The organism is Rhodosalinus sp. FB01 (genome assembly GCF_041365715.1).
Taxonomy (GTDB): domain Bacteria; phylum Pseudomonadota; class Alphaproteobacteria; order Rhodobacterales; family Rhodobacteraceae; genus Rhodosalinus.
Genome location: NZ_JBGFSH010000001.1, coordinates 389,040 through 501,369 on the forward strand (window position 1 = coordinate 389,040; position 112,330 = coordinate 501,369).

Genomic DNA, 112,330 nt, shown 5'->3' on the forward strand with positions numbered 1-112,330 from the left:
TGCGGCGGGTTTCGGCGGGCCGCCCACCACCTCGACGAGGCACATGCGGCAATTGCCCGCGATCGAGAGCCGCTCATGGTAGCAGAAACGCGGGATCTCGATTCCGGCCTCCTCGCAGGCCTGGATCAGGGTCATGGCCGGGTCGACCTCGATCTCCCGACCGTCGATGACGATCTTGCGCAGTTCGCTCATGCTCTCACTTCTTTCTCAGACGCGCCTCGAGACCCTTCGGGGCCTTTGCTTTCAAGGAGCATCCGCGTCGGGCTGCGCAAACAAGGCAACAAGATGGACGCAGCTCTTGGGACCGGCTCCTGCTGTGCGGAAAGCTAGAGCAGGGACCCCGGTTCCGCAAGGCGAGGAGGCGACGCCGCGGGGAAAACGGCGGCGGGAACAGGACGAGACGGGAGGTTTCGGGCGCGACCACATCCCGGGCATCCCGCGAGGCCTGCCGCGCCCATGGTCGCGCGCCATTAAGGGCGCTTTCCGGGACCCGCGCGCCCGGAGCGGCGGGGCTGCGGGCTAGCGCCGGTGGCGGGCGTTATTGTATGATAAGCGTGTATGCCCCTAGGGTCGATGCCATCGCCCGACATGTGGAGGATACGATGAAGACCCCGGCCCGCCTTGCCCTCTGTGCCGCGCTCGCGGTCCTGCCCACCCTTTCGGCCGCCGACCGCGCGCTCGTGATCGGCGCGATGCCGGAAGAGCGGCAAGGCCTCTTCGGAGCGTCGAGCCGGCCCGACGTCGCGGCCGCGCTGCGCGCCGCGGGGTTCGAGACTGTCGCGGTCCCCGGGGACGACCTGTCCGAAGCGCGGTCCGCGCTGTCGGATCTGCTAGCCGTCGCGGACGGAGAAGAGCGGATCGTGATCTACCTGTCCGGCGCCTTCCTGCGGGACGACGGGCGCAGCTGGATGACCGAGGCGGGGGCCGAGGGGCCACTCGACCTCGTCACCGTCGAGGGCGCGGCGCTGTCGGTCGAGACGGTCCTCGCCGTGGCCGGCCGGGCGCCTGGCGGGGCGGTCGTGGCCCTGGCGCTGGCCGGAAACGGCCCGGACCCCGGCGCCGGCCTGCGGCGGGGTGCGACGCCGGGCGCGGTGCCGCAAGGCGTGACGGTTCTTCAGGGACCCTCGGCGTCGGTCGCGCGCTTCGTCTCGGAGGATCTGCTGGTGCCGGGACAGCGGCTGGCGACGGCCCTTGCCGCGGCGCGGGATGTCTCCGCGACCGGATTCGTGACCGATCGCGTGCCCTTCCTGCCCGCAGGCCCGGAGCGCGCCGCGATACCCGCACCCGATCGCGACGCCACCGAGCGCGCGCGCTGGGAGGCGGCGCGCGAGCGCGGCGACGCGGCCGCCTACCGCGATTATCTCGACCGCCATCCGGACGGCCGGTTCGCCGACGCGGCGCGCGCGGCCATCGCGGAGATCGAGGCGGAGCCCGATCGCGCCGCCCGGTTGGCCGAGGACGCCCTGAACCTCACGCGCGACGAGCGCCGGCAGATCCAGCGTCATCTCACCCTGCTGGACCATGAGCCGCGCGGGATCGACGGGATCTTCGGCCCCGGCACCCGCGGCGCGATCACCCGGTTCCAGCGCGACGCCGGCCTGCCCGAGACCGGCTACCTGAGCGCGCGGCAGATAGAGATGCTCGACCGCCAGGCGGAGCGGCGGCAGGCCGAACTCGAGGCCGAAGCCGAACGCCTCCGCCTCGAGCAGGAGCGCCGCGATCGCGCGGCGTGGGAGGCGACCGGCTCGGGCGCCGACGAGGCGGGCCTGCGGACGTATCTACAACGCTTCCCGGACGGGCTCTTCGCGGATATCGCGACCGAACGCCTGGCGGACATCGAGGCGGCCAAGCGCGACCGGGCCGCCGAGCGCGACCGCCTGGCCTGGGAGGAGGCCAGAGCCGCCGGCACGGTGGCCGCGTATCAGGCGTATCTGCGCGCCTTTCCGGACGGCGCCTTCGCGGCCGAGGCACAGGCCCGCATTGCCGCGCTGCAGGACGACGGCAGCGCGCGCCAGCTGCAGGCGCGAGAGGCCGAGGAGGCGCTGGGCCTCAACATCCTGACACGCACCCTGGTCGAACGGCGGCTGGACCAGCTGGGGCTGGAGCCCGGGCCGGCCGACGGCGTTTTCGACGAAGCGACGCGTCGCGCGATCCGCCGTTTCCAGCGCGCCCGCGACCTGGCCGTCACCGGTTACCTGGACGAGGCGACGGTGTCGCGGATGCTTTCGGATGTCGGCGGGCTCTTGGAACGCCTGCGCTGACAAGGCACTGTGCCGCAGGCGGCCGCACAAGCGCCGCACGATCGCCGCCCCCTGTGGGGGCAAGCGGCATCGCCCGACCCGGGACCTCCAAGGAGCAACTTCCACATGCGCGTTTTTTCCAACCCTGTCGGACCGGGCTTGCTCTGGTTCGACAATCTCGCCACGGCGGACGGAACTCCCGTCGCATATGATCCGCAGGCGCGCGCGTTCCTTGCTGCGCCGCCCTTCTGCGCGAACCGCGAGATCATCGGGTGCAACTGGATCGCGCCGGAGCAGGGCGCCTTCTGTCGCGCCTGCGCGATGACGGTGCTGGCCCCCGACACGTCGATCCCCGACGCGATCCCGAACTGGGCCCAGACCGAGGCGGCGAAGCGTTGGGTGCTCGACAATCTCGGCCGCTGGCACTGGTTCCGACCCGAGGATGTGGGAACGCGCCCGGCCTTTCACATGCTGGCCGAAGGCCCGACCCCGGTCGCGATGGGCCATGTCGACGGCGTCGTGACGATCAGCGTGGCTGAGGCGGACGAGGTCCTGCGCACCAGCCGCCGCGAGGCGCTGGAGGAGCCGTATCGCACGATGATCGGCCACATGCGCCACGAGATCGCGCACATGCTCTGGTGGCGTCTCAGCCTGCGCGCCGATTTCCTCAAGGCGTTCCGCGCCGTCTTCGGCGACGAACGGGAGGATTACCAGGCGGCGTTGCAGCGTCATTACGGCAACGGACCGCCGCAGGACTGGCGGGCGCGCTTCATTACAACCTACGCCTCCGCGCATCCCCACGAGGACTGGGCCGAAACCGCCGCGCATCTGCTGCACCTGACCGACATCACCGACAGCGTCGCCGCCGCGGGATTCTCGTCGCCGGACCTGCCGGCCCGCGACTGGGATCCCTACTCGGAGCCGGATGCCGACCGCCTCATCCGTGTCGCGGCCGCGCTCGTCGCCGGCATCAACCACGTCAACCGTTCGATGGGGCTCGCGGATGTCTATCCCTTCGTGCTTTCGTCGGCCGCCTGGCGCAAGCTCGTCTTCGTCCACGAGTGGCTGCGCAGAGGGGCGCTCGGACTGTAAGAGACCGGGCGGGAGGGCACGCAGGCCAGCGTCGCCCTCCCCGCTCTGCGCCGCGTTCAGCCGCAGGTCCCCCGTGATTGCCGGAGCGCCACGCGGGCCCGTCGCGACGACCGATGCCGTGGCCGGGACGGGCGCCTCTAATGCCGACCCGCGGTGCAGGTCCCGGATGCGCGTTATCGCCGGGCCGGACTGCATGTCCCGATCGTCCCGAGGGCCGCGGCCTGCGGCTTGGCGATGGCGAAGACGGCTCCCGAGGCGCGATCCCGGCGCGCCTCGTGGCTGGCCTGGCGCAGGGCCTGCGACCGCAATCGCCACTGGCGATGATGCGGTCGATGAGCGCCGTCACGATATCTCGTCGACCTTCCCGGTTCGACACAATCGTCGACCAGCGGTTTCGTTCCGTGCTGAAATCAGTCTTTCGAAAACAGCCCCTGAACGAGGTGCAGCTGATTTGCGAAGGGTTCGGAAAGCAGGGCCTGCGCGAGGTCGTCATTCACGAAAACCGTCTTCGCAACCTCCGGATCGGACCAGATGGCCGGGCCCTCCCGCACGGACGGAAAGGCCCGGACACCCGGATGCACCCCGCCCTCGCTCCTCAGAGCAGAGCGCTCTACGGCGCCGTAGCCGACCCACTCCGATGCATCGGGGTCGATGGTCGGCCGCACGTTGCTGGTCAGCAGGGTGGAGTAACGGGTATCGACGCCCCTGCCGTCTCCGAGTTCCACCCGGATCGGGCGCAGCACGGTCGCACCGAGGTCGAACCGGCGCAGGACCTTCACCATATCGTCGCGAACGTGGATGAAGGAATTGAACCAGAGCGGCACGTCCAGCCGGTGTGCCGGATGGCTGGGCTTGAGGACATAGGTCTCGGGCAGGTCCTCCGGCGCGACCGGCTCGCCGATCCGGGCGCGGTGGTGCACCTTCAGCCGTGGCTTGCGGTTTTCGCGCGAAGTGAGAGCGGGATCGGGCCGAGGGACGTAGCCGCGCGTATAGTCCGGGTCACTGACCGACTGGATGTACCAGATATGCCCTGCCACGGGATCGATCCTTTCTTGTCGCCGCCGTCGGTGGTTGAGATCATCGCGCGGGCGACAAGGCGGGACAAGGGCGCGAACGGGGCACCGCAAGTCGCGGCGGTCCCGTTACTCGGCTCCGCAGGCGGGAGAGAGCCTTGGCCCGCGCGCGCGAGAGCGTCCTGCTGCCGGACGCCCAGCGCAACGATGCGAGCGGGGCTTTCCGGCTCCCGTTCGATTGCCCCAGTATTGACCGATTTACCGGGTAACCCGCGAGCGAGAATGCATATGACGATAAGGGCATGACGGACAGAGATCCTCAACCGCGTCAGGCGCATGTGACGAGTGAAGGCGCCCGTCGCGGCCGCACGGAGCCATGAAGAGCACGGAACCGACACCGAACCGGCACGAGAAGCTGCGCCGCGCGCTCGCTCACCTCGAGCGGGGTGGCGTGAAGGGAGCCCATGCGTATGCGCCCGCCTTCCGGTCGTTGGCACGGGCCGGGTACATCCTCAGGCCCCTGCACTATTGGTCGTTTCTGGGCCTGACGGCATTGGGGTTCTTCATGTTGGTGGTCTTGATCGGCGGCACCGTTACAGTCTGTCTGACGATGGGATTTGTCCCCCGCCCGGTGCATCGCGTCGTGAGCGCGGGTCCCGTGGTCTTCCTTGGAGTATCGGTCGCGTTGGCTCTCGTGTTCGCCGCGGCGCACAAGATCAAGGCGCGCAGTATCCGTTTGCCGAAGTGGCAGGATCTGTGAAACGGGTGGCGACGGCACGCTGGCGCAGATCGGACATGTAAAGGACTTAGGGCTGGCGTCGTGCTGGAGAAGGTCGTCGTAGATGACGGCTTCGAGGTCGCCGTTGCTGGCGTAGCTGCCGTGCCGGATGGGGCTGTTCCTGTGCTCTGCGGCTTGGCGCGGACGTCACATATCCCTGCACGCTGCATCTCCGCCTGCGGCGCCCAGGTCGATCCACTTGGTTTTCATGCCGTGATTGAGGTCGGGTTCGATTACCTCTGGCAGTTCGTGCACCCGTAGGGCATGTGCTCGCCAGATGAACTTGTCATCATTGGTATCGGGCGTGATGCCGCCGACGTCCCGTTCATTTAGACCCCGACGAGGCTCTGTTGCACAAACCCCGTGAGGGATTCATCTTGTGAATCCAGCGTGGTAGCTGTGGTGCATGAGCAGACCGACACCCCCGACCTACAAGACCAGAAACTGGCCAGCCTATAACGAAGCGCTCAAGCGCCGGGGCTCGCTGACGGTCTGGTTCGATCCCGAGATGATCTGGGAGGCCGTGCCGACAGGCAGGCGCGGCCGCCAGCAGACCTACAGCGATACCGCCATCCAGACTTGCCTGACAATGAAGATGCTGTTCGGCATGGCGCTCCGGCAGACGACCGGGTTCGTCGAGAGCCTGTTGCGCCTGGTCGGCCTTGACTGGTCGGTGCCCGACTTCAGCACTCTAAGCCGCCGCCAGAGGACCCTCGCTGTAGACATCACATATCGTGGCTCCAAGGGGCCGCTGCACCTGCTGATCGACAGCACCGGCATCAGGGTCGAGGGCGAAGGCGAATGGCACGCCCGCAAGCACGGCGGCCCCAAACGGCGGGTCTGGCGCGAGATCCATCTCGGAATCGACGAGCAAACACTGGAGGTCCGGGCCGTCGAGATCACCGGGAGTCACATCGGCGATGCACCGGTTCTGCCTGATCTGCTCAGTCAGATCCCGGCGGACCGGGATATCGGGTCGGTCACCGCTGACGGCGCCTATGACACACGCAAATGCCATGACGCCATCGCCGACCGCGGCGCCCACGCCGTCATTCCGCCGCGGAAGAACGCCAAGCCCTGGAAGACGATCACTGCCGGAGCCTTGGCGCGCAACGAGGCTCTGAGAGCGTCGAAATACCTCGGCCGAGCGCTTTGGCGACGATGTAGCGGATACCACCGCCGAAGCCGCGTCGAGACGAAGATGCATTGCGTGAAACTGCCGGGACAGCGCCTCATGGCACGAGACTTCGACCGCCAGGTTGCCGAGATCCAGGTCCGCATCGCCGTTCTCAACGGCCACACCGCGCTCGGCATACCCGTCACAGAGGTCGTAGGATAAGTCTGTCAGGGGAAAGGGGAACCTCGGTCAAAAGCCGATTTGTGCAACAGAGCCACGCCGATCGCTAACGCGCCGCCGAGGATCGCGCCGACATAAGGTATGAACGAGATCAGTCCGCTCATCGTGCCGATCGCGAACCCGTAATTGAGACCGACAAGCAACAGCACACTTGCGTAGGCGGTGTCAGCAAATCGTGTTGGTGCGGGGGCCTGAGACGAACAGCAGCCTGAGGACGTCGAGGGTGCTCCGGTCCGCGTTGTCCCGGGCGGCGTGCCATCGGCCGTAGGCGGCCAGGTTCTTCGACGCCGGTCCGCAGAATGGCTGCATGAATGTGCGGAACCGGCCGATCAGGGCGTTCACGGTGTTGATGTGATGGCTGCGCGGGGCGCGCTTCGAGCGCCTCCCGCCGTTGAGCGCGAAGTGCGGGATACGTTCGTCCTTGGCGATCCGTTCGTAGGTCGCATGGCCGTCCGTGCAGAGCACCGCGTCCGGCGCCATCACCGGCAGCAGGGCGCCGGAGATCGCCGCCTGGCCCGCGTCGGCGATGGCCTCGAAAGCGCGGTGGCCGGCGCGATCCGTGGCCGCGAGAAGCTTCTTCTCCCAGGCCCGCCAGCCGAACGGAGGCGCTGTGGCTGAACCGCCCCGCCGTCGGTAGGCCCGCCACCTCAGACGCGGCGGTGCCGGGTGGTTCATCGGGTCGCGCCTGTGCCGGACCCATTCCCGCGAGCCCTTGCGGCTCTCCCGCTGGTGTGCCTCGTCAGCCTCGACGATGCCGGCGAGGGTGCCGTCGAGCTCGGGCACCAGGGCTCCGATGATCACCATCCGCCAGCGCCAGACGCTGTGGCGCGACGCCCCCAGAACATCGGCCGCGCGGCGGCAGGACATCGGTTGCGGCGCCTCGATCATGTCGCGCGCCAGCGCGGTCACGAGATCGGGACGGTGCACCCGGGCCAGCGGCGTGCCACTGCGGCCCGACCACGTCGCCCCGCAGCCCGAGCAGCGCCATCGCTGGGCCCCGGTCCGGGTCCGGCCCCAACGGCTGCGGCTCTCGCCCCCGCAGCGGACGCATGCGGCCGCCGAGCCGCCCGTCTCAGCACGGGCATCGATCTCGAGCACGGCTTCGGCACGCTCTCGCGCCTCGGCCACCATCCCCTCGACCTTGCGCAGCTCCTGCGGTGTCAGACGGGCGAGCAGGCGGTCAAACTCGGGCGGATCGAAGCGGGGCACGACAGACTCCTCGGTTGGCTCGAGCCTCAAAGCCTACCCTACTGGCGCCCAGGAACAAAGCCGGAACCAACACGATTTGCTGACACCGCCCTTGCGTAATAGATCGCAAGAACCGCACAGACCAAGGCCTGCCCCCGCACGAACCCGGCCAGGGTTGCGTCGATATCGGCCGCGAGATTTCGCACGGTAGCAAGATGATGTCGTGGTATCGCATCGTCGAGTGTGCGGATGAGGCGGTCCCAATCCATGAGCAGATAAAACGCGACGACCGGCATGACCACCCAGAACAGAACCAGCTGGGTCAATCCCGAAACCCCGGCATACAGACCCGCGAGAACCTCTTCGCGGTTCTCGCCAGCGGCCTCCGCGGCATCCGCCAGCAATTCCTTGGTCTGTTCGCTCGCACTGCGGAAGACACCGGGCGATCCCTCGCCGAACACATCCTTGATTTGTGTCAGAGTTTGCGGCGCCCGCTCCAACAGGTTCGCGATCTCCGTCAGAATGATCGGTGCCGCGACCGCGAGGGACCCGAGAAGTCCCCCCATGATCAGCGTCAGAAGAACGGCTGCCCCGGCCGCCCGTGGCACGCCGAGACTTGTCAGCCACCGCATCGCCGGTTGCGAGAAATAAGCCAGGACAGCGCCAATCACGAACGGCAACACGATGTTTGAAATCAGCAAACCCGACAGCGAAATCACCAGGATCAGCGTCACCCAGAACGCCGCCTGAAGGCCCCAAGACGAGGACAGACGCCATCGCGGACGCGCCTCAAGATCCCGTTGCCGGGCTGGTTGCGTGTCAGAAACGTTCGTCATGTCGCCTCGCCGATTACATCGTCGAGCGTCAACGCAGCGGACGCGCAACTGTTCCGATGCGGGGTAGACCTTCTGGTCGAATCTGCGCGCGAGGGCCATACGCAGGGCTTGGCCGGCCAGAACCTTCTATTGATCGGGTTGGAACAAAACCCTGCCCCGCGGGTTCTCTCGGCAGGCGTGCTCAGCTCTGTAACGCGGCACGGAAACCTTAAAAGCGACGATAGGGTAAACGATGAACTGGGATCAGCTGGACCTGCCTCCCTCGCATCCCTCAGTCACAACGAGCGTCCGCGGGTGGGTGGCTAGCGTTCAGTCGCTGCATCGTCCATCAACAGAAATCGTCAGATGAAATTAGCCGTGTCAGGCACTTGTCCCCAATATCGTGCAGAATGGCACCGGAGTGACGCGGTATGAATTTGATCCCCGCACGCGTTTGAAGATCAAGACCAACAGCATGAGAGGTGCCCGGGGCAACCGTGACCTGGCGTCCCGCAAACTGACCCGTGATCATACGGTGAACATGCCCGCAGGCGATCTGCACCGGGCCGTCATGGTCACGCAACAGGTCCTCGAAACGTGGATTGGGGGTGAGGCCAATAGCGTCCATCGCGGATATACCCGTATCAATGGGCGGGTGATGCATGAAGATCAGTACAGGACGGTGCCGCAGATCGCGCAGCGTGACCTCGAGCCACTCCAGTGTTGCGTCGCTCACGGCCCCATGGGCCGCTCCTTCAATCAGCGTATCAAGGCCCAGGATGGTGACACCGTCCAGATCCTCGCGCCAGTTGATCGGCCCTTCATCGGGCATCAATTCGTCCTGCGCAACGACGGCACGCACGGCCTCGCGACTGTCATGATTGCCTGGGATGGCGCACCAAGGCAGCGGCGCCTCGGCCATTATCGCGCGCAAATGGTCATAAGCACCCTCGCATCCCGTTTCGGTCAGATCGCCCGAAATCACAAGCCGCTCCACCGGTCCGATGGCGGGCAACAAGCCTGCCAGCCCGGACAGTATTTTTCGCAGCGCCGCAGCGGTATCGATCGTGCCTTTAAAAAGCTGCTCTTCGGGCATGATGTGAAGATCGGAAATTTGCAGGATGCGGGTCATGGAGTCCTCATTTCACGCCAGCGGTCAGGAAAGCTTGTACAAATTGACGCTGGAAGATCAGAAAACCGATCAAGAGCGGGGCGATCACCATGACTGTGGCTGCAGAGATGACCGAGATGTCGACGCCGTTCTCGGGCGCGCCGAAAAGTGACAAGCCGACCGTCAGCGGCCGGGTGGAGGGCGAGTTGGTGACGATGAGCGGCCAGAGGAAATTGTTCCAGTGGGTCGCCACAGAGACAAGGGCATAGGCGAGATAGGTGGGGCGCGCGGCGGGAACATAGACCCGCCACAGAACGCCCAACGTGCCGCACCCTTCGACGCGGGCGGCTTCGTCCAGATCCTTGGGCACGGATTTGAACGCCTGCCGCATCAGGAAGATACCAAAGGCCGAGGCCATGTAGGGCGCGCCGATGCCCATTATGCTGTCAAGCAGACCCAGGGAGGCCGCGACCCGGTAGTTTTCAACGATCAACACCTCGGGCAGGATGAAAAGCTGCATCAGCACAAGAATGAAAAGCGCGTCGCGCCCACGGAACTCTGTCTGGGCAAAGGCGAAACCGGCCAGTGTGCAAAGCAGGAACTGCCCCGCCAGGATCAGCGAGACCAGCACGAAGGTGTTGAGGAAATAGCGCAGCCAAGGCGCCCCGGCCCAAGCGGTGCGGAAATTCTCAAGCGTCAGGGGCGCGGTCAGACGGAAGTTCACCGCGTCACTGACGTCGTGAAGCGCCGCCCAGAATGCAAAAAGCAGCGGCGAAATCCACAGAATGGCCAACAGGATCGCGGCGGCGGGTTCGATGCAACGGATCATCGGTAATGCACCCGCCGGTCAAGCACGAGGAACTGAAAAGCCGCGACCGCCCCCATCAGGGCCAGCACCAGCACCGTCATCGCCGCGGCTGCTGGTCTGTCGAAATAGGCGAAGGCGTTTTCCCAGATATAGTAGAGGATCAGCTTGGAACTGTCCGAGGGCCCGCCCTTGGTCAGGATGAACAGATGGTCGATCAGCTTGACCGAGTTGATAATTGCATTGACGAGGATGAACAACGTGGTCGGCATCAGGAGTGGCAACACGATCCGGCGGGTATAAGTCCAGCGGCTTGCCCCTTCGATATCGGCGGCCTCTTTCAAGTCGGGCGGAATGGTTTGCAGCGCCGCGAGGTAGAAGATCATGAAGAACCCCGCCTCTTTCCAGATCGTCACCACGCAAATCGCCCAAAGCGCGGTTTCGGGCTCACCCAGCCAGTTGACCGGCTCCGCTCCGAACAGCGCGCCGATCTGGTTGAGGATGCCGAAACTGGGCGTGTAGAAAAACAGCCAGAGGTTCGCCGCCGCGATCATCGGCAGCACGGTGGGGGTGAAATAGGCGGTGCGAATGAAGCTGCGCGCAGGCAGTTTCGAGTTGGCCCAAAGCGCCATGATCAGCGCCAGTGCCATGGAAACCGGAATGGTGACAAGCGCATACGAGAGGTTGTTGCCTGCCACCTGCCAGAAGGTCGGATCGTCGAACAGATAGCGGTAATTCTCCAGCCCCACGAATTCGGCCGGGTTGCGCCGGGTGCCGCGCGACCAAAGCGATGTCACCATGGTGGCCAGCGATGGGTAGAAGGCAAATGCCGTCAGCATGATGAGCGCGGGCGACAACAACAGCCAGCCGTGAAGTGCGCGGCGGCGGCGTGCCAGCGTGAAGGCGTCGGTCATGCGGGTCTCCACGGCCGGGCCGGTTGACTGAACCGGCCCGGCACAGAGCGTTGAGGGCGCTTACTTGTAGGCGCGCAGTTGACGCTCGGCGGCGGCCTGTGCCTCGGCCAGCGCGTCTGCGGGGCTTTTGTCGCCGGTCAGCGCCGATTGGATCGCGGCATTCAGCCCATCGCGAACACGCGCTGTCTCGAAGGTCGAGAATTCGGCAACCGCATGCTCAAGCTGATCGCGCGCCACCAGGGCGGGCGGGAAGTCAGCCGTGTAGGCCTTGAGCGCCTCGGTTTCGTAAGCGGCGGGCGAGACGCCCATATAGCCCGTCTCGATGGACCACTTCGCGGCCTGCTCGGGCGCGGTCATGAACTTGATGAGTTCAAGCGCGGCCTGCTTTTCCTCTTCGGTGGAGTCCTTGAAGAGGTAGAAATTGCCGCCTCCGGTGGGTGATCCCAACCGTTCCTTGCCGGGCAGCATGGCAACACCGAAATCGAACTCGGCATTGTTCTTGACCGCCGTCAGGTTGCCGGTGGAATGCCACATCATCGCGGTCTCGCCCTCAAGGAAGGCTTGGCGCAGCGTGCCCCATTCAACTGTGCCCTCGGGCATGATGCCATGTTCGGTGGAGAGGGACTTCCAGTATTCAAGCGCCTCGACGGTATCGGGGTCGTCGAAATAGGTGGTCAGCCCGTCATTTGACATCAATTCCTGACCGTTCTGGATCGCCAGGGCCTGGAACATCCAGTAGGGATAGCCCGTCGAGGGGATCATCAGGCCGTGATGGTCGTCCGTTGTCAGGGCTTTGCCCATCTCGACCAATTCATCCCACGTGGTCGGCGCCTTTTCCGGGTCAAGGCCCGCCTCGCGGAACATGTCCTTGTTGTAATAGGCGACGATGGTCGACCGCTGGAACGGCACGCCCCATGTCTGGCCCTCGATCTGGCCGTTGGCCATGAGCGCAGGGTAGAAGCTGTTCAGCCATTCCTGCTCCGCCTCGGTCTCGATGGCGCTCTCGAAGGGCACGATGAGGCCTTGCTCGATCAGGTCATAGGCGTCGATGGAAAACATCACGGCAAGCTGCGCCGGATCGCCGGATGCAAGCGCCGCAAGCGATTTGATGCGCGTGTCGTCATCGTTGCCGGCATAGATCGCGTTGACTGTGATATCAGGGTTTTGCGCCTCGAACTCGGCAACGATCCCGTCGACCACGTCGGTCAGCGCGCCACCGACGGCGATGGGGTAATACATGGTCAGCTCGGTCTCGGCCATGGCCGGATTGACGAGCGCGGTGGAGGCCGCCATTATAGCAGATACAGCAGTGATACGGGTCATTCTGAGAGGTCCTCTTTGGCTGTTTGAGTTGAAGTGGGGGCCTTATGGCCATCCTCGGGCGCGGGATTTTGGCGAATGCGCGCCTTTGGATTCTGCTGCGGCTCCTTTTTCAGGCTTCCGGTGACGGAGTCGAAAAGGAGCCGGTTTTCCTCGGGGATAATTACACCAACCATCTGGCCGGGCCGAAACGCGGCCGGGCCGGGCAGGATCGCGGCAAGCCCCTCGGCCGCCGGATGGGTGAGTGCCAGCCGGGTTTCGCCGCCCAGGTACTCGAAATCCTCGATCCGCGCGTCAAGATCGCCTTGCCCAGCCGACACGAGCGAAACAGCTTCGGGGCGCATGCCTATGGTAGAAGCGCCCTCTTGCCCAAGCGCGGTTGCATTAATCAGCGACATGGGCGGGTCACCGATGAATTGCGCGGCAAAAGTGGTTGCCGGGCGCGCGTAGAGCTCCGAAGGCGTGCCAACTTGTTCAATGCGGCCCTCCCGCATCAGCACGATCTTGTCCGACAGGCTCATCGCCTCGCCCTGATCATGGGTCACGTAAACCACCGTCAACGACAGCTTGCGCGCCAGTGTCCGGATGTCGCGACGCACTGAGTGGCGCAACTTGGCATCTAGGTTCGAAAGCGGCTCATCCATCAAACACAGCGGCCGCTCGGCCACCGCCGCCCGGGCCAGCGCCACGCGCTGCCTTTGCCCCCCCGACAGCTCAGACGGTTTGCGCCGCTCCAGCCCCTCCAGCCCCGTCATGGCAAGGACCTCGGCCAGACGCCGCTCCCGGTCCGCGCGGGTGACGCGCCGCACCTTGAGCCCGAATATCACGTTTTCAGCCACGTTGAGATGCGGAAACAGCGCGTAGGACTGGAACACCATCGACAGGTTGCGCTGCGCGGCCGGCAGGGCCGTCACGTCACGGCCGTCGATCCATATGCTGCCCGCTTGCGGCTGTTCCAGCCCCGCGATCAGGCGCAGCATCGTGGATTTTCCGCAGCCCGACGGGCCGAGGATCGACAGAAAGGCCCCTTGCCGCAACTCAAGGCCGATGTCGCACACCCCGCCCTGTCCGTTCCATTGCCGCGTGAGGCCTTCAAGCATCAGAAAGCTCATGTGCCCTCCCCCGCGATGACCAACCGCTCGCCGAGCGACTCCAGCAGCGTGGCGAAAGGCGCACCGGGCTTGGCCTCGGTCACCACATGGTTGGCCTCGTCGAGATGACCGCCGACCGCCGGGGCACGGCGCCCGAATTTCGAGCTGTCCGCGACGAAAATGGAATGGCGTGCGTTTTCCTGTGCTTGGCGGCGGAGGCGCACCTCAGGTGCGTGGAAATCCAGCAGGGAGCCGTCAGTGTCGATGCCGGCGGCACCGTAAATGGCGAAATCCGCGCGGTAGGACGCGAAAAGCTCCTGTGCCAGAGACCCGAGGACGTCCCGATCCGGCAGGCGCAGTTCCCCGCCGGGGATGACAACCCGCGCACCGGGCGCCTCGGACAGGGCCATCGCCGCATTCAGGTTGTTGGTGATGACGGTCAAGCCTTCACGCTCGGCCAGCGCGGCGGCGACAACGGCCGGGGTTGTGCCAATCGAAAAAAATAGCGTTGCACCGTCCGGGATCAGCCCCGCGACGTGGGACGCGATCCTCTGCTTGGCCGCCACATTCAGCGAAGTGCGCGCCGAATAGGGCAGGTTCGAACTGCCCTCGATGAATTCGGCCCCGCCGTGCAAGCGCCGCAATTTTCCCTGCGCACACAGCGCGTTGATATCGCGGCGGACGGTATGGGCCGAGACGCGCAGAACCTCTGCCAACTCGTCCACCATGACGCGCCCGCGGGACTGTGCCGTTTCGAGAATCGCCGACTGTCTGTTCATTCGAGGCCCCTTGCGTGCTCTTTTGAGCGAACACTATGTCGGCTCTATGAAACCGACGCTCATTAAAGCACTTTTGGCTCGGTTCGTTGCGCAAGTTGCGTCGTTGTTTCAAGAGGTTTTGGCGCAGGGGTCATTCTGAGAATTGGTGCGCAGCCTAGGGTCAGGACCCATTGATTGGCTGGTGAGGTCATGATTCACTGCTGAAAAAGCGAGGGGTGACATGAGCAACCTCTTCTGGCTGACGGAGGCGCAGATGGCGCGCATCGAGCCTTACTTCCCGAAGGTGAGGAAGACCAGAAATCGATCCAGTGGATCGATTTCCTGACGAACCGGCAAACCCGGGGGCGACGACCGGCGCGTGCTGTCCGCCATAATCTTCATCAATCGCAATGGCTTGCGATGGTACGACGCACCGAGAAAATACGGGCCGCACAGTTGAAGGGGACCGTGGCCCCAGTGGGGCCGCGTAAGCCCCGGAAACGCTCCACCATCCCTGGAAGCGCTGGAGCGAGAAGGGCGTGTTCGCCCGGATCCTCGCGGGGCTGGCCGCCGGGGAGCCGGAGGAAAGGCGGCGATGATCGACGCGACGTATCTCAAGACGCACCGGACGGCGACCAGCCTGGCGGTGAAAAAGGGGGGCGTGGACGCCTGATCGGCCGGACGCAGGGCGGCATGAACACCAGGCTGCACGGCGTGACCGACAGCCAGGGGCGCCCGATCCGGTTCTTCATCACCGCGGGCCAGGTTAGCGACGACGTCGTCGGCGCGCGGGCGCTGTGCGGGTCCCTGCCGGCGGTCGACTGGCTGATCGCCGACCGGGGCCACGACGCCGACTGGTTCCGGGACGCGTTGCAGGACAAGGGGATAAGGCCCGTTCAGGGCTGATTTGATCCAATGGATCAAATCTGTCCGCCCTTCACCCCCGGCCGGACGTCCCGCGACAAGGCTATTCTTTACGACAAGCGGCGATACAAGCGCCGCAACCGCATCCAGATCATGTTCGGCCGCCTGAAGGACTGGCGGCGCATCGCAACCCGCTACGACCGCTGCCCGAAGGTCTTCCTGTCAGCCATCGCGCTCGCCGCACCCGTCATCTTCTGGCTTTGACCATCATTGAGTCTGGAGCCTAGGGACCCCCTGAGAACCACCGCCCTCACTTCTCTCTCAGCAGCGCGCCGATGGCGCTGCCCCGGGCGATTTCCCGCCGGCCGAGATCGCAGATATCGGCCAGGCTTTCCGGGTCGGCCCCCTGCTGGTGGACATAGCGCTCGCCGAGGGCGCGGATGCGCGCCTTTTCGTCCTTGCTGTTCACGTAGGCGTCGATCTCGGACTTCGTATAGCCGAGGTCACGGGCGCGGTTTTCCAGCCGGTTCAGCGTGGCGAGCGCCCGAAGCATCCGCGCGTCGATGGTGTCGCAGCGGGTGCGGATCTCGTCGGCGATGGCCACGGCCAGGAGGGCGCCATCGATCTCCTTCACCTCCCGCAACGGCGGGCGCGCGTCGGAGGCGGTGGCGGTGCCGGCCAGGAGCAGGGCGGCGAGGGCGGCGGCAATCGGTCTTCGCATGGTCGAACTCTCCCCGGGTTCGCGGGATGCATCGTGGTCCCGCGCGTCGCCCAAGAGACGACACATGATCGCCTGTCATGCAATAACACGGGGTCCGCCGCGCCTCTCTGGCGACCATACCGTCCTACCAGCCCAGGCACTCTCCCTGAAGAAGGAGCGCGCCATTCTCGATCCGCAGCGCGGACGCCTCGGCATCGGGCGAGAGCGTCCAGCGCACCGCCGAGGATCCGTAATTGCGGATGCAGTAGACGGTCGCCTCGTAGCGGCCGGCCTCGCGGGCGCCGGCAAGCCCCTGCCCGGCATTGCGCACCGAGATCGTGAACTTCTCCCGCTCGCCACCGATGGTCGAGACGCTGGCGGGATAGATGTTGCCGTCGAACGCCACGCGGCTCTGGCCCTGGCCGCACGCGGCCAGCGTCGCTGCCGCGGCCAGCGCCGCGATGATCGCGCGCCGCCGCCCTCTCATTCCGCGGCCACCGCGCTCGCGCGGCCCGTCTGCTGCGCCTTGATGCGGTCCTCGATCTCGTCGCGGAAATGCCGGATGAGGCCCTGGATCGGCCAGGCCGCCGCGTCGCCCAGCGCGCAGATCGTGTGGCCCTCCACCTGCTTGGTCACGTCGAGCAGCATGTCGATCTCCTCGACTTCCGCCTCGCCGTTCACCAGACGCTCCATCACGCGCATCATCCAGCCCGCGCCCTCGCGGCAGGGCGTGCACTGGCCGCAGCTTTCGTGCTTGTAGAATTTCGACAGCCGCCAGATCGCCTTGATGATGTCGGTGGACTGGTCCATCACGATCACCGCCGCCGTGCCGAGGCCCGACCGGTTCTCGCGCAGCCAGTCGAAATCCATGATCCCCTCGCGCATGACCGAGGCGGGCAGCATCGGCACGGACGAGCCGCCGGGGATCACCGCCTTGAGGTTGTCCCAGCCGCCGCGGATGCCGCCGCAATGCCGCTCGATCAGTTCCTCGAAGGAGATCGACATCTCCTCTTCGACCACGCAAGGGTGGTTCACATGCCCCGAGATCGCGAAGATCTTGGTGCCCGTGTTGTTCGCACGCCCGAAGCCCGCGAACCAGTCCGCGCCGCGGCGCAGGATGGTGGGCACCACCGCGATGGATTCGACGTTGTTGACCGTCGTGGGGCACCCGTAGAGGCCCGCGCCCGCCGGGAAGGGCGGCTTCATGCGCGGCATGCCCTTCTTCCCCTCCAGGCTTTCCAGAAGCGCCGTCTCCTCGCCACAGATGTAGGCGCCCGCGCCGTGATGCAGGTAGAGGTCGAAATCCCAGCCCGAGCCGGCGGCGTTGGGGCCCAGCAGCCCCGCCTCGTAGCATTCGTCGATCGCGGCCTGCAGCGCCTCGCGCTCGCGGATGTACTCGCCGCGGATGTAGATGTAGCAGGCATGCGCCCCCATCGCGAAGGACGCGATCAGGCAGCCCTCGATCAGCGTGTGCGGATCGTGGCGCATGATCTCCCGGTCCTTGCAGGTGCCGGGCTCGGACTCGTCGGCATTGACCACGAGGTAGGCCGGGCGACCATCGGATTCCTTGGGCATGAAGGACCATTTCAGGCCCGTGGGGAAGCCTGCGCCGCCCCGGCCCCGCAGGCCCGATTTCTTCATCTCCTCCACGATCGCGTCGCGGCCGCGGGCGATGATCGCGCCGGTGCCGTCCCAGTGGCCGCGCGCCTTCGCCCCGGCGAGCGAGCGGTCATGCATGCCGTAGAGGTTGGTGAAGATACGATCTTCGTCCTTCAGCATCGAACAGTCCTTCCCAGCTCCGGGCGCGTCCTCATCGGTCGCGGGCGCGCCACAGTCTTGCCGCCACCACGAGCGCCCAGAGAAAGGCGCCCATGGAGGCGAAATAGATCAGCATCTCGTAGCGCACAGGCAAACCTGCAAGCGCCACGAGCCAGGGCGCGAGGATCGCGGCGAGACCGGCGCCGGCGATCACGAGCGCGGCGATCCGCCCCTGCCGCGCGATCCGTCGCTGCCGGTCCTCCGAGTTCATCGCGCCCCCGTCGTCAATCGCTCTTTGCGGCGGCCAGGTCCTTCGCCTGCGCCACCCAGTCGTCGCGGGTCACCCGGCCCTTGAAGCCTTCGAGGTTCTCGTCGACCCAGGCGATCTCGTCCTCGGACCATGCCGCGATCTGGTCGAAATGGTAAAAGCCGAGGCTGTTCAGCAGCGTCTCGAGCTTCGGGCCGACGCCCTTGATCTTCTTCAGATCGTCCGCCTGGCCGCCACGGGGGGCCGACAGTGTCGCCGGCTTCGTCCCGCCCCCGGCCCCGGCGGCCTCCTTCGCGGCGGCCGCGCCGGCCTTGCCGGCGCTCTCTTCCGGACCGGCCGATTTCGGCGCGGCGGTGCTGGCGGCGGCCTTCGCGGCGGGCGGCGCCGCGGAGGCCGGGGCGGACGACGCCGGCGGCACGTGGCGCGGCGCCGGCGCTTCGGTCTCGGCCATGTCCAGCGCCTCCAGCTTTTCCCGGCGAAGCGGCTCCATCCCGGTCAGCTCGCCAAGCGTGGTGTCCTCCAGCGGATTGCCGAGTATGCCGCAGACCTTGCGTTGAAGCACGACGCCCATGCCGGCCCCGAACGCGCCGCCCAGAACGAGCGCGACCAGGAACCACATCCTGTCGTTCAGCGCCACCACCATGCCAAGCCCGGCCACGGCGGCGAGGCCCCAGCAGAACTTGAGGCAGGTATCGTCCTTGCTGCTGGTCGTCATTCCCATTCCCCCTCAGATGTCGGTTTGCAAGGCAGCGTCAATAGACATCGCCCTTACTAACACGCTCCGAGAAATCCGTCTCTCCCCCTTCGGAAAGAACCCGTGCCTGCTCCACCCAGTTGTCGCGCGTGACGCGGCCCTTGAAGCCCTCGAGGTTCTGGTCGACCCAGGCGATCTCCTTCGCCGTCCAGCCGGCGATCTGGTCGAAATGGTAAAAGCCCAGACCGCGGAGAAGCTTTTCCAGCTTCTTGCCGATCCCCTTGATCTTCTTCAGGTCGTCCGGCCCGCCTTCGCGCGGGGCCTCCAGGCCCTCGGGTCGCGTGCCCAGATCGGCGGCATCGGGTTCGGGCCGCGGCGCGTCGGGGTCGAGCCTGGCCTCGGGGGCCGGAGCGCCGCTCTCGGGCTTGCCCCGGCCCTTCACCGGGGCCTCGCGCCGGTCGATCCCGGTGTCGTCGGCGGGCAGTTCCTCGGCGAGGACCGGCGTGTGCGGGTCGGGCTCGGGCGCGGTGTCGTTGCCGGACCGGTCGCGCCACGGGGTCACGAGAGGCACCTCGCTGCCGTCGATCCGCTTCACGGTGTCGCCCAGCTCCTCGGCGAGCGCGACGGAGGCGTTGCGCGGCAGGCGCTCCTCGCCATGGGCGTGCAGGCTCGTCAGCCCGCCCGCGGGTTCGGACGCGTAGCGCCCCTGCTGCGGCCCCGGCAAGGGCACCTCGCCCGCCGCCAGCGCATCGAGTATCTCGCCCAGCCGCCCGGCGGTCAGATCCTCGTAATAGTCCTTGCCGATCTGCGCCATCGGGGCGTTCGAACACGCGCCGAGGCACTCGACCTCCTCCCACGAGAACTTGCCGTCAGGGCTCAGCTCGTGCGGTTCCCGGGCGATCTTCTCGCGGCAGACGCCGATCAGGTCCGCGGCGCCGCAGATCATGCAGGAGGTCGTGCCGCAGACCTGCACATGCGCGACCGAGCCCACCGGCGCGAGCTGGAACATGAAGTAGAAGGTCGCGACCTCGAGGGCGCGGATATGCGCCAGGCCCAGCAGGTCGGCGACGTATTCGATGGCCGGCCGCGACAGCCAGCCCTCCTGCTCCTGCGCGCGCCACAGAAGCGGGATGATGGCGCTGGCCTGCCGGCCCTCGGGATATTTCGTCATTTGCGCCCGCGCCCATTCCAGATTGGCGGGGGTGAAGGCGAAACTCTCCGGTTGTTCGTGGTGAAGACGGCGAAGCATGGAAGCTCCCTCGGTTGATCGCTCAGGCGGCGGGGGCGCAGGGCCCGGAGACGAGCCGCACGCCGCCCTCGGACGTGCGCACCGCCTGGTCGCTGGCAAGGCGGTATTGCGAGATGTCGAGAACCTGCTGGCGGGTGAGGCCGGCCTGAAGCTCGACCGGCGCGTAATCGGATTCGTAACGCAGCTCACAGCCGATGCTGGCCACGGCGAGATCGTAATCCGCAAGCTGCGCGTCGCTCACGTTCTCCGGCGGCATCGCGCAACCCGCGAGCGCGGCTGCCGCGGCGACCGCGAGCACGGCGGCGCGGGGCAGGCCCAATTCTGTCGTCGTCGTCATTCTTGCCCGTCCCCTCCTTTGCTCCGGGGTCGCCCCCGGGCGCCGTCTTAGCGGTCGATCTCTCCGAACACCACATCGAGCGTGCCGATGATCGCCGCCACATCGGCCAGCTGATGGCCGCGCGAGATGTGATCCATCGCCTGCAGGTGCAGGAACCCCGGCGCGCGCAGCTTCGCGCGGTAGGGCCGGTTGGTCCCGTCAGCCACCAGGTAGACCCCGAATTCGCCCTTGGGCGCCTCGACCGCGGCATAGACCTCGCCCTCGGGGACGTGGAATCCCTCGGTGTAGAGCTTGAAGTGATGGATCAGCGCCTCCATCGAGGTCTTCATGTCGCCGCGCGAGGGCGGCGCGATCTTGCCGCGCGCGATCACCTCGCCCGGTTCCGCGCGCAGCTTCACGATCGCCTGTCGGATGATCTTCACGCTCTCGCGCATCTCGGCCATCCGCACGAGGTAGCGGTCGTAGCAGTCCCCGTTCTTGCCCACGGGCACCTGGAAGTCGAACTCGTCGTAACACTCGTAGGGCTGCGCACGGCGCAGGTCCCAGGCAAGGCCGGAGCCGCGCACCATCGGCCCCGAGAAGCCCCAGTCGAGGATCTCCTGCTCGCTGACCACGCCGATATCGACATTGCGCTGCTTGAAGATCCGGTTCTCCGTCAGAAGCCCGTCGATGTCGTCGAGCACGGCCGGGAACGTCTCGGACCACGCCTCGATGTCGTCGAGGAGCGCGGGCGGCAGATCCTGGTGCACGCCGCCCGGGCGGAAATAGGCGGCGTGAAGCCGCGCGCCGCAGGCGCGCTCGTAGAAGACCATCAGCTTCTCGCGCTCCTCGAACCCCCAGAGCGGCGGGGTGAGCGCGCCCACGTCCATCGCCTGCGTCGTCACGTTCAGCAGGTGGTTCAGCACCCGTCCGATCTCGGAGTAGAGCACCCGGATCAGGCTCGCCCGGCGCGGCACCTCCACGCCGGTGAGCTTCTCGATGGCGAGGCACCAGGCGTGTTCCTGGTTCATCGGCGAGACGTAGTCGAGCCGGTCGAAATAGGGCAGGTTCTGCAGGTAGGTCCGGCTTTCCATCAGCTTTTCGGTGCCGCGGTGCAGCAGCCCGATATGCGGATCGCACCGCTCCACGATCTCGCCGTCGAGCTCCAGAACGAGACGCAGCACGCCATGCGCCGCCGGGTGCTGCGGCCCGAAATTGATGTTGAAGTTGCGGATCCGTTGCTCGCCGGTGAGCACGTCGTCGAACTGGCCGTCCATCATCCTATCCTCATCTCACCCAATCGTCTGGCAAGCCGCCCGGAATTCGCTCCCGGACGGCGCGGTATTGAGGCTCGAGCCATACCCGAAGACGATCATGCATCTTGGTTTCAATCGACTCTGCGGCACCTTCGTTCAGCGGATCGACCGAAGGCGGGGGCATCGCGCTCAGGCCGAGAAACGTGCACAGTCTTCCCAACGCCGGTGCCGTGAACAGTTCCTCGAAAAAGGCGACGTGAACCCGATCTCGCGCGACTTGACCGAAAAGCCGATCAAGAGTGCCGCCGTAGTCACAGAAAGCTGCCATGCTGTGCTGCAAGTCGAGGTTCCCTGCAAGGAAGTCTTCTGCAAGCTGATGGGCTGTCACGCTGCGGCCCTCGCGGCGTTGCGCGATGCGTGCGCGCATTCTCAGATGCGACCACAAGCGCGCGACCGGATCTCTCAGAATGAATACGAACCGCGCGTCGCTGCCAAGAGCTGCCATCCGCGAGAACGCGTTACCGTCGAGCGTGGCGTATTGGGGTGTGATGTCGCCGCAGCGCTTCGCCCCAGACCGCGCGGCCTGTCGAGGCCAAAGGTAGGCCAGATAGTCACGGGACGTTGCATCTGCCCTGTCCAGAAGGTCCGCCCACTCAATCGCGTCGCGAAGGAAGGACAACTCTTTCGTCCTCAGTCCGCCCGGTTTCGAAAATCTCGATTGGCGACGCAAAGCCTCGCTTACCCGCACTTCCAGTTGCCGGGCCACTGCATCGCGCCTGCCGGCCTTGCGATCAAAGAAATGGATTTCCTTGACGCTTCGCATGTAGCATTCCGGGTGCTGCGCAAAGTAAGAGTGCAACCAGGTCGTGCCGGCTTTGGCTGCACCGATGCAGTAAAAGATTGGTGCTTCACCAACCTCTTCGCGGCAACCGCGATAGCGCAAGTGATCGTGCTGCCGCATGTCAAATCGCTCCGCAACTCGCCTGCCACGACGGCGGCAAACGGCCCATACGGGCCGCAACGGTATCGTATTGCGGGGCGAGGCGCGCGAGCGCGCGGGCGCGCAGGTCGGGGTCGAGCGTCGCGGGCACGCCCTCGTGCACGGGGGTCGCGGCCGCGGGGCGCGGGGTCAGGCCGAGGAAACGGCACAGCGCGTCGGGCACGGGCGCGGTGACGACCTCCTCGAAGAAGCCGAGAAAGAGCCGCGCGGGTTCCAGCGCGGCATCGAGGCGCGACAGGACGCCGGCATAGTCGCCCCGCGCCGCCACGTCGCGATGCCCGCCGTCGAGCCACTCCGCCATGAGCCGGTTGGCGCGCGGGCCGAGCGCCGCGCCCTCGGCATCGCGCCGGGCGACCATGCGCAGGTTGGACCAGAGCCGCGCCAGCGGGTCGCGCATCAGGTAGACGAAGCGCGTGCCCGGGCTGAGCGCCTGCATGCGCCGAAGCCAGTCGGCGGGCAGCAACGCGTAGGCGGGCGTGATGTCGCCCACCAGCCGGGCCTCACCGCGCCCGCGCATCAGGTAATCGAGATAGGCGGCGTCGGTCGCGGCATGGGTCACCTCGGCCAGCTCCTGCAGGGCGCTCACGCGTCGGAGCGCGCGGGTCTGCCCGGCATCCGCCCGCCGCGCCTCGGCCGAGATCGCCGCGTCGAGCTTGCGCAGCCGGCGCGGCCGCCGGCCCGCCTGCAGCGTGTCGAAGAAGTGAAGTTCCTTCACGCTTTTCATCCTGCACTCCGGGTGCCCCCGCAGGTAGCGGTAAAGCCAGCCGCTGCCAGCCTTCGTGGCGCCGAGGCCGAACAGAAGCAGGGGCTGGGCCATGCGGCGCGCCTTACCCGCGCCTGGCGGACACGTCGTCCCTGAAGGCCATGACCCACAGCAGCACCACCGCCCCGAGCGGCACGAGCGCCGCCAGCGCAAGCCAGCCGGGCATCCCGAACCGCGGCAGAAGCTTCCAGAAGGGTACGACGACGAGCACCGCGATCAAGAGCAGTCCGATCAGGCCGCCGCCGTTCATCGGCCCCATCATTTCGCGGCCTCCTCACCCTTCTCGTCGCCGGGCAGGATGTAATCCGCGCCTTCCCAGGGGCTCATGAAATCGAACTGCCGGTATTCCTGCACCAGCTTCACGGGCTCGTAGACCACGCGCTTCTGCACCTCGTCATAGCGCACCTCGGTATAGCCCGTGGTCGGGAAATCCTTGCGCAGCGGATGACCGCGGAAGCCGTAATCGGTGAGGATGCGGCGCAGGTCCGGATGGCCGGAGAAGAGGATGCCGAACATGTCGAACACCTCGCGCTCGAACCAGCCGGCCGAGGGGTGCACGTCGGTGATCGAGGGCACCATGTCGTCCTCGCTCACCGGGACCCGCAAGCGGATGCGGTGATTCTGGTACATCGACAGCAGGTGGTAGACGAGGTCGAAGCGCTTGGGCCGCTCCGGCCGATCGACCGCGGTGATGTCCACGAGGGTGGAAAAGCCGCAGGCCGCGTCGGATTTCAGGAACTCCACCAGCCCCGCGATGCGCGCCGGCGTGACCGACACGGTCAGCTCGCCGCGGGTCACTTGCCAGGACAGCACGCAGTCGGGTCGCTTCGCCTCGACATGGGCGCCGAGTTCTTTGAGGGCGTCGGTCATGCTTACCTTTCCGTTACGGGCCGGCCGCGTCAGCGCGTGATGGTGCCGGTGCGGCGGATCTTCCGCTGAAGCTGGAGGATGCCGTAGAGCAGCGCCTCGGCAGTGGGCGGGCAGCCGGGCACGTAGATGTCCACCGGCACGATCCGGTCGCAGCCGCGCACCACCGAATAGCTGTAGTGGTAATACCCCCCGCCATTGGCGCAGGATCCCATCGAGACCACGTAGCGCGGCTCGGGCATCTGGTCGTAGACCTTCCTGAGCGCCGGCGCCATCTTGTTCGTGAGCGTGCCCGCGACGATCATCACGTCGGACTGGCGCGGGCTCGCGCGCGGCGCGACGCCGAACCGTTCGGCGTCGTAGCGCGGCATCGAGGTGTGCATCATCTCGACCGCGCAGCAGGCCAGCCCGAAGGTCATCCAGTGAAGCGAGCCGGTCCGCGCCCAGTTGATGAGGTCCTCCGTCGTCGTGACGAGGAAGCCCTTGTCCTGCAATTCGCGGTTCAGAAGCTGCGTGCCGTGCTCGGGATCCGGGCCGGCCGCGTTCGCGCCGGTGGTCACTGCCATTCCATGGCCCCCTTCTTCCATTCATAGGCGAAGCCTGCGGTCAGCACCGCGAGGAACGCCATCATCGACCAGAACGCCGTCATCGAGATGTCCTGGAAGGCCACCGCCCACGGGAACAGGAAGGCGATCTCGAGGTCGAAGATGATGAACAGGATCGACACCAGGTAGAAGCGCACGTCGAATTTCATCCGCGCGTCGTCGAAGGCGTTGAAGCCGCATTCATAGGCCGACACCTTCTCGGGGTCGGGATTTCGCACCGCGATCACCGTGGCCGCGAGGATCAGCACCAGCCCGAGCCCGATCGCGATGGCCAGGAAAACGAGGATGGGGAGGTATTCCCTGAGCGTCTCTTCCACGGAGCTCTCCTTGTCATGCCCGCCCGCAGGCGGCGGCAGCGCGCCGCGCCCGTCAGGCAACGATCTACTCTCCACCCCCGGGGCGGTCAACCGACGCCGATGCCGCGGCACCCGATCCGGCCGCGGCGACACATGCTGCATACCGCCGCATGCGGCCGGTGCAAAGCCTGGCGGCTACCCCTCTGCCCAGCCGGGCGCGCGCCGCTCGAAGAAGGCGGCGATGCCCTCGGCCGCCTCGGCGCTTTCCCAGCGATCGGCGAGTGCTGCGACGGTTTGCGCGCTATCCGCCTCCTCCACCGGGCGCGAGCGCGCGCGCAAGAGCGCCTGGGCCTCCGCCACCGCCCCCGGCGCGCAGGCGAGATAGGGCGCGACCTCGGCCTCGACGGCGGCAGCGAGGTCGTCGGCCGGCACGGCGCGGGCGCGGCGCGCCCATGCGCGCCCCGCCGTAGGGCCCGATGGTGGTCGGGATGAGCCCCAGCCGGGTCTCGGTGAACCCCATGCGGATCCCTTCCGCGCCCACCGCGACGTCGCAGACCGAGGCGAGGCCCACGCCACCGCCGAAGGCGTTGCCGTGGATGCGCCCGACGAGCGGCCTGGGCAGCCGGTCGAGCGCCATCAGCATCCGCGCGAGCGCGCCCGCCTCCGCCATCCGCGTCTCGCGCCCGGCCTCGATCTGCGCGCGCATCCAGCCGCGATCACCGCCGGCGCAGAAGCTCTCGCCCTCGGCGGCGAGGACCACCACGCGGACCTCCTCGTCGGCGCCCAGCCGCCCCACGGCGGCGGAGAGCTCGGCGATCATCTGCGCCGACATGGCGTTGTGCTTCTGCGCCCGCGCGAGCGTCAGCGTCGCCACGCCGCGCTCATCGCGGCCGATCCGGATCGTCTCGAAGTCCTGCATGTCATCCGCTCCCGACTGCCTCCGCCTCACCAGGGCAAGGCTTTTCGAAAAGCCTTGCCAGCACCTGCCGCGGGATGTCCCGGCACGACATGGCCCCCGGGCCGCGCGCCGGACGGCCGCGCTTTCGAGCCCGGCCGCGCAGCGGGTCGCGCAAGGCTTTTCGAAAAGCCTTGCCTCACGCCCCGCGCATCGCGCGCGCCATCGCCGCGGCCTCGCCCAGCACGTCCATGTCGAGCCCGGTCGCGTAACCCAGCTCGGCAAGCCGCGCGGCCACCCGCTCGGTCGCCACGTTGCCCGCCGCGCCCGGCGCATAAGGGCAGCCGCCGAGACCGCCGACCGCCGCGTCGAAAACCCGCAACCCCATGTCGAGCGCCACCTCGACGTTTCGAAGCGCGCGGCCAGCCGTGTCGTGGAAATGCCCGGCCAGCCGCGCGGCCGGAACGGCCGCCACCACCGCCTCGAGCATTGCGCCGACGCGCTCCGGCGTGCCTTGCCCCAACGTGTCGCCGAGGCTGATCTCGTAGCAGCCCATCGCGTCGAGCGCGCCCGCGACCTCCGCCACCTTCGCCGGCGGAACCGGCCCGTCATAGGGGCAGTCCGTCACGCAGGAGACGTAGCCCCGCACCGGCAGGCCCGCGGCCCGCGCGGCCTCGACGACGGGCCGGAACCGCTCGAGGCTCTCGGAGATCGAGGCGTTGATGTTGGCCTTCGAGAAGCCTTCCGAGGCCGCCCCGAACACCGCGATCTCGTCGGCCTGCGCCGCGATGGCCCGTTCGAGCCCGCGCATGTTGGGGGTGAGCGCGGCGTAGGAGACGCCGGGCGCGCGGCGGATGCCCGCGAGCACCTCCGCCGCATCCGCCATTTGCGGCACCCATTTCGGCGAGACGAAGCTCGCCACCTCGATGCGCCGGAACCCCGCGCGGCTCAGCAGATCGACAAGCGCGATCTTGTCGGCCGTCGGGATCGGCGCCGTCTCGTTCTGAAGCCCGTCGCGCGGGCCCACCTCGAAGATCTCCACCCGTTCCGCCATGGCCTGCGCTCCTCAGCCTTCCTCCGCCTCGAGCCGCACCAGCGCCGCGCCCGCCTCGACCTGGGCGCCCTCGGCCGCCAGCACCTCGGCCACCACCCCGTCGCGCGGCGCGGCGAGGGCGTGTTCCATCTTCATCGCCTCGAGCACGGCCAGCCGCTCGCCCGCACGCACCGTCTGGCCGGGCGTGGCGATCATCGCGCGCAAGAGGCCCGGCATCGGCGCCTCGATCACGTCCGCCCCGTGTCCGGCCGCCCAGGCCTGCGCCAGCGGATCGACGATCTCGAACTCCGCCCCGGAGACCCCGAAAACCGTGACCGCGCCGGCGGCGACATGGGTTCCGGCCGCCGGCCGGCCGCCGATCCGCCAGGCGCCGTCGCGGCGCTCGCAGGACAGTTCCGTCCCGGCGATCTCCACGACCCGCCGATCGGGGCCAAGGCACGTTATCCCGGCCTCGATATCCGTCTCGCCAAGGCGGAGCGCGACGCGCCACCGCAGCGGCGCCCACAGCGCGAAGCCCGTCGCGGGACCCGCCGGCGCGAGAAGCCCGGCCGCGGCGAGCGCCGCCTCGGCCCGGGTTTCGGGCGACGGCGCGGGCGCCGTGGCGAGCGCGTCGAGATCGCGCGCGATCAGCCCCGTGTCCACGTCGCCCTTGCCGAACCCGTCATGGCGTGCGAGCGCGCGCAGGAAGGCGAGGTTCGTCACGGTGCCCGCCACCTCCGTCTCGTCGAGCGCGCGCCGGAGCTTCGAGAGCGCGATGTCCCGCGTGGGTCCGTGGACCACGAGCTTCGCGATCATCGGGTCGTAATGCGGGGTGATCTCGTCGCCCGCGCGCACCCCGGTGTCCGCGCGCACGGCCGCGGGAAAACCCAGATGCGACAGCCGGCCCGTCGCGGGCAGGAACCCCTTCGGCACATCCTCGGCATAGAGCCGCGCCTCGAAGGCGTGGCCCGAAAGCGCGAGCTCCTCCTGGCGCGCGGGCAGAGGCTCGCCCGCCGCCACGCGGAACTGCCACTCCACCAGATCGACGCCCGTGACCGCCTCGGTGACGGGGTGCTCCACCTGCAGCCGCGTGTTCATCTCCATGAACCAGAACCGGTCGGGCCGGAGTCCCTCGGAGGCGTCCACGATGAACTCCACCGTGCCCGCGCCGCGATAGCCGATGGCTTCCGCCGCGCGCACGGCCGCGCGCCCCATCGCCGCCCGCATCTCGGCGGTCATTCCGGGCGCGGGGGCCTCCTCGATCACCTTCTGGTGACGGCGCTGGAGCGAACAGTCCCGTTCGAAGAGATGCACTGCCCGCGCCCCGTCCCCGAAGACCTGGACCTCGATGTGGCGCGGCTTGGCGACGAATTTCTCCACCAGAACGGCCGGGTTGCCGAAGGCGCCTCGGGCCTCCGCCCGCGCCGAGGCGAGCGCCGCCGGGAAGTCCTCCGCCCGCTCGACGAGGCGCATGCCCTTGCCGCCGCCGCCCGCCACCGCCTTGATGAGCACCGGGTAGCCGATCGCGTCCGCGGCGCCCGAGAGATGCTCGTCGTCCTGGTTCTCGCCGTGATAGCCCGGAACCACCGGCACTCCGGCGCGCTCCATCACCGCCTTGGCCGCGTCCTTGAGCCCCATGGCCCGGATCGCCTCGGCCGAGGGGCCGACGAAGACGAGCCCCGCCGCCTCCACCGCGGCCACGAAGTCGGGGTTCTCCGACAGGAACCCGTAGCCCGGATGGATGGCCTGCGCGCCCGCGGCCCGCGCGGCCTCTATGATCGCATCGCCCCGGAGATAGCTCTCGCCCGGCGCCGGCGGCCCGATCCGCACCGCTTCATCGGCCATCTCGACGTGACGCGCGCCCGCGTCGGCATCGGAGTAGATCGCCACGCTGCGCAGCCCCATCGCCTGCGCCGTCTCGATGACGCGGCAGGCGATCTCCCCGCGGTTGGCGATCAGAACGCTGTCGAACATCTCACGCCCAGCCCTTCTTCTTGGCCCGAAAACTCCGGGGGAGTCGCGCGGCACGCGCGACGGGTGCAGCGCCCCCGGCCCCCCTGGCAGCCGGGCGCCTCACATCCGGAACACGCCGAAGCGTGTCTCCTCGATCGGCGCGTTGAGCGTGGCCCGCAGCGACAGCGCCAGCACGGCGCGGCTCTTGCGCGGGTCCACCACGCCGTCGTCCCAGAGCCGCGCGGCGGCATAAAGCGGGTGGCTCTGCCGCGCGAACATCTCGATCGTGGGCCGCTTGAAGGCCTCCTCCTCCTCGGCGGGCCAGTCCTCCCCCGTGCGCTCCATGGCGTCGCGCTTGACGGTGGCGAGCACGCCCGCCGCCTGCTCGCCGCCCATCACGCTGATGCGCGAATTGGGCCAGGTCCAGAGGAAGCGGGGGGAGTAGGCGCGCCCCGCCATGCCGTAATTCCCCGCCCCGAAGGAACCGCCCACCAGCAGCGTGATCTTGGGCACCGCGGTGGTGGCGACGGCGGTGACCATCTTCGCGCCGTGGCGCGCGATCCCCTCGTTCTCGTAGCGCCGGCCCACCATGAAGCCGGTGATGTTCTGCAGGAAGACCAGCGGGATCTTCCGCTGCGAGCAGAGCTCTACGAAATGCGCGCCCTTCTGCGCCGCCTCGGAGAAGAGCACGCCGTTGTTGGCGACGATGCCCACCGGGCAGCCCTCGACATGGGCGAAGCCCGTCACCAGCGTCTCGCCGAAGCGCGCCTTGAACTCGTCGAAGCGCGAGCCGTCCACGATCCGGGCGATCACCTCGCGGATGTCGTAGGGCGTGCGCAGATCGGCCGGTACCGCGCCCAGGATCTCGTCGGGGTCGTAGGCGGGCGGCTCGGGGGGCTGCCAGTCCACCGTCGCGTCCCGGGCGGGGCCCAGATTCGCCACCGCGCGCCGCGCAATCGCCAGCGCATGGGCGTCATCCTCCGCAAGGTAGTCCGCGACGCCCGAGAGGCGCGTGTGCACGTCGCCGCCACCCAGCTCCTCCGCGGTCACGACCTCGCCGGTGGCGGCCTTCACCAGCGGCGGCCCGGCGAGGAAGATCGTTCCCTGCTCGCGCACGATGATGGCGACATCCGACATGGCGGGCACGTAGGCACCGCCGGCGGTGCAGGACCCCATGACCACCGCGATCTGCGCGATCCCCTTGGCGCTCATCTGCGCCTGATTGTAGAAGATGCGGCCGAAATGGTCCCGGTCGGGGAAGACCTCGTCCTGGTTGGGCAGGTTGGCGCCGCCCGAATCCACCAGGTAGACGCAGGGCAACCGGTTCTGCTCCGCGATCTCCTGGGCGCGCAGATGCTTCTTCACCGTCATCGGGTAGTAGGTGCCGCCCTTCACCGTGGCGTCGTTGCAGACCACCATGCAGTCGCGCCCGGCCACGCGGCCCACCCCCGCAATGACGCCGGCCGCGGGCGCGGCGCCGTCATACATGCCGTGCGCGGCGGTCGCGCCGACCTCGAGAAAAGGGCTTCCGGGGTCGAGAAGCGCCGCCACCCGGTCCCGCGGCAGCATCTTGCCCCGCTCTTCGTGGCGGGCGCGGGCGCGCGCACCGCCGCCCGCGGCGGCCTCGGCCGCGGCGGCCTCGACCTCGGCCAGCATTTCCAGATGCGCGGCACGATTGGCGCGGAACTCGTCCGAGCCGGTCAGGATCTTCGAGCCGATTTTCATGCCGCACCCTCCGCCTCTGCATCGAGGCGCGCGCGCAGCTCCCGCCTCAGCACTTTGCCCGTCACCGTCATCGGCAGGCTCTCCACGAAACGAATCTCTCTCGGATAGGCATGGGCAGCGGCACGCTCGCGCACCCAGCCCCGAAGCTCTTCCGCCAGCGCGTCGCCGGGCGCCGCGCCCTCGCGCAGGACGACGAAGGCCACCACGATCTCGGTGCGGAGCGCATCGGGCCTGCCCACGACGCCCGCCGAGGCGACCTTCGGGTGCGTGAGCAGGCAACCCTCGATCTCGGAGGGGCCGATGCGGTAGCCTGCCGAGGTGATGACGTCGTCGTCACGGCCGAGGAAGCGCAGATGGTCGCCCTCTCGCAGGCCGCGGTCGCCCGTCAGCATCCAGTCGCCGCGGAACTTCGCCGCGGTCTCCTCGGGACGGTTCCAGTAGCCGAGCATCATGGAGGCCGAGCCGCGCCGGACCGCGATCTCGCCCTCGCCGGCCACGGGCGCCCCGTCCTCGCCGATCACCTCCACCACGTGGCCCGGGACCGGCCGGCCGATGCAGCCCGGCCGGGGCGGGAAGAGCGCCGCGCAGGAAGAGGCCACCATGTTGCATTCGGTCTGGCCGTAGAACTCGTTGATGGCGAGGCCGAAGGCGCGCCGCCCCCAGGCCAGCATCTCCGCGCCGAGCGGCTCTCCGCCCGAAGCGACGGAGCGCAGGCCGGGAATGGCCACATCCGCGGCCTTCAGCATGCGCAGCGCAGTCGGCGGGAAGAAGACGTTGCGCACCCCGCCCGCCCGCACGATCTCGCGCGCGTCGGCGGGGTCGAATTTCGGCCGCCGCGCGGCGACGACCGGCACGCCGAGGGCGAGCCCCGGCATGGCGACGTCGAAAAGCCCGCCGATCCAGGCCCAGTCGGCCGGCGTCCAGAGGCAGTCGCCCGGCTGGCCGAGGAAATCGTGGCTCATCTCGACCCCCGGCAGGTGGCCGGTGAGCACGCGATGGGCGTGAAGCGCCCCCTTGGGCGCGCCCGTGGTGCCGGAGGTGTAGATCAGCACAGCCGGCTCTTCCGGCCCGGTCTCGCAGGTTTCCACCGGCGCGGTGAGGAGCCGCGTCTCCTCCGGCACGAGGACCGACCCCTCCCAGGCGCCGAGCCCGGCGGGCGGGTCGCGATCGGCGACGACGAGCGCCGCCCCGGCGTCGAAGAGCCGCGTGAGAAGCGCGTCGCGCCCGAAAAGCTTGAAGAGCGGGATGGAGATCGCGCCGAGCTTCCAGGCCGCGAGATGCGCCGCGAGCGTCCAGGCGCCCTGCGCGCGCAGGACGCCCACCCGGTCGCCCCTCCCGACGCCCCGCGCCGCGAAGGCGCCGGCCAGCCCATCGGCCATCTCGCGCAGGCGGCCGTAGCTCACCGCCTCCCGGCCCTCGGAAAGATCCACGACGGCGAGGCGCTCGGGCTCGCGCTCGGCCCGGTCGTCGAGCGCCTGCCGCGCCATGTTGAGCGTCGCGGGCAGATCCCAGCGGAAGCCCTGCAAGAGCGCCTCGTATGTCTCCGTCCGCGCCAGCATCAGGCCCTGTAATCCGGGTTCTCGTAGTCGAAGCGACAGCCCGCTTGCCACGCACGGCGGTCGTTGCCTTCGCTCGGGTAGCCGCCCGCGCCCTTCAGCATCCGCGCGAGATGCATGAGGTTCCACGTCATGATCGTGGTGTTGCGCTGGGTGAATTCGTTGTCGAAGCCCGCGGGCGCGCCCTCCACCTCGTCGCCGTAGGAGGGACCGGGCCCGGCCTCGCCGATCCAGCCGCAATCGGCCTGCGGCGGGATCGTGTAGCCGAGATGGGACAGCGCGTAGCAGAGCGTCATGGCGGCGTGCTTGACCCCGTCCTCGTTGCCGGTGACCACGCAGCCCCCGGCCTTGCCGTAATAGATCGACTGGCCCTTGCCGTTGAGCTCGCCCGACATGCCGTAAAGCCGCTCGATCAGGACCCGGCAGACCGAGCTTTCCTCGCCGAGCCAGAGCGGCGTGCCGATCACGAGGATGTCGGCGGCTTTCACCTTCTCCCAGAGCGCGGGCCAGTCGTCCCGCGCCCAGCCATGCTCCGTCATGTCCGGGAACACCCCGGGCGGCACCTGGTGATCCAGCATGTGCACATGCTCCACCGTGACGCCCTGCTTCTCCATGATGGCCTGCGAGGCGGCCATGAGAAGGCGCGTGTGGCTCTCGCCAGCCTCTTTCTTGAGCGAGGTGTTGACGTAAAGCGCCCTGAGATCGCTGAAATCGGTCATGTCCGCGGCTCCTTCGGCAATGCGGCCCGGTCCGCCGGGGTGTCCACGCGCCAGAGCTGACCCCAGGGCGCGACGTGGTAGGCCACCCGCGCCTCGGGCCGGCCGGGCGGGGCGCAGACCACCACCAGCCGTTCCAGCATGGCGCGGCCCGGCTCGGCGTGGCAATGCCCGCGCTCCGCCCCCGGCCCGCGCGCAGCGTAGAGCGCGGCGTAATGCTCGATGATCTCGGTCTCGCCCAATTCCGCCGTCCGCCATCCGAGCCCCGCGCCGAGCGCCCCGGCCCCGGCCAGCAGGCCCGCGAAACCGAAGGCGACGGCGCGGGCGGGTGTCACCCCATCGCCCCCATCAGTTCGCGCCCGATCAGCATGCGCCGGATCTCGGAGGTGCCGGCGCCGATCTCCATCAGCTTGGCGTCGCGGAAGATGCGGCTTACCGGTGTGTCCGAGAGGAACCCCGCGCCGCCCATCGCCTGCACCGCCTGGTGCGCGACGACCATCGCCTCCTCGGCGGCGTAGAGCACGCAGGCCGCGGCGTCCTGGCGGGTCACCTCGCCCCGGTCGCAGGCCTTGGCCACCTCGTAGACGTAGGCACGTGCCGAGTTCATCTTGGTGTAGATGTCGGCGATCTTGCCCTGCATCAGCTGGAAATTGCCGACGGGCTGGCCGAACTGCCTGCGGTCGCGGAGATAGGGCATGATCTCGTCGAGGCAGGCCGCCATGATGCCGGTGCCGATCCCCGAGAGCACCACACGCTCGTAATCGAGGCCGGACATCAGCACGCGCACGCCCTGCCCCTCGGCGCCCAGCACGTTCTCGAACGGCACTTCCACGTCCTCGAAGACGAGCTCGGCGGTGTTCGACCCGCGCATCCCGAGCTTGTCGAAATGCGGCGAGGTCGAGAAGCCCTTCATGTCCTTCTTGACCAGGAAGGCGGTGATCCCCTTCGATCCGGCCTCGGGGTCGGTCTTGGCGTAGACCACCAGCACGTCGGCGTCGGGCCCGTTGGTGATCCAGTATTTCGTGCCGTTGAGCACGTAGCGGTCGTTGCGCTTCTCGGCGGCGAGCTTCATGCCCACCACGTCCGAACCCGCGCCGGCCTCTGACATGGCGAGCGCGCCGACATGCTCGCCCGAGACGAGCTTCGGCAGGTAGGCGCGCCGCTGCGCCTCGGTTCCGTTCAGGCGGATCTGGTTCACGCAGAGGTTGGAATGCGCCCCGTAGGACAGCGAGACCGAGGCCGAGGCGCGGGCGATCTCCTCGATCGCGACGACATGGGCGAGATAGCCCATGTCGGCGCCGCCATACGCCTCCTCCACCGTGATGCCCAGGAGGCCAAGCTCGCCCATCTCGCGCCAGAGCTTGTGCGGAAACAGGTTCTCACGGTCGATCTCGGCCGCCATCGGCTTCACCCGTTCCTGCGCCCAGCGGTGGACCGTCTCGCGCAGGGCGGCGACATCCTCGCCGAGATCGAACGTCATCGAAGCCGTGAACATCTCCCCTCCCCCCGAGGATAATTGAACATTCGTTCAAATCTTACGCCCGACAGCCGCGCCGGTCAATGGTCCGCGCCGGCCGGCGCCGCGCCGTGCTGGAACACCGCGCTCACCTCCGCGCGGATGATCCGCGCGATGCATGCGCAGTCTTCCCGGCTGAAGGTCAACGGCAACCGCATGTCCAGAAGCCCGGCGAGGATACGGTCGGTCGCGGGCATGGGTGCGGACGGCGCGTAGCGCCAGCTGTCGTAGCGCGAGGTGTAGCCGCGCGGCTCGACCTCTCCGAACCATTTCAGCTCGACGCCGCGCGCGGCGCATCGCTGCACCACATCGCGCACCGCGGCCCCGGGCCAGCCCTCGAGCAGGATCTGGAAGGACGATCCGACGAAGCGCTCCTCCGGCGGACGCTCGACCAGCGTCAGTCCCGGCGTGTCGCGCAGGCCCGCCTCGACCACCCGGTAGCGATCGGTCCAGCCCTCGCAGCTTCGGGGAAGCGCGGCCAGCTGCGGGCGCAGGATCGCGGCGCGCAGATTGTCCATCCGGCCCGAGATGTTGGGCGTCCCCCACTTGACCTTTTCGAACATTTCCACAGGGGGAGACGCCGTGTGCCGGTCATAAAGCATGTAGGAACCCGACAAGACGATCATCCTCGCCGCAATCTCGGGATCGTCCGTGACGAGCAGCCCGCCCTCGCCGGAATTGATGTGCTTGTAGGTCTGCGTGGAGTAGCATCCGACCGCGCCGTGCCGGCCCGAGGGCACGCCACGCCACGCCGCGCCCATGGTGTGCGCGCAATCCTCCACCACGGTGATGCCCGCCGCGTCGCAGATCCGCATGAGCCGGTCCATGTCGCAGATATGCCCGCGCATGTGGCTGAGCAGCAGCACCCGCGCCGCGCCCGCCTTGGCCTCCAGGTCGTCGAGGTCGATGGTCAGATCGCGCGTCGTCTCCACCAGGACGGGCCGCGCGCCGAGCGCGGCGATCGCGCCGGGCACCGGGGCCAGGGTGAACGCGTTGGACAGCACCGGATCGCCCGGCCCCACCCCGACCGCACGCAGCGCCGTGGCCATGGCATAGCCGCCCGAGGCCACGGCAAGGCAGTAGCGCGCCCCGGTGAAGGCCGCGAACTCCTCTTCGAGCAGGTTCACCTCCCCCGCCTCGCCCGGCGCGAGATTGTAGCGATGAAGCCGTCCGCTGCGCATGATCTCGACCGCCGCGGAGATGCCGGCATCGGGAATCGGTTCCTGCTGCGTGAAACTGCCGGTGAAGATCTCGTCCATGAGGTATCAGTGACCATTGGCGCGACAGCCGTCAACGGCCGCGCGATCCGAACGGCCACCGGGCGAAAGGGCGCGGAGATCCCGCGGCCCACCGCCGTGCGGCGGCTGCCGGGGATCCGCGCCCGCGACAGCCTGAAGATCGGCCGAAAGGCCGTTCTTTTCGTTCAATGAACAGGAATTTCAGCAGCGCGTCTGCGCCGGCGGGAGGCGATGCGCGATGCCGCCCGGCGCAACGCCGGTTGGGGCGACATCATTGCCGGCAGAAATCGGGCATCCCGCGTGAGATCATCCACAGGCCGCTCTGGGGATAACCGCGAAAGAAAACGCCTAGTCAGAGCCTTGCGGCGCGCTCTGTCACCCGATCAGGCGTTCCACCACGCCGGGCAGCTCGTCGAAATGCGCGATCACCGCCTCGGGCGACAGCGCCGGTACCGCCGCCGCCCCGGGGCCGAAGCCCACCAGAACCGAAGGCACGCCCGCGGCCCGGGCCGTCTCGCGGTCGGTCTCGGAATCGCCCACGAGCAGGCTGCGCGCCGGGTCCCCGCCCGCGCGCCGGGCCGCCTCGCGCAGCGGCTCGGGGTCGGGCTTGCGCACCGCAAGCGTGTCCGCGCCCACGAGCGAGGCGAAGGCGTCACGCACGCCCAGCCGGGTCATCAGCAGATGGGCGAGCGCCTCGGGCTTGTTGGTGCAGATGCCGACCCGGTATCCCGCCGACCCCAGCGCGGCCACGGCGGTCATCGCCCCTGGATAGAGCGTGGTGTGCACGTCGATCGCCCCGCCATAGGCTTCGAGCAGCAGGGGATAGTTCCGGTCGATCTCCGCCGCGTCCTCGGCCCGCCCCAACCGCTCGAGGCCGAGCCGGAGCATGGCCCGCCCCCCGCGCAGCGCCGTGCCCGCGTCGCGCGCGGGGTCGAGCACGTCGCCCGCCCCCATGGCGCGGAAGCAGGCGTTGGCCGCGGCGATGAGATCGCCGCTCGTATCGGCCAGCGTGCCGTCGAGATCGAATATCACCGTGCGCATACCGCATCCCCGCAAGGCGCGCCGCCACTGTCATCTCCCGAAACGGATCTTGAACCCGACCGGGCTTGCGACGCCTTGCCAGACCGATAGAACGGGCGGTGGTGGATCACAACCGGGAACGGGGCGAGAGAACAGGCATGGGCACTGCATTGGTCATTCTGGCGGCCGGGCTCGGCACGCGCATGCGCTCCGATCTGCCCAAGGTGCTGCACGAGGTGGCCGGCACCTCCCTGCTCGCCCACGCGATCCGGGCGGGACGGGCCCTCGCGCCGGAGCGCGTGATCGTCGTCGCCGGGCACGGCGCCGAGGCGGTGGAGGCTGCGGCGCGCGAGGTCGAGCCCGAGGCGCAGGTGGTGCGTCAGCACGAACAGCTGGGCACCGCCCATGCCGTGGCGCAGGCCGCGCCCGCGCTCGAGGGCTTTGCCGGCGACGTGGTCGTGCTTTACGGCGACACGCCCTTCATCCGCCCCGAGACGCTGTCGGCCATGGCCGCCGCGCGCGGAGGCGCCGACATCGTCGTGCTGGGCTTCGACGCCGCCGATCCCGGCCGTTACGGGCGGCTCGTGACCGAGGGCGACCGCCTGAAGCGCATCGTGGAATACAAGGACACGACCGAGGCGGAGCGCGCGATCACGCTGTGCAATTCGGGCGTGATGGCGGCCGAAGCCGCGGCTCTCATGGACCTCGTGGCCGCGGTCGGGAACGACAACGCCTCGGGCGAATACTACCTGACCGACGTGGTGGCCCTTGGCGCGGCGCGCGGGCTGACGGCGGGGGTGGTGGCCTGCGACGAGGCCGAGACGCTCGGCATCAACTCCCGCGCAGAGCTTGCCGCCGCCGAGGCCGCCTTCCAGGCCCGCGCGCGGGCCGAGGCGCTGGAGACGGGCGTGACGCTCACCGCGCCTGAAACCGTGCATTTCGCGCACGACACGGCGATCGGGCGCGACGCGGTGGTGGAGCCCTACGTGGTCTTCGGCCCCGGCGTCACGGTGGAAACGGGCGCACGGATCCGCGCCTTTTCCCATCTCGAGGGCTGCCACGTCGCGCGCGGCGCGGTGGTCGGCCCCTACGCGCGGCTGCGCCCCGGCGCGGAACTCGAAGAGGACTCGCGCGTGGGCAATTTCGTCGAGGTGAAGAACGCGCGGCTCGGCGCCGGGGCCAAGGCCAACCACCTGGCCTATCTCGGCGACGCCGAGGTGGGCGCGGGCGCCAACATTGGCGCGGGCACGATCACCTGCAACTACGACGGCGTCTCCAAGCACCGCACCGAGATCGGGGCGGGCGCCTTCATCGGGTCGGACACCATGCTCGTGGCGCCCGTGCGCGTCGGCGCGGGCGCGCTCACGGCCTCGGGCTCGGTAATCACCGACGACGTGCCCGACGCGGCGCTCGCCATCGGGCGCGCCCGCCAGGAGACGAAGCCCGGACTCGCGCGGAAACTCATGGACCGGCTGCGCGCGCAGGCGTCGCGGCGCGGCAAGGAGACAGGCTGATGTGCGGCATTATCGGGATACTGGGCAATCACGAGGTCGCCCCGGCGATCCTGGAGGGGCTGCGACGGCTGGAATATCGCGGCTACGACAGCGCCGGCATCGCCACGGTGAACGCGGGCCGGCTGGACCGGCGCCGCGCCGTGGGCAAGCTGGTCAATCTCTCGGACCTGCTGGTGCACGACCCGCTGCCCGGCAAGGCCGGGATCGGGCACACCCGCTGGGCCACCCACGGCGCGCCCTCAGAGGACAACGCCCATCCCCACCGCGCGGGGCCCGTCGCAGTGGTCCATAACGGCATCATCGAAAATTACCGCGCGCTGCGGCGTGAACTCGCCGAGGCGGGCTATGCCTGCGAGACCGACACCGACACCGAAACGGTGGCCCTTCTGGCACGGCGCGAGATGGAGGCGGGGCTTTCGCCCGTGCAGGCGGCCTTCGCGACGCTGGACCGGCTGGAGGGCGCCTTCGCGCTTGTCTTCCTGTTCGAGGGCGAGGGCGATCTTCTCGTCGCCGCGCGCAAGGGCAGCCCGCTTGCCATCGGCTGGGGCGAGGGCGAGATGTTCGTGGGCTCGGACGCCATCGCGCTCGCGCCTCTCACCGACCGCATGACCTATCTCGAAGAGGGCGATCGCGCCGTGATCGCCCGCGCGGGCGCCGAGATCTTCGATGCCGAGGGCCGTCCCGTGACCCGTGCGGTGCGAGAGATCCGGCTCGAGGCCGCACGCCTCGACAAGGGCGGGCACAAGCACTTCATGGCCAAGGAGATCGCCGAGCAGCCCTGGGCCGTGGGCGAGGCGGTGGCCGCCTATCTCTCGGCCGACGGGCAGGCGCTCCGCCTGCCGCAGACGGTCGACTTCGCCGGCGTGGAAAGGCTCACCATGGTGGCCTGCGGCACCGCCTACTACGCCTGCCTCACGGCGAAATACTGGTTCGAGCAGATCGCGGGACTTCCCGTCGAGGTGGATGTCGCCTCGGAGTTCCGCTATCGCGAACCGCCGGTGAGCGCCCGAAGCTGGGCCGTCTTCGTCAGCCAGTCGGGCGAGACCGCCGATACGCTGGCCGCGCTGCGCTATTGCCAGGGCAAGAGCGCGCGCATCCTGTCGGTCACGAACGTCCCGGAAAGCTCCATCGCGCGCGAGGCCGATCTCGACCTGCAGATCCATGCCGGCGTGGAGATCGGGGTGGCCTCGACCAAGGCGTTCACCTGCCAGCTCGCCGTGCTTCTGCTGCTGGCGCTCAAGGCCGCGCATGACCGCGGGCGGCTCGACGACGAGGCGCTGGCGGATCGGCTCTCGGGCGTGCGCGGGCTGCACACCCTGCTGGGCCAGGCGCTCGAGACCCGCGGCGCCGCCGAGGAGATCGCGCGCAGCCTCGCCGAGGCGCGCGACATCCTGTTTCTCGGCCGCGGGCTCATGTATCCCCTCGCGCTCGAGGGCGCACTGAAACTCAAGGAAATCAGCTACATCCATGCCGAAGGCTATGCGAGCGGGGACCTCAAGCACGGCCCCATCGCGCTGATCGATCAGAACGTGCCCGTGGTGGTGATGGCGCCGCGCGACGCGCTTTTCGACAAGACCGTCTCGAATATGCAGGAGGTGATGGCCCGTGGCGGCAAGGTGCTGCTGATCCCCGATCCCGCCGGCGCGGCGGTCGCGGGTTCCGACGCCTGGCACAGCCTCGTGATGCCCGCCGCAGACCCGATCCTCACGCCTCTTCTCTACGCGATCCCCGCCCAGCTTCTGGCCTATTTCACGGCCGTGGCGAAAGGCACGGACGTGGACCAGCCGCGGAACCTCGCGAAATCCGTCACGGTGGAGTGACGCCGCCTCGGGGTGCGGCAGGCTCAGCCGCCGGGCAGCCGGAAGACCTCGATCTCGGGAAGGCCGGTCAGCGGCGCGCCGATAAGCCGCATGGCGGCAAGCGAGATCCGGCTGCCCGAGCCGGGCTCGGCGGCGAGCGGGCGAAGCTCCACCCGCGCGGACTGGCCGGTGCCGGTCGCGACCACGCGACCCGGCGCCGGCGCATCCACCAAGGGCGTCTTGAGCCAGAACCCGGCCTCGGTCGGATCGCCCAGCGACGCCACGGTCGTGCCAAGCCGCAGCGCGCCCTGCGGCGCCGGCGCGGCCGCCGCGGCGCGCTCCGCCGCGGTTGTCGTGTCGAAGGATTCGGCCGATTGCGGGGCCTCGGCACGCGGCCGCGCCACGGGTCGCACCGCCGCAGCCTCTGGCTCCACCCCGGCGGGGGCCTGCGCCGGCGTGGCCATCTGCTGGATCGCGCCACAGCCGGCAAGGAGAATCGGCACCGAGAGAAGGACGTGCAACGCTTTCATGCGTGCAGCCTAGCCCCGCCGGATCGCTTCATCAACGCCGCGCGCCCCCTTGCGGCGCCATGGCCCGCGGCCTAGGTTCCGCCCATGACAGCGCCCCTCATCGATCCCTTCGAGCGCGCGATCAAGTATCTGCGCATCTCGGTCACCGACCGCTGCGATTTCCGCTGCGTCTACTGCATGGCCGAGAACATGACCTTCCTGCCGAAGGCGGAGTTGCTTACGCTGGAGGAACTCGACCGGATGTGCACCGCCTTCATCCGGATGGGGGTGGAAAAACTGCGCATCACCGGCGGCGAACCGCTGGTGCGCAAGGGGATCATGACGTTCTTCGAAGCGATGGGACGCCACCTCGAGACCGGCGCCCTGAAGGAACTCACGCTCACGACAAACGGCTCGCAGCTCGCCCGCTTCGCCAGGCCGCTTTACGACGCCGGCGTGCGCCGCGTGAACGTGTCGCTCGACACGCTGGACGAGGAAAAATTCGCCCGCGTCACGCGCTGGGGCCGCCTGCCGCAGGTGCTCGACGGTATCCGCGCCGCGCAGGACGCGGGGCTTCGGGTCAAGATCAATGCCGTCGCGCTGCGAGAGTTCAACGAGGACGAACTCTTCACGCTGACCGAGTGGTGCGCGTGCAACGACATCGACCTGACCTGGATCGAGGTCATGCCGATGGGCGATATCGGCAACGAGGACCGGGTGGGCCAATACTGGTCGCTGCGCGATCTCCGCGCGCGGCTGGAGAGCCGCTACACCGTCGTCGACACGCCCGAACGTACCGGCGGGCCCGCACGCTACGCCCGCCTGGAGGAAACCGGCCAGCGCATCGGGTTCATCACGCCGCTCAGCCACAATTTCTGCGAAAGTTGCAACCGCGTCCGCCTCACCTGCACGGGCCAGCTCTTCATGTGCCTCGGGCAGGAGGACATGGCCGACCTCCGCGCGCCGCTCAGAAACAACCCCGCCGACGATACCGCGCTGGAAACCGCGATCCGGGCCGCGATCCACCGCAAGCCCAAGGGTCACGATTTCGACTACTCCCGCCAGCGGCCCGACGGGCAGGTCTCTCGCCACATGAGCCACACCGGCGGTTGACGCCCCTCAACACCCGGGGCACTTGGCTTCGGCGTTGCAAGGGGGCTTCGCCCCCTCTTGGGCAAATGCCCAATTCACCCCCGAGTATTTGCGCCAAGAAGAAGATGCCCGCGTCGCGGTCTGTTCTTCTTGGACAAAATACTCCGGGGGAGCCGCCGACAGGCGGCGGGGGCGGAGCCCCCATCGCACGAAGTGCCAGAAGCCTTGCGCGCGTCAGCGCGCGCCGCCGGCTCAGGCCCAGCCGGCACCGAGGTCGGCGCGGGCGCGGTTGATCCAGTGCTCCTTCAACCACGCGCAGGGAAGCGATCGGCGTAGCAGCGAACCGCGATAGCCCTTGACGGCCTCGGGCATCTTGGGGCGACCATGGAAGCAGACGACGCGCGCGTCTTCGGGCAGACGCGGCGGGCTGAGCCAGTTCACGGGCGGCAGGCCCAGGCAGTCGTGCTTGAAGCTCACCACCCATTCAGGAGGGATATGGAGAAAAGCGTGCCGCTCCATCGCCTTGTGAGAGGTGTAGCGCTGCTCGGACCCGCGGGCGCGCGCGACCTCCTCGTAGGGGTTCGCCGCCATGTCTTCGTAGAGGTAGCCGTGGCGATCCGGATCGAAGCGGAAGACGGAGCCATGGCCGGTGGGCCGGCCCTTCCGCTTCTCCACCCAGTCGTGGCGCATGGCGACCTTCGCGGGGTCGAGCGCCCAGATCGGCTCCAGATCGCCGGTGATGACCACGTCGAGGTCGAAGCCGAGCACCGGCCCCGCGTGGTCGGGGATCGCGCCGGGGCGGAAAAGCGAGACCTTGCGCATCGCGCCCTGCCGGTTCGCCACGGCGAGGGCGCGGTCCATCTCGGGCTGGAAGGGCTCGGCGGGGAGCGGGAGGATCTCCACGTCGGGGTGGATGCCCTCCGGGTGCTCCGTCATGCAGAGGAACCGGACGGGCCGGGCGAAATTCCTTCGCACGCCCGAGTAGAGGCGGTTCACATAGTCGGGACCGAAGGCGGTGCCCCACTTGATGCAGACGACGGTGGCGCGATGCATGGGCTGTCCTCGCAGGCGGCGGCTGCCGCCCCCTAGCCCAGGCCTTGGGGAATGGCCAGAGGCGGGGCCTCAGGCGGCGGGCATGCGCCGCTCCACCAGTTCGGCCCACCAGGAGCAGCCCGCCGGGATCGCCTCGTCATTGAAGTCGTATTCGGGGTGGTGGACCATCGCCGTGTCGCCGTTGCCCACCAGGATATAGGCGCCCGGGCGCTCTTCCAGCATGAAGGCGAAATCCTCGCCTCCCATGACGAGCGGCGCCTCGCCACAATCCCCCGCGACCGCGCGGGCCACCTCGGCGGCGAAGGCGGTTTCGGCCTCGTGGTTCGCCATCACCGGGTAGCCGCGCTGGTAGTCCACCTCCGCGCGCCCGCCGAAGGTGGCCGCGACGCCCTCGCAGATCTCGCGCACCCGGCGTTCGGCCAGGTCACGCATCGCGGGGCTCAGCGTTCGCACGGTGCCCCGAAGATGCACCGATTGCGGGATCACGTTGAAGGCGGTGGACGAGGTCTGGAAGCTCGTCACGGAGACCACGATCTGCTCCACCGGGTCCGCGTTGCGGCTCGCGATGGTCTGCAGCGCGGTGACGGCGTGCGCGGCCATCACCGTGGTGTCCACCGTGTCGTGGGGTTTCGCGGCGTGCCCGCCCTTGCCCTCGAAGCGGATGTCGAGCTGGTCGGTGGCCGCAAAGAACGCCCCCGGACGGATGTGAAAGGTGCCTGCCGGCATGCCGGGCCAGTTGTGCATGCCGTAGACCTCCTGAATGCCCCAGCGCGTCATCAGCCCGTCGTCACACATCTCCTTGCCGCCGCCGCCGCCCTCTTCGGCGGGCTGAAAGATCACGACGGCGGTCCCGTCGAAGTTGCGCGTCTCCGCGAGATAGCGCGCGGCGCCGAGCAGCATCGCGGTGTGCCCGTCATGGCCGCAGGCGTGCATCGCCCCGGGCGTCCTGGAGGCGTAGGGCTTGCCCGTCTTCTCCTCGATCGGCAGCGCGTCCATGTCAGCACGAAGGCCGATCACGCGGCCGGAGTTGTTGCTTCGACCCCGGATCACGCCGACGACGCCGGTGCGTCCGATGCCGTCGGTCACCTCGTCGCAGCCGAAGGCGCGGAGCTTCTCGGCCACCAGGCCCGCGGTTCGGTGCGTGTCGAACAGGATCTCGGGATTCTCGTGGAGGTCGCGGCGCCAGGCCGTGATTTCGTCGTGCATTTCAGCAAAGCGATTCTTGACGGCCATCGCGTCTCTCCTCAGCGGCTCCTTGAAGACATGTAGCACCGCAGGCAGAAGCCGGACAGGGGGCGCTTGGGCCGCGCGGATGCGAAAAAGGAACCAATCCACCCCGCGGCGCGGGCGGCGGACCATCATGCCGCGCCCGATCACGAAGCCGGACACCCGTCCGACCCCCCGTCGCGCGCCGGGAAAATTTCCCATGCAAACCACCCGTAAGCGGCTCGCTACACTCTTGCCACACCGTTTCTTCCGGATCATTTGGACGCGTATTCCGATCCACGGAGATGTCCCATGTACGAAACGCTTGGCATCCAGTCGTTCACCGCGCCGCAAGCGGCGGTGATCTTCGCGCTCACGCTCGGCCTCGCCTTCGGCGTGCTCGCCGAGCGTACGGGCTTCTGTTTCCGCCGCGCGCTGGTGGGGGAGGACCGCCGCGCGGCAATGGGCGTCTGGCTCGCGGCGCTCGCAGCGGCGCTTCTCGGCACGCAGGCGGCGGTGGCCGCGGGATGGATCGGCTTCTCCGATCACCGGTTCCACGCCGCGGACCTGCCCGTGATCGCCGTCATCGCCGGCGGCCTGCTGTTCGGGGCGGGCATGGTGCTGACCCGCGGCTGCCTTTCGCGGCTCGCCGTGCTTGCGGGCGGCGGCAACCTGCGCGCCGTCCTCGTGCTGCTGGTGGCGGGCATCTCGGCCCAGGCCGCAATGACCGGCGCGCTCGCGCCGCTCCGCGTCGCGCTGGGCTCGGCGACGCTGCCGCTGGGCGAGGCGGCGAGCCTCGCGGCGCTGCCGGGCGGCGCGCCGGTCTGGGCGGGGCTTCTCGGCGCCGCGGCGCTGGCGGTCGCGCTGGGGTCCAGCAACCGGGCCGGCACGCTGGCGCTGGCCGTGGCGCTGGGTTTTCTGGTGCCGGCGGGGTGGGTCGGCACGGGGCTCGTGCTGCAGGACGCTTTCGATCCGATCGCGCAGCAAAGCCTTTCGTTCACCGGGCCGATCGCCGAGAGCCTGTTCTGGACGGTCGCGGCGACCTCGATCCCCGCGGGGTTCGGCACGGGGCTCGTCGCCGGGGTTCTCGGGGGCGGCCTTGCCGCCGCGCTTCTCTTCAAAAGCTTCCGCTGGCAGGGCTTCGAGGGACCGGCGCAGACGGGTCGCTACCTTGCCGGCGCGGCGCTGATGGGCGTGGGCGGCGTGCTTGCGGGCGGCTGCACGCTGGGGGCGGGACTGTCCGGCATCCCGACCCTGTCGGTGGCCGCGCTTCTCGCGCTTTGCGCCATCGCGGCGGGCGCGCGCCTCACCGAGGCCGCGTTGCGCCCGCTCAGCCGATCTTTCCGCGCATCCGGCGCACCGCGACGAACACCACGGCCACAACCGGCAGAGTGATCGCGGCGGTGACCGTGCCCTTGCTCACGCCAATGGCGTCGGCGAGCGGGTAGAGCAGATAACCGCCAAGCGAGACCGCGTAATAGCTGATGGCGACGACGGAAAACCCCTCCACCGTCTTCTGGAGGCGCAGCTGGAGGTCCGCGCGGCGGTCCATGCTTTCCAGAAGCGCCTGGTTCTGCGCGCTGCGCGCCACGTCCACCCGCGTCCGCAGCAGGTCGCCGGCGCGCATCGCGCGGTCCGCCATCGTCTGCAGCCGGCGCTCGGTGTGCTTCACGGTGCGGATCGCCGGATCGAAGCGGCGCATCATGAATTCCGCGAAGGTCTGGCGGCCGGCGAAACGTTCCTCTCGAAGGACCTCGATCCGCTGGGTCACGATCGCCTCATAAGCGGCCGTGGCGCCGAAGCGGAAGGCGCTTTGGGCCGACAGCGACTCGAGCTCCGCCGAGACTGTCAGCAGGGCCTTGAGCGTGTCCTCGGCGCTTCCGCCTTCCTCGGTGAGCCCGGACATCAGGCGGCCGAGCTCCGTGTCGATCTCGTGCATGCGCGGCCCGAGCGACTGCACCCGCTGGAACCCCAGCATCGACATCGTCTTGTAGGTCTCTATCTCGAGGAGCCGCTGCACGATCCGCCCCACCCGCCGCCGGCCGGTGTCTTCGGACGGGAAGACGGCGAAGCGCAGATGCCCGGCCGGATCGATGCGGAAATCGCCGGCCACCACGGCCGCGTCATCGACCACATGGCTGATCGCGACGCTTTCGGAGACGAACCAGTCGGCGAGGCGCGCGGTGATCTCGGCCTCGGTCTCCGGGCGGTTCTCGACACGGACCATGACCGAGGTGATGCGCTGGCCGGGCGCGGCCTCCAGCCAGTCGCTCGGGAAGACCGCGAAATCATCGGGGTCGAACGGCCGCTCGCCCGGCCCGTCGAGGAAGGCCGTGTAGGTCACGAATTCCGTGTGGCTTTCCCATTTCATCCGGTGCTTGCCGATCTGGCCGAACCAGTGCGTCGCACCCGGCTTGGGGTGGTCCGCGCCGTGCCGGTCGAGCAGCGCGATCAGGTGGTCGAGATCGGCCTGCCGGTCCCGCGACGGGGCCTCGTCCGGCTGCTTGATGGCGATGAACACGGCCCGGCCGGTCGCCGGAAGCGTCGGGAACGGCCGCGCGTGAAGCTCGTTGGCAAGCTGGTAGCGCAGAGGGTGATCGGAAATCGGCGGCATCGCACTCTCCTGATTGCGTCGAGCCTATGCTGCAGCGCGGAAATGTAAAGCGGGAAACCCGTTCGATATCATGGGCTTAGGGGTGCACGACGGTATGCCCAGACGCAATTTTCGCCCAAGGTCCTGATTCGAAAAGCGAAAGGGCGCCCGGATGGGCGCCCTTCCACGGATAGGCCGGGACCGGCGCCTAGTCGACGAGCGCCAGCAGCTTGTTCAGGCTCTCCTTGGCGTCGCCGTAGAACATCCGCGTGTTCTCCTTGAAGAAGAGCGGGTTCTCGATCCCGGAATAGCCCGTTCCCTGCCCGCGCTTCGAGACGAAGACGTTCTTGGCCTTCCAGACCTCGAGCACCGGCATCCCGGCGATGGGCGAGTTCGGGTCGTCCTGCGCCGCCGGGTTCACGATGTCGTTGGAGCCGATGACGATCACCACGTCGGTGTCGGGGAAATCGTCGTTGATCTCCTCCATCTCCAGCACGATGTCGTAGGGCACCTTCGCCTCGGCCAGAAGCACGTTCATGTGCCCCGGCAGCCGGCCCGCGACGGGGTGGATGGCGAAACGCACCTCCTTGCCCTTGCCCCGCAGCTTCTTCGTCAGCTCCGACACGGCGTTCTGCGCCTGCGCCACCGCCATGCCGTAGCCCGGCACGATGATGACGCTGTCCGCCTCGTCGAGCGCGCTGGCCACGCCCTCGGCATCGATGGCGACCTGCTCGCCCTCGATCGCCGCGGCCTCGCCGGTCGCACCGCCGAAGCCGCCGAGGATCACGCTGATGAAGGACCGGTTCATCGCCTTGCACATGATGTAGCTCAGGATGGCGCCCGAGGAGCCCACCAGCGCGCCCACCACGATCAGCAGGTCGTTGCCGAGCGAGAAGCCGATCGCAGCCGCCGCCCAGCCCGAATAGCTGTTCAGCATCGACACGACCACGGGCATGTCCGCGCCCCCGATCCCCATGATGAGGTGGTAGCCGATGAAGAACGCGAGCAGCGCCAGGATCACGAGCGTCCAGCTGCCCGCGTCGCCGAGATAGAGCGCGGCGAAGAGCAGAGACGCCGCCGCGGCGCCGGCGTTCAGCATGTGACCGCCGGGCAGCTTCTTGGCGGACGTGTCCACGCGGCCGGCAAGCTTGCCGTAGGCGATGACGGAGCCCGTGAAGGTCACCGCGCCGATCCAGATCCCGAGCATCAGCTCGATCTGGAGAATGGTGATCTCGACGGCGGTCTTCTTGGCCACGATCCCCGCGAAACCGCTGAAGCCGCTGGCGAAGGCCGCGCCCTCGGTCGTCACCTCGTCGGGCCGCGGGAAGGGCACGCCCGCCTCGGCGAAGGAGGCGGCGACGCGGCCGATCTCGATATCCGCGTTGAAGCCCACGACGACGGCGGCCAGGCCCACGAGGCTGTGCATGATCGCCACCAGCTCGGGCATCTGCGTCATCTGCACCCGCGTGGCGAGCTGGTGGCCCACGACGGCGCCGATCGCGATCAGCACCAGCGAGACGAGCCAGAGCCCCTGCCCCGGGCCGATCATGGTCGCGACGACCGCGATGGCCATGCCGGCGATGCCGTACCAGACGGCGCGTTTCGCGCTTTCCTGCCCCGAAAGCCCGCCCAGCGACAGGATGAAGAGGACGGCGGCCACGGCATAGGCCGCAATGGTGAATCCGAATTCCATTGTCTCTACCCCTGCGCGCTCAGGATTTCTGGAACATGGCGAGCATGCGCCGTGTCACGAGGAAGCCGCCGAAGATGTTCACGGACGCCATGAGCACCCCCGCGGCGGCGAGGATCGTGATCAGCAGCGAGGAGGATCCGATCTGGATCAGCGCGCCCAGGATGATGATCGACGAGATCGCGTTCGTGACCGCCATGAGCGGCGTGTGCAGCGAATGCGCCACGTTCCAGATCACCTGGAAGCCGATGAACACCGACAGCACGAAGACGATGAAGTGCTGCATGAAACTGGCCGGCGCGACGAGGCCCACGGCGAGCACGGCCAGGGCGCCGATCGAGATCAGCGTGACCTGGTTGCGCGTCTGCGCCTTGAAGGCCGCGATCTCCTGCGCGCGCTTCTCCTCGGGGGTCAGCTCCTTCGGCTTTTCCTTGGGCTTTTGCGCCGCGATCGCCTGCACCTTCGGCGGCGGCGGCGGGAAGGTCACGTCGCCCTCATGGGCGATGGTCGCGCCGCGGATCACGTCGTCTTCCATGTCGTGATCGATGCGGCCGTCCTTCTCGGGCGTCAGATCGGTGATCAGGTGGCGGATGTTGGTCGAATAGAGCGTCGAGCTCTGCGTGGCCATCCGGCTGGGGAAGTCGGTGTAGCCGATGATCGTCACGCCGTTGTCGGTGACGATCTTGTCGTCCATCACGGTCAGCTTGCAGTTGCCGCCGCGTTCCGCGGCGAGGTCGACGATGACGGAGCCGGGCTTCATGGCCGCGACCATGTCCTCGGTCCAGAGTTCGGGCGCCTCGCGGTTGGGGATCAGCGCGGTGGTGATGACGATGTCCACCTCCGGCGCCAGTTCGCGGAACTTCGCCAGCTGCGCCTCGCGGAACTCGGGGCTGGAGGGCTTGGCGTAGCCGCCGCTGGCCGAGCCGTCCTCCACGTCCTCCTCGAAGTCGAGATAGACGAACTCCGCCCCCATCGATTCGACCTGCTCGGCCACCTCGGGACGCACGTCGAAGGCGTAGGTGATCGCGCCGAGCGACGTGGAGGTGCCGATCGCGGCGAGGCCGGCGACGCCCGCGCCCACCACGAGCACCTTCGCCGGCGGCACCTTGCCCGCGGCCGTGACCTGGCCGGTGAAGAAGCGGCCGAAATTGTTGCCGGCCTCGATTACCGCGCGGTAGCCCGCGATATTGGCCATGGACGACAGCGCGTCCATCTTCTGCGCCCGGCTGATCCGCGGGATCATGTCCATGGCGATGACGGTGCTGCCCTTCTCGGCCAGCGCGGTCATGTGCGCCTCGTTCGAGGCGGGCCAGAAGAAGGAGACGAGCGTCTGGCCCTTGCGGAAACGCTTCACTTCCGCGTCGGTGGGCGGACGCACCTTCGCGATCACGTCCGCCTCCGCCCAGAGCGCCTCGGCGCCGGGGACGACCTTCACGCCGGCCTCTTCGTAAAGCGCGTCCGAGAAGCCCGCGCGCTCGCCCGCGCCGGTCTCTATCAGGCACTCGTGGCCGAGTTTCTGCAGGTCGCGGGCGCTTTGCGGTGTCATCGCGACCCGCGCCTCGCCCTCCAGCACTTCCTTGGGTGTTCCGATCTTCACCTGTCACGTCCCCCCGTTGACGGGGCCCGGCGGCCCCGGGCTTTGCTTACCTCAGGCGATCCCTACCCGCTGAATCGCCACTCCACAAGCGACGAGGCGCGCCGCACGCCGCGTCCCACAGCTAGATCCATCGGCGCACCTTGTGCGCGTACCGGGCGAAGTCGGCCCGGAACACCCGGCGCATCCGCTTCTCCTCGGGCAGGACGAAGCGGCGCTCCAGCACCCACAGCAGCACGGGCAGCAGCACGAGCGACAGCACCGCGTCCCAGAAGAGGATGAACCCCGCCAGGATCAGCAGATCGGCGAGATAGATCGGATTGCGGCTTCGGCTATAGATGCCCGTGGTGACAAGCGTCTCGGGCGTCTCGTGCGGCAGGAGCGTGGTGTGCGCGCGGCGAAACTCGAACGCCGCCATCAGCACCAGGAGCACGCCCGCGCCGACCAGAAGCCCGCCGACAAGGTCGGGCACAGGCCCCGCGCCGAACCCGAGCCCCATGGGCAGCCACCGCGACTGCGCCCAGGCCAGCGCGAGCGCGGCGGCGAGCCAGACGGGCGGAATGTCGACCCATTTCAGCATCGCCACGTCATCCGTGCCCGCGCAGCCGCGAGGCGCCGGTTGTGCCCGCCCGAGGCGTTCATTCCCACTCCATCTCCTCGAAGACGCGGCCCGCGTTCTTCGTGGCGAGTTCCTCGAAGGTGTCGAGATGCGCCCAGCGCGACTGGTCGACGTAATAGGCGCTGGCAAGGTCGCCGCCCGCGTCGAGATGCGCGCCGATCTTCTCCCGGATGTCCTTGAGGTAGTCCGAGGTGTAGCGGGTGACCTGCGCCATGTTCGTGGGGTGGCCGTGTCCCGGGATCACGTAGGTCGCGCCGAGCTCGGTGAACGGGCCGTCGAAGGTCTCGATCCAGCACGAGGTGCAGGTGTCGGCGAAGATGGGCGGCATGCGTTCGTGAAAGGCGATGTCGCCCGCGATGACGATGTCCCATTGCGGGATCCACACCTGCGTGTCGCCCGGCCCGTGGGCGGGGCCGAGATGCAGCACCTCCAGCGTCACGTCGCCCATCTCGACCACGCGCCTGTCCTCGAAGGAGAGGTTCGGCACCACCACCTCGGTGCCCTCGGCGCGGTCGCGGTTGTACCCCTTCATCCCCTCCAGGATGAAATGCCCGTTCTCCTCGATCTCGTGGATCGCGTCCACATGGGCGAGAATGTCCACGCCCAGCGCCGCCCAGTAGGAGTTGCCGAGCATGGCGTGGCCCTGCCCGTTCTCGTTGATCACGAGCTTCACCGGCTGGTCGGTGACCGCCTTGATCTCCTCGTGCAGCGCCTCGGCGAGTTTCGCGGACGCGCCGCCGTTGATCACCACGACCCCGTCGCCCGTGACCACGAAGGACAGGTTGTTGTTGTGGCCCGCGTTCTCGTAGGTGGGCGGCGCCGTGGCGCCGATCGCCGACCAGACATGCGGGATCACCTCGACGGGCTTCTCGTAGAGTTCCGACTGCGGATACTGGTCGGGAATGTCCTCGCTGGCATGGACCGCCCCTGCCGCCAGAATGGCCGCCAAGATCGTGCGTTTCATCCGTTCCTCCCTCGATGTCCTGCCGTCAAATTCACGCAGGCGAATACGAATGTAAAGCGTCCCGGTCGCGCGCGGACTGGACAGGACCGCCCCCCGGCTTTAGGCACGAAGCGCCCCACGCATCGACCACCTGCCGGAAAGGGCGCGCATGACCGATTTCGCCGCCACGAAGCGCCTGTTTCACCTGCCCGAGGGGATCGTCTACCTCGACGGGAATTCGCTCGGGCCACTGCCGCGGGCGGCCCCGGCGCGCCTCGAGGGCACCCTGCGCGACGAGTGGGGCGAGATGCTGATCACCGGCTGGAACCGCGCGGGCTGGATGGACCAGCCGCGCCGGACCGGCGACCGGGTGGGACGGCTCATCGGCGCCGAAGCCGGCCACGTGGTGATGGGCGACACGCTTTCGATCAAGGTCTGGCAGGCGCTCGCCGCCGCGCTGGAGCTGCGCCCCGACCGCCGCGTGATCCTGTCCGACTGCGGCAACTTCCCGTCCGATCTCTACATGGCCGAAGGGCTCGCGGGACTTCTCGACAAGGGCCACGAACTGCGCGTGGTGGAGCCCGAGGCGCTGGCCGAACACATCACCGAGGAGGTGGCGGTCGCGCTGATCACCGAAGTCGACTACCGCACGGGTCGGCTGCACGACATGAGGGCGCTGACCGCGAAGGCGCATGCCGCGGGCGCGCTGACCGTGTGGGACCTCGCCCACAGCGCCGGCGCGCTGCCGGTGGACCTGTCCGGCGCGGGGGCCGATTTCGCGGTGGGATGCACCTACAAGTACCTCAACGGCGGCCCCGGCGCGCCCGCCTTCATCTATGTGGCCCCCCGCCACGCCGACCACGCGCGCCCCGCCCTCTCGGGCTGGCTCGGCCACGCCGCGCCCTTCGCCTTCGAGCCGCGCTATCGCGCCGGCGACGGGATCGAACGGATGCGCGTGGGCACGCCGCCGGTGCTCGCGCTGGCCGCGCTCGACGCGGCACTCGACGTCTGGGACGGCGTGGACATGGCCGCGCTGCGCGCCCGCTCGCTGGAGCTCACGGCGCTCTTCATCGAGGAGGTGGAGGCGCGCTGCCCGCGGCTTCAGCTGGTCACGCCGCGCGCGCCGGACCGGCGCGGCAGCCAGGTGTCGTTCCGCTTCGCGGAGGGGTATGCGGCCATGCAGGCGCTGATCGCCCGGGGTGTCATCGGCGATTTCCGGGCGCCCGACATCATGCGCTTCGGGATCACGCCGCTCTACATCGACGAGGCCGACATCCGCCGCGCGGTCGACGTTCTGGCCGAGGTGATGGAGGGCGACCTCTGGGACGACCCGGCCTACCGGGCCCGGGCCGCGGTGACGTGACAGTGACGCGCCCGCGGCTTGCAGCCGCCCCCGCGCCGTGGGCTCGGGCGAACGGCGCGGGGGCCCCGGCATGAGCGATCCATACGATCCGGCCCGCGAGGGCGCGCGCATGTCGTTCGAGGATGCCATGTCCTACGGCGACTACCTGCGTCTCGACGCGATCCTCGGCGCGCAGCATCCGCTTTCGGACGCGCATGACGAGATGCTCTTCATCATTCAGCACCAGACCTCCGAGCTCTGGATGCGGCTTGCGCTGCACGAGATCGGCGCGGCCCGCGCGGCGCTTTCGGGCGGTGCCGCGCGCCCCGCGTTCAAGATGCTCGCCCGGGTCTCGCGCATCTTCGAACAACTCAACGCGGCCTGGGACGTGCTGCGCACGATGACGCCCTCGGATTACACCACCTTCCGCGAGGCGCTGGGCCAGAGCTCGGGCTTCCAGTCCTGGCAATACCGGCTGATCGAGTTCACCCTGGGCAACCGCAACCCCGCCATGATCCGGCCCCACGCGCACCGGCCGGAGATCGTTGCGCGGCTGGAGGCGGAACTTGCCCGCCCCTCGCTCTACGACGCGGCGCTCGCGCGGCTCGACGCGGAGGTCGCGCCCCTGCCCGGCCACGTTCTGGAGCGGGACCGCACGCGCCCCCACGTTTCCGACGAGGCCGTGGCGGCGGCCTGGACGACGGTTTACCGCGATCCCGGGGCGCATTGGGAGCTTTACGAACTGGCCGAGAAGCTCGTCGATCTGGAGGACTACTTCCGCCGCTGGCGTTTCAACCACGTCACCACGGTGGAACGGGTGATCGGCTTCAAGCGCGGCACCGGCGGAACCGGGGGCGTGAGCTACCTCAAGCGGATGCTGGAGGTGGAGCTCTTCCCCGAACTCTGGCACCTGCGCACGCATCTCTGACGCCCGGCGCCGCAAGGGACGCCGGGCGCGCGGCACGCGTCAGCGCGCGTCGATCGAGAACCGTCCCGGTCCGAAGGCCAGGATCATCGCCATGCCGCCCGCGAGCGCCACGTTCTTGAGGAAGTGGTTGATGTCGTTCTGCGCGGCGAGCCCTTCGGCCTCGAGGCCGGGCAGCAGGTGGAAGATCACCCCCGAGACCAGCGAAAACGCCCCGAGCAACACCGCCGCGAGGCGCGTCTTGTAGCCCAGGGCGAGGGCCAGGCCGCCCGCGAACTCGAGCGCGATCACGACGGGCAACAGCGCGCCGGGGATGCCGAACGCCTCCATGTATCCCTGCACGCCGGCGTAGCCGCCCAGCTTGTTGATCCCGGCGATCACGAAGATCGCGGCGAGCATCAGGCGGCCGGCGGGGGCGGCCCAGCTTTCGAACCCTGCGTTTCCTGCGGACGTCTGGTCGGTCGTGGTGGTCATCGTCGTCTCCCTGTGAGCGTCGGGCGGGAACGGGGTGCCCCCGCGATGGCACACCAGATGCGCGCCGTGGACTCGAAAAACCATTCCCGCCCGCGTCAGACGCTCTGTGCGCCTGCGCACAAGGCCGGCGGCGCCGGCGCCCTGCCGGCGGTCTCCTCTTGCCAATCCGTCGCCGACCCATACGCTTCAAGGGCGAAGCCGCGACAGGAGCATGCCCATGGCCTTTTCCCTGACCGTGAACGGCGAGCGCCGGGAGGTCGACCTGCCGGGCGACGTGCCGCTTCTGTGGGTGCTGCGCGACGCGCTCGACCTGACCGGGACGAAGTTCGGCTGCGGCGTCGCCGCCTGCGGGTCCTGCACGGTGCATGTGGACGGGCGGGCGGTGCGCTCCTGCCAGGTCACGCTCGCCGATGTCTGGGGTGAGGTGACGACGATCGAAGGGCTCGGCACGCCGGAGGCCATGCACGCCGTGCAGGCGGCCTGGGTCGAACACCAGGTCGCGCAATGCGGCTACTGCCAGTCGGGCCAGATCATGCAGGCCGCGGCGCTCCTGGCCGAGACGCCCGCGCCCTCGGACGACGACATCGACGCCGCGATGCAGGGCAATCTCTGCCGCTGCGGCCCCTATCCCCGCATCCGCGCGGCGATCCACGCCGCGGCGGCCCGCCTGTCGGAGGGCTGAGCCATGAGCCTCGGAAAGATCGCCCGCCGCACTTTCCTTATCGGCTCCGCCGCCGTGGCGGGCGGGGTCGCCTTCGGCGTCTGGTACGCGCGCAAGCCCGTGGACAATCCGCTCGACCCCGAGGGCGAGGCACTCGCGCTCAACCCCTATGTCATCGTGGACCGGGCCGGCGTCTCGATCGTCGTGCCGCGCGCCGAGATGGGCCAGGGCGTGCGCACCACGCTCGCCGCGCTCGTGGCCGAGGAGCTCGACGTGGAGATGGACGCGATCCGCACCCTCCACGGGCCGGCCTCGGACTCCTATTACAACGGCGCCCTCGCCGGGCTCGGCCTGCCCTTCAAGGATTACGCCATGTCCGATCTCCAGCACGCCATCCGCGAGCAGATGGGCGTGATGGGCAAGGCGCTCGGGCTGCAGGTGACGGGCGGCTCGACCTCCACGGTGGACGCCTTCGACAAGATGCGCCACGCGGGCGCCGCCGCGCGCGAGACGCTGAAGGCCGCCGCCGCCGAACGGCTCGGCGTGCCCGCCGAGGCGCTCTCGACCGGGGCGGGCGCGGTGATCGCGCCCGACGGCGCGCGGCTCCCCTATCCCGAGCTCGCCGAGGCCGCCGCCCGGATCGACCCGCCGCGCGCGCCCGCGCTCCGGCCCGCCGCGGAGTGGCGGATCCTCGGCAAATCGCAGCCCCGCGTGGACATGGTGGAGAAGGCCACCGGCACCGCCCGCTTCGGCCTCGACGTGCGGCTGCCGGGAATGAAGTTCGCCACGGTGCGGATGAACCCGCGCCTCGGCGCGCCGATGCGGTCCTTCGACGCCTCCGCGGCCGAGGAGATGCCGGGGGTCGAGCGGGTGATCGACCTCGGCACCGGCATCGCCGTCGTCGCCTCGAATACCTGGCTCGCCTTCCGGGCCGCCGAGGCGGTGGAGATCGACTGGGCCGAGGCGCCCTACCCCGACACGACCGAGGCGCTCTTCGCCGAGATCGCGCGGGCCTTCGACACCGCGCCGAACTCGGCGCTGCGCGACGACGGCGACGCCGACACCCTGCCCGAGGGCGCGACGGAGATCGCCGCCGAGTATCGCGTGCCCTACCTCGCCCACGCGACGATGGAGCCGGTGAACGCCACCGCGCTCCTCGGCGGCGACCGGCTCGAGGTCTGGGGCGGGTTCCAGTCGCCCCCCCTGGTGCGCGACCACTGCGCGGAGGCCGCCGGCGTCGCGCCCGAGGCCGTGCGCGTCCACACCACCTATCTGGGCGGCGGGTTCGGCCGTCGCGGCGAGGTGGATTTCGCCGTGCTCGCGGCTCTCGTCGCCCGGGAGATGCCGGGTACGCCGGTGCAGGTCGCCTGGTCACGCGAGGAGGACATGGGCCACGACTTCTACCGCCCCGGCGCGCTTGCCCGCTTCCGCGGCGCGGTGCGCGCCGGGCGCGCGGTGCTCCTCGACGGGGCGATCGCCGCGCAGTCGGTCACGCGCGAGAGCGCCCAGCGCCTCGCCGGCTTCGCCCCGCCCGGGGCGGACAAGGGCCACGTGGAAGGCGCCTACGACCAGCCCTACGCGATCCCGAACTACCGCATCCGGGGGCACCTGGCCGAGATGAAGCTGCCGATCGGCTTCTGGCGCGCGGTCGGGGCCTCCTTCAACGGCTTCTTCCACGACAGCTTCATCGACGAGCTGGCCCACGCCGCGGGCGCCGATCCGCTGGAGTTTCGCCTCGCCCACATGCGCGAGGTGCACGCGCCCTCGGCAGGCGTGCTGGACGCGGTGCGCGAGATGTCGGGCTGGACGGGCGAGACGCCCGACGGCACCGGGCGCGGCGTGGCCTTCACCTATTCCTTCGGCACGCCCACCGCGCAGGTCGTCGAGGTGGTGGACGAGGACGGCGCGATCCGCATCGCCCGGGCCTGGATCGCCTGCGACGTCGGCACCGCGCTCGACCCGCGCATCGTCGAAAGCCAGATGGTCTCGGGGCTCCTCTACGGTCTCTCCGCCGCCGTCATGGGCGAGATCACCTTCGAGGGCGGCGAAGCCCAGCAGGGGAACTTCCACGACTACGACGCGCTTCGCATCCACAGCGCGCCCGCGGTGGAGGTCCGCGTGCTGGAAACCGCGGAGCGCCTGTCGGGCGTGGGCGAACCCGGCACGCCGCCGTCGATGCCCGCGCTGGCCAACGCCGTCTTCGACCTCACCGGCGAGCGCGTCCGCGAACTGCCGCTCGCCCGGCGGTTCGACTTCGTGACCTAGGCGCTCACTGGAACGCCGAACCCGGTCGCAGCCCGAGCTTGCGGAAGACGGTCGCGGCCGGGCAGAAGCCCGTGAAGGCCGACTGGATCAGGTTGAGCCCCACGAAGCCGGTCAGCAGAAGCCACCAGGGGGAGTGTTGCCAGGCCAGCAGCGCCGACAGAAGCACGATCACCCCGGCGAAGGCCATCACGGCACGGTCCACGTTCATTTCGCTGTCTCCTCTCGCTCGGAAGTCGCGGCGAGCCACGCGTCGAGCGCGTCCGCCAGTTCCGTCCAGTCGGTGTATTCCCGGTCCTCGCCCGGGCGGATCCTTTCGCCCTTCTGCGACGCGATCCAGCGCATCGCCCAGCGGCGGAAGAAATCGTACTGCGTGAAGCGGAAGGCGCCGGCGACCTGAAGCGTGCGGTCGGGCTGCCATCCGGTGCGCGCGCAGAAATCGCCCGCGATGCGCTCGATGTCGGCGCGCTCTTCGGGGTCGTCGCCCGCGGCCGCGAGCGAGACCTGAAGGAATAGCGACGGCCGCGCGCCCAGGTCCACGGCATGGGCGGCGGCAAACCGCTCCAGCCCCTCCTGCACCCGGCCCATGTGCACCGAACCGGCGAGGATCGCGCCCGCGATGCGGGGCCAGTCGATCCCCTCCGCGTCGGCCGCGGGCAGAAGCTCGACCGAATGGCCGGACTGCGAAAGACGATCGGCGCAGAACCGCGCGATCTTGCGGGTCTGTCCCTCCGTGGTGGCGTAGACGATCAGAAGCCTCATGGCGCGTCTTCCCGAACCGGACGCGCGCAGCATAGCCCGGCCCGGCGGCCCGCACCTTGAGCAGGATCAAGCGCTGAGCCGCGCCGCGCGGTCCCGGCCGCCCGCCGCCCAGCGCCGGACGGCGTCTCCGAACGCCTCGAAAAGCGGGCGCGACACCGGGTCCCGCGCCGCGTTCCATTCGGGGTGCCACTGCACGGCGAGGGTGAACCCCGGCGCGTCGGCCACATAGGCCGCCTCGGGCGTGCCGTCTTCGGCCCAGCCGTCGATGACGAAACGGGCGCCCGCGTCCTTCACGCCCTGCCCGTGCAGCGTGTTCGTCATCACCTCGCGCGCGCCCATCAGCCTGTGGAAGACCCCGCCTTCGCCGAACCTCACCTTGTGGCGAAGCGCGAACTTTTCCTCGAGCGTCCCGTCGGGCGGCATCCGGTGGTTCATCCGCCCCGGCAGCTCGCGGATCTCGGGGTAGAGCGAGCCGCCCATGGCGACGTTCACCTCCTGGAAACCGCGGCAGATGCCGAGAAAGGGCTGGCCGCGCGCCACGCAGGCCCGCACGAGCGGCAGGGTGACCGCGTCGCGGCACCGGTCGAAGGCGCCGTGCTTCTCGGTCTCGGCCTCGCCGTATTCCTCGGGGTGCACGTTGGGCCGCCCCCCGGTAAGCACGAACCCGTCGCAGACCTCCAGCAGTTCTTCCACCGAGACGATCCCCGGGTCGGAGGGGATCACGAGCGGCAGGCATCCGGCGACCCCGGAGACGGCGGCCGAGTTCATCTGCCCGCCCGCATGGGTCGGGTACTGGTCGTTGATGAGGTACTGGTTGCCGATGATGCCGACGACGGGCCGTGCCATGATGTTCACCTCTCGCGTCGCCACAATCTAGGGCAGCTACGGGCGAAGCGGAACCCCGGCCTTGCCTGCCGGGCGGGGCTAGGCCCCGTTCTGCCTGCGCGCGCGGCGGCACCGCTCGGAACAATACCGCACCTCGTCCCAGACCCGGGCCCATTTCTTGCGCCACGCGAAGGGCCGGCCGCAGGTGGCACAGGTCTTGACGGGCAGATCGCCCTTGCGCCGCATGCCGCCCATCAGAAGCCGAAGCTCCCCTGCCGGTCGTCCGCGGCCTTGCGGCGGCGGCGCGGGGCGCGGTCGTTCACGAAGCGGCCCGTGCCGTCCTTGCGGCTGGCGTGCTTGTGCACGAGGCCACGGGCGGTATCGCGGAAGCCTTCGCCGCGGCGCACGGCCCAGACCGCCTCGCGCGCGGCGCGGGCCGCGGCGGGGACGTCGACGACGGGCTCGGGGTAAGCGCGCCCCAGAAGCGCGCGCGCACCCTCCCAGCGCCAGGGCTCCTGCAGATACTGGTCCGGCACAGGTTCCAGTTCCGGCAGCCAGGCGCGGGTGAAGGCGCCCGTCGGATCCTGGTCGCGGCCCTGTTTCACGGGGTTGTAGATGCGGATGGTGTTCATGCCGGTCGTGCCCGACTGCATCTGCATCTGCGGCCAGTGGATGCCGGGCTCGTAATCGGTGAAAAGGCGCGCGAGGATCGGCCCCGTGGCCCGCCAGTCGAGCCAGAGGTGGTAGGAGGCCACCGCCACCAGCATCGAGCGCATGCGGAAGTTCATCCAACCGGTGTGGGTCAGCATCCGCATGCAGGCATCCACGAAGGGCAGCCCGGTCTCGCCGCGCTCCCATGCCGCGAGGCGGGCAGCGTCGGGAACGCGGGGGCGCAGATCCTCGTAGGCCGGGTGCAGGCAGCGATGTTCGAGCGCGGGTTCGTCCTCGAGCTTCTGCATGAAATGGTCGCGCCAGGCGAGGCGGGACTGGAAGCTTTTCAGACTGCCGGCCCAGCCCTCGCGCGTGCCCCTGACCGCGCGCTGCCGCGCGGCGGCGGCGCGCGCCGCCTCGCGCACCGAAAGCGCGCCGAGGGCGAGGTGGGGCGACAGGCGCGAGCAGGCCGTCGCGCCATCGAGCGGAGAGGACATGGCGCGGCGATAGTCGCGCCCGCGCTCCGTCAGGAAGCTGTCGAGGGTCCCGAGGGCGGCCGCGCGCCCGCCGCTTTGCCGTCCCGGGCACGGGTCGGGCCGGAGGCCAAGGCGCGCGGGCCCGGGCCAGGGGTCGCTTTCGGCCTGCAGGGACCGCAGGCCGCCGGGGGCCGGAACCGGCTCGGCGAAGACGAACCGGTCGCGACGCGCCGCCCAGCCGTCGCGGCTGGCCAGCCTGCGGACGACACCCGACTGCGGCACCTGCTTCCACGTCACCCCCTGCGCGCGCGCCCAGCCCGCCACCGCCCGGTCGCGGGCATAGCTCCAGCCATTGCCCGTCTCCTCGTGACTTGTCAGGCAGGTCACGCCATGCCCGCGGCGCAGATCCTCCAGCACCTCCGTCGCCGCACCGACGCGGCGGACCAGCGGCGCGCCAAGCCGGGCGAGCGCGTCTTCGAGGGCGTCCAGCGCCTCCGACAGGAGGGCGAAGTGCCGCCCGCTCGCGTCGGGTTGCGCCCAGAGGCCGGGTTCGAGGATGTAAAGCGGCAGGATCGGGCGCCCGAGCGCCACGGCGGTGGCGAGCGCCGGGTGGTCGTCCACCCGGAGGTCGCGCTTGAACCACAGGATTGTCGTTCCAGATACCGCTCCAGCCATCGTCTTGCCGTGCTTCTTGCCGAGACTTAGGAAGTCTAGGTCACGCGACCCGCCCGGAAACCCCGGCCCGAAGGAGACCGCCATGAAGGACGCCGCGCCGCAGACCGTCTACCTGAACGAATACGCGCCGCCCGCGTATCTGGTGGACGAGGTCCAGCTGACCTTCCGCCTCGCCCCCCGCGCGACGCGGGTCGAAAGCCGGATCCGCTTCCGCCCGAACCCCGACGCCCGCTCGCGCGCGTTCTTCCTGCACGGCGAGGGGCTTTCGCTTCTCGCGGCCCGGATCGACGGCGCGCCGGTCACACCCGAGATCACCGACGAGGGGCTGACCTGCGCGGTGCCCGACGCGCCCTTCACCTGGGAGGCGGAGGTCGAGATCTCGCCCGAGACCAACACCGCGCTCGAGGGGCTCTACATGAGCCGCGGCATGTATTGCACCCAGTGCGAGGCCGAGGGCTTCCGCAAGATCACCTACTATCCCGACCGCCCCGACGTGATGGCGCCCTTCACCGTGCGGATCGAGGGCGATCTTCCGGTGCTGCTGTCCAACGGCAACCCGGGAGCGGCTGGCGAGGGCTGGGCCGAATGGCACGATCCCTGGCCGAAGCCCGCCTATCTCTTCGCGCTAGTCGCGGGCGATCTGGTGGCGCAGCGGGATACGTTCACCACCCGCTCGGGGCGGGATGTGGACCTTGCGCTCTGGGTGCGGCCGGGCGACGAGCACAAATGCGCCTGGGGCATGGAGGCGCTCAAGAAGTCGATGCGCTGGGACGAGGAGGTCTACGGGCGCGAATACGATCTCGACGTCTTCAACATCGTCGCCGTGGACGACTTCAACATGGGCGCGATGGAGAACAAGGGGCTCAACATCTTCACCTCCGCCGCCGTGCTCGCCAGCCCCGAGACGGCGACGGACGCCAATTTCGAGCGCATCGAATCGATCATCGCGCACGAGTATTTCCACAACTGGACGGGCAACCGGATCACCTGCCGCGACTGGTTCCAGCTCTGCCTCAAGGAAGGGCTGACCGTCTTCCGCGACCAGCAGTTCACCGCCGACATGCGCTCCGCCCCGGTGAAGCGGATCGACGACGTGTCGATGCTGCGCGCCCGCCAGTTCCCCGAGGACCAGGGCCCGCTCGCCCATCCCGTCCGGCCGGAAAGTTACCAGGAGATCAACAACTTCTACACCGCGACCGTCTACGAGAAGGGCGCGGAGGTGATCGGGATGCTCAAGCGCCTCGTCGGCGAGGAGGGCTACCGCAAGGCGCTCGATCTCTACTTCGAGCGCCATGACGGGCAGGCCTGCACCATCGAGGACTGGCTTCGCGTCTTCGAGGACGCGACGGGCCGCGACCTCTCGCAGTTCAAGCGATGGTACACGCAGGCGGGCACGCCGCGCCTCTCGGTGGAGGAGGACTGGCAGGACGGCACCTACACGCTCACCTTCACGCAGGAGACGCCGCCCACCCCCGGCCAGCCCGAGACGGCGCCGCAGGTGATCCCGATCGCTGTCGGGCTGCTGTCGCCCAACGGCGACGAGGCGGTGCCGACCCGCCTTCTGGAGATGACCGAGACACGCCAGAGCTTCACCTTCGAGGGGCTCGCGGCAAAGCCCGTCCCCTCGATCCTGCGCGACTTCTCGGCGCCGGTGGTGCTGGAGCGCGTGACCTCGCGGAGCGAACGCGCCTTCCTCATGGCCCACGACACCGACCCCTTCAACCGCTGGGAGGCGGGCCGGAGCCTCGCGCGGGAAAGCCTGATGGCGACGATCCGCGAGGGCGCCGCGCCGGACGCCGACTGGCTGTCGGGGCTCGCCGCGCTTCTGCGGGACGAGAGCCTCGACCCGGCCTTCCGCGCGCAGGTCACGGGGCTGCCCACCCAGTCGGAACTCGCCCAGGCGCTACACCGGGCGGGCACGACGCCCGACCCCGACGCGATCTGGACCGCGACGGAGGCGCTGCGCGACGCGATGGCGGAGGAACTCGCCGATCTCGCGCCCGCGCTTCTCGACGGCATGCGGGTGGCGGCGCCCGACGCCGAGCAGTCGGGCAAGCGCGCGCTCGCGGGCGCGATGCTCGCCCTCGTCACGCGGCGCGACGGTGGCGCGGCGGCCGCGCGCCAATACGCCGAGGCCGACAACATGACGCTCAGCCTCTCGGCGCTCGGCTGCCTGCTGCGCGCGGGCAAGGGCGGGCCGGAACTCGCCGCCTTCCACGACCGCTGGCAGCACGACCGGCTGGTGATGGACAAGTGGTTCTCGCTCCAGATCATCCAGTCGGACCCGGCCGAAACGGCCGACATCGCCCGCCGCCTCACCGAGCATCCCGCCTTCGAGTGGAAGAACCCGAACCGCTTCCGCGCGGTGATGGGCGCGCTCGCCATGCACCACGCGGGCTTCCACCGGGCCGACGGCGCGGGCTACCGCCTGCTGGCGGACTGGCTGATCCGGCTCGACCCGGTGAACCCGCAGACCGCGGCGCGGATGATGAGCGCCTTCCAGACCTGGCGGCGCTACGACGCGGGGCGCCAGGCGCTGCTTCGCGCCGAGCTCGAGCGGATGCGCGCCGCGCCGGACCTCTCGCGCGACAGCGCCGAGATGCTGGACCGGATGCTCGGCTGATCCGGTGGCGGAAGAGTTCCGCCACGAGGCCCGCGGCCGAAACCGCCGCACGGCGCTGGCGCTCGCCGGCGCGTGGGCCGCGATGGCCGCGGCGGTGCTCTGGATCGACGCCGCGCTCTGGGTGCTGGCCATCCCGGCGCTCTTCACGCTGCCCGCGCTCTGGGACCTGATCTCGGATCGCCGCGCCGGCCTCGCGCTCGGCGCCGAGCGGATCGCGTGGCACGCCGGCCGCCGGAGCGGCGAGGTGGCGCTGGCGCAGATCGAGACCGTGCGCTTCGACACGAGGCTCGACCTCTCCGTGCGGGTGACGCTGGTGCTTCGGTCCGGCCGCCGCATCCGCCTGCCGCAGGAGTGCCTGCCGCGGCCGGCCGAGCTTCAATCCGCGCTGGCCGCCCGCGGCGTTTCCACCGAGCGGCATCATTTTTCCCTTTTCTAGAAGGGCTTGCAGTTTCCCGCCGTTGCGCCGCCCAATGGCTTCCGGTCGCCGCGAATCCGTGCAATGGTGACATGGGTGTCATACCACTGTCGCAGCTCTGTGGATTTCTTCGCGCCATGAAAGACCGGATCGACCCCCTGATCGCCGAACGGGCGCCATGGCTTTTCTCGGAGCATCCGGCAGTCGCGCCGGCCCGTGGGGTGCTGAACCGGCTGCTCGGCTACGACAAGACCGTGGCGCTCGGCACGGCGCTTCGGGATCTGCCCGCCGACCGGATCATGGCGGCAATGACGCGCGAACTCGCCCGCGACGTGGAGGCGGCGGGCCTCGACAACATCCCCCGCAACGGCGCGGCGCTGGTCGTCGCGAACCATCCGACCGGCATCGCCGACGGGATCATGCTGCATGCGGTGCTGGGGGATTTGCGTCCCGATGTCTATTACTTCGCGAACCACGACATCCTGCGCGTGCTGCCGCAGATGACCGACATGATCGCGCCGGTCGAGTGGCGACGGGACCGGCGCAGCCACGGCAAGACGCGCGAGACCATGGCCTACACCCGCCGCGCGGTGGAGGATGGGCGGCTCGGCGTCATCTTCCCGTCAGGACGGCTGGCCAAGCGCCGCGGACTGTCGCTGCACGAGCGGCCCTGGATGGCGTCGGCGGCGATGATCGCGCGCAAGTTCGAGCTGCCGGTGATCCCGGTGAACATCCGCGCGCGCAACTCGGCGCTCTTCTACCTCTTCGACTTCATTCACCCCAGCCTGCGCGACATCACGCTCTTCCACGAGACGCTGAACAAGCACCGGCAGCCCTTCCGGGTGACCGTGGGCGAACCGATCTCGCCCGCATCGCTCCCCGCGAAATCCGAAGACGGCATCGAACTCATGCGGCGCGCGACGCTGGCCCTCGGCGGGCCGCGGGCGCCCACGGTCTCGCTCCTCGACAACACCCGGCGCCCCTCCTGGATCCGTCAGCTCGACTCCAACTGACCGCATCCCCGCCGCGGGAATTTACCGCTTTCTCCGCGACTTCGCCCTTTCCACGCCCGATTGCGCGGCGACGTTCGGATCATGTCCAGATCCATCGCCCTCGCGCCCGCCCTCGCACCGCTGCTCCGTCTCGCCAGGACGGGGTTCCGCTCCGCGGCGCCCGCCCGGCCACGCCGGCCCGCCGCCGGCGCCGCGCTGCCCGTGATCGAGGAAACCGCGCTGGAACGGGAGGCGGCCACTCACGAGGCGCAGGGCCTCTTTCTCGCCCGGCAGGAGCGTTGGGACGAGCTCGACACGCTTGTTCGCTCCTGCGACCGTCGCCGCGCCGCCCTCCCGGACGGGCAGCCCGTGGCCCAGCGTCTCGCGCTCGGCGCGGCGTCCGACGTGCTCTGGACGGCCGAGGCCGGTTTCGACACCGACGAGCGGATGCGCCGCACCGGCTGCGGCGTGGCCCAGCTCGAGGACGCGCTGGCCGCGCATCCCCGTGCGCCGGGCGTCGCGCTCGTGCTGGTGCACACGCATCTCAGCCTTGGATGGGCCGCGCGGCGCGAGGCGGCGACGGAACCGGCGCGGCCCGAGGCGCGTGCCGCGCTCCACGCCCATCTCGCACGCGCGGGACAGATCCTCGACCGCTTCGCCGAGGCCGCGGGCGACAGCGCGGCCTTCGCCGCCGCGCGCTGCCTCCAGCTTCCTGCGCGTCGGCCCGGGCCGGAGGCGCGGGCCCGCGCCTATCTCGACCTCGTGGCGCGCGACCCCGCGAACCCGCGCCACCTGCGCGACATGGGCCGCAGCCTTCTGCCCCTGCGCACCGGCACGCTGGCCACGCTGGAACGGGCGGCGCGGGAGGCCGCAGCCCTCTCCGAGGCGAAGCTGGGCCCGGCGGGCTATTTCTGGGCGCACATGGACGCGCTGGCCGAGGACGAACGCGTCTTCGAGCGGCTGGACCTCGAGTGGTTCCTGGCCGGGCTCGACGCCGCCGCTGCGCGGCATGGCGACCAGCACGCGGCGAACACCGTTGCCGCCTTCTGCGCCCTCACCATGGCGCCGCATCACGGCCGGGCGCGGCTAAACCCCGCGATCGCGCCGCGGCGTGCGGCGGTGCACGACCGGGCGCCGGGCGTCTGCCGCGACCACCTGCACGAGATACACCCTCTGGTCTGGGCGGAGACCGCCGCCGCGATCGGCCCCGAACGGCCCGTGCCCCCGCGCCCGCGCCGCGTGGCCGAGGGCACAGCGCTCGCCCGCGCCGCGCTCGCCGCGGCCTGACGGGGTCAGGCGACGCGCGGGGAATTGCAACCGCGCGGCGCTTTGGCTAAGGCCATCAGGTGCCATCAGCCGCAGGGGACCCGCCATGCTCGATCTCGCCCACGAGCCTCCGAAGCCCAAGGTGATCGCCGGGGCAAAGCACGACTGGGAACTGGTCATCGGGATGGAGGTCCATGCCCAGGTCGCCTCGAAGGCCAAGCTCTTTTCCGGCGCCTCGACCGAGTTCGGCGCCGAGCCCAATTCCAACGTCTCGTTCGTGGACGCGGCGATGCCGGGCATGCTGCCCGTGCTCAACGAGTTCTGCATCGAGCAGGCGGTGCGCACCGGCCTCGGCCTGAAGGCGAAGATCAACCTGCGCTCCGCCTTCGACCGGAAGAACTATTTCTACCCCGACCTGCCCCAGGGCTACCAGATCAGCCAGCTTTATCACCCGCTGGTGGGCGAGGGCGAGGTGCTGGTGGACATGGCGCCCGGCGTCGCGCGGCGCGTGCGAATCGAGCGCATCCACGTCGAACAGGACGCGGGCAAGTCGATCCACGACATGGACCCCGGCGCCTCCTTCGTGGACCTCAACCGCACCGGCGTCGCGCTGATGGAGATCGTCTCGCGCCCCGACATCCGCGGCCCGGAAGAGGCGGCCGCCTACCTGACGAAGCTGCGCCAGATCATGCGCTATCTCGGCACCTGCGAGGGCAACATGCAGTCAGGCAACCTGCGCGCGGATGTGAACGTGTCGGTCTGTCGCCCCGGCGCCTACGAGAAGTTCGCCGAAACCGGCGATCCCGCGCATCTGGGCACCCGGTGCGAGATCAAGAACATGAACTCGATGCGCTTCATCCAGCAGGCGATCGACTACGAGGCACGGCGGCAGATCCGGCTGCTGGAGGCCGGCGAAGGGGTCGTGCAGGAGACGCGCCTCTACGATCCGGACCGGGGCGAGACGCGCTCCATGCGCTCCAAGGAAGAGGCGCATGACTACCGCTATTTCCCCGATCCCGACCTGCTGCCACTCGAACTCGAGCAGGGCTGGGTGGACGCGATCGCCGAAAGCCTGCCCGAACTGCCCGACGCGAAGAAGGCGCGCTTCGTCACCGCGCTGGGGCTGTCGGAATACGACGCCGGTGTGCTGACCGCCGACGTCGCGGCGGCGGATTATTTCGAGAAGGTCGCGGAGGGGCGCGACGGCAAGGCGGCGGCGAACTGGGTCATCAACGAACTTTTCGGCCGACTGAAGAAGGACGACCTCGACATCGCCGAGAGCCCGGTCTCGCCGGCGCAGCTTGGCGGCATCATCGACCTGATCTCGGCGGGCGACATCTCGGGCAAGATCGCCAAGGACCTTTTCGAGATCGTCTACACCGAAGGCGGCGATCCGGCCGAGGTGGTGGAAGCGCGCGGGATGAAGCAGGTCACCGACACCGCCGCGATCGAGGCCGCGGTGGACGAGGTGATCGCCGCGAACCCCGCCCAGGTGGAGAAGGCCAGGGAAAACCCCAAGCTCGCCGGCTGGTTCGTGGGCCAGGTGATGAAGGCCACCGGCGGCAAGGCCAACCCCAAGGCGGTTAACGAGATCGTGGCCGGCAAGCTCGGGCTCTGAACCGATGCGCCCGCTCCGCGACGAGATCCTCGCCCAGAACGAGCGGGTGACGCTCTTCTCGAGGTTCCTGAACGCGGTGGGGCTGGGCTCATCGGCTTCGCCCTGATCCGCCCGCTTGTGGAGGGGGGTGCCGCGCTCTTCCGGCTCACCGCGTGGTGGAGTGGCGCCGGGCTGGCGCTTCATGTTGCGGCGCACTATATTCTGCGCTTGTTGAGGAAGGAGCCGCGCGCATGACGATGTTCGAATTCGCCGTCCCCCTCGTCGCGCTCGCCGTGGCGGGCATCGGCATCGCGCTCTTGCGCGCGGAGGCGCGGCGCATCGATGCGCGCCGCCGCCCGCCGGCGGAGTGACGCCGCCCGCCGGGTCGACTCTGGCCCTTTCGCGCCTGAACTGATAGCGTCCCGCCGGTTTGAGCGGCTGGGAGGTGCAGGGTGGCGTACTACGAGTACAAGGTGGTCCCGGCTCCTCAGCGGGGCGAGAAGGCGCGCGGCGTCAAGACGGCCGAGGCGCGGTTCGCGCTGGCGATCGAGCGGCTCATGAACGAGATGGGCGAGGACGGCTGGGAGTATGTGCGGGCCGAAACCTTGCCGAGCGAAGAACGCGCGGGGCTCACGGGCACCGCGACGCAGTGGCGCAACCTGCTGGTCTTCCGCCGCTTGCGCGGCGCGGCGGACGGGGGCGCGAGCCGCGACACGCCGAGACTGCTCGCCGCGCCGGCCGAAGCGCCGGAGGGACATATGCCGCCACCGGACGACGGGTTCCCGCCGATGCCGCCCTTGACGCGGTCGGCCGCGGCACGCCGCGCCCGCGCGGTCGAGGCAGGGGAAGACGCCGAAAGCGCCGACGCGTCCTCCGGGGCCGGCGCGGGGCCGGCGCAGGATCCGATCGCCCTGCCCCGCGTGCTGGCACGGAAACCTGAGCGGGAGGCGCGCGATGACGACGCGGACGATGCCGGTGAAGGAGGCGGCGCCGAAGGACCGGATCCGTCGCCGCGGCCCCGGGGCTAGGCGTCGATGTCGAGGGAGAGCGCGTGGATCGCGGTGACGAGGGCGGGCCCGAGCGCCTCGTGCACCGCCCTGTGCCGGGCAAGCCGCGACTGGCCGGCGAAGGCCGGGGCGCGGATCACCACCCGGAAGTGGCTTTCGCCGCCTTCCTGGTAGCCCGCGTGGCCGCGGTGGCGCTCGCTTTCGTCCACCACCTCGAGGCGGGTCGGCGCAAAGGCACCCTCGAGCGCCGCGCGGATCGCGTCTGTGCGTGTCAAATTTTACCTCCGGCCTCTTCAAATCGTGTCGGGGCAGATTAAACTCACACGTCCGAGTCGAAAAGGTGAGAGCATGAGCAGACCTGATCCGTTCGGTTTCGACATGTCGGTTTCCGCGGCGAAGAAGAAGAATTCCCGCGGCAGGCGCGGCATGTCCGGGGCTTCCGAAACCTCGACTCGTCTGTGCGAGAAGGAGGGATGCCGCGAAGCCGGCCTCTACCGCGCGCCCAAGGCCCCCGACGTGCTCGACGACTATTACTGGTTCTGCAAGGACCATGTGCGCGAGTACAACCTGAAATGGAATTTCTTCGACGGCACGACCGAGGCCGAGCTCAACGCTCAGATGTCGAAGGACAAGGTGTGGGAGCGCAACACCCGCGACTTCCGCGACCCCGAGGCGCGCGCCTGGGCGCGGCTCGGCATCGAGGACCCGCATCAGGTGCTGGGCGAAAACGCCACGCGCAACCCGGGCAGCCGCTCGGACGGCCACAGCCGCCGCCTGCCCGCGCCCGAGCGCAAGGCGATCGAGATCCTCGACGCCAAGGACAACTGGAGCAAGGCCGAGGTGCGCAAGAGCTACAAGGCGCTCATCAAGGTGCTGCACCCCGACATGAATGGCGGCGACCGCTCGCAGGAAGAACAGCTGCAGCAGGTCATGTGGGCCTGGGATCAGATCAAGGACAGCCGCAACTTCAAGTGAGCGGCGGCGGCGGTCAGGCGTCGGCGCGGAACACCAGCGAGACCCCGTTGATACAATGCCGCTTGCCGGTCGGCTGGGGGCCGTCGTCGAAGATGTGGCCCAGATGGCTGCCGCAGCGGCTGCAATGGCATTCCGTGCGCGGGAACAGCAGCTTCCAGTCGGTCCGCGTGCCGATCGCGCCGGGAAGGGCCTGCCAGAAACTCGGCCAGCCGGTCCCGCTGTCGAACTTGTGCTCGGAAGAATAGAGCGGCTGCTCGCAGCCCCGGCAAAGATAGGTGCCCGCGCGCTTCTCCTCGTTCAGCGGCGAGGTGCAGGGTCGCTCGGTATCCTCCTCCCGCATCACGCGGTATTCCAGATCGCTGAGCATCGCCTTCCACTCGGCGTCGGAGCGCGAGACCTCGAACCCGGTCTCGGCCCCCTTCGCCGCCGAGCCAAGCCCGAGCGCGGCGCCAAGCGTCGCAAGAAAGGATCGGCGTTCCATGGATGCACCTCCGTGTCGCGGGCGAGGCTAGCGGGCGCCTCGCGGCCGGGGCAAGTCCCGCGCCCGCACAACCGCGTGAGCGTGCGCGGTCGGCGCCGGACGGTACGGGCGGCGGCACACCCCGCAGCGGGCGGCCGGATGCCGCGTGCGGCGCGCGCCCTTCCCCTTGCCCCGCCCGGGAATATGTTGCACCACGGGCCGCGCATCGCGGCGGCAGACATGCACGAAAAGGATCAGGGACGGTCATGGCGGACGGCAGCATCGACATCAACGCGAAACCCACCGAAGAGGTCTCGGTCCGCGAGGTGTTCGGCATCGACACCGACATGATCGTGCACGGATTCCCGGAACGGACCGAGCGCGTGCCCGATCTCGACACGACCTACAAGTTCGACCCGGACACGACGCTCGCGATCCTCGCAGGCTTTCGCAACAATCGCCGCGTGATGATCCAGGGCTATCACGGCACCGGCAAGTCCACCCATATCGAACAGGTGGCGGCGCGGCTCAACTGGCCCACCGTGCGCGTGAACCTCGACAGCCATATCAGCCGGATCGACCTGATCGGCAAGGACGCGATCAAGCTGCGCGACGGCATGCAGGTCACCGAGTTCCAGGAAGGCATCCTGCCCTGGGCGCTGCGCAATCCTGCGGCGATCGTCTTCGACGAGTATGACGCGGGCCGCGCGGACGTGATGTTCGTGATCCAGCGGGTACTGGAAGCCGACGGCAAGCTGACCCTGCTCGACCAGAACGAGGTCATCACCCCGCACCCGTATTTCCGCATCTTCGCCACGGCGAACACGGTCGGCCTCGGGGACACGACGGGCCTTTACCACGGCACCCAGCAGATCAATCAGGGCCAGATGGACCGCTGGAGCCTGGTGGCCACGCTCAACTACCTGTCGATCGACGCGGAAACGGCGATCGTGCTGGCAAAGGCGCCGCACTACAACACCGAGAAGGGCCGCAAGACCGTCAAGCAGATGGTCACCGTGGCCGACCTGACCCGCACCGCCTTCATGAACGGCGATCTGTCCACGGTGATGAGCCCGCGCACGGTGATCGCCTGGGCGCAGAACGCGGAGATCTTCCGCAACGTGGGCTATGCCTTCCGGGTGAGCTTTCTGAACAAGTGCGACGAGCTGGAGCGGCAGACGGTGGCCGAATTCTACCAGCGCTGCTTCAACGAGGAACTTCCCGAAAGCGCCGCGCACGGCAGTTTCGGCTGACCCCGGCGCGATTTCACGACCTCGCAGAACGGGTCGCACCAGCCCGGCGCGGCCCGTTTTCATTTCCCGACCCGCGGGCCGCGCCGCGCGGTCCCGGGGTGTTCCGCCACATGCATGACCGGCGCCGTGGCCCCGCGTCGCGGAGGGCGCGCGGGATAGCTGCGGCCGTGCCTGCCGGTGCGACGCTCACGGAAAACGCGCCGCCACTGGTCATCCCCCCGGCAAGGCATTAGCTTCCACGCGACAGACACCAGGACGTGCGAAGCCCCTCATGCAGAAGCCCGACAATCCCGCCGATCCGTTCAAGAAGGCGCTCGCCGAGGCCACGCGGGTCATGGCGCATGACCCCGAACTCAGCGTGAGCTATTCGGTGGATCCGTCGGGGATCACCGGGGACACCATGCGCCTGCCGCAAGTCAGCCGCCGGATGAGCCGCGACGAGGTTCTGGTGGCGCGCGGGACGGCGGACGCGCTCGCGCTGCACCGGCGCTATCACGACGCGGGAACCCATGCCCGCTACTGCCCGCCGGGGGAGATGGCGCGCGATCTCTACGAGGCGATGGAAACCGCCCGCTGCGAGGCGATGGGCGCACGCGACATGCCCGGCACCGCCACCAACATCGACGCCAAGATCGGCGCCGAGGCGGCGCGGCGCGGCTACGCCGAGGCGCGCGAGCCGGGCGACGTGCCGCTGCCCACGGCGGCGGGCTACCTCATCCGGCACCTTGCCACCGGGCGCGAGCTGCCCGAGGCCGCGCAGAACGTGATGGAGCTGTGGCGCGGCTACATCGAAAGCCAGGCGGGCGAGACGCTCGAAGCGCTGGAGGGCAATCTCTCCGACCAGGGCGCCTTCGCCCGCTTCGCGCGCAAGGTCATCGAGGATCTCGGATACGGCGACCAGCTAGGCGACGATCCCGACCAGCAGGACGACGACCAGCAGGAAGAGGCCGAGGACGGCGCCGAGGAGGAAGAGGAGCCCGACAGCACCGGCCAGGACGACAGTCAGGACGATGCCGAAGCCTCGCCCGAGCAGTCCCAGGACGAGACGCAGGACGAAAGCCAGGCGCAGGTCAGCATGGACGAGCTGGCCGACCAGGAACTCGGCGAAGAGACCGAGATGCCCGAGGGCGAGGCCCCCCAGGAGCCGCCGCCGCCCGCCCCCGTCTCGGATGCGGACCCCGACTACCGGGTCTTCAATACCGCCTTCGACGAGGAGGTGGCGGCGCAGGACCTCGCGGAGCCCATCGAGCTCGAGCGCCTGCGCGCCTATCTCGACCAGCAGCTCGAACCGCTGAAGGGCGCGGTCTCGCGGCTTGCCAACAAGCTGCAACGCCGCCTTCAGGCGCAGCAGAACCGCAGCTGGGAGTTCGACCGCGAGGAGGGCATCCTCGACGCCGGTCGCCTGGCGCGGGTCGTGGCGAACCCCACGACGCCGCTGTCCTTCAAGGTCGAGAAGGACACCGAGTTCCGCGATACTGTGGTGACCCTGCTTCTGGACAACTCGGGCTCGATGCGCGGGCGGCCGATCTCCATCGCCGCGATCTGCGCCGACGTGCTGGCGCGCACGCTCGAGCGCTGCTCGGTCAAGGTCGAGATCCTGGGATTCACGACGCGCGCCTGGAAGGGCGGGCAGAGCCGCGAGGCGTGGCTGAACGAGGGCCGGCCCCTCGCACCCGGGCGGCTCAACGATCTGCGGCACATCGTCTACAAGCCCGCCGACGCGCCCTGGCGGCGCGCGCGCGACAATCTTGGGCTGATGATGAAGGAGGGGCTTCTGAAGGAGAACATCGACGGCGAGGCGCTCGAATGGGCGCACCGGCGCATGATGATGCGCCCGGAAAGCCGCAAGATCCTCATGGTGATCTCGGACGGCGCGCCGGTGGACGATTCGACGCTGTCCGTGAACCCCGCGAATTACCTCGAGAAGCATCTGCGCGACGTGATCGCGATGGTGGAACGGCGAAGCGCGGTCGAACTCATCGCCATCGGCATCGGCCATGACGTCACCCGCTACTACCACCGCGCGGTGACCATCACCGACGTGGACCAGCTTGCCGGGGCGATGACCGAACAGCTTGCCAGCCTGTTCGATTCCGACCCCCGCGCCCGCGCGCGCCTCGTCGGCATCCGCAAGGCGTCCTGAAGGCGCCCCGGCTTCGCGGCCGAGGCGCTTGCATCCGCCGCGCGGATGCCCAAAGTTGCCGCGGATCACAGCGGAGGGGCGGATGCTTCAGTCTTTCAAGGCCACGTCGCGGCCCGATCAGGGACCGCCGCGCCTCGCGCGGCTGCGCGAGGAGATGGCCCGCGAGGGCCTCGACGGGTTCTGGGTGCCGCGCGCGGACGCACATCAGGGCGAGTATGTCGCGCCCCGGGACGAGCGGTTGTCCTGGCTGACCGGGTTCACCGGCTCGGCCGGCTTTGCGGTCGTGCTGGCCTCGGTGGCGGGCGTCTTCGTGGACGGGCGCTACCGGGTGCAGGTCAAGGCGCAGGTGGCGGAGGACTTCACGCCGGTCGACTGGCCCGAGGTCAAGCCGTCGGACTGGCTGCGCGAGACGCTGCCCAACGGTGGCGTGGTGGGCATCGACCCGTGGCTTCACACCGTCGAGCAGGTGGAAAAGCTCGAAACCGCGCTTCGGGGCAGCGGCGTCAGCCTGCGCGAGACGGCGAACCTCGTGGACCGGATCTGGCAGGACCAGCCCGCGCCGCCGCTCGGCCGGGCACGCGCGCACCCCCTCGACCTCGCGGGGGAGGGGGCGGCGGAAAAGCGCGCGCGCCTCGGCCGCGAGCTTCGCGACGCCGGACACCGCGCGGCGGTGATCACCCTGCCCGACTCCATCTGCTGGCTTCTGAACATCCGCGGGTCCGACGTGCCGCGGGCCCCCCTCGCCCATGGCTTCGCCGTCCTGCACGAGGACGGGCGGGTGGATCTCTTCATGGCCGAGGAAAAGCTCGAGGGCCTGGGCGACCACTTGGGCCCCGAGGTCGCCGCGCACCGGCCGGAGCGCTTCGCCGCCGCCCTGGGCGAGCTGTCCGGCCCGGTCCGCATCGATCCGGCAAGCGCGCCGCTCGCGGTGCTGCGCGCGCTCGAGGAGGCCGGCGTGGAGGTGGCACGCGGCCCCGATCCCTGCGTCCGGCCCAAGGCGTGCAAGAACGCGGCCGAGATCCGCGGCGCGGGCGAGGCGCATCTTCGCGACGGCGCGGCCGTGTGCGAGTTCCTCGCCTGGCTCGCCGATCAGCCGGCGGGCAGCCTGACCGAGATCGAAGCCGTCACGAAACTCGAAGAGAGCCGCCGCGCGACCGGAAAGCTCGAGGACATCTCCTTCGACACGATCTCCTGCGCGGGGCCGCACGGCGCGATCATGCATTACCGCGTCACCGAGGAGACGAACCGCCCGCTGAAGGCCGGCGAGCTTTACCTCGTGGATAGCGGCGGTCAGTATCTCGACGGAACCACCGACATCACCCGGACCGTGGCCATCGGCACGCCGACCGAAGAGATGCGCGCCTGCTACACCCGCGTGCTGCAGGGCCTCATCACTCTGTCGCGGCTGCGCTGGCCCGCCGGGCTCGCCGGGCGGGATCTGGACGCGCTGGCGCGGATGCCGCTCTGGCTGGCCGGGCAGGACTATGCCCACGGAACCGGCCACGGCGTCGGCGCCTACCTGTCCGTTCACGAGGGGCCGCAGAAAATCGCGCGCGCCGGCGAGGCCGAACTCCTGCCCGGCATGATCCTTTCCAACGAGCCCGGCTTCTACAGGGAGGGCGCCTTCGGCATCCGGCTGGAGAACCTGATCGTGGTCGAGGACGCACCGGAACTCCCGGGCGGCAGCGTGGCGAAGATGCTGCGTTTCCACACGCTGACCTATGTGCCCTTCGAGCGCCGCCTCGTGGAGGCGGAGATGCTGCATGGCCCCGAGCGGGCGTGGCTCAACGCCTATCATGCGCTGGTGCGATCCAAGATCGGCCCAAGGCTGGGCAGCGCCGCGAAAACATGGTTGGATGCCGCCACCGCGCCGATCTGAGGCGCAGCCCGCGGGCAGGAAACAGGCCGACGCCAGCCAACGCCGCAGCAGGCGCGCAGCGCGGCGAAAACACGAGGGAGAACCGCATGGCCAGGATCATCATCAGGCCGGCTCAGGGAAAATGGAGCGTGCGCGCGGGCGGCGCGGTCCTGGGCGAGTCGAGCGCGGCGCTCGAACTGGACGAAGAGGGCCATGCCCCCGTGATCTACTTCCCCCGCGAGGATCTCGCGATGGCGTTCCTGGAGCCCACCGAGCGCAGCAGCCATTGCCCCCACAAGGGCGATGCGAGCTGGTTCTCGATCGTCACGAAATCCACGACGATTCCCGATGCGGCATGGTCCTACGAGGCGCCCCTCGACGGCGTTTCCGAGATCGCGGGGCATGTCGCCTTTTACGAGTCCGACGTGGTGACGGTGGAGCGCCTGTAAGCCGCGCCGGCACGGGCCGCGTCGCGTTCGCCTTCACCCGGAGCCCGGCGCGGAGCCCAGGCGGTCGCCCCTGCGCGGCGCCCACCCGCGCCGCGGCGCTCGCTCCGGTCACGCCGCGCTCAGGAATGCTCTTCCTGCGCCGTGGCGGCGAGCGCCCGGTTGTAGGCCCTGAGCGCATCCACGTGAAAGAGCGCGCCCTGAAGCTCCGGCGCCTTGCCCTCGCCCGACAGCGTCACCACGGGAATGAAGGGCAGGCCCGATTTCTCGAAGATCGGCATCGCCGCGTCGAGCGTGGCGTTGGCGTCCACGTAGACGCCGCTCCGGACAAGCTCCCAGCAGCGATCTTCGTCGGCCGCCTGATCGTCGAGCGGCCCCCGCATGACGCCGGCCACGCGGAACATCTGCAGCAGATATTCCTGCGGGCCGGCCGCGAGGTGCACGCCCCGCCGCTCGAGCTGCGTGAGGAAGAAGGAGCGGTCCACCAGCCGCGAGGCAAGCGCGGTGGACGTCGAGACCGAGACCATCACCGCAAGGCCCGTCTGCCAGTCGCCGGTCAGTTCGAACACGATGAGCGTGGTGGAGATCGGCGCCCCCAGCACCGCCGCGGCCACCGCCCCCATCCCCGCGAGCGCGTAGAGCGTGGGGCTTCCCGACACCTCGGGGAAGATGCCGGTGGCGACGATGCCGAAGGCCAGCCCGGTGAGCGCGCCCAGCATCAGCGATGGCGAGAAGACGCCGCCACCCATCCGGCCCCCCATGGTCACCGCGACCGCGATCACCTTGACGATGGTGAAGGCGATCGCCTCGTGCAGAAGAAGCTGGCCCGTGAGCGCCGCCGTCGTCGTCTCGTAGCCCACCCCGATGATGTGCGGAAAGAAGATCGCGATCCCGCCGAGCAGAAGACCCGCGCAGGCCGGGCGCAGCCAGACCGGCATCCCGGTGCCGCGCTGGAGGCGGGTTCCGACATCCTCGGCCAGGAAGATCGCCCGCATCGTCATCACCCCGACGAAGCCGCAGACGAGACCGAGCAGCAGGAAGGCCGGCATCTCGATGTAGAACTCGAGCGCCGAGCCGCCGGGCAGGACGAAGTTGGTGACGTCGCCGAAGGCCAGCCGGCCGATGACCGTGCCCGCCGCGCTGGCGATCACGATGGGCGCGAAGGCGTGGAGCGCGAAGTGGCGCAGGATCACCTCCATCGCGAAGAGCGCGCCCGCGATCGGCGCGTTGAAAGAGGCCGAGACCGCGGCCGCCACGGCGCAGCCCAGAAGATCGCGCCCGGTGATCCCGTCGGCCCGGATCGCGTTGGACACCGCGGTGGAGATCAGCGCGGCGATATGCACCACCGGCCCCTCGCGCCCCGTCGAGCCCCCGGTCGAGAGCGTGATCAGCGAACAGAGCGCAGAGGTGCGCCCCGCGCGCCGTTCCACCCGGCCGTCGTTGAGCGCCGCGCCCTCGATGACGTCGGCCACCGAGCGCACGCGCCCGTCGGGGGTGAAGAGATGCAGCAGCACCCCCACGGCGAGCCCGCCCAGCACCGGCACCGTCAGCACCCACCACCAGTCCAGCGTCTCGGCGAAGCTGTGCAGCATGTGCAGGTCCTCGGTGCCGTAGGCGAGGCTCTGCAACTCGTTGATGCCGAAGCGGAAAAGGACCGCGGCTCCCCCCGCCGCCGATCCGACGAGCAGCGCGATGAACCAGAACTGGATCTGGCTGGGACCGCGCTGGCGCAAGAGCTGCCAGCCCTGGCGGAACGACGCCCGCATCTCGGAGAGCTCTCGCAGGATCGGGCGGCGCGGGTCCTCCTCCATGCCCGCCTCAGCGCGTGACGAGACGGCGCGGTGCACGCGCCTTTCCCCGCCCGCTGGGACGCCCTAGGATTTGCCGCGATTGCCGGAGCCCTGACATGCCCTTCCCTGACGCGCTCGAAGCCCTGTTGTCCTTACTAGGCGAACGCCTGAGCCGCTCCAACCCCGATCTGGAGGCGCATGGCCGCTCCGAGAGCCACTTTCCCCCGACACCGCCCGACGCGGTGGCCTGGCCCGAGACCACCGGGGAGGTGGCGGAGATCCTCAGGATCTGCGCGGCCCACGCCTGCCCGGTCGTCGGTTGGGGGGCGGGCACCTCGCTCGAGGGGCACGCGCTCGCCGCGCGGGGCGGGCTCGTGGTGGATTTCGCCCGCATGGACAGGATCCTCGAGATCCGCGCCGAGGACATGGACTGCACGGTGCAGCCGGGCCTGACCCGCGAGGCGCTCAACCGGGAGCTTCGCGACACCGGGCTTTTCTTCCCGGTCGATCCCGGTGCGAACGCCTCGCTGGGCGGCATGGCGGCCACGCGCGCCTCGGGCACCACGACCGTGCGCTACGGCTCGATGCGCGACAATGTGCTGGGCCTCGAGGTCGTTCTGGCCGACGGGCGGGTGATCCGCACGGGCTCGCGCGCCCGCAAATCGGCCTCGGGATACGACCTCACGGCGCTCATGCTGGGCTCGGAGGGCACGCTGGGCCTCATCACCGCGCTCACGCTGCGCCTGCACGGCCAGCCCGAGGCGGTGGCCGCCGGGATCTGCGCCTTCGACCGGATGGAGGATGCGGTGGCCTGCGTGATCGAGACCATCCAGTGCGCGCTGCCGATGGCCCGGATCGAGTTCGTGGACGCGGCCACGGCGGCGGCCTTCAACGCCTATGCCGGGGTCGATCTGCCGGAACGGCCGCATCTGCTGGTCGAGCTTCACGGCGCGCCCGCCACGGTGGAGGCCGAGGCGGACAGCTTCGGCGCCCTCGTGGCCGAGCATGGCGGCGCGGCCTTCCGCTGGTCCCGCAAGGCCGAGGAGCGCAGCGCGCTCTGGGCCCTGCGCCACAATGCCTATTACGCGATCCTCGCGCAGCGTCCGGGCGCGCGGGCGCTGGTGACCGATATCTGCGTGCCGGTATCGCGGCTGGCCGAGGCGGTGGAGGCGACGCGCGCCGACATCGCCGCCGGCCCGGTCCCGGGTCCGATCCTCGGACATGTGGGCGACGGCAACTTCCACGCGGTGCTGCTCGTGGACCCCGACCGCCCGGAGGAGCTCGAGGCGGCGAAGGGGCTTCAGCACCGGATGGTCGAGCGCGCCCTCGCGCTCGGCGGCACCGCGACGGGCGAGCACGGGGTCGGCATGGGCAAGACGTCCTACATGGCTGCCGAGCACGGCGAGGGCTGGCAGGTCATGGGCACCCTGAAGCGCGCCCTCGACCCGCGGAACATCCTCAACCCCGGCAAGCTGGTGCCGGAGCCCTGAGCGCTTCGCCTCCGGCGCGCCCGCCTCGCGGCCGCCCGAGACCGGCGCCGCGCGTCGTCGCGGCTCACGGGACCGCGGACGCGCCCGTCCGGGACATCGGCCCGCGGAGCCGCAGCCCGCGTCGGTGACCGGCACCGGCGGGCGGGCCGGACACCCGCTCAGCCCGACAGAAGCGCGCGGGCCGCCGACCGGGCCTCGTCGGTCACCCGGTCGCCGGAAAGCATGCGCGCAAGCTCGTCCACCCGCGCGTCACCCGAAAGCGGGATCACGGTGGACCGGGTCGTGTCCGCCTCCACGCGCTTTTCGACCCGCATGTGGTGACGGCCGAGCGCGGCGACCTGCGGCGAATGGGTCACCACCAGAACCTGCCCGGCCGAGGCCAGCTCCTTCAGGCGCCGGCCCACCGCGTCGGCCGTGGCACCGCCCACGCCGCGATCGATCTCGTCGAAGATCATGGTCACGCCCCCCTCGGGCGCGGCGAGCGACACCTTGAGGGCGAGGAGGAAACGGCTCAGCTCTCCGCCCGAGGCGATGCGGTTCAACGGGCCCGACGGTGCGCCGGGGTTGGTGGCGACGGTGAACTGAACCGCGTCGCGGCCCTCGGGCCCCGGCTGCGCCTCCGTCACCTCCGTGCGGAAGGCCGCGCGCTCCATCCGCAGGGGCGCAAGCTCGGCCTCCACCGCCCGGTCGAGCCGTCCGGCGGCCTCCCGCCGCGCCGCGCCGAGCGCGTCGGCGGCCTCGGCGTAGGCCGCCTCGGCCTCCTCCCGCGCCGCGCGCAGCCGCGCCAGATCCGCGCTGCCCGCGTCGAGCGCATCGAGGCGCGCGCGCAGCGTCCCGGCAAGTTCGGGCAGCTCGTCTGGCATCACCTGATGCTTCCGCGCGAGGCCGCGGATGGCGAAGAGCCGCTCCTCCACGCTCTCGAGCTCGAGCGGATCGAAGGCCAGGGCCTCGAGGCACTCCTCCACACCCGATGCGGCCTCGCCCAGCTCCACCATGGCCCGCGACAACGCGGCGAGCGGCGCCTCGAGCCGGCCCTCGGCGCGGTCGGCCACCCCCTCGAGCCAGCGCAGCGCATCGCCCATGGCCCCTTCCGCACCGTCATTGCCGAGGGCCGCAAGGGCGCGGGCCACATCCTCGCGCGTGCGCTCGGCCCCCTGCATGAGCCTGCGGCGCGCGTCGAGCGCCTCTTCCTCGCCGGGCTCGGGCGCGAGATCCTCCAGCTCGGCCACGGCGTGGCGCAGGAACTCCTCCTCCGCGCGAGCGGCGGCCAGCGCCTCCTCCGCCTCCTCCAGCGCGGCGGCCGCGCGGCGCCGGCCCGTCCATGCCGCGCGCGTGGCCGCGCTCAGGGACCCGAGAGCGGCGAAGTCGTCGAGCATCGGCCGGTGGCCGCGCGGGTCGAGCAGGCCGCGATCGTCCTGCTGGCCGTGAAGCTCGACCAGCGTTTCCGACAGCCGGCGCAGCACCTCGCCGGAAACCCGGCGATCGTTCACCCAGGCCGTCTTCTGGCCACCGGTACGGTTCACCCGCCGCAGGATCAACTCGTCACCGGTCTCGAGCCCCGCCTCGTCCAGAACGGCGCGGGCGGGGTGGGTGCGGGGCAGCGCGAACACCGCCGTCACCTCGCCCTCCGAGGCGCCCTCGCGGACAAGCTCGGCGCGGCCGCGCCAGCCCAGCACGAAGCCCAGGCAGTCGAGCAGGATCGACTTGCCCGCCCCGGTCTCGCCCGTCAGCACGTTCAGGCCGGGCTCGAAGGCAAGCTCCAGCCGGTCGATGATCAGCATGTCGCGGATGTCGAGGGTGCGCAGCATGGGGTCGAAGGGCGCGGGCGGCATTCAGCCGCCCGGCATCCCGATCAGAGCCATTCGCCGCGCACGACCTGGCGGTAGATGGCGGCAAGCCAGTTGTCGCCCTGCGCCCGCGCCTCGAGCCCGCGCCCGGTCAGCAGCGCGAAGCTGTCCTCGTACCAGTCGGTCGCGCGGTAGTTGTAGCCCAGGATTGCCCCTGCCGATTGCGCCTCGTCGGTCAGGCCGAGGGACAGGTAGGACTCCACCAGCCGGTGCAGCGCCTCCGGCGTGTGGGTCGTCGTCTGGAAATCCTCCACCACCACGCGGAACCGGTTGATCGCGGCGGCGTAATGGCCGCGCTTCAGGTAGTAGCGGCCGACTTCCATCTCCTTGCCGGCGAGGTGGTCGAAGGCGAGGTCGAATTTCAGGATCGCGGACCGGGCGTATTCGCTGTCGGGATAACGTTCGATCACCTCGCGCAGGGACTGCAGCGCCTGGAAGGTCACGCCCTGGTCGCGGCCCACGTCCTCGACCTGGTCGTAGTAGCTCAGAGCCAGCAGGTACTGGGCGTAGGCGGCATCCTCTTCGGCGGGGTAGAAATCGATGTAGCGCTGTGCCGCGGCGCGCGACTCCTCGTAGCTGCGATCCTGGTGCCAGGCGTACGCCTGCATGATGAGCGCACGCTCCGCCCATTCGGAATAGGGATAAAGCCGCTCCACCTCGGAGAAGTAGAAGGCCGCGTCTTCCTCGCGTCCGCGCTGCAGTTCGTATTCGCCGCGCTCGTAGATCTGCTGGGCCGAAAACGACTCGAGCGGCGCGTTGCTGCCAAGAAAGCCGCCCCGCTCGGCGCCGCCTCCACCGCCGCAACCTGCCAGGAGCACGGCAAGCAGCGCCGCCGCGGTCGTTCTGGACAGTATCGCCTTGCCCGTCATGCTCGTTCACCTCTGTCCGGGTTGTCCGGTTCCGGTCCGGCCCGGCCGGACGCGCCGGTCCTAGCACATAAAGAAACGAGGCAAAACGGCTTTGAGCATCCACCGGCGGCGCGGCGGCGCCCAGGCTGGACGGCGCGCCTCACGCCACCGCGGAGATTTCCGCCAGCGCGGCCCCCACACCCGGCAGCCGTGCCGCCGTATCCGCGTCGCAGGCCACGAGGCGCACGGCGTCCGTTTCCGCGAACAGGCGGTGCAGAAGCGCGTTGGTCATCGCGTGGCCGGCCCGGTGCCCGGTGTAGCGGCCCAGTATCGGCGCCCCGGCGAGCGCGAGATCCCCAAGCGCATCCAGCATCTTGTGGCGCACGGGCTCGTCGGCGTGGCGCAGGCCGCCAGGGCTCAGCACCCGCGGGCCGTCCACCACCACCGCGTTTTCCAGCGTGCCGCCAAGCGCGAGGCCCTGCTCGCGCATCGCGTCCACGTCGGCCTGCCGGCAGAAGGTCCGGCTGTCGCACAGTTCGCGCACGAAGGTCCCGTTCGACATGTCGAGCGACAGCGCCTGCGCGCCGATCGCCGCGTCCTCGAAATCGATCTCGAACGCGATCCGCAAACGGTCGTCGGGCGACAGCATGGCCCAGCCCGCCCCCGTCTCGACGCGCACCTCCCGGAGCACCTCGAACGCGCGCACTGGCGCGTGAAGCCTGCGCACGCCGCGGGACAGGATCGCCTGGACGAACGGCGCGGACGAGCCGTCGAGGATCGGCACCTCGGGCCCGTCGATCTCGATCAACGCGTTCTGTATGCCCGTCCCGGCGAGCGCGGCCATGACATGCTCCACCGTGGACACGGTGACGCCCGCACGGTTGCGCAGCCGCGTGCAAAGCGCCGTCGGCTCCACCGCGTCCCACCGCGCCGGAACCAGCGCGTCACCGACCAGAATGTCGGAGCGCCGAAACCAGATGCCATGCTCGGCCGAGGCGGGGCGGATCGTCATCCTCGCCAGCCGGCCCGAGTGCAGGCCCAGGCCTTCGAAGCGCAACTCTGATTTGAGTGTGGTCTGCAACTGGACCCCCGAAACCTGTTCGTTCAAAGCGTGCGGCGTGACGGATCCCGTCGAGCGCATGCACCTTCCTGGACGGGATGGTGGTAACCGGAGGGCGCGGGTGTGCTCAATTCAATCTTTCTAACGGGCTGAAACATGGCGCCCGCCGCGACGGCATGAACCCGCCTACGGTGAAAAACTCACCGCAAGCCCCTGATAATCATGATGTTTCGGAAACGAAAAGGCCGGCCCGAGGGCCGGCCGATTTCGCGCTGTTGCGGATTTGCCGCTCAGTTCGCCTGCCGCCGCAGGAAGGCCGGGATCTCGATCCGCTCCTGGTCGGGGTCCTGCTCGCTCGACGGGGCGGGCTCCTGCGCCTCGGCCGGGCGCGCGGCCTGAACCGGCGGCGTGCGGCGCGCGGCCTGTGCACCGCCGCTCGCGCGGTCCGCGTTCTCGTGCCCCGTCATCCGGTCGATGAGGGAGCCCAGACCGAAGCGGCTGCGATCGCCCGAGGCGGCGGGGGCGGGCCGCGCATCCTGCGCGGGGGCCGCACCCGGCGCGGAGTCGCTGCCCCCGCGGCGCACGGCCGCGCGCAGGCGGTCCATCGCCTCGGGCGACGGGGTTCCGGGCGCCGGGGCGCGCGGGGCGACGAAGGCTTCGGGATCGGCCTCGATCGTGTCCTCGCGCGGCTCGAAGCGCGCCACATCCGGCTGGTAGGCCGGCGGCGGAACATCGTCTTCGTCGACATGGCCTTCGCCTGCCGCGTCGTCGTCCGGCGGTGCCTCGAAGAGCGAGGGCTCTTCGCCGGTCGCGGCCACGCGCGGCGTGTCGGCGGCGGGGGCGTCTTCCCAGTCGGGCGCGACCGCCTCTTCCTGCGTGAGCGGGCGCGCGAGCGAGCGGCGCGGCACCGGAACCTCGAGCGAGGCATCGCTCGCGTCGATGCCTGTCGCCACGACGCTCACCCGCATGACGCCCGCCATCTCGGTGTCGAGGGTGGCGCCCACGATGATGTTCGCCTCGGGGTCGACCTCTTCGCGGATGCGGTTGGCGGCCTCGTCGAGTTCGAACAGCGTGAGATCGTGCGCGCCGGTGATGTTGATCAGGACGCCCTTGGCGCCGCGCAGGCTGATCTCGTCGAGCAGCGGGTTGGCGATCGCCTTTTCGGCCGCCTGGATCGCGCGATCCTCGCCCTCGGCCTCGCCGGTGCCCATCATCGCCTTGCCCATCTCGTCCATCACCGCGCGAACATCCGCGAAGTCGAGGTTGATCAGGCCCGGGCGGACCATGAGGTCGGTCACGCCCTTCACGCCCTGGTAGAGCACGTCGTCGGCGAGGCTGAACGCCTCGGTGAAGGTCGTCTTCTCGTTGGCGAGGCGGAAGAGGTTCTGGTTGGGAATGATGATGAGCGTGTCCACCACCTTCTGAAGCGCCTCGACACCCTCCTCGGCCTGGCGCATCCGCTTCACGCCCTCGAACTGGAAGGGCTTCGTCACCACGCCCACGGTCAGCACGCCGAGTTCCCGCGCGGCCTGCGCGATGATCGGCGCCGCGCCGGTGCCGGTGCCCCCGCCCATCCCGGCGGTGATGAAGCACATGTGCGCCCCCGCGAGGTGGTCCACGATCTGCTCGATCGACTCCTCTGCCGCCTTGGCGCCCACCGTCGCCCGCGCGCCGGCGCCCAGCCCTTCGGTCACCTTCACGCCAAGCTGGACGCGGTGTTCCGCGTTCGACTGCTGCAGCGCCTGCGCGTCGGTGTTCGCGACCACGAAGTCGACGCCGCCGAGCTGCTTGTCGATCATGTTGTTGACCGCGTTACCCCCGGCGCCGCCGACGCCGAAGACCGTGATGCGGGGCTTCAGTTCGTCCTGCCCCGGGACCGAGAGGGTGAGTGTCATCGATCTGTCCGCCTGCTTTTTTCGAGGACCGACCTCGTTTCGGGTCGGAATTCTGCCTGTCCTCACGCGAGTCTACCGGGACTGTGCCGCTTCGTCACGCAAAAAACGCCTGAAAAGCCCCAAATATGGATGCCCCGCGGCGCATTTTCGCGGGATTTCGCTCATATTGCGACATCTTGCGGTCACCAGTTGTCGCGGAACCATTTTACTGCCCGGCGCAGGCTGCGCGCCGGATACCGTTCCACCGGGATCTCGAAATCCCACCACTCGTCCTGCGGATGCGCGGCAAAGAGGGCGAGGCCGACGACGCCGGCGAACCCGGGACCGGTGGCCGCCTGCGGCAGGCCATGCACGCGCAAGGGCCGCCCAAGGCGCACCTGCTGGCCGAGGATGCGGCTCGCCAGCCCGTCGAGACCGGGGATCTGGCTTGCCGCACCGGTAAGCACGATCTGCTGGGAGGGCAGATGGTCGAAGCCCGCCGCGTCGAGGCGCGCGCGCACCTCCTCGAGGATCTCCTCGACCCGCGGGCGCATGATCCCGATCAGCTCCGCGCGCGAGACGGTGCGGCGGTCGTGTTCCCAGTCTCCCGTATCGCCGCCGATCTCGATCATCTCGCGGTCGTCCATGCCGGTCGCCACGACACCGCCGTAGAAGGTCTTGATCCGCTCGGCGTTCGCCGTCGGGATCTGGAGGCCCATCGAGATGTCGCCGGTGACGTGATCGCCGCCCATGCGCACCGCGTCGGCGAAGATCATGTGCTTCTTGATGAAGATCGACACGCCCGTCGCGCCGCCGCCCATGTCGATGCAGGCCGCGCCGAGTTCCTGTTCGTCTTCCACCAGCGCGGATAGACCGGCGCAGTAGCTCGACGAGGCCAGCCCCGCAAGCTCGAGGTCGCAGCGTTTCATGCAGTAGGCGAGGTTCTGGACCGCCTGCGCATCCACGGTCAGCATGTGCATGTCGCAGGCGAGGCGGTTTCCGATCTGGCCGCGGGGATCGCCGAGGCCGGTGCGGTGGTCCAGCGCGAAGTTGACCGGCTGGGCGTGCAGCACCTCGCGGCCCGTCCCGAATTCGGGCACCTCGCAGGAGGAAAGGGCGCGGGCCACGTCCTGCTCCGTCACCATCGGCCCCTCCAGCTCGACCTCTCCCGCCAGCCCGTAGGAGCGCGGCCCCGCTCCCGAGAAGCAGGCGATCACGTGATCCACCCGGATCTGCGCCATCTTCTGGGCGGCCTGCACGGCGGTGCGGATCGCGCGCTCGGTCTCGGCCATCGCGTCGATCTCGCCGAAGCGCACCCCGCGCGAGCGGGTCGTGGCCGCCCCGATCACGCGGAACCCGGCCTGCCCGGCAAGCGAGCCCACGCCGTCGCCCACACGCCCGGCGGTCCCGTCGAAGCGCAGCACCAGGCATGCGATCTTAGAGCTGCCCACGTCGAGGATGGCCACCACGCCGCGCTGCATCGCGGCGCGACGCATGTTGCGCATGGCGCGCTGGGACTCGTACAGCTCGATCATGGGCGTCTCACTCCTCTCCCCATTGCAGCGCCCGGATCCGGCGCAGCTCTTCCACCGCGCCCGCGTTCAGCCGGATCGTCGGCCGCGCCGGCAGGCGCATGTCGACGGCCGCGACATCGCGGGCAAAAAGGTCCTCGGCCTGGTCCATGGCGATCGCGCGCTCGAGCGCGCGGCGCGCGCCCGTCGGCGGCAGCAGGATGCGCTGGCCGCGGTCCAGAACCACGTCCCAGCGCCGTTCGCCCACCCGGACGAGGCCGCGGAACCGCTCGTGCAGGGGACGGGCGGCGGCGACGAGCGCGAGCGCCTCGGCCACCGCGGCGTCGGCCCCTTCACCGGCCACCAGCGGCAGGTCGGCGCGCGCGGCGCGCGAGTCGACCGGGTGGACAAGCGCGCCACCGGCATCGAGCAGATCGAGCCCGTCGCGGTGCCGCCAGACCACCGCGGGCACGCGTTCGGTCACGTCCACCTGCAGGATGCCGCCCGGCCGGATGCGCAGCGCGACCGCCTCCACCGGGGAAAGCTCGAGGACCTGGGCGCGCATGGCATCGAGATCCAGATCGAAGCTCGTCGTCGGGAAATCGACCTGGAGGATTTCGCGGATATCGGCTGCCACGCCCGCGCTCGCGCCGTCGATTGCCATGAGGTCCACCCGGAACTCGGGCCGGCTCTCGATCGCGTGGCGCAGGTTGGCCACGGCGCCGACGATCGCCTCGCGCCGCGCCGCGTCGGAGAAATAGACCGCCCCCGCGGCGACCACGGCGACGAGCGGCACGCCCAGGCGCAACGCGACGCGGAAGAGCGGCGTCAGCATCAGCCGTTCCATCCGGTAGGCCAGGCGCGACGGCGCCGGATCGCCCTGCCGCACCCAGCGCGTCAGCGGTCGCATGAGGCGTCCTCCACCATCCAGCGGCACATCTCGCCAAAGCTCATCCCCACGGCGCGGGCCTGTTCGGGGCTGAGCGAGGTGGGCGTCATGCCGGGCTGCGTGTTGAGTTCCAGCACCACGAGTCCGTCAGCGCCCTTCGCCTCGTCCCAGCGGAAATCCGTGCGCGACACACCGCGACAGCCCAGCACCTCGTGGGCCCGGCGCGCGTGGTCGAGACAGAGCGCCGCGATCTCCTCGGGGATCTCGGCGGGCACGACGTGGCGCGAGCCGCCGGGCGCGTACTTGGCGGCATAGTCGTACCAGCCGTCGGTCAGGATGTCGGTCACGGCCAGGGACCGGCCGCCCATCACCGTGGTCGTCAGTTCCCGTCCGGGCGCGAAGGCTTCCACCATGACGGTCTCGGGCATCTCGTCGGAGAGCGCGGGCGGCGCGTCGGCCGCCGCGTCGACGATGTAGATCCCGACCGAGGATCCTTCGTCGTTGGGCTTGACCACGTAGGGCGGGGTCATGACGTGGCGCGCCCGCGCCTCGTCCCGGGGCGCGAGGACGCTCTCGGCCACCGGCAGCCCCGCCGCCGCGAAGACCTCCTTGGAGCGCTGCTTGTCCATGGCGAGCGCCGAGGCCAGCACGCCGGAATGCGTGTAGGGCAGCCGCATCCACTCCAGCAGGCCCTGCACGCAGCCGTCCTCGCCCCAGCGGCCGTGCAGCGCGTTGAACACCACGCCGGGCCGAGCCTCGGCGAGCCGTGCGGGCAGGTCGGGGCCCGCGTCGATCTCGACGACGCGGAATCCCTCGGAGCGCAGCGCCGACGCGCATTCGCGGCCCGAGGACAGCGACACCTCGCGCTCTGCGGACATGCCGCCCATCAACACCGCCACATTCGGGGTTGTCCTGCTCGACATACCCTCGCCTCAATGCCCCGGGCGTTCGCGCCCGTGTCGTTCCGCCTGGTCCCCGGGCAGAAGCCCGGTCAGGACTTGTCTTTATCGAACTGGATCGTGCCTGTTTCAGGGGCCGTTTCGCCGCCCCTCATGACTTCCCACTCTAGCTCTATTCCGCTGTTGTGGAAAACCCTTTTTCGGACGCGTTCGCCCAGCCCCTCGAGCTCGGCGGCCGTGGCCCCGCCCGCGTTGGTCAGGAAATTGGCGTGCTTCTCCGACATCGCCGCGCCGCCGTGCCGCGCGCCGCGCATCCCCGCCTCCTCGATGAGCTTCCAGGCCTTGAGCTCATGGGTGTCGTCGGCCCGCCCGGTGGAGGAAAACCCCGCCGGGTTGCGGAAGGTGGAGCCCGCGCTGCGCGCCCGGGTGGGTTGCGTGGCGTCGCGGCGGGCCAGCTGTTCCTCCATCCGCGCGCGCAGCGCCTCGGGCGCGCCCGCGGGCGCCTCGAACACGGCCTCCGTGATCACCGATCCCTCCGGCAGGTCGGTCTGGCGGTAGCGGAAATTCAGCTCGCCCGGCCCCAGCGTCACGACCTCGCCCGCGCGCGTCACTGCGGTCGCCTCCACGAACCGGTCCGCGACATAGGTGCCGTAGCAGCCGGCATTCATGCGCACCGCGCCGCCGATCGCGCCGGGTATGGTGCGCAGGAAGGTCAGGTCGCGCCCCGCCTCCGCCGCGCGCCGCGCCACATGGGCGTCGAGCGCGGCGGCCCCGGCGATGACGCAGCCGTCCTCGATCCGGATGTGGTTGAATCCGCGCCCGAGGCGGATCACCACGCCACGCACGCCACCGTCCCGCACGATGAGGTTGGAGCCCACGCCCATGGGAAAGACCGGCACCGCGGGGTCGAGCGCCTTCAGGAACGCCGCGAGATCCTCGGTGTCGGCGGGCTGGAAGAGCCACTCCGCCGGCCCGCCCACCCGAAGCCAGGTGAGCTCCGACAGGGGCTTGCCTTGCGTCAGGCGCCCGCGGACCTCGGGCAGGGCGGCGGGGGGCGGGGCTGTGGTTCGGCTCATCTCGGCGTCTCCCGTCGCCGGGTCCGTGCCGGCCCCGGCGGCTTTGCGATAACGTTCGCCGGCGCCACGGGCAAGGGCGCCGCGGCCTGCACCCGCGCTCACCGCCCGCGCCGCCCGGCCCAGAGGCCGAAGGCGAAAAGCGCCGAGGAGACGGCCGCCACGCCCGCCCAGCCGATGGCGACGGCGGCGGGCGCGACAGCGGGGCCCTCGCTGCGCGCGAGCGCCGCCCAGGTGACGAGCGCGAAGCCGGAATAGAGGGCGAGGAGCGCGAGGTAGCGCCCCGCCCTGCCCTCGAGCCCCGCGGCAAGCGCCACCCAGGCCATGAGCGGCGCGAGCGCCCAGCCGCCATAGGCGAGGACGGGGCCGAGGCTACCCATCGCCGTCCGGCCCCCGCGGCGGCCCGAGGCGGGCCGCGACGCTGCGCCAGAGATACCAGACCGGCCAGCGCAGCACGCTCATCCCCGCCGCGAGCGCGATAAGCCCCGCCCAGGGCCCGTTCTCGTAGGTGACGAAGCCCAGGATCGGAATGCCCGCGGCGATCAGCCAGTAGGCCCGAGTCCAGTGATTGTCCCGCGAGGGGAGCATCCCCGCGACGTTGGCCAGCACGACCCAGAGGCAGGCGAGCGTGAGCGACAGCGTCATGGCGTCCCCCCGGCCGCGCGGCAAGTCGCGGGCACGCCCGATCCGAAGGGGCGCGCCACGGGGGTCGCGCTTGCGCGGGTCGCTCCGGAGGCGCGCCTGCGCGCGGCGCCTGGCCTCCCGCGCCCGTCGAACGCATCTTCGAAGACGCGTGGCCCGTGGGCCGGCAGGCCGGGCCGTGGCGAGATCGCGCCGCCGGATCGATCGATCGCGACAGCCGCGCTCTCCGCCACGCCGGGGGCGGCCGGCAGACCCGGCCCGGTGCGGTGCGCGTGCGCGGCGGCCGCCACCGTCACCCCCCGAGCCGCGCGGGCAGCGCGTTGGCCCAGGCGGAGATGCTGCCCGCGCCGAGGCAGACCACCATGTCCCCCGGCTGCGCCTCTTCGCGGACGAGCCGCACCAGGTCCTCCTCGCCGCCGATGGCGCGGGCGTGCCGGTGACCGTGGCGGATGAGGCCGGCCACCAGGTCGTCGCGCGAGGCGCCCGCGACAGGGTCTTCTCCGGCGGCGTAGACCTCGGCGATGGCGACCACGTCGGCCTCGTTGAAGCAGCCGCAGAAATCCTCGAAGAGCGAGGAGAGGCGGGTGTAACGATGCGGCTGGTGCACCGCGATCACGCGACCCTCGCCGCTCTGGCGCGCGGCGCGGAGCACGGCCGCGATCTCCACCGGGTGATGGCCGTAATCGTCGATGATCGTCACGCCGCCGACCTCGCCCACCTTCGTGAACCGGCGGTTCACGCCGCGGAAGGCGGCGAGCGCGTCGCGGATGCCCGCCCGGCTGATGCCGAGATGGCGCGCCACTGCCACCGCGGCCAGCGCGTTGGAGACGTTGTGCTCGCCGGGCATGGGCAGCCGGCAGCCCTCGATCATCCTGCCCTCGGCCTGGAGCGCGACGTCGAAATGCGCCTCGCCGCGCTCGTAACGCAGGTTCACCGCCCGCACGTCGGCCTGCGCGTTGAACCCGTAGGTCAGCACCCGCCGATCGGTCAGCCGCCCGGCGAGCGCCTGCACCTCGGGGTGGTCGGTGCAGAGCACGGCGAGCCCGTAGAAGGGGATGTTGGAGACGAAGTCCTGGAAGCCCTGCTTCAGCCGCGCGAAATCGCCCCAGTGCTCCATGTGCTCGGGGTCGATGTTGGTGACGATGGCGATGGTGGCGGGAAGGCGGTTGAAGGTACCGTCGGATTCGTCGGCCTCGACCACCATCCACTCGCCCTGCCCCATCCGCGCGTTGGAGCCGTAGGCGTGGATGATCCCGCCATTGATCACCGTGGGATCGAGCCCGCCCGCATCGAGCAGCGTCGCCACGAGGGTCGTCGTCGTGGTCTTGCCGTGGGTTCCGGCCACCGCGACGTTCGACTTGAGCCGCATGAGCTCGGCCAGCATCTCTGCGCGGCGCACCACCGGAAGGCCGCGCCGGCGCGCCTCGTCGAGTTCCGCGTTGCCGGGCTTGATGGCCGAGGAGATCACCACGACCTCCGCGTCGTCGAGGTTTCCGGCGCGCTGGCCCTCGAAGACGCGCACGCCCATGCCGGCCAGCCGCTCGGTGATCGGGCTTTGCTTCAGGTCGGACCCCTGCACGGTGTAGCCGTGATTGACCAGCACCTCGGCGATGCCCGACATGCCGATGCCGCCGATGCCCACGAAATGGATCGGCCCGACATCGGTGGGAAGTTTGGTCGCCGCGCTCATCGCTGTCCTTTCACCGCCAGTTCCTCGACCATGCCCGCAAGCCGCTCCACCGCGTCGGGCACCGCGCAGGACAGCGCGGCGGCGGCCATCTGGGTCGCCCCCTCGGGATTGTCCAGCACCAGGCGGATCTGCTCGGACAGGCTTTCCGGCGAAAGCTTCGATTCGGGGATGCGGATCGCGCCCCCGGCCTCGGTGAGCGCGCGGGCGTTCGCGGTCTGATGATCCGCCGTGGCGGCGGCATAGGGCACGAGGATCGCGGGCCGCCCGATCGCCGCGATATCGGCCCCCGAGGAGGCGCCGGCGCGGCTGATGACGAGCTGCGCCTCGCTCATCCGGCGGGGCACGTCGTTGAAGAAGGGGCGAACCTCGGCATCGATGCCATTCCCGGCATAGAAGCCCGCGACGCGCGCCCGGTCCTCCTCGCGGGCCTGATGGCTGACCCGCAGCCGGGCGCGCAGCGCCTCGGGCAGGCGCGCCACCGCCGCGGGCACCGTGTCGGACAGGATGCGCGCGCCCTGGCTACCCCCGATCACAAGAAGCGACATCGGGTAGTCGCCGGGCGGGATGTAAGGCGCGCCGGCCCGCTCCTGCACGGCGCCGCGTACGGGGTTGCCCACATGGATGCCCTCGATGCCGCCGGGCAGCGCCGTGGGCCAGGTGCCGCAGGCGACCGCGTCCACCCGCCTGGCGAAAAGCGCGTTCACCCGCCCCGGCAGGCCGTTCTGCTCGTGGATGATGCGCGGGATGCCCAGGGCCACCGCCGCCGACAGCGCGGGGATCGTCGGGTAGCCGCCGAAGCCGACCACCACGAGAGGGCGGTCGCCGCGCATGGCGAGGATCGCCGTCACCACGCCCTGCGCGATCCGGAAGGGCGCCGCGGCCCGGGCCAGCGCGCCGCCGCGCGAGACGCTCGCGCTCGCGATCTCGTCGATCTGAACGCTGTGCGGGAAGCCGCCGGTGTAGCGCGCACCGCGATCGTCGGTGGAAAGCTTCACGCGCCAGCCGCGGCGCAGCATCTCCTCGGCGAGCGCCTGGGCGGGAAACATGTGCCCGCCCGTGCCGCCCGCGGCCATGACGAGAAGCGGCGCGGCGCTCACCGCAGCCTGCCCCGCAACAGCTCGCCGATCTCGCCCTGCGGGCGTGTCCGCGTGAAGGCGAGCAGCATGCCCATCGCGATCCCGGTGGCGATGATCGACGATCCGCCGTAACTCACGAAGGGCAGCGTCATGCCCTTGGCGGGCAGCAACCGCACCGCCACGCCCATGTTGATCATGGCCTGCACACCGAACATCGCGGCAAGCCCGGTTCCGGCCAGGCGGATGAACGGGTCACGCTCGCGCATCAGCCGCGAGAAGGCGCGCACGACCACCGTGGTGTAGAGCGCGATGAGAACGAACACGAGGACAAGCCCGTATTCCTCGGCCGCGACCGCGATGATGAAATCGGTGTGCGCGTCGGGCAGCGACCATTTCACCTGCCCCTCGCCCACGCCGACCCCGAAGAAGCCGCCCTCGCGGATCGCGTTGGTGGCGAAGCCGAGCTGGGTGTTGGGATCGACCTCGGGGGCGAGGAAGCCGTCGATGCGGCGGGCGAAATGCTCCGAGCCGGAATAGGCGACCGAGCCCGCCAGCACCACGATCCCCGCGATGCCGGCCAGGATGAAAAGCGGCGCCCCGGCCACGAAGTAGATCACGCCCCACCCGAAAAGCACCAGCGCGGCCTGCCCGAAATCGGGCTGAAGCGCGAGCATGAGCACGATGGCGACGGTCAGCGCGAAGGACCACGTGCGCCCCGGCGGACCGTTGATCTCCTGGCTGGCCGCGACGAGCCAGGCGGCGACCACGACGAAGGCGGGCTTGAGGAACTCCGAGGGCTGCACCGAGGCGAAACCGAGCGAGTACCAGCGCACGGCCCCCTTGCCGAAATCGGTGCCGAAGACGGGCAGGAAGACGAGCGCCACGAAGGCGGCGAGAAAGCCCAGCACGGCGAGGCGCCGCACGGTGTGGGGGGTCATCATGGAGACCGCGAGCATGGCCAGGAGCGCCGCGACCCCGAAAATCGCCTGCCGCTCGACGTAGTGGAAGGCGTCGAAGCCATTGCGCGCCGCGAGCGGCGGCGAGGCGGCGAACCCCAGAAGCAGGCCGATGCCGAAAAGGATCAGCACGCAGGAGATCGTCCAGCGATCCACCGTGCGCCACCACTTCGAAAGAATGGGCTCGCCGTCCCGTACCGGAACGGAGCCATAGACCATTTCCGTCATGGGTCCTGCCGCTCGCTGCCTCTGTCCGTGTCCCTTTTGGCGGGACTTGGACGAAAGGATAACGAAAACACCGCCCGCGCGCCAGCGCAAAGACCGCGCATGCTGCGCCTCAGCCCAGCCGGGCGCGCACCTCGGCGATGAAATCCTCGCCGCGCTGCTCGAAGTTGTCGTACTGGTCGAAGCTCGCGGCGGCCGGCGCAAGCAGCACCGTGTCGCCCGGCTCCGCCTCTTCCATGGCGCGCTCCACCGCGCGGCCCATGACGCTGCAGACCTCCGTGTCCACACCGCGAAGCGCCACCGCGAAGCGCTCTGCCTCGCGGCCGATGACGTAGGCCTTCACCACCGCGCCCATGCGCCCCTCGAGCGCCGAGCGCCCGCCCGTCTTCTCCAGCCCACCGCAGATCCAGCGGATCCGCGGGAACGCGCCGAGCGCGCGTGCCGCGCTGTCGACGTTGGTGGCCTTGGAATCGTTGACGTCAGTGACCCCGCCTGCCTCGGCGATGACCTGGCTGCGGTGCGGCAGGCCCGCGAAACTCGCGAACCCCGCCTCGATCTGGCGCGGGCCGAGCCCGAGCGCGCGCGCCGCGGCGTAGGCTGCGCAGGCATTCTGGTGGTTGTGCGCGCCGGGAAGGCCCTTGATCCCGCGCAGGTCGACCGAGGCCACCTGCCGCGCCTTGCGCCACTCCGCCAGAAACCCCTTGCGCGCGCAGACCGACCAGCCCGGTCCGGCGAGCTTGCCCTCGCCCGAGACGCGGATCACCCGGTCGTCCCCCGGCGCCTCGGCGAGCTGGCCGGCGAGGAAGCGGCCCTCCGGCTCGTCCACCCCGATCACCGCGCGGTCCGGGCCGCCTTCGGCGAAGAGCCGCCGCTTCGCGGCGAAATAGCCGCCGAGCCCGCCGTGACGCTCGAGGTGGTCTGGGGTCAGGTTCGTGAACACCGCGATATCGGGCGTGAGCGCGCGGGCGAGTTCCGTCTGGTAGGAGGAAAGCTCGAGCACGATCACCTCCGCCTCGCCGGGCGGGTCGATGTCGAGCACGCCGCGCCCGATGTTCCCGGCAAGCTGCGCGGGCCGCCCGGCCTCGCCCAGGACATGGTGGATCAGCGCCGCGGTGGTGGACTTTCCGTTCGAGCCGGTGACGGCCACCACCCTCGGCGGCGTGTCGAAGCCGTCCCAGTCGCCGCGCCCGAGGGAGGCGAAGAAAAGGCCCACGTCGTTGTCGACCGGTATCCCCGCCGCGACCGCCGCCGCCACCACCGGGTGCGGCGCCGGATAGAGATGCGGGCTGCCCGGAGAAAGCACGAGCCGCGCGACGCCCTCGAAGGCGCCCGCGCTTGAGAGATCGTGAAGCGGCAGGCCCTCCGCCTCGGCGCGCGCCCGCGCCTCGGGGCTGTCGTCCCAGAGAAGCGGGCGGGCGCCCCCCGCCGCGAGGCTTCGTGCGGCCGACAGCCCGGACCGTCCCAGCCCGAGCACCGCGACCCGCTGGCCGGCAAATCCGGAGACCGGGATCATGCGGGCCTCCCGCGTCGGCGCCGCGCACCGGGCGCCGTCCTTCTTCTTCTTGGATCCAAATACTCCGGGGGAGTCGCGCGCCCCGCGCGCGACGGGGGCAGCGCCCCCTTGCCCGCCTTCACGATCGCGCGCCGCCCGCGCATCACCGCACCTTGAGGGTGGCCAGCCCGATCACGGCGAGGATCAGCGAGATGATCCAGAAACGGATCACGATGGTGGGCTCGGCCCAGCCCTTCTTCTCGTAATGGTGGTGAATGGGCGCCATCAGGAAGACGCGCTTGCCAGTGCGCTTGAAGTAGAGCACCTGGATGATGACCGACAGCGCCTCGACCACGAAGAGCCCGCCCACGATGGCCAGCACGATCTCGTGCTTGGTGGCCACCGCGATCGCGCCCAGCGCGCCGCCCAGCGCGAGGCTTCCGGTGTCGCCCATGAAGACCGCCGCGGGCGGCGCGTTGTACCACAGGAAGCCGAGGCCGCCGCCGATCAGCCCGGCGGTGAAGATCAGGATCTCTCCGGTGCCCGGCACGTAGTGGACGTCGAGATACTCGGTGAAGTCCACCCGCCCCACCGCGTAGGCGATCACGCCGAGCGTGCCCGCCGCGATCATCGAGGGCATGATGGCGAGCCCGTCGAGCCCGTCGGTCAGGTTCACGGCGTTGGCCGCGCCCACGATCACCACCATCGCGAAAGGCACGAAGAAGATGCCCAGATTGACCAGCGTGTCCTTGAAGACCGGCAGGGCGAGCTGGTTGGTCAACTCCGCGGGGTGCAGCTGGGCCGCCCAGAAGGCCGCGATGCCCGCGATCAGGACGCCGAGCGCGACCCGCAGCCGGCCCGGCACGCCCTTCACGTTCTGCCGCGACACCTTGGCGTAGTCGTCGGCGAAGCCGATCAGTCCGAAGGCCAGCGTGACGAAGAGCACGATCCAGACATACCCGTTGTCGAGCCGCGCCCAGAGCAGGGTCGAGACGGTGAGCGCGCCCACGATCAGCAGCCCGCCCATGGTGGGCGTGCCCGCCTTCGTGACATGGGTTTCCGGCCCGTCCGAGCGGATCGGCTGGCCCTTGCCCTGGCGCCGGCGCAGCACGTTGATGAGCGGCGGTCCGAACAGGAAGCCGAACAGCAGCGCGGTCAGAAAGGCGCCGCCCGCCCGGAAGGTAATGTAGCGGAAGAGGTTGAACACATCCCCGCCGTCGCTCAGCAGCGTGAGCCAGTAGAGCATCTACTCGTCTCCCGAAAGGGCTTGCGCGGCGGGATGCCCGAGTTTCCGCACAGCGTCAACAACGGCCGAAAGCCCGGTGGAAAGCGACCCCTTGACCATGACCACGTCGCCCGCGTCGAGATCGCGTCGCACGCCGGCGGCCATCTCCTGCGCGCGCGTCGCGTGCCGGCCGCGCTTTGCGGGCGGCAGCGCTTCCCACAGGTGCCGCGCGAGCGGGCCCACGGTGTGGACCACGTCGATCCCGGCCATCGCCGGGTGCCGGGCCAGCGCGGCGTGCATCTCGGCCTCGCCGCCACCGAGCTCCTTCATGTCGCCGAGATAGGCCACCCGCCGCCCCCGCGCCTTGCGCCCGACGTCGTGGCGCACCTCGGCGCCCGCCAGCACCTCGAGCGCCGCGCCGACGGAGGCCGGGTTGGCGTTGTAGGCCTCGTCGATGAGGTCGATGGCCAGGCGGCTGTCCACGGGATCGAACCGCACGACCTCGCGCGCGCCGCGCCCGGCGACCGGCCGCCAACGGGCGAGGTCCGCGATCGCCACCGCGCGGTCGAGGCCGAGCGCCCAGCCCGCGGCGAGCACGGCAAGCGCGTTGAGCGCGAAATGCCGCCCCGGCGCCTGCACCTTGTAAAGGATCGGGGCCCGCCAGGCGCGCGCCTCGCAGACGGTGGCGGTGTCGCGGATGGTGGCGCGGAGCAGCCGGTGGTGGTTGCGCGCCGCCTCGCCGAAGGTGACCACGCGGCGTGCGCCCGCCCGCCGCGCCGCCGCCTCGAGAAGGGGTGAGGTGTCGAGGTCTCCGTTCACGACCGCCGTGCCGCCGGGGCGAAGCCCCGCCATGATCGAGGCCTTCTCGGCCGCGATGCCCTCCAGGCTGCCGAAGGCGCCGAGATGCGCGGGCGCGACCGTGGTGATCACCGCCACGTCGGGGCGCGCCTGGCGCGCCAAGGGCGCGATCTCGCCCGGCGCGTTCATGCCGATCTCGATGACGGCATAGCGCGTGTCGGCGGGCATCCGGGCGAGCGTGAGCGGCACGCCCCAGTGATTGTTGTAGCTCGCCACCGAGGCGTGCGTCGCCCCCTGCCCGGCGCAGACCGTCTTCAGCATCTCCTTGGTCGAGGTCTTGCCGACCGAGCCGGTCACGGCGACCACCCTGCACCCGGTGGCGCGCGCGCGCGCCGCGGCACCGAGCGCCTCGAGCGCGGCCTGCACATCCTCCACGACCAGCAGCGGCGCGTCGCCGGCCACGTCCTCGGGCACGCGCACGACCATCGCCGCCGCGGCCCCCCTCGCCAGCGCGTCGGCCACGAAGTCGTGGCCGTCCCGCGCCGCGGTGAGCGCCACGAAGAGGTCGCCGGGCGCGAGCGTGCGGGTATCGATGGAGACGCCCGTGGCGGCCCAGTCGCGGGTCGCGCGCCCGCCGGTGGCGCGGGCGGCGTCGGTGGAGGTCCAGAGCGTCACGGCGCCCGCCCTTCGAGCGCGGCGACGGCGAGGCTCGCCTGTTCGGCGTCGTCGAAGGGATAGACCGTGCCCGCGACCTCCTGGCCCGTCTCGTGGCCCTTCCCGCAGATCAAGAGCGCGTCGCCGGGGCCGAGCGCTGCCACGGCCCGCAGGATCGCCTCGGCCCGATCGCCCACCTCGGCCGCGCCGGGGGCGCCTTCCATCACCGCGGCGCGGATCGCCGCCGGCGCCTCCGAACGCGGATTGTCGTCGGTGACGATGACGAGATCGGCATGCGCGGCCGCCGCCGCGCCCATGGGCGCGCGCTTGGTGGTGTCGCGGTCGCCTCCTGCGCCGATCACCGCGACGAGCCGCCCCATCACATGCGGCCGCAGCGCGCGCAGCGCGGTCGCGATGGCGTCGGGGGTGTGCGCGTAATCGACGTAGACGCCGGCCCCGTTCGCGCGCGCGGCGGCAAGCTGCATCCGCCCGCGCACGGTGGAGAGCGCGGGCAGCGACGCAAGGACGCGCTCGGCCTCGGCGCCGCAACCGATGGCGAGCCCGGCCGCGAGCGCCGCGTTCCACGCCTGGAAATCGCCCACGAGCGCGAGCTTCGCCTGGAAGGCGCGGCCCTCCCAGGACAGGCGCAGTTCCTGGCCCTGGGGCTCGCAGCGCTGCGCGAGGATGCGCAGATCGGCCGCCTCGCCCCGGCCCACGCCGATCACGCGCTGCCCGCGGGCGCGGGCGATCCGGGCGACATCCTCGCCCCGCGCCGCGTCGAGGTTGACCACGGCCACCCCGTCCTCGGGCAGCACGCGGGAAAAGAGCCCGGCCTTGGCCTCGAAATACGCCTCCAGGCTCTCGTGGTAGTCGAGATGATCCTGGCTGAAGCTGGAAAACCCCGCGGCGCGCAGCACCACGCCGTCGAGGCGGCGCTGCTCGAGCCCGTGGGAGGACGCCTCCATCGCCGCGTGGGTCACGCCCGCGGCGGCGGCCTCGGCGAGCACGCGGTGAAGCGTCACGGGCTCTGGCGTGGTGTGGCCGAGCGGGTGATCCCACGCGCCCTCCACGCCGGTGGTGCCGAGATTGACCGCGACCTCGCCCAGCGCGGTCCAGATCTGGCGCAGGAAGCTGGCGACGGAGGTCTTGCCGTTGGTTCCGGTCACCGCCGCCATCACCTCGGGCTGCACGCCGAACCAGAGCGCCGCGGCGCGGGCGAGCGCCTGGCGCGGGTCCTCGGCCACCACGAGCGCGGCATCGGAGGCCTCGAGCGGCTCGGCGGCGAGGCGCGCGCCCTCGGCATCCGTGAGCACCGCCGCGGCGCCCTTCGCAAGCGCGGCGGGCAGGAACGCCGCGCCGTGGGCGCGCGTGCCCGGCAGCGCCGCGAAAAGATGGCCGGGCGCGACCTTGCGGCTGTCCACGGAAATCCCGGTGACGCGGGCCGCACGGCCGCCTTGCGCGGTCAGGCCCAGTTCCGAAAGGCCCTTCTCCCGCTCGCCCATGCCCTGCCGCTCCGTTCGTGCCATGCCTGCCCGCCGCCCCGGCACGCGTGCCGTGCCTTCAGTTGGCGGTGAGCGTTACACCAGTCTGCGGGGCGGGTTCAATCTCGGGCCGCAGCCCCAGGATCGGCGCGACGCGGCGGATCATCTCGGCGGCCACGGGCACCGCCGTCCAGCCCGCCGAACGCCGCGGTTCCGCGCCCGAGGTCTCCACCGGTTCGTCGAGCGCCACGACGAGCACGTATCGCGGGTCGTCGGCGGGAAAGATCGAGGCGAAGACGGCGATCACCTTGTCCTCGTAATAACCGCCACCGGCCTTGCGCGGCTTGTCGGCGGTCCCGGTCTTGCCGCCGACGCGATAGCCGCGCACCTCGCCCAGGCTCGCGGTGCCCTCGGTGACCACGCGGCGCAGCATGGTGCGCGCCTTGTCCGCCGAGGCGGCCGTCATCACCCGCTCGCCGAGGCGGGGGGCGTCCTGGCGCAGCAGCGTCGGCGTCACGCGAAAGCCGCCATTGGCGATCGCCGCGTAGCCCGCGGCGAGGTGGAGCGGCGTGACCGAAAGCCCGTGCCCGTAGGAGATCGTCACCGCCGAAAGATCCGTCCAGCGTTCGGGCAGCAGCGGCGCGCCCTGCGCCGCCTCGGGCATCTCGACGGGAACCGGCTCGAGCAGGCCCAGACGGTCGAGAAACGCGCGCTGGCGCTCCGGCCCGATCTGCAGGGCGAGCCGCGCCGTCCCCCGGTTCGAGCTGTGCACGAGGATGCCGTCCACGGTCTGCTCGCCGTAATCCTTGTTGCGGAACTCCCGGATCGCGAAACCGGACACCCGCATCGGCCCCGAGGTGTCGATCAGCGTGTCGTCATCGGCGAGCCCCAGCTCGAGCGCCTGCACCGCCGTGAAGGTCTTGAAGGTGGAGCCGAGCTCGTAGACGCCCTGCACCGCGCGGTTGAAAAGCGGGCTGTCGGCGGCCTCCCCGCGCGGCGGCGGCGCGGGCCGGTCGTTGGGATCGAAATCCGGCAGGCTCACCAGGCTGACGATCTCTCCGGTCTTCACGTCCATCAGCACCGCGGCCGCGCCCTTGGCATTAAGAAGCCGCATGCCGCCGTCCAGCACGCGCTCTGCGGCGGCCTGCACCGTGAGGTCGAGCGACAGCGCGAGCGGCGCGCCCGCACGGGCCGGGTCGCGCAGGCGCGCGTCGAAGGTCTTTTCCACGCCCGCGACGCCGATCACCTCTGCGGCGTGCACGCCCTCGCGCCCGAAGCCCGCCCCGCCCAGCACATGCGCCGCGAGGCGTCCGTTGGGATAAAGCCGCATCTCGCGCGGCCCGAAAAGCAGCCCCGGCTCGCCGATGTCGTGCACCGCCTGCTTCTGCTCGGGGCTGATCTTTCGCTTGATCCACAGGAACTTGCGCGCGCCCGTGAAATCGGCGCGCAGCTTCTCGGCATCGAGGTCCGGGAAGATCCGCGCAAGCTCGCGCGCGGCCGTGTCGGGGTCCACCATCAGGGGCGGCTGCGCGTAAAGGCTGTGCGTGCCCATGTTGGTGGCCAGCACCCGGCCGTGCCGGTCGGTGATGTCGGCGCGCTGCGCGAGGATGGAGGCGCCCGGCGCGCGCACGCGCGGCTCCTCGGGCTCTGAAGCCGCGAGATGCGCGGTCCGCCCGCCCACGAGGGCGAAGGCGAAGACGAAGGCCACGCCCAGCACCAGCAGCCGCGCCTCGGCGCGCTGGCGCAGCCGGTCGCGCATCTCCTCGTGGCGCAGGCGGATGTTCTCGCGCTCGATCGCGTCGGGGCTTTCGCCCCTGGCGCGGGCCTCGAGGATCCGGGCGAGCGGGCGCAGCGGCTTGCGGATCATGGCGTCGACTCTCCCTGCTCGGAAATCTCGACCACGTTGGCGATGGGCTCGGGCGCGTCCTCAGCAGGATAGGCGACCTGCTCGACGCGGCCGAACTGCTCGGGCCGGAAGGGCAGAAGACCGAGCGTGTCGAAGTTCATCTCGGCAAGCTCCATCAGCCGGTCGGGCCGGTTGAGATAGGCCCATTCGGCCCGCAGCACCGCGAAGCGCGCCCGCGTCTCGGCGATCTGGCGCTGCAGGGCCTCCGTCTCGGCGATGGCCTGCTGGGTGCGATAGTTCTGGTGGTAGGCCCAGAAGGCGAGCCCGATCACGGTGCACGCGGTGGTCACGAAAAGCAGGGCGCGCATCTGGTCTATCCTTTCACGACCGGCATGCCGATCCGGGCGGGATCGGGGACGCCCGCGGGCGCATCGGTGCGGCGCGCCCCCCGAAGCCGGGCCGAACGCGCGCGGGGGTTGCGGGCAAGCTCCTCCGCGTCGGGCCGACCGCCTTGCGCGTGAGGATCTCGAAGCGCGCACGCTCGGGGGTGCCCGCCGGCGCGAAGCGATTGGCCGCGCCGGTGGAGCCCGCCCGCGCCTGGAAAAAGCGCTTCACCATCCGGTCCTCGATGGAATGGAAGGTCACCACGGCGAGCGCGCCGCCGGGCGCAAGCGCGCGCTCGGCGGCGACGAGACCTTGGAACAGCTCCCCGAACTCGTCGTTCACGGCGATCCTGAGCGCCTGGAAACTGCGGGTGGCGGGGTGCGCCTGCCCCGGCTTCGCCCGCGGAAGGCAGGCCTCGACGACGCGGGCGAGATCGAGCGTCGTCTCGATCGGCGCCTCGGCGCGCGCGCGCAGGATGGCGCGGGCGATGCGCCGGCTCGCGCGCTCCTAGCCGTAGAGAAAGAGGATGTCGGCCAGCTCCCTCTCGGAGGCGGCGTTGACGATATCGGCCGCCGTCGGGCCCTCCCGCCCCATGCGCATGTCGAGCGGCCCCTCCTTCTGGAAGGAAAAGCCGCGCTCGGCGCGGTCGAGCTGCATGGAGGAGACGCCGAGATCCAGCACCACCCCGGCGAGGTCGCTGCCGTAATCATCGAGCCTCGAGAAGACGTCCTCGACCATCTCCAGACGGTCGCCATACCCGCCGGCCCATCCCGCCGCGAGTTCGAAGGCGAGCGGATCGCGATCCATCGCGATGACCTTGTTCGCGCCCGCTTCCAGCAGCGCGCGGGCATAGCCGCCCGCACCGAAGGTGCCGTCGAGCCAGACGCCGCGCACCGGCGCCACGAGATCGAGAAGCGGGCCGAGCAGGACCGGAACATGGGGCGGCGCGGAGCTCGGGGCGGACGCGGCCGGGCAGGTCATGGCCTACGCCCCCGCCGGGCCGCCGGGCTGCGGATCGTCCAGCAGCATCAGCGGGTCGAAATCCTCGGGCAGCTCGTCGAGCCAGGCTTCGGTCCGCGCCAGCTCTTCGGCGTCGTAGGTCTCGGGCTTCCAGATCTGGAACGTGTCGCCGGCGGCGATGAAGAACGCCTCGCCCTCGAGCCCGATCTTCTGGCGCAGCTTCGCCGGCAGCACGAGGCGGCCGGTCTCGTCCACGTTGGTGGGATAGCTCTGGCCGTGGAAGAGGCGTTGCAGCATCTTGCGCTGCATCGAGCCGCGCGGCATCGCGTCGATCTTCTCGTCGACCTCGGCGATCGCCTCCATGGTGTAGCATTCGAGGTAATTGCGGCGGTGGTCGCCGTAGACGATCACCAGTTCGGGGTTGAGCCCATCGGTCCAGTTCGGGTCGGCGGCCTCGAGCACGCGGCGGAACGAGGCCGGGATCGACACCCGGCCCTTCGCGTCCACCTTGTTGCGGCTCTCGCCTCTGAACCTGCGGCCCACTGTCCCTACCGCCCTTTCAACCTTCGCCCCCGAAGGCCCGGCGCCTTACGAAAACGGCGGATCGAGCTGCTGCCAAAGCCCGATCCGCCGCCCTCGTCCCGTCGCCGGGGTGTCCGGCTGCGCGCGCCACCTGGGGGGATGTCTGCTCGCCCGCGCACCGGATCTCTCTTTCACGATGAAAGCGGGGTGCCTGTATGAAACCTGACTTTTTATGGGAGCCTTGTTCGGGGTTCTTTTCCGCCCCTTCGTCCCGTCCCTCATCGTGAGAAAAGGGATGCCATGGGAATTCATGGAAATCAACAAGTTTTTGTGGGACGACAGGCAACCACAGACGCGTCACCGCCTTGCATGAGCGGCTTTTGCCATGCTCCCGCGGGACTGAAATACAATATATATGACCATCCCTGAAAATTGCTCCATATATGGTGCGAATTTCCGGACTCCCTTTTCGGCCCATGATTTCCCAGCCGTATCCAGAAAACTGTCGCGTCGCCGAAGATCCGTCGCCCGGCCCGGGCGAATCGCTCGCCGGGCGCGAGTCGGGCGTTCCGGCATTCCGCCGGATGCCATCGACGGGAAATGAGCGGGCGTCGCCGTGCACGGGCCGCCCATCTTCCAGGCAAGCCCGGGCGCAACGTGGGCAGGCGAGCCCAAGCGTTCAAGAAGCGCACAAGGAACGGGCAGCGGTGCCCGGAAAAGGTCAGTATGTCATATGCATTTGCCGCATAGCAGCATTGAGCCGCCGGCTATTGTGCAAGCGCAGCATAAACGTATCTTTGGAAGGAACGCGGCGCAGGTTGACGCCAACACGCAAGGCAGGCGCCCGCAGACATACGGATCAGGAAACCCTCTCCTCCTCCCTGGGTTTTCTGAAAACTGGCGGCGGCATCTCTCCTCCTCCCCGATGCCGCCGCACCTTATACGACGCAGCCCGTCGCCCTCGGGTGCGGGATGCGGACACAGGATCGAAGCGCCCCCTCTCCTCCTCCCTGGGGCCTTCGAGATCGAAACGGCGGCGCCTTCCTCCTCCTCCCGGGCGTCGCCGTTTCTCTTTCCCAAGCTTCGAAAAACGGGATGTCCCGTGATTTCCCGTCGCGGCGCGGCGCCGGCGCGTCAGTGCAGCGCGCGACGGCGTCCGCGCGCCCCGCCCCGGCGAGTCGCGCCCACGACGCTCGGCCGCGTCGCCTGTTCCAGAAACTCCAGGAAGGCCGCCGCGGCGGCGCTGGGCGCCTCGGGCGGGTCGAGCCCGTCGAGCGCCCGGCTCGCCGCCTGCTGCGGGCTGGTGTCCGCCGAGAGGGCAAAAACCCATTCGAGGAACCCGAGCCGCGCGGCCTGCTCGGCCGCGTCGCCCTCTCGCGCGAGCCTTTGCAGCCCGTCCATGATCGCCAGCGCCGTCATTTGCGCCCTGCCCGCCGGCCTGCGCGGCCCGTCCGGTCACCCATCTCTCATCTCCCGGGCCGCGCCCCGCGGCCATTGGAGCGGATGACTGAAAGAGCGGGACAGCACCGCGGCGGCGCCGCGCGACGTCCCCGCCCACACCGCCACCCGCGGTTCGACGTCATGCCAGGGCTGGTTTCCGGGCTCGGGGCGGGTGGGGCCAATGGCCCCGCGCCAGGCGCCTTCCCGGGAGCGGTCCCAGTGGCATTGCCTGTCGCATCCCGCCCTCACCGTTGCGGGGGCAGCGCCGGGGTCTCACCGGCTTCCCAATTCTCCGCGACGCACGCGCCGCGGCACCCTGACAAGACCGAGCGTAGCCGATTCCCCGTCAGACGAAAGCGATTTTCAAGCCCGGGCGGGCGCGGTTCCGCCGGTGGTTCGGCTTGCCTCAGAACGGGACGTCGTCGGCGCCGGTGACGTAGCGGGCGACCACTTTCTTGTCGCCCGCCTTCTCGAAGGCGACCTCGAGCTTGTCGCCCTCGATGCCCTTGATCGTGCCGTAGCCGAACTTCTGGTGGAAAACGCGATCACCCACGCTGTGGGCGCTGACCGCTTCGAGGTCGATCACCTGCCCGCGCGTCTCGCGCGGCTGGCTGACCGGGCGCGCGCCGGCGCGCTCCTGCATCCGGCGCCAGCCGGGAGAGTTGTAGGCGTTGGCCTCGGCCGCGCGACGCTCGATGCCCGCCGTGGCCGCGGCACCGTAGCCGCCCCCGTAAAGCCCCGGCGGCGTCAGAACCTCGACATGCTCCTCCGGCAGCTCGTCGATGAAGCGCGAGGGCATCTGCGACTGCCACTGGCCGAAGACGCGCCGGTTGCCGGCGAAGGAAATCGTGCAGAGCTCGCCCGCGCGGGTGATGCCGACATAGGCGAGGCGGCGCTCTTCCTCGAGGCCCTTGAGGCCCTGCTCGTCCATGGACCGCTGCGAGGGGAAAAGCCCGTCCTCCCAGCCCGGCAGGAAGACGGCCGGGAACTCCAGCCCCTTGGCGGCATGCAGCGTCATCACCGAGACCTTCTCGCCCTCGGCGCCCGCCTCGTTGTCCATGATGAGGCTCACATGCTCCAGGAAGCCGGTGAGGTTCTCGAACTCCTCGAGCGCCTTGACGAGTTCCTTGAGGTTGTCGAGCCGCCCCGGCGCCTCGGGCGTCTTGTCGTTCTGCCACATGCCCGTGTAGCCCGACTCGTCGAGAACGATCTCCGCCAGTTCGACATGGCTGAGGCCGGGATCGCCCGCCATCCGGCCCCACCTGTCGAGCCCGTCGAGAAGCTTCGCAAGCTCCGCCGCGCCCTTGCCCGAGAGCCCCTTCTCGGCCAGCAGCGCCCGCGCGCCCTCCAGAAGGCTCACGCCCCGGGCCCGCGCCGCGGCGCGGATCTTCTGCTGGGCCTTGTCGCCGAGCCCGCGCTTGGGCGTGTTCACGATCCGCTCGAAGGCCAGATCGTCCGCGGGCGAGACGACGAGCCGGAAATAGGCCATCGCGTCGCGGATCTCCATCCGCTCGTAGAAGCGCGGCCCGCCGATCACGCGGTAAGGCAGGCCGATCGTGAGGAACCGGTCCTCGAAGGCGCGCATCTGGTGGGAGGCGCGCACGAGGATCGCGATCTCGTCGAGCGAGAAGGGCCGCATCCCCCGCGTGCCGCCCTGCATCGCCTCGATCTCCTCGCCGATCCAGCGCGCCTCCTCCTCGCCGTCCCAGTGCCCGATGAGGCGGACCTTCTCGCCCGCCTCGGCCTCGGTCCAGAGCGTCTTGCCGAGCCGCCCCTCGTTGGCGGCGATCACGCCCGACGCGGCGGCGAGAATATGCGGGGTCGAGCGGTAGTTCTGCTCCAGCCGGACGACCTTCGCGCCGGGGAAATCCGTCTCGAAGCGCAGGATGTTGCCCACCTCCGCACCGCGCCAGCCATAGATCGACTGGTCGTCGTCACCCACGCAGCAGATGTTGTGGTGACCGCCGGCCAGTAGTCGCAGCCAGAGATACTGCGCGACGTTGGTGTCCTGGTACTCGTCCACGAGGATGTAGCGGAACCAGCGGCGGTATCGCTCGAGCACGTCGTCATGGGTCTGGAAGATGGTGACGACATGGAGCAGCAGGTCGCCGAAATCGACCGCGTTCAGCTCCTTCAGGCGGGCCTGGTACTGAGCGTAGAGCTCGACGCCGCGGCGATTGTAGGCACCGGCCTCCGAGGCGGGCACGCGCTCGGGCGTCCAGGCGCGGTTCTTCCAGTGATCGATGATCCCGGCGAGCTGGCGCGCGGGCCAGCGCTTCTCGTCGATCCCCTCGGCCGCGACGAGCTGCTTGAGGAGGCGAAGCTGGTCGTCGGTGTCGAGGATCGTGAACGACGGCTTGAGCCCCGCAAGCTCCGCATGGCGGCGCAGCAGCTTGACGCAGATCGCGTGGAAGGTGCCGAGCCAGGGCACCCCCTCCACCGCGTGGCCGAGAAGGCGCGCCACGCGGTCCTTCATCTCGCGCGCGGCCTTGTTGGTGAAGGTCACGGCCAGGATCTCGTCCGGGCGCGCGCGGCCGGTGTTGAGAAGATGCGCGATGCGCGTGGTCAGCGCCTTGGTCTTGCCCGTGCCCGCGCCCGCCAGCATCAGCACGGGCCCGTCGAGCGCCTCCACCGCGGCGCGCTGCGCGGCGTTCAGCTCGTGAAGATAGGGCGCAGGCCGCGCGGCCATGGCACGGGCGGACAGCGAGGCCGCCTCGAAGGCGTCGGCGTCGTCGAAACTGCTCATGGCGCGCAATCTAGCGCAGCCGGCGGCGGGTTTAAAGAATTGTTCGGCGTATGTTCCGCCCGCGGCGCGGGCCGCGCCCGCGTGCTGGACAATCCCCCGCCGCTGACGGAAACATGCTGCCGATGACCCTCGACGCACGCTTCCCAGCCATCTCGGACCTTCGTGCCCGCGCCCGCGCGCGGCTGCCCCGCTTCGTCTGGGAATATCTCGACAGCGCCACCGGCGCGGAGGCCACGCAGGCGCGCAACCGCGCCGCGCTCGACCGGGTCGTGCTGCGTCCCTCCATCCTGCACGGGGAGATCGCGCCGGATCTTTCCGTCGAGCTTCTGGGCCGCCGCCACGCCCTGCCCTTCGGCGTCGCGCCGGTGGGGATGTCGGGCCTGATCTGGCCCGGGGCGGAGCGCAGGCTCGCCGCCGCCGCGGCGCAGGCGGGGCTGCCCTACACGCTGTCCACCGTCGCCACCGCCGCCCCCGAGGAGGTCGGGCCCGAGGCCGGGGAGAACGGCTGGTTCCAGCTCTATCCGCCGCGCGACGAGGACATCCGCCGCGACATGCTGCGGCGCGCCCGGGCGGCGGGGTTCCGCACGCTGGTGCTGACCGTTGACGTCCCGGTGGCAAGCCGGCGCGAGCGCCAGACGCGCTCTGGCCTGACGAACCCGCCGCGCCTTACCCCGCGGCTGGCGTTGCAGGTGGCGGCGCGTCCGGCCTGGGCGCTCGCCACCGCGCGGGCGGGGATGCCCCGGATGCGAACGCTCGATCCCTACAAGGAGGGTCTCGCCTCGGGCGCGCTGCCCTCGAACGCGCATGTGGGCTACCTTCTGCGCACCTCGCCAGACCGCGATTACCTGCGCTGGCTGCGGGACAACTGGGAGGGGCCGCTCGTCGTCAAGGGCGTGCTGGGCGCCGAGGACGCCGCCATGCTTCAGGCCGAGGGCGCGGACGCGATCTGGGTGTCGAACCATGCCGGCCGGCAGTTCGACGCCGCGCCCGCCACGATCGAGGCGCTGCCCGCGATCCGCGCGGCCACGACGCTGCCGGTGATCCTCGACGGGGGCGTCGAGGGCGGGCTCGACATGCTGCGCGCCATCGCGCTCGGCGCGGATTTCGTGATGATGGGACGGCCCTGGCACTACGCGATCGCCGCGCTGGGGGCGGACGGCCCGACGCATCTGGTGGACTTGCTGCGCAAGGATCTGGAGGCCAACATGGGCCAGCTGGGCGCGCGCGATTACGGCGCGCTGCCATCGCGCATGGTGCGCGACTGACCCGTCAGGCCCTCTGCCCGCAACTCGCGCCCGGCCTCGTATCCCAGCGAGCGGAAGCCCGCGAGGAAGGTCTGGATCAGGCGGTCGATCCGGGGCTCGCCGGACACCTCGCCGCGCTGTGCCAGCTTCGCCAGGTCCAGCGCCGAGGCGCGGCATGTGCCCGGCAGGCTGTCGAGCCGGGCGAAGCCCATCCGCCAATGGGGAAAGGCGCGCTCTTGCTCGGCGCCCGCGCGCAGCGTGACCAGCCCGTGATGGCGGGGATCGCGGCCGATCCGCGCGAAGCAGGCGCGCACCACCGTCTCCTCGCCCTCGAGCACCTGGAAGTAGCTTCCCTCGTGCAGCAGCAGCAGGCCGGTAATGTCGGCCACCGTGTTGTTGCGCCGCGAGGCGGCGAGGATATCCGACACCTCGTCGGCGGTGGGCTGGCAGCCGCGTGCCGTGCTCCAATAGAGATAGCGAAAGATCATAGGGCGCACCCGGCGACGTGACGCCGCAAACGAACCAGACGGGCGTTGACAACGGGTAAAAATCCACCGGCGCGATCACGCCGAGTTTACGAAGCGCGGGATTGTGCCTAGACATCGCATAGCGAACGCAAAGGGACAGCGCCGATGACCGACTTCCGCAAGATCCTGGTCGCCAACAGGGGCGAGATCGCGATTCGCGTGCTGCGCGCGGCCAACGAGATGGGCAAACGCACCGTCGCGATCTTCGCCGAGGAAGACAAGCTGTCGCTCCACCGCTTCAAGGCGGACGAAGCCTACCGAATCGGCGAGGGGCTGGGACCGGTGCAGGCCTACCTGTCGATCCCCGAGATCATCCGCGTGGCGAAGGAGTGCGGCGCCGACGCGATCCACCCGGGCTATGGCCTGCTGTCCGAGAACCCGGATTTCGTGGATGCCTGCGACGCCGCGGGCATCGCCTTCATCGGGCCGCGGGCCGAGACCATGCGCCAGCTGGGCGACAAGGCCAGCGCGCGGCGCGTGGCGATCGAGGCCGGCGTGCCGGTGATCCCCGCCACCGAGGTGCTGGGCGACGACATGGCGGCGATCCGCCGCGAGGCCGAGGACATCGGCTATCCGCTCATGCTGAAGGCCAGCTGGGGCGGCGGCGGGCGCGGAATGCGCCCCATCAGCGGCCCCGACGAGCTGGAAGAGAAGGTGCTGGAGGGCCGGCGCGAGGCCGAGGCCGCCTTCGGCAACGGCGAAGGCTACCTCGAGAAGATGATCACCCGCGCCCGCCACGTCGAGGTGCAGATCCTCGGCGACACGCAGGGCAACATCTATCACCTCTTCGAGCGCGACTGCTCGGTCCAGCGGCGCAACCAGAAGGTCGTGGAGCGCGCGCCCGCCCCCTACCTGAGCGAGGAGCAGCGCGCCGAGCTTTGCGAACTCGGCCGCAAGATCTGCGCCCATGTGAACTACGAGTGCGCCGGCACCGTCGAGTTCCTGATGGACATGGACACCGGCAATTTCTACTTCATCGAGGTCAACCCCCGCATCCAGGTCGAGCATACCGTGACCGAGGAGGTCACGGGCATCGACATCGTGCGGGCGCAGATCCTGATCGCCGAGGGCAAGTCGCTCTCCGAGGCGACCGGGATGCCGAGCCAGGGCGACATCGCGCTCAACGGCCACGCGCTTCAGACCCGGATCACCACGGAAGATCCGCAGAACAACTTCATCCCCGACTACGGGCGCATCACCGCCTACCGCTCGGCCACGGGCATGGGCATCCGCCTCGACGGCGGCACGGCCTACGCGGGCGGCGTCATCACCCGCTACTACGATTCGCTGCTGGTGAAGGTCACCGCCTGGGCGCCCACGCCGGACCAAGCCATCGCGCGGATGGACCGGGCTCTGCGCGAGTTCCGAATCCGCGGCGTGGCCACGAACATCGCCTTCGTCGAGAACCTGCTCAAGCACCCGAAATTCCTGTCGAACGAATACACGACCCGTTTCATCGACGAGACCGCGGAGCTGTTCCAGTTTCCCAAGCGCAAGGACCGCGGCACGCGCGTGCTGACCTACATCGCGGACATCACGGTGAACGGTCACCCCGAGACGAAGGGCCGCCCGCGCCCGCCCGCCGACGTGAAGGATCCGCGCCCGCCGAAGCTGCGTGCCGAGACGCCACCGCCCGGCACCAAGACGCTGCTGGAGGAGAAGGGGCCGCAGGCGGTGGCCGACTGGATGGCGGCGCAGACGAAGCTGCTCGTCACCGACACGACGATGCGGGACGCCCACCAGTCGCTGCTGGCCACGCGGATGCGCTCGCTCGACATGGTCAAGGTGGCGCCGGCCTACGCCCACAACCTGCCGCAGCTTTTCAGCGTCGAGTGCTGGGGCGGGGCCACCTTCGACGTGGCCTACCGCTTCCTGCAGGAATGTCCCTGGCAGCGGCTGCGCGACCTGCGCGAGCGGATGCCCAACATCATGACGCAGATGCTGCTCCGCGGCGCGAACGGGGTGGGCTACACCAACTATCCCGACAATGTGGTGCGCGAGTTCGTGCGCCAGGCCGCCGCCTCGGGCGTGGACGTGTTCCGTGTCTTCGACAGCCTGAACTGGGTCGAGAACATGCGCGTGGCGATGGATGCGGTGTGCGAGAACGACCGCGTCTGCGAGGGCGCGATCTGCTACACCGGCAACATCCTCGATCCCGACCGGTCGAAATACGACCTGAAATACTACGTCGAAATGGGCAAGGCGCTGCGCGACGCGGGCGCGCATGTGCTGGGGCTGAAGGACATGGCGGGGCTTCTGAAACCGGCCGCCGCGCGCACGCTCTTCAAGACGCTCAAGGAAGAGGTGGGGCTGCCCATCCACTTCCACACCCACGACACCGCCGGCATCGCCTGCGGCACGATCCTCGCCGCCGCCGAGACCGGTGTGGACGCGGTGGACTGCGCGATGGACGCGCTTTCCGGGAATACGAGCCAGGCCACGCTCGGCACCATCGTGGAGGCGCTGGCCTTCACCGATCGCGACACCGGCATCGACATCGACGCGGTGCGCGAGATCTCCAACTACTGGGAGGCGGTGCGCCTGCACTACACGGCGTTCGAATCGGGCCTGCAGTCGCCCGCCTCCGAGGTCTACCTGCACGAGATGCCGGGCGGGCAGTTCACCAACCTCAAGGCGCAGGCGCGCTCGCTCGGGCTCGAGGAGCGCTGGCACGAGATCGCCCACGCCTATGCGGAGGTGAACCAGATGTTCGGCGACATCGTGAAGGTCACGCCGTCGTCGAAGGTGGTGGGCGACATGGCGCTGATGATGGTCAGCCAGCACCTGACCCGCGCCGATGTCGAGAACCCGGAGAAGGAGGTGAGCTTTCCCGACTCGGTCATCGACATGATGCGCGGCAATCTCGGCCAGCCCCCGGGCGGCTTTCCCGAGGCGATCGTGAAGAAGGTTCTCAAGAACGAGCGCCCAAACACGGAGCGCCCGGGCGCCCATCTTCCGCCGGAGGATCTGGAGGCCAAGCGCCGGGAGTTGTCGGACAAGCTCGACGGGCGCGAGTTCGACGACGAGGACCTCAACGGCTACCTAATGTATCCCAAGGTGTTTCTGGACTACGCGGAGCGGCACGACCTTTACGGCCCCGTGCGCACCTTGCCCACGCGCACCTTCTTCTACGGCATGGAGCCGGGCGAGGAGGTCACCGCCGAGATCGATCCCGGCAAGACGCTCGAGGTCCGCCTGCAGGCCGTGGGCGAGACCCATGACGACGGCGAGGTCCGCGTCTTCTTCGAGCTGAACGGCCAGCCGCGCGTGGTGCGCGTGCCCGACCGCATGGTGAAGTCGCAGACGGCCCAGCGCCCGAAGGCCGAGCCGGGCAACGCGGCCCATGTGGCCGCCCCCATGCCCGGCGTCGTGGCGAGCGTGAGCGTGAGCGCGGGCCAGAAGGTGGCCGAGGGCGATCTGCTGCTCACCATCGAGGCGATGAAGATGGAGACCGGGCTCCACGCCGAGCGGGATGCGACGGTGAAGGCCGTGCACGTCCAGCCCGGAGGCCAGATCGACGCCAAGGATCTTCTGGTGGAATACGAAGCCGAGGAGTGACCGGGTCGCACCGTCGCCCGGCATCGGCCCTGCCGCGGACGCGCGGTGCGGCCGCCTCGTCCCCGGTGCGGGATCGGGCGCGCGCAGAAGGGCCCATCATCGGGCCGCCGGCC

Annotated in this window: 100 protein-coding genes, 4 pseudogenes and 1 riboswitch (1 of these 105 running past the window's edge); of the genes and pseudogenes, 28 read left to right on the top strand and 76 right to left on the bottom strand. The window is 69.8% G+C overall.

The window, feature by feature from the left end; all coding sequences use genetic code 11:
• Positions 1-192, bottom strand: the beginning of a protein-coding gene (nuoG, locus tag AB6A65_RS01890; RefSeq protein ID WP_371036655.1) for an NADH-quinone oxidoreductase subunit NuoG. The gene continues 1,827 nt to the left of window position 1, outside the view; only the first 192 of its 2,019 coding nucleotides appear in the window; the start codon lies at positions 190-192; the stop codon falls past the left edge of the window.
• 410 nt (positions 193-602) lie between these two features.
• On the opposite strand from nuoG, the gene AB6A65_RS01895 reads away from it, so the two are divergent.
• Together AB6A65_RS01895 and AB6A65_RS01900 are read left to right on the top strand one after the other, a co-directional pair.
• Positions 603-2,261 carry a peptidoglycan-binding domain-containing protein gene (locus AB6A65_RS01895; protein ID WP_371036656.1) on the top strand — a complete coding sequence of 553 codons (1,659 nt, stop codon included), beginning with the start codon at positions 603-605 and terminating at the stop codon, positions 2,259-2,261.
• Between the two features lie 105 nt (positions 2,262-2,366).
• Positions 2,367-3,332: a putative zinc-binding metallopeptidase gene (locus tag AB6A65_RS01900; protein WP_371036657.1), complete on the top strand. Its 966-nt coding sequence runs from the start codon at positions 2,367-2,369 to the stop codon at positions 3,330-3,332.
• A 410-nt stretch (positions 3,333-3,742) separates the two neighbouring features.
• Here the strand turns inward: AB6A65_RS01900 and AB6A65_RS01905 are convergent, their stop codons facing one another.
• Positions 3,743-4,369 carry a hypothetical protein gene (locus AB6A65_RS01905; RefSeq protein WP_371036658.1) on the bottom strand — a complete coding sequence of 209 codons (627 nt, stop codon included), beginning with the start codon at positions 4,367-4,369 and terminating at the stop codon, positions 3,743-3,745.
• A gap of 352 nt (positions 4,370-4,721) precedes the next feature.
• Between AB6A65_RS01905 and AB6A65_RS01910 the strand changes: the two genes are divergently transcribed.
• From AB6A65_RS01910 to AB6A65_RS01920, 3 genes are all read left to right on the top strand, one after another.
• Positions 4,722-5,105: a DUF6404 family protein gene (locus tag AB6A65_RS01910; RefSeq protein ID WP_371036659.1), complete on the top strand. Its 384-nt coding sequence runs from the start codon at positions 4,722-4,724 to the stop codon at positions 5,103-5,105.
• A 60-nt stretch (positions 5,106-5,165) separates the two neighbouring features.
• Positions 5,166-5,384: a transglutaminase domain-containing protein gene (locus AB6A65_RS01915; RefSeq protein ID WP_371036660.1), complete on the top strand. Its 219-nt coding sequence runs from the start codon at positions 5,166-5,168 to the stop codon at positions 5,382-5,384.
• Between the two features lie 145 nt (positions 5,385-5,529).
• Complete coding sequence (locus AB6A65_RS01920) at positions 5,530-6,462, top strand: IS5 family transposase (RefSeq protein ID WP_371036661.1); 933 nt, start codon at positions 5,530-5,532, stop codon at positions 6,460-6,462.
• A 47-nt stretch (positions 6,463-6,509) separates the two neighbouring features.
• Here AB6A65_RS01920 and AB6A65_RS01925 read toward each other — a convergent pair.
• The 9 genes and pseudogenes from AB6A65_RS01925 to AB6A65_RS01965 all read right to left on the bottom strand — a co-directional run.
• Positions 6,510-6,644 (bottom strand): annotated as a pseudogene (locus AB6A65_RS01925) (AI-2E family transporter); the annotation flags it as partial.
• 1 nt (position 6,645) lies between these two features.
• Positions 6,646-7,689, bottom strand: a complete 1,044-nt coding sequence (locus AB6A65_RS01930) for an IS1595 family transposase (protein ID WP_371036662.1) — start codon at positions 7,687-7,689, stop codon at positions 6,646-6,648.
• Positions 7,690-7,727: 38 nt separating this feature from the next.
• The gene (locus tag AB6A65_RS01935; RefSeq protein WP_371036663.1) at positions 7,728-8,402 is read right to left on the bottom strand and encodes an AI-2E family transporter; all 675 of its coding nucleotides are present in this window, start codon (positions 8,400-8,402) and stop codon (positions 7,728-7,730) included.
• Positions 8,403-8,832: 430 nt separating this feature from the next.
• Positions 8,833-9,615: a phosphodiesterase gene (locus AB6A65_RS01940; protein ID WP_371036664.1), complete on the bottom strand. Its 783-nt coding sequence runs from the start codon at positions 9,613-9,615 to the stop codon at positions 8,833-8,835.
• A 7-nt stretch (positions 9,616-9,622) separates the two neighbouring features.
• Complete coding sequence (locus tag AB6A65_RS01945; protein ID WP_371036665.1) at positions 9,623-10,423, bottom strand: carbohydrate ABC transporter permease; 801 nt, start codon at positions 10,421-10,423, stop codon at positions 9,623-9,625.
• The gene (locus AB6A65_RS01950; RefSeq protein ID WP_371036666.1) at positions 10,420-11,313 is read right to left on the bottom strand and encodes a carbohydrate ABC transporter permease; all 894 of its coding nucleotides are present in this window, start codon (positions 11,311-11,313) and stop codon (positions 10,420-10,422) included. The genes AB6A65_RS01945 and AB6A65_RS01950 overlap by 4 nt, the downstream gene beginning before the upstream one ends.
• 60 nt (positions 11,314-11,373) lie before the next feature.
• Positions 11,374-12,636 carry an ABC transporter substrate-binding protein gene (locus AB6A65_RS01955; protein WP_371036667.1) on the bottom strand — a complete coding sequence of 421 codons (1,263 nt, stop codon included), beginning with the start codon at positions 12,634-12,636 and terminating at the stop codon, positions 11,374-11,376.
• Complete coding sequence (locus AB6A65_RS01960) at positions 12,633-13,745, bottom strand: ABC transporter ATP-binding protein (RefSeq protein WP_371036668.1); 1,113 nt, start codon at positions 13,743-13,745, stop codon at positions 12,633-12,635. The genes AB6A65_RS01955 and AB6A65_RS01960 overlap by 4 nt, the downstream gene beginning before the upstream one ends.
• Positions 13,742-14,503 carry a DeoR/GlpR family DNA-binding transcription regulator gene (locus AB6A65_RS01965; protein WP_371036669.1) on the bottom strand — a complete coding sequence of 254 codons (762 nt, stop codon included), beginning with the start codon at positions 14,501-14,503 and terminating at the stop codon, positions 13,742-13,744. Before AB6A65_RS01965 ends, AB6A65_RS01960 begins: the two co-directional genes overlap by 4 nt.
• A gap of 220 nt (positions 14,504-14,723) precedes the next feature.
• On the opposite strand from AB6A65_RS01965, the pseudogene AB6A65_RS01970 reads away from it, so the two are divergent.
• Positions 14,724-15,610 (top strand): annotated as a pseudogene (locus AB6A65_RS01970) (IS5 family transposase).
• 46 nt (positions 15,611-15,656) lie between these two features.
• On the opposite strand, the gene AB6A65_RS01975 reads toward AB6A65_RS01970, so the two are convergent.
• The 24 genes and pseudogenes from AB6A65_RS01975 to AB6A65_RS02090 form a co-directional block, all read right to left on the bottom strand.
• Positions 15,657-16,067, bottom strand: a complete 411-nt coding sequence (locus AB6A65_RS01975) for a DUF5333 domain-containing protein (RefSeq protein WP_371036670.1) — start codon at positions 16,065-16,067, stop codon at positions 15,657-15,659.
• A gap of 124 nt (positions 16,068-16,191) precedes the next feature.
• Complete coding sequence (locus AB6A65_RS01980) at positions 16,192-16,533, bottom strand: hypothetical protein (protein ID WP_371036671.1); 342 nt, start codon at positions 16,531-16,533, stop codon at positions 16,192-16,194.
• Complete coding sequence (gene nuoF, locus AB6A65_RS01985; protein WP_371036672.1) at positions 16,530-17,825, bottom strand: NADH-quinone oxidoreductase subunit NuoF; 1,296 nt, start codon at positions 17,823-17,825, stop codon at positions 16,530-16,532. The genes AB6A65_RS01980 and nuoF overlap by 4 nt, the downstream gene beginning before the upstream one ends.
• Before the next feature lie 31 nt (positions 17,826-17,856).
• Entirely contained in the window at positions 17,857-18,075 is a 219-nt protein-coding gene (locus AB6A65_RS01990) for a DUF5337 family protein (RefSeq protein ID WP_371036673.1), read from the bottom strand.
• Positions 18,076-18,088: 13 nt separating this feature from the next.
• On the bottom strand, positions 18,089-18,787 hold the full coding sequence (locus AB6A65_RS01995) for an NADH:ubiquinone oxidoreductase (RefSeq protein ID WP_371036674.1): 699 nt from the start codon (positions 18,785-18,787) through the stop codon (positions 18,089-18,091).
• A 37-nt stretch (positions 18,788-18,824) separates the two neighbouring features.
• Complete coding sequence (locus AB6A65_RS02000) at positions 18,825-20,015, bottom strand: NADH-quinone oxidoreductase subunit E (RefSeq protein WP_371036675.1); 1,191 nt, start codon at positions 20,013-20,015, stop codon at positions 18,825-18,827.
• 22 nt (positions 20,016-20,037) lie between these two features.
• A complete protein-coding gene (locus AB6A65_RS02005) occupies positions 20,038-20,352 on the bottom strand; it encodes a hypothetical protein (protein WP_371036676.1) in 315 nt (104 codons plus the stop codon).
• A gap of 47 nt (positions 20,353-20,399) precedes the next feature.
• Positions 20,400-21,608, bottom strand: coding sequence for an NADH-quinone oxidoreductase subunit D (locus AB6A65_RS02010; protein ID WP_371036677.1), 1,209 nt, complete (start codon positions 21,606-21,608; stop codon positions 20,400-20,402).
• 10 nt (positions 21,609-21,618) lie between these two features.
• The gene (locus tag AB6A65_RS02015; RefSeq protein ID WP_371036678.1) at positions 21,619-22,548 is read right to left on the bottom strand and encodes a sulfotransferase; all 930 of its coding nucleotides are present in this window, start codon (positions 22,546-22,548) and stop codon (positions 21,619-21,621) included.
• Position 22,549: 1 nt separating this feature from the next.
• The gene (locus tag AB6A65_RS02020) at positions 22,550-23,404 is read right to left on the bottom strand and encodes a sulfotransferase (protein WP_371036679.1); all 855 of its coding nucleotides are present in this window, start codon (positions 23,402-23,404) and stop codon (positions 22,550-22,552) included.
• Between the two features lie 10 nt (positions 23,405-23,414).
• Positions 23,415-23,612, bottom strand: coding sequence for a hypothetical protein (locus AB6A65_RS02025; RefSeq protein ID WP_371036680.1), 198 nt, complete (start codon positions 23,610-23,612; stop codon positions 23,415-23,417).
• On the bottom strand, positions 23,609-24,220 hold the full coding sequence (locus AB6A65_RS02030) for an NADH-quinone oxidoreductase subunit C (RefSeq protein WP_371036681.1): 612 nt from the start codon (positions 24,218-24,220) through the stop codon (positions 23,609-23,611). The genes AB6A65_RS02025 and AB6A65_RS02030 overlap by 4 nt, the downstream gene beginning before the upstream one ends.
• A gap of 29 nt (positions 24,221-24,249) precedes the next feature.
• On the bottom strand, positions 24,250-24,783 hold the full coding sequence (locus AB6A65_RS02035) for an NADH-quinone oxidoreductase subunit B family protein (protein ID WP_371036682.1): 534 nt from the start codon (positions 24,781-24,783) through the stop codon (positions 24,250-24,252).
• Entirely contained in the window at positions 24,774-25,139 is a 366-nt protein-coding gene (locus tag AB6A65_RS02040) for an NADH-quinone oxidoreductase subunit A (protein WP_371036683.1), read from the bottom strand. The genes AB6A65_RS02035 and AB6A65_RS02040 overlap by 10 nt, the downstream gene beginning before the upstream one ends.
• Before the next feature lie 174 nt (positions 25,140-25,313).
• Positions 25,314-26,037, bottom strand: a pseudogene (locus AB6A65_RS02045) (enoyl-CoA hydratase-related protein).
• A 175-nt stretch (positions 26,038-26,212) separates the two neighbouring features.
• Positions 26,213-27,067, bottom strand: coding sequence for a hydroxymethylglutaryl-CoA lyase (locus AB6A65_RS02050; protein WP_371036684.1), 855 nt, complete (start codon positions 27,065-27,067; stop codon positions 26,213-26,215).
• 12 nt (positions 27,068-27,079) lie between these two features.
• The gene (locus tag AB6A65_RS02055; RefSeq protein WP_371036685.1) at positions 27,080-29,020 is read right to left on the bottom strand and encodes a biotin carboxylase N-terminal domain-containing protein; all 1,941 of its coding nucleotides are present in this window, start codon (positions 29,018-29,020) and stop codon (positions 27,080-27,082) included.
• A gap of 99 nt (positions 29,021-29,119) precedes the next feature.
• Entirely contained in the window at positions 29,120-30,724 is a 1,605-nt protein-coding gene (locus AB6A65_RS02060) for a carboxyl transferase domain-containing protein (protein WP_371036686.1), read from the bottom strand.
• Positions 30,721-32,283 carry an AMP-binding protein gene (locus AB6A65_RS02065; protein ID WP_371036687.1) on the bottom strand — a complete coding sequence of 521 codons (1,563 nt, stop codon included), beginning with the start codon at positions 32,281-32,283 and terminating at the stop codon, positions 30,721-30,723. The genes AB6A65_RS02060 and AB6A65_RS02065 overlap by 4 nt, the downstream gene beginning before the upstream one ends.
• Positions 32,283-32,999, bottom strand: a complete 717-nt coding sequence (locus tag AB6A65_RS02070; protein ID WP_371036688.1) for a flavodoxin family protein — start codon at positions 32,997-32,999, stop codon at positions 32,283-32,285. Before AB6A65_RS02070 ends, AB6A65_RS02065 begins: the two co-directional genes overlap by 1 nt.
• Positions 32,996-33,331, bottom strand: coding sequence for a hypothetical protein (locus tag AB6A65_RS02075; protein ID WP_371036689.1), 336 nt, complete (start codon positions 33,329-33,331; stop codon positions 32,996-32,998). The genes AB6A65_RS02070 and AB6A65_RS02075 overlap by 4 nt, the downstream gene beginning before the upstream one ends.
• Positions 33,328-34,491 carry an isovaleryl-CoA dehydrogenase gene (locus AB6A65_RS02080; protein ID WP_371036690.1) on the bottom strand — a complete coding sequence of 388 codons (1,164 nt, stop codon included), beginning with the start codon at positions 34,489-34,491 and terminating at the stop codon, positions 33,328-33,330. The genes AB6A65_RS02075 and AB6A65_RS02080 overlap by 4 nt, the downstream gene beginning before the upstream one ends.
• Before the next feature lie 62 nt (positions 34,492-34,553).
• A complete protein-coding gene (locus tag AB6A65_RS02085; RefSeq protein ID WP_371036691.1) occupies positions 34,554-35,771 on the bottom strand; it encodes a DegT/DnrJ/EryC1/StrS family aminotransferase in 1,218 nt (405 codons plus the stop codon).
• A 354-nt stretch (positions 35,772-36,125) separates the two neighbouring features.
• The gene (locus tag AB6A65_RS02090) at positions 36,126-36,791 is read right to left on the bottom strand and encodes an HAD-IA family hydrolase (protein WP_371036692.1); all 666 of its coding nucleotides are present in this window, start codon (positions 36,789-36,791) and stop codon (positions 36,126-36,128) included.
• 137 nt (positions 36,792-36,928) lie between these two features.
• Here AB6A65_RS02090 and glmU point away from each other — a divergent pair, with 137 nt between their 5' ends.
• On the top strand, positions 36,929-38,284 hold the full coding sequence (glmU, locus tag AB6A65_RS02095; protein WP_371036693.1) for a bifunctional UDP-N-acetylglucosamine diphosphorylase/glucosamine-1-phosphate N-acetyltransferase GlmU: 1,356 nt from the start codon (positions 36,929-36,931) through the stop codon (positions 38,282-38,284).
• Positions 38,284-40,104 (top strand): glutamine--fructose-6-phosphate transaminase (isomerizing), encoded by a 1,821-nt coding sequence (glmS, locus tag AB6A65_RS02100; protein WP_371036694.1) that lies wholly within the window; start codon positions 38,284-38,286, stop codon positions 40,102-40,104. Before glmU ends, glmS begins: the two co-directional genes overlap by 1 nt.
• Before the next feature lie 23 nt (positions 40,105-40,127).
• On the opposite strand, the gene AB6A65_RS02105 is transcribed toward glmS, so the two are convergent.
• Entirely contained in the window at positions 40,128-40,613 is a 486-nt protein-coding gene (locus AB6A65_RS02105; protein WP_371036695.1) for a hypothetical protein, read from the bottom strand.
• Positions 40,614-40,697: 84 nt separating this feature from the next.
• On the opposite strand from AB6A65_RS02105, the gene moaA reads away from it, so the two are divergent.
• Positions 40,698-41,705, top strand: coding sequence for a GTP 3',8-cyclase MoaA (gene moaA / locus AB6A65_RS02110; protein ID WP_371036696.1), 1,008 nt, complete (start codon positions 40,698-40,700; stop codon positions 41,703-41,705).
• A 231-nt stretch (positions 41,706-41,936) separates the two neighbouring features.
• Here moaA and AB6A65_RS02115 read toward each other — a convergent pair whose 3' ends face one another.
• Both AB6A65_RS02115 and AB6A65_RS02120 read right to left on the bottom strand, forming a co-directional pair.
• A complete protein-coding gene (locus AB6A65_RS02115; RefSeq protein ID WP_371036697.1) occupies positions 41,937-42,737 on the bottom strand; it encodes a glycosyl transferase in 801 nt (266 codons plus the stop codon).
• A gap of 69 nt (positions 42,738-42,806) precedes the next feature.
• On the bottom strand, positions 42,807-43,970 hold the full coding sequence (locus AB6A65_RS02120) for a M20 aminoacylase family protein (RefSeq protein WP_371036698.1): 1,164 nt from the start codon (positions 43,968-43,970) through the stop codon (positions 42,807-42,809).
• A gap of 285 nt (positions 43,971-44,255) precedes the next feature.
• Here AB6A65_RS02120 and AB6A65_RS02125 point away from each other — a divergent pair, with 285 nt between their 5' ends.
• Positions 44,256-45,338 carry a YeeE/YedE thiosulfate transporter family protein gene (locus tag AB6A65_RS02125; RefSeq protein ID WP_371036699.1) on the top strand — a complete coding sequence of 361 codons (1,083 nt, stop codon included), beginning with the start codon at positions 44,256-44,258 and terminating at the stop codon, positions 45,336-45,338.
• Here the strand turns inward: AB6A65_RS02125 and AB6A65_RS02130 are convergent.
• From AB6A65_RS02130 to AB6A65_RS02150, 5 genes are all read right to left on the bottom strand, one after another.
• Positions 45,274-46,557, bottom strand: a complete 1,284-nt coding sequence (locus AB6A65_RS02130) for a DUF3422 family protein (RefSeq protein WP_371036700.1) — start codon at positions 46,555-46,557, stop codon at positions 45,274-45,276. The genes AB6A65_RS02125 and AB6A65_RS02130 overlap by 65 nt on opposite strands.
• Positions 46,558-46,744: 187 nt before the next feature.
• Positions 46,745-48,229 (bottom strand): NAD(P)(+) transhydrogenase (Re/Si-specific) subunit beta, encoded by a 1,485-nt coding sequence (locus tag AB6A65_RS02135; RefSeq protein ID WP_371036701.1) that lies wholly within the window; start codon positions 48,227-48,229, stop codon positions 46,745-46,747.
• 19 nt (positions 48,230-48,248) lie between these two features.
• Complete coding sequence (locus tag AB6A65_RS02140) at positions 48,249-49,823, bottom strand: Re/Si-specific NAD(P)(+) transhydrogenase subunit alpha (protein WP_371036702.1); 1,575 nt, start codon at positions 49,821-49,823, stop codon at positions 48,249-48,251.
• 121 nt (positions 49,824-49,944) lie between these two features.
• Positions 49,945-50,400 carry an isoprenylcysteine carboxylmethyltransferase family protein gene (locus AB6A65_RS02145; RefSeq protein WP_371036703.1) on the bottom strand — a complete coding sequence of 152 codons (456 nt, stop codon included), beginning with the start codon at positions 50,398-50,400 and terminating at the stop codon, positions 49,945-49,947.
• 58 nt (positions 50,401-50,458) lie between these two features.
• Positions 50,459-51,403 (bottom strand): MBL fold metallo-hydrolase, encoded by a 945-nt coding sequence (locus AB6A65_RS02150; protein WP_371036704.1) that lies wholly within the window; start codon positions 51,401-51,403, stop codon positions 50,459-50,461.
• Between the two features lie 148 nt (positions 51,404-51,551).
• Between AB6A65_RS02150 and kynU the strand changes: the two genes are divergently transcribed.
• Both kynU and kynA read left to right on the top strand, forming a co-directional pair.
• Entirely contained in the window at positions 51,552-52,745 is a 1,194-nt protein-coding gene (gene kynU, locus AB6A65_RS02155; protein WP_371036705.1) for a kynureninase, read from the top strand.
• A gap of 70 nt (positions 52,746-52,815) precedes the next feature.
• Positions 52,816-53,652 carry a tryptophan 2,3-dioxygenase gene (kynA, locus tag AB6A65_RS02160; RefSeq protein ID WP_371036706.1) on the top strand — a complete coding sequence of 279 codons (837 nt, stop codon included), beginning with the start codon at positions 52,816-52,818 and terminating at the stop codon, positions 53,650-53,652.
• Between the two features lie 39 nt (positions 53,653-53,691).
• On the opposite strand, the gene AB6A65_RS02165 is transcribed toward kynA, so the two are convergent.
• Complete coding sequence (locus tag AB6A65_RS02165) at positions 53,692-54,123, bottom strand: DoxX family protein (protein WP_371036707.1); 432 nt, start codon at positions 54,121-54,123, stop codon at positions 53,692-53,694.
• Positions 54,124-54,340: 217 nt separating this feature from the next.
• On the opposite strand from AB6A65_RS02165, the gene AB6A65_RS02170 reads away from it, so the two are divergent.
• Together AB6A65_RS02170 and AB6A65_RS02175 are read left to right on the top strand one after the other, a co-directional pair.
• Positions 54,341-54,805, top strand: a complete 465-nt coding sequence (locus AB6A65_RS02170) for a (2Fe-2S)-binding protein (RefSeq protein WP_371036708.1) — start codon at positions 54,341-54,343, stop codon at positions 54,803-54,805.
• Positions 54,806-54,808: 3 nt separating this feature from the next.
• Entirely contained in the window at positions 54,809-57,049 is a 2,241-nt protein-coding gene (locus tag AB6A65_RS02175; RefSeq protein WP_371036709.1) for a molybdopterin cofactor-binding domain-containing protein, read from the top strand.
• A gap of 4 nt (positions 57,050-57,053) precedes the next feature.
• On the opposite strand, the gene AB6A65_RS02180 is transcribed toward AB6A65_RS02175, so the two are convergent.
• The 5 genes from AB6A65_RS02180 to AB6A65_RS02200 form a co-directional block, all read right to left on the bottom strand.
• Complete coding sequence (locus AB6A65_RS02180) at positions 57,054-57,257, bottom strand: DUF2892 domain-containing protein (protein ID WP_371036710.1); 204 nt, start codon at positions 57,255-57,257, stop codon at positions 57,054-57,056.
• A complete protein-coding gene (locus AB6A65_RS02185) occupies positions 57,254-57,808 on the bottom strand; it encodes a flavodoxin domain-containing protein (protein ID WP_371036711.1) in 555 nt (184 codons plus the stop codon). The genes AB6A65_RS02180 and AB6A65_RS02185 overlap by 4 nt, the downstream gene beginning before the upstream one ends.
• Positions 57,809-57,874: 66 nt before the next feature.
• Entirely contained in the window at positions 57,875-58,654 is a 780-nt protein-coding gene (locus tag AB6A65_RS02190) for a gamma-glutamyl-gamma-aminobutyrate hydrolase family protein (protein ID WP_371036712.1), read from the bottom strand.
• A gap of 78 nt (positions 58,655-58,732) precedes the next feature.
• Positions 58,733-58,888: a DUF2256 domain-containing protein gene (locus tag AB6A65_RS02195; protein WP_371036713.1), complete on the bottom strand. Its 156-nt coding sequence runs from the start codon at positions 58,886-58,888 to the stop codon at positions 58,733-58,735.
• Positions 58,888-60,519 carry an FAD-binding domain-containing protein gene (locus tag AB6A65_RS02200; protein WP_371036714.1) on the bottom strand — a complete coding sequence of 544 codons (1,632 nt, stop codon included), beginning with the start codon at positions 60,517-60,519 and terminating at the stop codon, positions 58,888-58,890. The genes AB6A65_RS02195 and AB6A65_RS02200 overlap by 1 nt, the downstream gene beginning before the upstream one ends.
• Here AB6A65_RS02200 and pepN point away from each other — a divergent pair.
• The 6 genes from pepN to AB6A65_RS02230 all read left to right on the top strand — a co-directional run bounded on the left by pepN (position 60,518) and on the right by AB6A65_RS02230 (position 68,356).
• Positions 60,518-63,058 carry an aminopeptidase N gene (gene pepN / locus AB6A65_RS02205; protein WP_371036715.1) on the top strand — a complete coding sequence of 847 codons (2,541 nt, stop codon included), beginning with the start codon at positions 60,518-60,520 and terminating at the stop codon, positions 63,056-63,058. The two genes, AB6A65_RS02200 and pepN, sit on opposite strands and share 2 nt — an antisense overlap.
• Positions 63,059-63,062: 4 nt before the next feature.
• Positions 63,063-63,494, top strand: coding sequence for a hypothetical protein (locus AB6A65_RS02210; RefSeq protein WP_371036716.1), 432 nt, complete (start codon positions 63,063-63,065; stop codon positions 63,492-63,494).
• Between the two features lie 116 nt (positions 63,495-63,610).
• The gene (locus tag AB6A65_RS02215) at positions 63,611-64,486 is read left to right on the top strand and encodes a lysophospholipid acyltransferase family protein (protein ID WP_371036717.1); all 876 of its coding nucleotides are present in this window, start codon (positions 63,611-63,613) and stop codon (positions 64,484-64,486) included.
• An 81-nt stretch (positions 64,487-64,567) separates the two neighbouring features.
• On the top strand, positions 64,568-65,752 hold the full coding sequence (locus tag AB6A65_RS02220; RefSeq protein WP_371036718.1) for a hypothetical protein: 1,185 nt from the start codon (positions 64,568-64,570) through the stop codon (positions 65,750-65,752).
• Between the two features lie 85 nt (positions 65,753-65,837).
• Positions 65,838-67,349, top strand: coding sequence for an Asp-tRNA(Asn)/Glu-tRNA(Gln) amidotransferase subunit GatB (gene gatB / locus AB6A65_RS02225; RefSeq protein WP_371036719.1), 1,512 nt, complete (start codon positions 65,838-65,840; stop codon positions 67,347-67,349).
• Positions 67,350-67,780: 431 nt separating this feature from the next.
• Positions 67,781-68,356, top strand: a complete 576-nt coding sequence (locus tag AB6A65_RS02230; protein WP_371036720.1) for a DUF4177 domain-containing protein — start codon at positions 67,781-67,783, stop codon at positions 68,354-68,356.
• Here the strand turns inward: AB6A65_RS02230 and AB6A65_RS02235 are convergent.
• Positions 68,353-68,610, bottom strand: a complete 258-nt coding sequence (locus tag AB6A65_RS02235) for a BolA family protein (protein ID WP_371036721.1) — start codon at positions 68,608-68,610, stop codon at positions 68,353-68,355. The two genes, AB6A65_RS02230 and AB6A65_RS02235, sit on opposite strands and share 4 nt — an antisense overlap.
• A gap of 73 nt (positions 68,611-68,683) precedes the next feature.
• Here AB6A65_RS02235 and AB6A65_RS02240 point away from each other — a divergent pair, with 73 nt between their 5' ends.
• Complete coding sequence (locus tag AB6A65_RS02240; protein WP_371036722.1) at positions 68,684-69,310, top strand: DnaJ domain-containing protein; 627 nt, start codon at positions 68,684-68,686, stop codon at positions 69,308-69,310.
• Between the two features lie 13 nt (positions 69,311-69,323).
• On the opposite strand, the gene msrB is transcribed toward AB6A65_RS02240, so the two are convergent.
• The gene (gene msrB, locus AB6A65_RS02245) at positions 69,324-69,791 is read right to left on the bottom strand and encodes a peptide-methionine (R)-S-oxide reductase MsrB (RefSeq protein WP_371036723.1); all 468 of its coding nucleotides are present in this window, start codon (positions 69,789-69,791) and stop codon (positions 69,324-69,326) included.
• Between the two features lie 245 nt (positions 69,792-70,036).
• Between msrB and cobS the strand changes: the two genes are divergently transcribed.
• From cobS to AB6A65_RS02265, 4 genes are all read left to right on the top strand, one after another.
• Positions 70,037-71,023 carry a cobaltochelatase subunit CobS gene (gene cobS / locus AB6A65_RS02250; protein ID WP_371036724.1) on the top strand — a complete coding sequence of 329 codons (987 nt, stop codon included), beginning with the start codon at positions 70,037-70,039 and terminating at the stop codon, positions 71,021-71,023.
• A gap of 271 nt (positions 71,024-71,294) precedes the next feature.
• The gene (gene cobT / locus AB6A65_RS02255; protein ID WP_371036725.1) at positions 71,295-73,166 is read left to right on the top strand and encodes a cobaltochelatase subunit CobT; all 1,872 of its coding nucleotides are present in this window, start codon (positions 71,295-71,297) and stop codon (positions 73,164-73,166) included.
• Positions 73,167-73,248: 82 nt separating this feature from the next.
• Positions 73,249-75,045 (top strand): aminopeptidase P family protein, encoded by a 1,797-nt coding sequence (locus AB6A65_RS02260; protein ID WP_371036726.1) that lies wholly within the window; start codon positions 73,249-73,251, stop codon positions 75,043-75,045.
• An 86-nt stretch (positions 75,046-75,131) separates the two neighbouring features.
• Entirely contained in the window at positions 75,132-75,473 is a 342-nt protein-coding gene (locus tag AB6A65_RS02265; RefSeq protein WP_371036727.1) for a DUF427 domain-containing protein, read from the top strand.
• Positions 75,474-75,592: 119 nt separating this feature from the next.
• Here AB6A65_RS02265 and AB6A65_RS02270 read toward each other — a convergent pair whose 3' ends face one another.
• Complete coding sequence (locus AB6A65_RS02270) at positions 75,593-77,281, bottom strand: chloride channel protein (protein ID WP_371036728.1); 1,689 nt, start codon at positions 77,279-77,281, stop codon at positions 75,593-75,595.
• 95 nt (positions 77,282-77,376) lie between these two features.
• Between AB6A65_RS02270 and AB6A65_RS02275 the strand changes: the two genes are divergently transcribed.
• Positions 77,377-78,750, top strand: a complete 1,374-nt coding sequence (locus AB6A65_RS02275; protein WP_371036729.1) for an FAD-binding oxidoreductase — start codon at positions 77,377-77,379, stop codon at positions 78,748-78,750.
• Between the two features lie 158 nt (positions 78,751-78,908).
• On the opposite strand, the gene recN is transcribed toward AB6A65_RS02275, so the two are convergent.
• The 23 genes and pseudogenes from recN to AB6A65_RS02390 all read right to left on the bottom strand — a co-directional run bounded on the left by recN (position 78,909) and on the right by AB6A65_RS02390 (position 106,888).
• The gene (recN, locus tag AB6A65_RS02280) at positions 78,909-80,558 is read right to left on the bottom strand and encodes a DNA repair protein RecN (RefSeq protein ID WP_371036810.1); all 1,650 of its coding nucleotides are present in this window, start codon (positions 80,556-80,558) and stop codon (positions 78,909-78,911) included.
• A gap of 44 nt (positions 80,559-80,602) precedes the next feature.
• Positions 80,603-81,466 carry an outer membrane protein assembly factor BamD gene (locus AB6A65_RS02285; protein ID WP_371036730.1) on the bottom strand — a complete coding sequence of 288 codons (864 nt, stop codon included), beginning with the start codon at positions 81,464-81,466 and terminating at the stop codon, positions 80,603-80,605.
• Between the two features lie 139 nt (positions 81,467-81,605).
• Positions 81,606-82,526 (bottom strand): UDP-3-O-acyl-N-acetylglucosamine deacetylase, encoded by a 921-nt coding sequence (gene lpxC / locus AB6A65_RS02290; protein ID WP_371036731.1) that lies wholly within the window; start codon positions 82,524-82,526, stop codon positions 81,606-81,608.
• Between the two features lie 269 nt (positions 82,527-82,795).
• Positions 82,796-84,400 (bottom strand): cell division protein FtsZ, encoded by a 1,605-nt coding sequence (ftsZ, locus tag AB6A65_RS02295; RefSeq protein WP_371036732.1) that lies wholly within the window; start codon positions 84,398-84,400, stop codon positions 82,796-82,798.
• Positions 84,401-84,582: 182 nt separating this feature from the next.
• Positions 84,583-85,914, bottom strand: coding sequence for a cell division protein FtsA (ftsA, locus tag AB6A65_RS02300; RefSeq protein ID WP_371036733.1), 1,332 nt, complete (start codon positions 85,912-85,914; stop codon positions 84,583-84,585).
• A 7-nt stretch (positions 85,915-85,921) separates the two neighbouring features.
• A complete protein-coding gene (locus tag AB6A65_RS02305; RefSeq protein ID WP_371036734.1) occupies positions 85,922-86,800 on the bottom strand; it encodes a cell division protein FtsQ/DivIB in 879 nt (292 codons plus the stop codon).
• A complete protein-coding gene (locus AB6A65_RS02310) occupies positions 86,788-87,702 on the bottom strand; it encodes a D-alanine--D-alanine ligase (RefSeq protein WP_371036735.1) in 915 nt (304 codons plus the stop codon). The genes AB6A65_RS02305 and AB6A65_RS02310 overlap by 13 nt, the downstream gene beginning before the upstream one ends.
• A gap of 68 nt (positions 87,703-87,770) precedes the next feature.
• Positions 87,771-88,754: a UDP-N-acetylmuramate dehydrogenase gene (murB, locus tag AB6A65_RS02315; RefSeq protein WP_371036736.1), complete on the bottom strand. Its 984-nt coding sequence runs from the start codon at positions 88,752-88,754 to the stop codon at positions 87,771-87,773.
• 98 nt (positions 88,755-88,852) lie between these two features.
• Entirely contained in the window at positions 88,853-89,131 is a 279-nt protein-coding gene (locus AB6A65_RS02320) for a hypothetical protein (protein WP_371036737.1), read from the bottom strand.
• Positions 89,124-89,396 carry a DUF2484 family protein gene (locus AB6A65_RS02325; protein ID WP_371036738.1) on the bottom strand — a complete coding sequence of 91 codons (273 nt, stop codon included), beginning with the start codon at positions 89,394-89,396 and terminating at the stop codon, positions 89,124-89,126. The genes AB6A65_RS02320 and AB6A65_RS02325 overlap by 8 nt, the downstream gene beginning before the upstream one ends.
• A 289-nt stretch (positions 89,397-89,685) precedes the next feature.
• A complete protein-coding gene (murC, locus tag AB6A65_RS02330; protein ID WP_371036739.1) occupies positions 89,686-91,083 on the bottom strand; it encodes a UDP-N-acetylmuramate--L-alanine ligase in 1,398 nt (465 codons plus the stop codon).
• On the bottom strand, positions 91,080-92,156 hold the full coding sequence (locus AB6A65_RS02335) for a UDP-N-acetylglucosamine--N-acetylmuramyl-(pentapeptide) pyrophosphoryl-undecaprenol N-acetylglucosamine transferase (RefSeq protein WP_371036811.1): 1,077 nt from the start codon (positions 92,154-92,156) through the stop codon (positions 91,080-91,082). Before AB6A65_RS02335 ends, murC begins: the two co-directional genes overlap by 4 nt.
• Positions 92,157-92,176: 20 nt before the next feature.
• A complete protein-coding gene (gene ftsW / locus AB6A65_RS02340; protein WP_371036740.1) occupies positions 92,177-93,343 on the bottom strand; it encodes a putative lipid II flippase FtsW in 1,167 nt (388 codons plus the stop codon).
• A 109-nt stretch (positions 93,344-93,452) separates the two neighbouring features.
• Positions 93,453-94,853, bottom strand: coding sequence for a UDP-N-acetylmuramoyl-L-alanine--D-glutamate ligase (murD, locus tag AB6A65_RS02345; protein WP_371036741.1), 1,401 nt, complete (start codon positions 94,851-94,853; stop codon positions 93,453-93,455).
• A 142-nt stretch (positions 94,854-94,995) separates the two neighbouring features.
• Positions 94,996-96,078: a phospho-N-acetylmuramoyl-pentapeptide-transferase gene (gene mraY, locus AB6A65_RS02350; protein WP_371036742.1), complete on the bottom strand. Its 1,083-nt coding sequence runs from the start codon at positions 96,076-96,078 to the stop codon at positions 94,996-94,998.
• Complete coding sequence (gene murF, locus AB6A65_RS02355) at positions 96,079-97,530, bottom strand: UDP-N-acetylmuramoyl-tripeptide--D-alanyl-D-alanine ligase (RefSeq protein ID WP_371036743.1); 1,452 nt, start codon at positions 97,528-97,530, stop codon at positions 96,079-96,081. It lies immediately after the preceding gene.
• On the bottom strand, positions 97,527-99,011 hold the full coding sequence (locus AB6A65_RS02360; RefSeq protein WP_371036812.1) for a UDP-N-acetylmuramoyl-L-alanyl-D-glutamate--2,6-diaminopimelate ligase: 1,485 nt from the start codon (positions 99,009-99,011) through the stop codon (positions 97,527-97,529). The genes murF and AB6A65_RS02360 overlap by 4 nt, the downstream gene beginning before the upstream one ends.
• A 58-nt stretch (positions 99,012-99,069) precedes the next feature.
• Positions 99,070-100,857 (bottom strand): peptidoglycan D,D-transpeptidase FtsI family protein, encoded by a 1,788-nt coding sequence (locus AB6A65_RS02365; protein ID WP_371036744.1) that lies wholly within the window; start codon positions 100,855-100,857, stop codon positions 99,070-99,072.
• A complete protein-coding gene (locus tag AB6A65_RS02370) occupies positions 100,854-101,204 on the bottom strand; it encodes a cell division protein FtsL (RefSeq protein WP_371036745.1) in 351 nt (116 codons plus the stop codon). Before AB6A65_RS02370 ends, AB6A65_RS02365 begins: the two co-directional genes overlap by 4 nt.
• Before the next feature lie 5 nt (positions 101,205-101,209).
• Positions 101,210-102,201: pseudogene (gene rsmH / locus AB6A65_RS02375) on the bottom strand (16S rRNA (cytosine(1402)-N(4))-methyltransferase RsmH).
• Between the two features lie 3 nt (positions 102,202-102,204).
• A complete protein-coding gene (gene mraZ, locus AB6A65_RS02380; protein ID WP_371036746.1) occupies positions 102,205-102,723 on the bottom strand; it encodes a division/cell wall cluster transcriptional repressor MraZ in 519 nt (172 codons plus the stop codon).
• Positions 102,724-103,836: 1,113 nt separating this feature from the next.
• Positions 103,837-104,121 (bottom strand): hypothetical protein, encoded by a 285-nt coding sequence (locus AB6A65_RS02385; protein WP_371036747.1) that lies wholly within the window; start codon positions 104,119-104,121, stop codon positions 103,837-103,839.
• A gap of 151 nt (positions 104,122-104,272) precedes the next feature.
• Positions 104,273-104,476: riboswitch (cobalamin riboswitch) on the bottom strand.
• 72 nt (positions 104,477-104,548) lie between these two features.
• Positions 104,549-106,888 (bottom strand): ATP-dependent helicase, encoded by a 2,340-nt coding sequence (locus AB6A65_RS02390; protein ID WP_371036748.1) that lies wholly within the window; start codon positions 106,886-106,888, stop codon positions 104,549-104,551.
• 113 nt (positions 106,889-107,001) lie between these two features.
• Between AB6A65_RS02390 and AB6A65_RS02395 the strand changes: the two genes are divergently transcribed.
• Positions 107,002-108,153, top strand: coding sequence for an alpha-hydroxy acid oxidase (locus tag AB6A65_RS02395; protein WP_371036749.1), 1,152 nt, complete (start codon positions 107,002-107,004; stop codon positions 108,151-108,153).
• On the opposite strand, the gene AB6A65_RS02400 is transcribed toward AB6A65_RS02395, so the two are convergent.
• The gene (locus tag AB6A65_RS02400; RefSeq protein WP_371036750.1) at positions 108,117-108,620 is read right to left on the bottom strand and encodes a BLUF domain-containing protein; all 504 of its coding nucleotides are present in this window, start codon (positions 108,618-108,620) and stop codon (positions 108,117-108,119) included. The two genes, AB6A65_RS02395 and AB6A65_RS02400, sit on opposite strands and share 37 nt — an antisense overlap.
• 144 nt (positions 108,621-108,764) lie before the next feature.
• Between AB6A65_RS02400 and AB6A65_RS02405 the strand changes: the two genes are divergently transcribed.
• Positions 108,765-112,217: a pyruvate carboxylase gene (locus AB6A65_RS02405; RefSeq protein ID WP_371036751.1), complete on the top strand. Its 3,453-nt coding sequence runs from the start codon at positions 108,765-108,767 to the stop codon at positions 112,215-112,217.
• Positions 112,218-112,330: the final 113 nt, after the last annotated feature.

What these genes read in the sequence shown, in the direction of transcription:
- AB6A65_RS02260 (WP_371036726.1), top strand. Translation starts at nt 73,249, where the DNA reads ATGCTTCAGTCTTTCAAGGCCACGTCGCGGCCCGATCAGGGACCGCCG.
- AB6A65_RS02035 (WP_371036682.1), bottom strand. Translation starts at nt 24,783, where the DNA reads ATGGCAGTGACCACCGGCGCGAACGCGGCCGGCCCGGATCCCGAGCAC.
- ftsA (WP_371036733.1), bottom strand. Translation starts at nt 85,914, where the DNA reads ATGATCGAGCTGTACGAGTCCCAGCGCGCCATGCGCAACATGCGTCGC.
- msrB (WP_371036723.1), bottom strand. Translation starts at nt 69,791, where the DNA reads ATGGAACGCCGATCCTTTCTTGCGACGCTTGGCGCCGCGCTCGGGCTT.
- AB6A65_RS01955 (WP_371036667.1), bottom strand. Translation starts at nt 12,636, where the DNA reads ATGACCCGTATCACTGCTGTATCTGCTATAATGGCGGCCTCCACCGCG.
- AB6A65_RS02080 (WP_371036690.1), bottom strand. Translation starts at nt 34,491, where the DNA reads ATGTTCACGGCTTCGATGACGTTCGATCTCGGCGAGGATGTCGCCGCC.
- AB6A65_RS02180 (WP_371036710.1), bottom strand. Translation starts at nt 57,257, where the DNA reads ATGAACGTGGACCGTGCCGTGATGGCCTTCGCCGGGGTGATCGTGCTT.
- AB6A65_RS02170 (WP_371036708.1), top strand. Translation starts at nt 54,341, where the DNA reads ATGGCCTTTTCCCTGACCGTGAACGGCGAGCGCCGGGAGGTCGACCTG.
- AB6A65_RS01945 (WP_371036665.1), bottom strand. Translation starts at nt 10,423, where the DNA reads ATGATCCGTTGCATCGAACCCGCCGCCGCGATCCTGTTGGCCATTCTG.
- AB6A65_RS02240 (WP_371036722.1), top strand. Translation starts at nt 68,684, where the DNA reads ATGAGCAGACCTGATCCGTTCGGTTTCGACATGTCGGTTTCCGCGGCG.
- AB6A65_RS01920 (WP_371036661.1), top strand. Translation starts at nt 5,530, where the DNA reads ATGAGCAGACCGACACCCCCGACCTACAAGACCAGAAACTGGCCAGCC.
- ftsW (WP_371036740.1), bottom strand. Translation starts at nt 93,343, where the DNA reads ATGACGGAAATGGTCTATGGCTCCGTTCCGGTACGGGACGGCGAGCCC.
- AB6A65_RS02220 (WP_371036718.1), top strand. Translation starts at nt 64,568, where the DNA reads ATGTCCAGATCCATCGCCCTCGCGCCCGCCCTCGCACCGCTGCTCCGT.
- AB6A65_RS02285 (WP_371036730.1), bottom strand. Translation starts at nt 81,466, where the DNA reads ATGACGGGCAAGGCGATACTGTCCAGAACGACCGCGGCGGCGCTGCTT.
- AB6A65_RS02265 (WP_371036727.1), top strand. Translation starts at nt 75,132, where the DNA reads ATGGCCAGGATCATCATCAGGCCGGCTCAGGGAAAATGGAGCGTGCGC.
- pepN (WP_371036715.1), top strand. Translation starts at nt 60,518, where the DNA reads ATGAAGGACGCCGCGCCGCAGACCGTCTACCTGAACGAATACGCGCCG.
- AB6A65_RS02130 (WP_371036700.1), bottom strand. Translation starts at nt 46,557, where the DNA reads ATGCCGCCGATTTCCGATCACCCTCTGCGCTACCAGCTTGCCAACGAG.
- AB6A65_RS01995 (WP_371036674.1), bottom strand. Translation starts at nt 18,787, where the DNA reads ATGACGACCAGCAGCAAGGACGATACCTGCCTCAAGTTCTGCTGGGGC.
- AB6A65_RS02195 (WP_371036713.1), bottom strand. Translation starts at nt 58,888, where the DNA reads ATGGGCGGCATGCGGCGCAAGGGCGATCTGCCCGTCAAGACCTGTGCC.
- kynU (WP_371036705.1), top strand. Translation starts at nt 51,552, where the DNA reads ATGACCGATTTCGCCGCCACGAAGCGCCTGTTTCACCTGCCCGAGGGG.
- AB6A65_RS01975 (WP_371036670.1), bottom strand. Translation starts at nt 16,067, where the DNA reads ATGCGAAGACCGATTGCCGCCGCCCTCGCCGCCCTGCTCCTGGCCGGC.
- AB6A65_RS01980 (WP_371036671.1), bottom strand. Translation starts at nt 16,533, where the DNA reads ATGAGAGGGCGGCGGCGCGCGATCATCGCGGCGCTGGCCGCGGCAGCG.
- kynA (WP_371036706.1), top strand. Translation starts at nt 52,816, where the DNA reads ATGAGCGATCCATACGATCCGGCCCGCGAGGGCGCGCGCATGTCGTTC.
- AB6A65_RS02200 (WP_371036714.1), bottom strand. Translation starts at nt 60,519, where the DNA reads ATGGCGGTCTCCTTCGGGCCGGGGTTTCCGGGCGGGTCGCGTGACCTA.
- murB (WP_371036736.1), bottom strand. Translation starts at nt 88,754, where the DNA reads ATGAGCCGAACCACAGCCCCGCCCCCCGCCGCCCTGCCCGAGGTCCGC.
- AB6A65_RS02190 (WP_371036712.1), bottom strand. Translation starts at nt 58,654, where the DNA reads ATGGCACGGCCCGTCGTCGGCATCATCGGCAACCAGTACCTCATCAAC.
- AB6A65_RS02105 (WP_371036695.1), bottom strand. Translation starts at nt 40,613, where the DNA reads ATGAAAGCGTTGCACGTCCTTCTCTCGGTGCCGATTCTCCTTGCCGGC.
- AB6A65_RS02050 (WP_371036684.1), bottom strand. Translation starts at nt 27,067, where the DNA reads ATGGCGGAACGGGTGGAGATCTTCGAGGTGGGCCCGCGCGACGGGCTT.
- AB6A65_RS01960 (WP_371036668.1), bottom strand. Translation starts at nt 13,745, where the DNA reads ATGAGCTTTCTGATGCTTGAAGGCCTCACGCGGCAATGGAACGGACAG.
- AB6A65_RS01910 (WP_371036659.1), top strand. Translation starts at nt 4,722, where the DNA reads ATGAAGAGCACGGAACCGACACCGAACCGGCACGAGAAGCTGCGCCGC.
- AB6A65_RS02120 (WP_371036698.1), bottom strand. Translation starts at nt 43,970, where the DNA reads ATGGCCGTCAAGAATCGCTTTGCTGAAATGCACGACGAAATCACGGCC.
- AB6A65_RS02065 (WP_371036687.1), bottom strand. Translation starts at nt 32,283, where the DNA reads ATGCTGGCGCGGACGGAGACATACGAGGCGCTCTTGCAGGGCTTCCGC.
- AB6A65_RS02030 (WP_371036681.1), bottom strand. Translation starts at nt 24,220, where the DNA reads ATGACCGACGCCCTCAAAGAACTCGGCGCCCATGTCGAGGCGAAGCGA.
- AB6A65_RS02090 (WP_371036692.1), bottom strand. Translation starts at nt 36,791, where the DNA reads ATGCGCACGGTGATATTCGATCTCGACGGCACGCTGGCCGATACGAGC.
- AB6A65_RS02335 (WP_371036811.1), bottom strand. Translation starts at nt 92,156, where the DNA reads ATGGCCGCGGGCGGCACGGGCGGGCACATGTTTCCCGCCCAGGCGCTC.
- AB6A65_RS02360 (WP_371036812.1), bottom strand. Translation starts at nt 99,011, where the DNA reads ATGGGCGAGCGGGAGAAGGGCCTTTCGGAACTGGGCCTGACCGCGCAA.
- AB6A65_RS02135 (WP_371036701.1), bottom strand. Translation starts at nt 48,229, where the DNA reads ATGGAATTCGGATTCACCATTGCGGCCTATGCCGTGGCCGCCGTCCTC.
- cobS (WP_371036724.1), top strand. Translation starts at nt 70,037, where the DNA reads ATGGCGGACGGCAGCATCGACATCAACGCGAAACCCACCGAAGAGGTC.
- AB6A65_RS02145 (WP_371036703.1), bottom strand. Translation starts at nt 50,400, where the DNA reads ATGCTGAAATGGGTCGACATTCCGCCCGTCTGGCTCGCCGCCGCGCTC.
- AB6A65_RS02385 (WP_371036747.1), bottom strand. Translation starts at nt 104,121, where the DNA reads ATGACGGCGCTGGCGATCATGGACGGGCTGCAAAGGCTCGCGCGAGAG.
- AB6A65_RS02215 (WP_371036717.1), top strand. Translation starts at nt 63,611, where the DNA reads ATGAAAGACCGGATCGACCCCCTGATCGCCGAACGGGCGCCATGGCTT.
- glmS (WP_371036694.1), top strand. Translation starts at nt 38,284, where the DNA reads ATGTGCGGCATTATCGGGATACTGGGCAATCACGAGGTCGCCCCGGCG.
- AB6A65_RS02305 (WP_371036734.1), bottom strand. Translation starts at nt 86,800, where the DNA reads ATGCGACCGCTGACGCGCTGGGTGCGGCAGGGCGATCCGGCGCCGTCG.
- AB6A65_RS02000 (WP_371036675.1), bottom strand. Translation starts at nt 20,015, where the DNA reads ATGCTTCGCCGTCTTCACCACGAACAACCGGAGAGTTTCGCCTTCACC.
- AB6A65_RS02005 (WP_371036676.1), bottom strand. Translation starts at nt 20,352, where the DNA reads ATGACGACGACGACAGAATTGGGCCTGCCCCGCGCCGCCGTGCTCGCG.
- AB6A65_RS02370 (WP_371036745.1), bottom strand. Translation starts at nt 101,204, where the DNA reads ATGCGCGCCCTGCTTTTCGTGACCACCGCGTGCACCGTGATCGGGCTC.
- AB6A65_RS02015 (WP_371036678.1), bottom strand. Translation starts at nt 22,548, where the DNA reads ATGCGGCAGCACGATCACTTGCGCTATCGCGGTTGCCGCGAAGAGGTT.
- AB6A65_RS01900 (WP_371036657.1), top strand. Translation starts at nt 2,367, where the DNA reads ATGCGCGTTTTTTCCAACCCTGTCGGACCGGGCTTGCTCTGGTTCGAC.
- AB6A65_RS02275 (WP_371036729.1), top strand. Translation starts at nt 77,377, where the DNA reads ATGCCCTTCCCTGACGCGCTCGAAGCCCTGTTGTCCTTACTAGGCGAA.
- AB6A65_RS02365 (WP_371036744.1), bottom strand. Translation starts at nt 100,857, where the DNA reads ATGATCCGCAAGCCGCTGCGCCCGCTCGCCCGGATCCTCGAGGCCCGC.
- nuoF (WP_371036672.1), bottom strand. Translation starts at nt 17,825, where the DNA reads ATGCTGAAGGACGAAGATCGTATCTTCACCAACCTCTACGGCATGCAT.
- AB6A65_RS02395 (WP_371036749.1), top strand. Translation starts at nt 107,002, where the DNA reads ATGCTGCCGATGACCCTCGACGCACGCTTCCCAGCCATCTCGGACCTT.
- AB6A65_RS02025 (WP_371036680.1), bottom strand. Translation starts at nt 23,612, where the DNA reads ATGATGGGGCCGATGAACGGCGGCGGCCTGATCGGACTGCTCTTGATC.
- AB6A65_RS01990 (WP_371036673.1), bottom strand. Translation starts at nt 18,075, where the DNA reads ATGAACTCGGAGGACCGGCAGCGACGGATCGCGCGGCAGGGGCGGATC.
- AB6A65_RS02010 (WP_371036677.1), bottom strand. Translation starts at nt 21,608, where the DNA reads ATGGACGGCCAGTTCGACGACGTGCTCACCGGCGAGCAACGGATCCGC.
- ftsZ (WP_371036732.1), bottom strand. Translation starts at nt 84,400, where the DNA reads ATGACACTCACCCTCTCGGTCCCGGGGCAGGACGAACTGAAGCCCCGC.
- AB6A65_RS02175 (WP_371036709.1), top strand. Translation starts at nt 54,809, where the DNA reads ATGAGCCTCGGAAAGATCGCCCGCCGCACTTTCCTTATCGGCTCCGCC.
- murC (WP_371036739.1), bottom strand. Translation starts at nt 91,083, where the DNA reads ATGAGCGCGGCGACCAAACTTCCCACCGATGTCGGGCCGATCCATTTC.
- AB6A65_RS01895 (WP_371036656.1), top strand. Translation starts at nt 603, where the DNA reads ATGAAGACCCCGGCCCGCCTTGCCCTCTGTGCCGCGCTCGCGGTCCTG.
- AB6A65_RS02270 (WP_371036728.1), bottom strand. Translation starts at nt 77,281, where the DNA reads ATGGAGGAGGACCCGCGCCGCCCGATCCTGCGAGAGCTCTCCGAGATG.
- AB6A65_RS01940 (WP_371036664.1), bottom strand. Translation starts at nt 9,615, where the DNA reads ATGACCCGCATCCTGCAAATTTCCGATCTTCACATCATGCCCGAAGAG.
- AB6A65_RS02325 (WP_371036738.1), bottom strand. Translation starts at nt 89,396, where the DNA reads ATGACGCTGTCGCTCACGCTCGCCTGCCTCTGGGTCGTGCTGGCCAAC.
- AB6A65_RS02070 (WP_371036688.1), bottom strand. Translation starts at nt 32,999, where the DNA reads ATGACCGATTTCAGCGATCTCAGGGCGCTTTACGTCAACACCTCGCTC.
- AB6A65_RS01950 (WP_371036666.1), bottom strand. Translation starts at nt 11,313, where the DNA reads ATGACCGACGCCTTCACGCTGGCACGCCGCCGCCGCGCACTTCACGGC.
- AB6A65_RS02185 (WP_371036711.1), bottom strand. Translation starts at nt 57,808, where the DNA reads ATGAGGCTTCTGATCGTCTACGCCACCACGGAGGGACAGACCCGCAAG.
- AB6A65_RS02320 (WP_371036737.1), bottom strand. Translation starts at nt 89,131, where the DNA reads ATGGGTAGCCTCGGCCCCGTCCTCGCCTATGGCGGCTGGGCGCTCGCG.
- AB6A65_RS02405 (WP_371036751.1), top strand. Translation starts at nt 108,765, where the DNA reads ATGACCGACTTCCGCAAGATCCTGGTCGCCAACAGGGGCGAGATCGCG.
- AB6A65_RS02085 (WP_371036691.1), bottom strand. Translation starts at nt 35,771, where the DNA reads ATGGACGAGATCTTCACCGGCAGTTTCACGCAGCAGGAACCGATTCCC.
- AB6A65_RS02060 (WP_371036686.1), bottom strand. Translation starts at nt 30,724, where the DNA reads ATGAAAATCGGCTCGAAGATCCTGACCGGCTCGGACGAGTTCCGCGCC.
- AB6A65_RS01965 (WP_371036669.1), bottom strand. Translation starts at nt 14,503, where the DNA reads ATGAACAGACAGTCGGCGATTCTCGAAACGGCACAGTCCCGCGGGCGC.
- AB6A65_RS02310 (WP_371036735.1), bottom strand. Translation starts at nt 87,702, where the DNA reads ATGTCGAGCAGGACAACCCCGAATGTGGCGGTGTTGATGGGCGGCATG.
- mraY (WP_371036742.1), bottom strand. Translation starts at nt 96,078, where the DNA reads ATGCTCTACTGGCTCACGCTGCTGAGCGACGGCGGGGATGTGTTCAAC.
- moaA (WP_371036696.1), top strand. Translation starts at nt 40,698, where the DNA reads ATGACAGCGCCCCTCATCGATCCCTTCGAGCGCGCGATCAAGTATCTG.
- AB6A65_RS02165 (WP_371036707.1), bottom strand. Translation starts at nt 54,123, where the DNA reads ATGACCACCACGACCGACCAGACGTCCGCAGGAAACGCAGGGTTCGAA.
- cobT (WP_371036725.1), top strand. Translation starts at nt 71,295, where the DNA reads ATGCAGAAGCCCGACAATCCCGCCGATCCGTTCAAGAAGGCGCTCGCC.
- recN (WP_371036810.1), bottom strand. Translation starts at nt 80,558, where the DNA reads ATGCTGCGCACCCTCGACATCCGCGACATGCTGATCATCGACCGGCTG.
- gatB (WP_371036719.1), top strand. Translation starts at nt 65,838, where the DNA reads ATGCTCGATCTCGCCCACGAGCCTCCGAAGCCCAAGGTGATCGCCGGG.
- AB6A65_RS02125 (WP_371036699.1), top strand. Translation starts at nt 44,256, where the DNA reads ATGTACGAAACGCTTGGCATCCAGTCGTTCACCGCGCCGCAAGCGGCG.
- AB6A65_RS02055 (WP_371036685.1), bottom strand. Translation starts at nt 29,020, where the DNA reads ATGTTCGACAGCGTTCTGATCGCCAACCGCGGGGAGATCGCCTGCCGC.
- AB6A65_RS02150 (WP_371036704.1), bottom strand. Translation starts at nt 51,403, where the DNA reads ATGAAACGCACGATCTTGGCGGCCATTCTGGCGGCAGGGGCGGTCCAT.
- AB6A65_RS02020 (WP_371036679.1), bottom strand. Translation starts at nt 23,404, where the DNA reads ATGGCCCAGCCCCTGCTTCTGTTCGGCCTCGGCGCCACGAAGGCTGGC.
- glmU (WP_371036693.1), top strand. Translation starts at nt 36,929, where the DNA reads ATGGGCACTGCATTGGTCATTCTGGCGGCCGGGCTCGGCACGCGCATG.
- AB6A65_RS02400 (WP_371036750.1), bottom strand. Translation starts at nt 108,620, where the DNA reads ATGATCTTTCGCTATCTCTATTGGAGCACGGCACGCGGCTGCCAGCCC.
- AB6A65_RS02115 (WP_371036697.1), bottom strand. Translation starts at nt 42,737, where the DNA reads ATGCATCGCGCCACCGTCGTCTGCATCAAGTGGGGCACCGCCTTCGGT.
- murD (WP_371036741.1), bottom strand. Translation starts at nt 94,853, where the DNA reads ATGATCCCGGTCTCCGGATTTGCCGGCCAGCGGGTCGCGGTGCTCGGG.
- AB6A65_RS02390 (WP_371036748.1), bottom strand. Translation starts at nt 106,888, where the DNA reads ATGAGCAGTTTCGACGACGCCGACGCCTTCGAGGCGGCCTCGCTGTCC.